The sequence below is a fragment of the Wolbachia endosymbiont (group A) of Rhinocyllus conicus genome (assembly GCF_947250775.1).
Taxonomy (GTDB): domain Bacteria; phylum Pseudomonadota; class Alphaproteobacteria; order Rickettsiales; family Anaplasmataceae; genus Wolbachia.
Window position 1 is genome coordinate 1,441,785 of record NZ_OX366349.1, and the last position, 115,343, is coordinate 1,557,127.

The 115,343-nt window shown below is 35.4% G+C and carries 109 protein-coding genes, 1 tRNA gene, 11 pseudogenes and 1 riboswitch (2 of these 122 cut by a window edge); of the genes and pseudogenes, 62 read left to right on the top strand and 59 right to left on the bottom strand.

Going from position 1 to position 115,343, the window contains the following annotated elements; translation table 11 throughout:
* Nucleotides 1–619, top strand: partial view of a group II intron maturase-specific domain-containing protein gene (locus OOK92_RS07135; protein WP_264735523.1) — the 3' portion only. Its footprint begins 359 nt before the window's first position; the window shows 619 of its 978 coding nt (coding positions 360–978); its start codon lies off the left edge, out of view; its stop codon occupies nucleotides 617–619.
* 95 nt (nucleotides 620–714) lie between these two features.
* A pseudogene (locus OOK92_RS07140) lies at nucleotides 715–1,056 on the top strand (Rpn family recombination-promoting nuclease/putative transposase); the annotation flags it as partial.
* On the opposite strand, the gene OOK92_RS07145 reads toward OOK92_RS07140, so the two are convergent.
* The 4 genes from OOK92_RS07145 to OOK92_RS07160 form a co-directional block, all read right to left on the bottom strand.
* Nucleotides 1,049–1,444 carry a cytochrome c-type biogenesis protein CcmH gene (locus tag OOK92_RS07145; RefSeq protein WP_264735675.1) on the bottom strand — a complete coding sequence of 132 codons (396 nt, stop codon included), beginning with the start codon at nucleotides 1,442–1,444 and terminating at the stop codon, nucleotides 1,049–1,051. The pseudogene OOK92_RS07140 and the gene OOK92_RS07145 overlap by 8 nt on opposite strands.
* Nucleotides 1,428–2,468 (bottom strand): hypothetical protein, encoded by a 1,041-nt coding sequence (locus OOK92_RS07150; protein WP_264735676.1) that lies wholly within the window; start codon nucleotides 2,466–2,468, stop codon nucleotides 1,428–1,430. Before OOK92_RS07150 ends, OOK92_RS07145 begins: the two co-directional genes overlap by 17 nt.
* Before the next feature lie 2 nt (nucleotides 2,469–2,470).
* Nucleotides 2,471–2,830 (bottom strand): ferredoxin family 2Fe-2S iron-sulfur cluster binding protein, encoded by a 360-nt coding sequence (locus OOK92_RS07155; protein ID WP_064125547.1) that lies wholly within the window; start codon nucleotides 2,828–2,830, stop codon nucleotides 2,471–2,473.
* Between the two features lie 94 nt (nucleotides 2,831–2,924).
* The gene (locus tag OOK92_RS07160; RefSeq protein WP_264731526.1) at nucleotides 2,925–3,056 is read right to left on the bottom strand and encodes a hypothetical protein; all 132 of its coding nucleotides are present in this window, start codon (nucleotides 3,054–3,056) and stop codon (nucleotides 2,925–2,927) included.
* Nucleotides 3,057–3,905: 849 nt separating this feature from the next.
* Here OOK92_RS07160 and murD point away from each other — a divergent pair.
* The 3 genes from murD (at nucleotide 3,906) to OOK92_RS07175 (ending at nucleotide 7,349) form a co-directional block, all read left to right on the top strand.
* Nucleotides 3,906–5,312 (top strand): UDP-N-acetylmuramoyl-L-alanine--D-glutamate ligase, encoded by a 1,407-nt coding sequence (murD, locus tag OOK92_RS07165; RefSeq protein ID WP_264735677.1) that lies wholly within the window; start codon nucleotides 3,906–3,908, stop codon nucleotides 5,310–5,312.
* Nucleotides 5,313–5,318: 6 nt separating this feature from the next.
* Nucleotides 5,319–5,918: a COQ9 family protein gene (locus tag OOK92_RS07170; protein WP_264329272.1), complete on the top strand. Its 600-nt coding sequence runs from the start codon at nucleotides 5,319–5,321 to the stop codon at nucleotides 5,916–5,918.
* Between the two features lie 90 nt (nucleotides 5,919–6,008).
* Nucleotides 6,009–7,349, top strand: coding sequence for a hypothetical protein (locus OOK92_RS07175; RefSeq protein ID WP_264735678.1), 1,341 nt, complete (start codon nucleotides 6,009–6,011; stop codon nucleotides 7,347–7,349).
* On the opposite strand, the gene rsmD is transcribed toward OOK92_RS07175, so the two are convergent.
* The 8 genes from rsmD to OOK92_RS07215 all read right to left on the bottom strand — a co-directional run bounded on the left by rsmD (nucleotide 7,346) and on the right by OOK92_RS07215 (nucleotide 22,765).
* Nucleotides 7,346–7,894: a 16S rRNA (guanine(966)-N(2))-methyltransferase RsmD gene (rsmD, locus tag OOK92_RS07180; protein ID WP_253309159.1), complete on the bottom strand. Its 549-nt coding sequence runs from the start codon at nucleotides 7,892–7,894 to the stop codon at nucleotides 7,346–7,348. The two genes, OOK92_RS07175 and rsmD, sit on opposite strands and share 4 nt — an antisense overlap.
* 119 nt (nucleotides 7,895–8,013) lie before the next feature.
* Complete coding sequence (locus OOK92_RS07185) at nucleotides 8,014–8,646, bottom strand: WD_0853 family protein (RefSeq protein WP_264735679.1); 633 nt, start codon at nucleotides 8,644–8,646, stop codon at nucleotides 8,014–8,016.
* Nucleotides 8,630–11,953 (bottom strand): TrbL/VirB6 family protein, encoded by a 3,324-nt coding sequence (locus OOK92_RS07190; RefSeq protein ID WP_264735680.1) that lies wholly within the window; start codon nucleotides 11,951–11,953, stop codon nucleotides 8,630–8,632. The genes OOK92_RS07185 and OOK92_RS07190 overlap by 17 nt, the downstream gene beginning before the upstream one ends.
* Before the next feature lie 90 nt (nucleotides 11,954–12,043).
* A complete protein-coding gene (locus OOK92_RS07195; RefSeq protein WP_264735681.1) occupies nucleotides 12,044–15,040 on the bottom strand; it encodes a TrbL/VirB6 family protein in 2,997 nt (998 codons plus the stop codon).
* Entirely contained in the window at nucleotides 15,037–17,463 is a 2,427-nt protein-coding gene (locus OOK92_RS07200; RefSeq protein WP_264735682.1) for a TrbL/VirB6 family protein, read from the bottom strand. Before OOK92_RS07200 ends, OOK92_RS07195 begins: the two co-directional genes overlap by 4 nt.
* Before the next feature lie 33 nt (nucleotides 17,464–17,496).
* Nucleotides 17,497–20,061 carry a TrbL/VirB6 family protein gene (locus tag OOK92_RS07205; protein WP_264735683.1) on the bottom strand — a complete coding sequence of 855 codons (2,565 nt, stop codon included), beginning with the start codon at nucleotides 20,059–20,061 and terminating at the stop codon, nucleotides 17,497–17,499.
* Complete coding sequence (locus OOK92_RS07210; protein WP_264736409.1) at nucleotides 20,054–22,459, bottom strand: VirB4 family type IV secretion/conjugal transfer ATPase; 2,406 nt, start codon at nucleotides 22,457–22,459, stop codon at nucleotides 20,054–20,056. The genes OOK92_RS07205 and OOK92_RS07210 overlap by 8 nt, the downstream gene beginning before the upstream one ends.
* 9 nt (nucleotides 22,460–22,468) lie before the next feature.
* Entirely contained in the window at nucleotides 22,469–22,765 is a 297-nt protein-coding gene (locus OOK92_RS07215; RefSeq protein ID WP_253307377.1) for a type IV secretion system protein VirB3, read from the bottom strand.
* Nucleotides 22,766–22,881: 116 nt separating this feature from the next.
* On the opposite strand from OOK92_RS07215, the gene OOK92_RS07220 reads away from it, so the two are divergent.
* Nucleotides 22,882–24,417, top strand: coding sequence for a lysine--tRNA ligase (locus tag OOK92_RS07220; protein ID WP_264735684.1), 1,536 nt, complete (start codon nucleotides 22,882–22,884; stop codon nucleotides 24,415–24,417).
* Between the two features lie 33 nt (nucleotides 24,418–24,450).
* Here OOK92_RS07220 and OOK92_RS07225 read toward each other — a convergent pair whose 3' ends face one another.
* Both OOK92_RS07225 and OOK92_RS07230 read right to left on the bottom strand, forming a co-directional pair.
* The gene (locus tag OOK92_RS07225) at nucleotides 24,451–25,047 is read right to left on the bottom strand and encodes an RDD family protein (protein WP_253309168.1); all 597 of its coding nucleotides are present in this window, start codon (nucleotides 25,045–25,047) and stop codon (nucleotides 24,451–24,453) included.
* A 24-nt stretch (nucleotides 25,048–25,071) separates the two neighbouring features.
* A tRNA-Leu gene (locus OOK92_RS07230) sits at nucleotides 25,072–25,154 on the bottom strand.
* A gap of 107 nt (nucleotides 25,155–25,261) precedes the next feature.
* On the opposite strand from OOK92_RS07230, the gene OOK92_RS07235 reads away from it, so the two are divergent.
* Nucleotides 25,262–26,713, top strand: a complete 1,452-nt coding sequence (locus OOK92_RS07235; protein WP_264735685.1) for a replicative DNA helicase — start codon at nucleotides 25,262–25,264, stop codon at nucleotides 26,711–26,713.
* 124 nt (nucleotides 26,714–26,837) lie between these two features.
* Nucleotides 26,838–28,064 (top strand): coiled-coil domain-containing protein, encoded by a 1,227-nt coding sequence (locus OOK92_RS07240; RefSeq protein WP_264735686.1) that lies wholly within the window; start codon nucleotides 26,838–26,840, stop codon nucleotides 28,062–28,064.
* A 30-nt stretch (nucleotides 28,065–28,094) separates the two neighbouring features.
* On the opposite strand, the gene metG is transcribed toward OOK92_RS07240, so the two are convergent.
* The gene (gene metG / locus OOK92_RS07245; RefSeq protein ID WP_264735687.1) at nucleotides 28,095–29,684 is read right to left on the bottom strand and encodes a methionine--tRNA ligase; all 1,590 of its coding nucleotides are present in this window, start codon (nucleotides 29,682–29,684) and stop codon (nucleotides 28,095–28,097) included.
* A gap of 139 nt (nucleotides 29,685–29,823) precedes the next feature.
* On the opposite strand from metG, the gene OOK92_RS08495 reads away from it, so the two are divergent.
* Nucleotides 29,824–30,303, top strand: coding sequence for a TrbC/VirB2 family protein (locus OOK92_RS08495; RefSeq protein WP_264735688.1), 480 nt, complete (start codon nucleotides 29,824–29,826; stop codon nucleotides 30,301–30,303).
* A 25-nt stretch (nucleotides 30,304–30,328) separates the two neighbouring features.
* On the opposite strand, the pseudogene ubiG reads toward OOK92_RS08495, so the two are convergent.
* Nucleotides 30,329–31,497: pseudogene (ubiG, locus tag OOK92_RS08425) on the bottom strand (bifunctional 2-polyprenyl-6-hydroxyphenol methylase/3-demethylubiquinol 3-O-methyltransferase UbiG).
* A gap of 175 nt (nucleotides 31,498–31,672) precedes the next feature.
* Here ubiG and dnaG point away from each other — a divergent pair.
* Nucleotides 31,673–33,421, top strand: a complete 1,749-nt coding sequence (dnaG, locus tag OOK92_RS07265; RefSeq protein WP_264735691.1) for a DNA primase — start codon at nucleotides 31,673–31,675, stop codon at nucleotides 33,419–33,421.
* A gap of 184 nt (nucleotides 33,422–33,605) precedes the next feature.
* Nucleotides 33,606–34,688 carry an efflux RND transporter periplasmic adaptor subunit gene (locus tag OOK92_RS07270; protein WP_264735692.1) on the top strand — a complete coding sequence of 361 codons (1,083 nt, stop codon included), beginning with the start codon at nucleotides 33,606–33,608 and terminating at the stop codon, nucleotides 34,686–34,688.
* Nucleotides 34,689–34,761: 73 nt separating this feature from the next.
* Here the strand turns inward: OOK92_RS07270 and grxD are convergent, their stop codons facing one another.
* From grxD to OOK92_RS07285, 3 genes are all read right to left on the bottom strand, one after another.
* Nucleotides 34,762–35,085: a Grx4 family monothiol glutaredoxin gene (gene grxD, locus OOK92_RS07275; RefSeq protein WP_164224629.1), complete on the bottom strand. Its 324-nt coding sequence runs from the start codon at nucleotides 35,083–35,085 to the stop codon at nucleotides 34,762–34,764.
* Between the two features lie 15 nt (nucleotides 35,086–35,100).
* Nucleotides 35,101–35,319, bottom strand: a complete 219-nt coding sequence (locus OOK92_RS07280; RefSeq protein WP_096641415.1) for a BolA/IbaG family iron-sulfur metabolism protein — start codon at nucleotides 35,317–35,319, stop codon at nucleotides 35,101–35,103.
* Nucleotides 35,320–35,397: 78 nt separating this feature from the next.
* Nucleotides 35,398–36,720, bottom strand: coding sequence for a malic enzyme-like NAD(P)-binding protein (locus OOK92_RS07285; protein WP_264735693.1), 1,323 nt, complete (start codon nucleotides 36,718–36,720; stop codon nucleotides 35,398–35,400).
* 126 nt (nucleotides 36,721–36,846) lie between these two features.
* On the opposite strand from OOK92_RS07285, the gene pgsA reads away from it, so the two are divergent.
* From pgsA to OOK92_RS07325, 8 genes are all read left to right on the top strand, one after another.
* Nucleotides 36,847–37,389 (top strand): CDP-diacylglycerol--glycerol-3-phosphate 3-phosphatidyltransferase, encoded by a 543-nt coding sequence (pgsA, locus tag OOK92_RS07290; RefSeq protein WP_253309177.1) that lies wholly within the window; start codon nucleotides 36,847–36,849, stop codon nucleotides 37,387–37,389.
* Between the two features lie 100 nt (nucleotides 37,390–37,489).
* Nucleotides 37,490–38,488 (top strand): hypothetical protein, encoded by a 999-nt coding sequence (locus tag OOK92_RS07295; protein ID WP_253309178.1) that lies wholly within the window; start codon nucleotides 37,490–37,492, stop codon nucleotides 38,486–38,488.
* Between the two features lie 60 nt (nucleotides 38,489–38,548).
* The gene (locus OOK92_RS07300) at nucleotides 38,549–39,256 is read left to right on the top strand and encodes an outer membrane protein assembly factor BamD (RefSeq protein WP_264735694.1); all 708 of its coding nucleotides are present in this window, start codon (nucleotides 38,549–38,551) and stop codon (nucleotides 39,254–39,256) included.
* A gap of 59 nt (nucleotides 39,257–39,315) precedes the next feature.
* Nucleotides 39,316–40,056 carry a YebC/PmpR family DNA-binding transcriptional regulator gene (locus OOK92_RS07305; RefSeq protein ID WP_253309949.1) on the top strand — a complete coding sequence of 247 codons (741 nt, stop codon included), beginning with the start codon at nucleotides 39,316–39,318 and terminating at the stop codon, nucleotides 40,054–40,056.
* Nucleotides 40,053–40,991, top strand: coding sequence for a M23 family metallopeptidase (locus OOK92_RS07310; RefSeq protein ID WP_264735695.1), 939 nt, complete (start codon nucleotides 40,053–40,055; stop codon nucleotides 40,989–40,991). Before OOK92_RS07305 ends, OOK92_RS07310 begins: the two co-directional genes overlap by 4 nt.
* Nucleotides 40,992–40,998: 7 nt before the next feature.
* Nucleotides 40,999–41,844: an SPFH domain-containing protein gene (locus tag OOK92_RS07315; protein ID WP_264736410.1), complete on the top strand. Its 846-nt coding sequence runs from the start codon at nucleotides 40,999–41,001 to the stop codon at nucleotides 41,842–41,844.
* 76 nt (nucleotides 41,845–41,920) lie between these two features.
* Nucleotides 41,921–42,023: riboswitch (TPP riboswitch) on the top strand.
* Complete coding sequence (locus OOK92_RS07320) at nucleotides 42,012–42,287, top strand: SemiSWEET family sugar transporter (protein WP_006280002.1); 276 nt, start codon at nucleotides 42,012–42,014, stop codon at nucleotides 42,285–42,287. Its footprint overlaps the riboswitch before it by 12 nt.
* A complete protein-coding gene (locus OOK92_RS07325; RefSeq protein WP_264735696.1) occupies nucleotides 42,268–42,957 on the top strand; it encodes a thiamine diphosphokinase in 690 nt (229 codons plus the stop codon). Before OOK92_RS07320 ends, OOK92_RS07325 begins: the two co-directional genes overlap by 20 nt.
* Nucleotides 42,958–43,168: 211 nt before the next feature.
* On the opposite strand, the gene OOK92_RS07330 is transcribed toward OOK92_RS07325, so the two are convergent.
* Nucleotides 43,169–43,321: a hypothetical protein gene (locus OOK92_RS07330; protein WP_264735697.1), complete on the bottom strand. Its 153-nt coding sequence runs from the start codon at nucleotides 43,319–43,321 to the stop codon at nucleotides 43,169–43,171.
* Nucleotides 43,322–44,101: 780 nt separating this feature from the next.
* On the opposite strand from OOK92_RS07330, the gene OOK92_RS07335 reads away from it, so the two are divergent.
* From OOK92_RS07335 to OOK92_RS07355, 5 genes are all read left to right on the top strand, one after another.
* Entirely contained in the window at nucleotides 44,102–45,505 is a 1,404-nt protein-coding gene (locus OOK92_RS07335) for a malonyl-CoA decarboxylase (protein WP_264735698.1), read from the top strand.
* Nucleotides 45,506–45,582: 77 nt separating this feature from the next.
* The gene (locus tag OOK92_RS07340; RefSeq protein ID WP_264735699.1) at nucleotides 45,583–46,422 is read left to right on the top strand and encodes a hypothetical protein; all 840 of its coding nucleotides are present in this window, start codon (nucleotides 45,583–45,585) and stop codon (nucleotides 46,420–46,422) included.
* Entirely contained in the window at nucleotides 46,406–46,669 is a 264-nt protein-coding gene (locus OOK92_RS07345; RefSeq protein ID WP_264735700.1) for a hypothetical protein, read from the top strand. Before OOK92_RS07340 ends, OOK92_RS07345 begins: the two co-directional genes overlap by 17 nt.
* 116 nt (nucleotides 46,670–46,785) lie before the next feature.
* On the top strand, nucleotides 46,786–48,582 hold the full coding sequence (gene lepA, locus OOK92_RS07350; protein WP_264735701.1) for a translation elongation factor 4: 1,797 nt from the start codon (nucleotides 46,786–46,788) through the stop codon (nucleotides 48,580–48,582).
* A gap of 382 nt (nucleotides 48,583–48,964) precedes the next feature.
* Nucleotides 48,965–49,967, top strand: a protein-coding gene (locus tag OOK92_RS07355; protein ID WP_264735405.1) for an IS630 family transposase whose coding sequence is annotated in 2 segments (ribosomal slippage) — nucleotides 48,965–49,474 and nucleotides 49,476–49,967 — 1,002 coding nt in all. Because the reading frame shifts where the segments join, the coding sequence is not laid out codon by codon here.
* 114 nt (nucleotides 49,968–50,081) lie between these two features.
* Here OOK92_RS07355 and OOK92_RS07360 read toward each other — a convergent pair.
* The 6 genes from OOK92_RS07360 to OOK92_RS07385 all read right to left on the bottom strand — a co-directional run bounded on the left by OOK92_RS07360 (nucleotide 50,082) and on the right by OOK92_RS07385 (nucleotide 55,025).
* Nucleotides 50,082–50,489, bottom strand: coding sequence for a hypothetical protein (locus tag OOK92_RS07360; protein WP_264735702.1), 408 nt, complete (start codon nucleotides 50,487–50,489; stop codon nucleotides 50,082–50,084).
* A 63-nt stretch (nucleotides 50,490–50,552) separates the two neighbouring features.
* The gene (locus OOK92_RS07365) at nucleotides 50,553–52,037 is read right to left on the bottom strand and encodes a recombinase family protein (RefSeq protein WP_264735703.1); all 1,485 of its coding nucleotides are present in this window, start codon (nucleotides 52,035–52,037) and stop codon (nucleotides 50,553–50,555) included.
* Nucleotides 52,030–52,467: a DUF2924 domain-containing protein gene (locus OOK92_RS07370; RefSeq protein ID WP_264735704.1), complete on the bottom strand. Its 438-nt coding sequence runs from the start codon at nucleotides 52,465–52,467 to the stop codon at nucleotides 52,030–52,032. The genes OOK92_RS07365 and OOK92_RS07370 overlap by 8 nt, the downstream gene beginning before the upstream one ends.
* A gap of 4 nt (nucleotides 52,468–52,471) precedes the next feature.
* On the bottom strand, nucleotides 52,472–52,924 hold the full coding sequence (locus OOK92_RS07375; RefSeq protein WP_264735705.1) for an ankyrin repeat domain-containing protein: 453 nt from the start codon (nucleotides 52,922–52,924) through the stop codon (nucleotides 52,472–52,474).
* A gap of 38 nt (nucleotides 52,925–52,962) precedes the next feature.
* On the bottom strand, nucleotides 52,963–53,691 hold the full coding sequence (locus tag OOK92_RS07380) for an ankyrin repeat domain-containing protein (RefSeq protein ID WP_264735706.1): 729 nt from the start codon (nucleotides 53,689–53,691) through the stop codon (nucleotides 52,963–52,965).
* A 167-nt stretch (nucleotides 53,692–53,858) separates the two neighbouring features.
* On the bottom strand, nucleotides 53,859–55,025 hold the full coding sequence (locus tag OOK92_RS07385; RefSeq protein ID WP_264735707.1) for a phage tail protein: 1,167 nt from the start codon (nucleotides 55,023–55,025) through the stop codon (nucleotides 53,859–53,861).
* A gap of 90 nt (nucleotides 55,026–55,115) precedes the next feature.
* Here OOK92_RS07385 and OOK92_RS08500 point away from each other — a divergent pair, with 90 nt between their 5' ends.
* On the top strand, nucleotides 55,116–55,331 hold the full coding sequence (locus OOK92_RS08500) for an HU family DNA-binding protein (protein ID WP_406722545.1): 216 nt from the start codon (nucleotides 55,116–55,118) through the stop codon (nucleotides 55,329–55,331).
* Here OOK92_RS08500 and OOK92_RS07390 read toward each other — a convergent pair.
* The 21 genes and pseudogenes from OOK92_RS07390 to OOK92_RS07490 form a co-directional block, all read right to left on the bottom strand.
* Nucleotides 55,312–56,112, bottom strand: coding sequence for a baseplate assembly protein (locus OOK92_RS07390; RefSeq protein ID WP_264735709.1), 801 nt, complete (start codon nucleotides 56,110–56,112; stop codon nucleotides 55,312–55,314). The two genes, OOK92_RS08500 and OOK92_RS07390, sit on opposite strands and share 20 nt — an antisense overlap.
* Before the next feature lie 2 nt (nucleotides 56,113–56,114).
* On the bottom strand, nucleotides 56,115–56,450 hold the full coding sequence (locus tag OOK92_RS07395) for a GPW/gp25 family protein (protein ID WP_264735710.1): 336 nt from the start codon (nucleotides 56,448–56,450) through the stop codon (nucleotides 56,115–56,117).
* A 2-nt stretch (nucleotides 56,451–56,452) separates the two neighbouring features.
* Entirely contained in the window at nucleotides 56,453–56,707 is a 255-nt protein-coding gene (locus tag OOK92_RS07400) for a PAAR domain-containing protein (RefSeq protein ID WP_264735711.1), read from the bottom strand.
* Entirely contained in the window at nucleotides 56,708–57,172 is a 465-nt protein-coding gene (locus OOK92_RS07405; RefSeq protein ID WP_264735712.1) for a phage baseplate assembly protein V, read from the bottom strand.
* Entirely contained in the window at nucleotides 57,159–57,641 is a 483-nt protein-coding gene (locus OOK92_RS07410; protein WP_264735713.1) for a hypothetical protein, read from the bottom strand. Before OOK92_RS07410 ends, OOK92_RS07405 begins: the two co-directional genes overlap by 14 nt.
* Nucleotides 57,638–57,964 (bottom strand): annotated as a pseudogene (locus tag OOK92_RS07415) (phage tail protein); the annotation flags it as partial. The gene OOK92_RS07410 and the pseudogene OOK92_RS07415, both read right to left, overlap by 4 nt.
* A gap of 202 nt (nucleotides 57,965–58,166) precedes the next feature.
* Nucleotides 58,167–59,114, bottom strand: a complete 948-nt coding sequence (locus OOK92_RS07420) for an IS110 family RNA-guided transposase (protein ID WP_264711509.1) — start codon at nucleotides 59,112–59,114, stop codon at nucleotides 58,167–58,169.
* 225 nt (nucleotides 59,115–59,339) lie between these two features.
* Nucleotides 59,340–59,519, bottom strand: a pseudogene (locus OOK92_RS07425) (phage tail protein); the annotation flags it as partial.
* Nucleotide 59,520: 1 nt separating this feature from the next.
* Nucleotides 59,521–59,826, bottom strand: coding sequence for a head-tail joining protein (locus OOK92_RS07430; protein ID WP_264735714.1), 306 nt, complete (start codon nucleotides 59,824–59,826; stop codon nucleotides 59,521–59,523).
* 81 nt (nucleotides 59,827–59,907) lie between these two features.
* Nucleotides 59,908–60,912, bottom strand: a complete 1,005-nt coding sequence (locus OOK92_RS07435; protein ID WP_264735715.1) for a major capsid protein — start codon at nucleotides 60,910–60,912, stop codon at nucleotides 59,908–59,910.
* A gap of 34 nt (nucleotides 60,913–60,946) precedes the next feature.
* Nucleotides 60,947–61,315, bottom strand: coding sequence for a head decoration protein (locus OOK92_RS07440; RefSeq protein WP_264735719.1), 369 nt, complete (start codon nucleotides 61,313–61,315; stop codon nucleotides 60,947–60,949).
* A gap of 63 nt (nucleotides 61,316–61,378) precedes the next feature.
* The gene (locus tag OOK92_RS07445; RefSeq protein ID WP_406722705.1) at nucleotides 61,379–62,398 is read right to left on the bottom strand and encodes a S49 family peptidase; all 1,020 of its coding nucleotides are present in this window, start codon (nucleotides 62,396–62,398) and stop codon (nucleotides 61,379–61,381) included.
* A 33-nt stretch (nucleotides 62,399–62,431) separates the two neighbouring features.
* Nucleotides 62,432–63,844 carry a phage portal protein gene (locus OOK92_RS07450; RefSeq protein ID WP_264735721.1) on the bottom strand — a complete coding sequence of 471 codons (1,413 nt, stop codon included), beginning with the start codon at nucleotides 63,842–63,844 and terminating at the stop codon, nucleotides 62,432–62,434.
* Nucleotides 63,841–64,545: a glycoside hydrolase family 25 protein gene (locus OOK92_RS07455; RefSeq protein ID WP_264735722.1), complete on the bottom strand. Its 705-nt coding sequence runs from the start codon at nucleotides 64,543–64,545 to the stop codon at nucleotides 63,841–63,843. Before OOK92_RS07455 ends, OOK92_RS07450 begins: the two co-directional genes overlap by 4 nt.
* Nucleotides 64,542–64,766 carry a gpW family head-tail joining protein gene (locus tag OOK92_RS07460; protein WP_114517459.1) on the bottom strand — a complete coding sequence of 75 codons (225 nt, stop codon included), beginning with the start codon at nucleotides 64,764–64,766 and terminating at the stop codon, nucleotides 64,542–64,544. Before OOK92_RS07460 ends, OOK92_RS07455 begins: the two co-directional genes overlap by 4 nt.
* A complete protein-coding gene (locus OOK92_RS07465) occupies nucleotides 64,767–66,599 on the bottom strand; it encodes a phage terminase large subunit family protein (RefSeq protein WP_264735723.1) in 1,833 nt (610 codons plus the stop codon).
* Nucleotides 66,596–67,852, bottom strand: a complete 1,257-nt coding sequence (locus OOK92_RS07470) for an ankyrin repeat domain-containing protein (protein ID WP_264735724.1) — start codon at nucleotides 67,850–67,852, stop codon at nucleotides 66,596–66,598. Before OOK92_RS07470 ends, OOK92_RS07465 begins: the two co-directional genes overlap by 4 nt.
* Before the next feature lie 314 nt (nucleotides 67,853–68,166).
* Nucleotides 68,167–68,406: pseudogene (locus OOK92_RS07475) on the bottom strand (ankyrin repeat domain-containing protein); the annotation flags it as partial.
* Nucleotides 68,406–68,888, bottom strand: a complete 483-nt coding sequence (locus tag OOK92_RS07480; protein WP_264735725.1) for a hypothetical protein — start codon at nucleotides 68,886–68,888, stop codon at nucleotides 68,406–68,408. The pseudogene OOK92_RS07475 and the gene OOK92_RS07480, both read right to left, overlap by 1 nt.
* Nucleotides 68,889–68,904: 16 nt before the next feature.
* Nucleotides 68,905–70,110: a DNA modification methylase gene (locus OOK92_RS07485; protein ID WP_264735726.1), complete on the bottom strand. Its 1,206-nt coding sequence runs from the start codon at nucleotides 70,108–70,110 to the stop codon at nucleotides 68,905–68,907.
* 120 nt (nucleotides 70,111–70,230) lie between these two features.
* Entirely contained in the window at nucleotides 70,231–70,686 is a 456-nt protein-coding gene (locus tag OOK92_RS07490; RefSeq protein ID WP_264735727.1) for a crossover junction endodeoxyribonuclease RuvC, read from the bottom strand.
* A gap of 317 nt (nucleotides 70,687–71,003) precedes the next feature.
* Here OOK92_RS07490 and OOK92_RS07495 point away from each other — a divergent pair, with 317 nt between their 5' ends.
* From OOK92_RS07495 to OOK92_RS07520, 6 genes are all read left to right on the top strand, one after another.
* Complete coding sequence (locus tag OOK92_RS07495) at nucleotides 71,004–73,064, top strand: AAA family ATPase (RefSeq protein ID WP_264735728.1); 2,061 nt, start codon at nucleotides 71,004–71,006, stop codon at nucleotides 73,062–73,064.
* Nucleotides 73,065–74,090: 1,026 nt separating this feature from the next.
* Nucleotides 74,091–74,612: an RNA polymerase sigma factor gene (locus tag OOK92_RS07500; RefSeq protein ID WP_179947489.1), complete on the top strand. Its 522-nt coding sequence runs from the start codon at nucleotides 74,091–74,093 to the stop codon at nucleotides 74,610–74,612.
* A 58-nt stretch (nucleotides 74,613–74,670) separates the two neighbouring features.
* Nucleotides 74,671–75,486 (top strand): ATP-binding protein, encoded by an 816-nt coding sequence (locus OOK92_RS07505; RefSeq protein WP_264735730.1) that lies wholly within the window; start codon nucleotides 74,671–74,673, stop codon nucleotides 75,484–75,486.
* A 21-nt stretch (nucleotides 75,487–75,507) separates the two neighbouring features.
* Nucleotides 75,508–76,314 (top strand): helicase RepA family protein, encoded by an 807-nt coding sequence (locus tag OOK92_RS07510; RefSeq protein WP_264735731.1) that lies wholly within the window; start codon nucleotides 75,508–75,510, stop codon nucleotides 76,312–76,314.
* A gap of 32 nt (nucleotides 76,315–76,346) precedes the next feature.
* Entirely contained in the window at nucleotides 76,347–76,838 is a 492-nt protein-coding gene (locus OOK92_RS07515) for a hypothetical protein (protein ID WP_264735733.1), read from the top strand.
* A gap of 27 nt (nucleotides 76,839–76,865) precedes the next feature.
* On the top strand, nucleotides 76,866–78,344 hold the full coding sequence (locus tag OOK92_RS07520; RefSeq protein ID WP_264735734.1) for an AAA family ATPase: 1,479 nt from the start codon (nucleotides 76,866–76,868) through the stop codon (nucleotides 78,342–78,344).
* Here the strand turns inward: OOK92_RS07520 and OOK92_RS07525 are convergent.
* Both OOK92_RS07525 and OOK92_RS07530 read right to left on the bottom strand, forming a co-directional pair.
* Nucleotides 78,334–79,473 carry a hypothetical protein gene (locus OOK92_RS07525; RefSeq protein WP_264735735.1) on the bottom strand — a complete coding sequence of 380 codons (1,140 nt, stop codon included), beginning with the start codon at nucleotides 79,471–79,473 and terminating at the stop codon, nucleotides 78,334–78,336. The two genes, OOK92_RS07520 and OOK92_RS07525, sit on opposite strands and share 11 nt — an antisense overlap.
* Complete coding sequence (locus OOK92_RS07530) at nucleotides 79,415–80,665, bottom strand: hypothetical protein (RefSeq protein WP_264735736.1); 1,251 nt, start codon at nucleotides 80,663–80,665, stop codon at nucleotides 79,415–79,417. The genes OOK92_RS07525 and OOK92_RS07530 overlap by 59 nt, the downstream gene beginning before the upstream one ends.
* Before the next feature lie 187 nt (nucleotides 80,666–80,852).
* On the opposite strand from OOK92_RS07530, the gene OOK92_RS07535 reads away from it, so the two are divergent.
* The 17 genes and pseudogenes from OOK92_RS07535 to OOK92_RS07615 all read left to right on the top strand — a co-directional run bounded on the left by OOK92_RS07535 (nucleotide 80,853) and on the right by OOK92_RS07615 (nucleotide 94,712).
* On the top strand, nucleotides 80,853–81,539 hold the full coding sequence (locus OOK92_RS07535) for a hypothetical protein (RefSeq protein ID WP_264735737.1): 687 nt from the start codon (nucleotides 80,853–80,855) through the stop codon (nucleotides 81,537–81,539).
* A gap of 6 nt (nucleotides 81,540–81,545) precedes the next feature.
* Nucleotides 81,546–83,483, top strand: coding sequence for a DUF4815 domain-containing protein (locus tag OOK92_RS07540; RefSeq protein ID WP_264735738.1), 1,938 nt, complete (start codon nucleotides 81,546–81,548; stop codon nucleotides 83,481–83,483).
* Between the two features lie 11 nt (nucleotides 83,484–83,494).
* The gene (locus tag OOK92_RS07545; protein WP_264735739.1) at nucleotides 83,495–84,685 is read left to right on the top strand and encodes a hypothetical protein; all 1,191 of its coding nucleotides are present in this window, start codon (nucleotides 83,495–83,497) and stop codon (nucleotides 84,683–84,685) included.
* A 4-nt stretch (nucleotides 84,686–84,689) separates the two neighbouring features.
* Nucleotides 84,690–84,884: a hypothetical protein gene (locus OOK92_RS07550; RefSeq protein ID WP_264735741.1), complete on the top strand. Its 195-nt coding sequence runs from the start codon at nucleotides 84,690–84,692 to the stop codon at nucleotides 84,882–84,884.
* A gap of 82 nt (nucleotides 84,885–84,966) precedes the next feature.
* On the top strand, nucleotides 84,967–86,433 hold the full coding sequence (locus OOK92_RS07555) for a hypothetical protein (protein ID WP_264735742.1): 1,467 nt from the start codon (nucleotides 84,967–84,969) through the stop codon (nucleotides 86,431–86,433).
* A 22-nt stretch (nucleotides 86,434–86,455) separates the two neighbouring features.
* Nucleotides 86,456–87,022, top strand: a complete 567-nt coding sequence (locus OOK92_RS07560; RefSeq protein WP_264735743.1) for a hypothetical protein — start codon at nucleotides 86,456–86,458, stop codon at nucleotides 87,020–87,022.
* Nucleotides 87,023–87,076: 54 nt separating this feature from the next.
* Nucleotides 87,077–88,230, top strand: a pseudogene (locus tag OOK92_RS07565) (phage tail sheath subtilisin-like domain-containing protein).
* A gap of 24 nt (nucleotides 88,231–88,254) precedes the next feature.
* On the top strand, nucleotides 88,255–88,761 hold the full coding sequence (locus tag OOK92_RS07570) for a phage major tail tube protein (RefSeq protein WP_264735744.1): 507 nt from the start codon (nucleotides 88,255–88,257) through the stop codon (nucleotides 88,759–88,761).
* A gap of 76 nt (nucleotides 88,762–88,837) precedes the next feature.
* Entirely contained in the window at nucleotides 88,838–89,059 is a 222-nt protein-coding gene (locus OOK92_RS07575) for a hypothetical protein (protein ID WP_236514454.1), read from the top strand.
* A 72-nt stretch (nucleotides 89,060–89,131) separates the two neighbouring features.
* Nucleotides 89,132–89,356 (top strand): type II toxin-antitoxin system RelE family toxin, encoded by a 225-nt coding sequence (locus OOK92_RS07580; RefSeq protein WP_264735745.1) that lies wholly within the window; start codon nucleotides 89,132–89,134, stop codon nucleotides 89,354–89,356.
* Between the two features lie 132 nt (nucleotides 89,357–89,488).
* Nucleotides 89,489–89,746 (top strand): phage tail assembly protein, encoded by a 258-nt coding sequence (locus OOK92_RS07585; RefSeq protein WP_264735747.1) that lies wholly within the window; start codon nucleotides 89,489–89,491, stop codon nucleotides 89,744–89,746.
* Nucleotides 89,747–89,855: 109 nt separating this feature from the next.
* Nucleotides 89,856–92,246, top strand: a complete 2,391-nt coding sequence (locus tag OOK92_RS07590; RefSeq protein ID WP_264735749.1) for a phage tail tape measure protein — start codon at nucleotides 89,856–89,858, stop codon at nucleotides 92,244–92,246.
* Complete coding sequence (locus OOK92_RS07595; protein WP_264735750.1) at nucleotides 92,247–92,591, top strand: phage tail protein; 345 nt, start codon at nucleotides 92,247–92,249, stop codon at nucleotides 92,589–92,591. It begins immediately after the preceding gene.
* A 26-nt stretch (nucleotides 92,592–92,617) separates the two neighbouring features.
* Complete coding sequence (locus OOK92_RS07600; RefSeq protein WP_264735751.1) at nucleotides 92,618–92,794, top strand: tail protein X; 177 nt, start codon at nucleotides 92,618–92,620, stop codon at nucleotides 92,792–92,794.
* A complete protein-coding gene (locus tag OOK92_RS07605) occupies nucleotides 92,794–93,753 on the top strand; it encodes a phage late control D family protein (protein ID WP_264688179.1) in 960 nt (319 codons plus the stop codon). The genes OOK92_RS07600 and OOK92_RS07605 overlap by 1 nt, the downstream gene beginning before the upstream one ends.
* Nucleotides 93,754–93,806: 53 nt before the next feature.
* Nucleotides 93,807–94,430, top strand: a complete 624-nt coding sequence (locus OOK92_RS07610) for an ankyrin repeat domain-containing protein (RefSeq protein ID WP_264688178.1) — start codon at nucleotides 93,807–93,809, stop codon at nucleotides 94,428–94,430.
* A gap of 60 nt (nucleotides 94,431–94,490) precedes the next feature.
* The gene (locus OOK92_RS07615) at nucleotides 94,491–94,712 is read left to right on the top strand and encodes a hypothetical protein (protein ID WP_264688177.1); all 222 of its coding nucleotides are present in this window, start codon (nucleotides 94,491–94,493) and stop codon (nucleotides 94,710–94,712) included.
* On the opposite strand, the gene OOK92_RS07620 is transcribed toward OOK92_RS07615, so the two are convergent.
* A complete protein-coding gene (locus OOK92_RS07620) occupies nucleotides 94,713–95,234 on the bottom strand; it encodes a phospholipase D family nuclease (RefSeq protein WP_264735752.1) in 522 nt (173 codons plus the stop codon).
* Between OOK92_RS07620 and OOK92_RS07625 the strand changes: the two are divergent.
* A pseudogene (locus OOK92_RS07625) lies at nucleotides 95,233–95,403 on the top strand (patatin-like phospholipase family protein); the annotation flags it as partial. The gene OOK92_RS07620 and the pseudogene OOK92_RS07625 overlap by 2 nt on opposite strands.
* A 39-nt stretch (nucleotides 95,404–95,442) precedes the next feature.
* Here the strand turns inward: OOK92_RS07625 and OOK92_RS07630 are convergent.
* A protein-coding gene (locus tag OOK92_RS07630) for an IS630 family transposase (RefSeq protein ID WP_264735405.1) occupies nucleotides 95,443–96,445 on the bottom strand; the annotation gives its coding sequence in 2 pieces (ribosomal slippage) (nucleotides 95,443–95,934 and nucleotides 95,936–96,445; 1,002 coding nt in all).
* Nucleotides 96,446–96,521: 76 nt separating this feature from the next.
* Between OOK92_RS07630 and OOK92_RS07635 the strand changes: the two genes are divergently transcribed.
* The 6 genes from OOK92_RS07635 to OOK92_RS07660 all read left to right on the top strand — a co-directional run bounded on the left by OOK92_RS07635 (nucleotide 96,522) and on the right by OOK92_RS07660 (nucleotide 100,436).
* A complete protein-coding gene (locus tag OOK92_RS07635; protein WP_264735754.1) occupies nucleotides 96,522–97,256 on the top strand; it encodes a patatin-like phospholipase family protein in 735 nt (244 codons plus the stop codon).
* An 11-nt stretch (nucleotides 97,257–97,267) separates the two neighbouring features.
* Complete coding sequence (locus tag OOK92_RS07640) at nucleotides 97,268–97,912, top strand: hypothetical protein (RefSeq protein ID WP_253308913.1); 645 nt, start codon at nucleotides 97,268–97,270, stop codon at nucleotides 97,910–97,912.
* A gap of 173 nt (nucleotides 97,913–98,085) precedes the next feature.
* Nucleotides 98,086–98,415 carry a hypothetical protein gene (locus tag OOK92_RS07645; RefSeq protein ID WP_253308912.1) on the top strand — a complete coding sequence of 110 codons (330 nt, stop codon included), beginning with the start codon at nucleotides 98,086–98,088 and terminating at the stop codon, nucleotides 98,413–98,415.
* Nucleotides 98,416–98,932: 517 nt separating this feature from the next.
* Nucleotides 98,933–99,313 carry an ankyrin repeat domain-containing protein gene (locus OOK92_RS07650; RefSeq protein ID WP_264735755.1) on the top strand — a complete coding sequence of 127 codons (381 nt, stop codon included), beginning with the start codon at nucleotides 98,933–98,935 and terminating at the stop codon, nucleotides 99,311–99,313.
* Between the two features lie 317 nt (nucleotides 99,314–99,630).
* Entirely contained in the window at nucleotides 99,631–100,077 is a 447-nt protein-coding gene (locus OOK92_RS07655) for an ankyrin repeat domain-containing protein (protein ID WP_264735756.1), read from the top strand.
* A 5-nt stretch (nucleotides 100,078–100,082) separates the two neighbouring features.
* Nucleotides 100,083–100,436: a hypothetical protein gene (locus OOK92_RS07660; protein WP_264736412.1), complete on the top strand. Its 354-nt coding sequence runs from the start codon at nucleotides 100,083–100,085 to the stop codon at nucleotides 100,434–100,436.
* A 41-nt stretch (nucleotides 100,437–100,477) separates the two neighbouring features.
* Here OOK92_RS07660 and OOK92_RS07665 read toward each other — a convergent pair whose 3' ends face one another.
* Complete coding sequence (locus OOK92_RS07665) at nucleotides 100,478–101,239, bottom strand: helix-turn-helix transcriptional regulator (protein ID WP_253308909.1); 762 nt, start codon at nucleotides 101,237–101,239, stop codon at nucleotides 100,478–100,480.
* Nucleotides 101,240–101,478: 239 nt separating this feature from the next.
* Here OOK92_RS07665 and ligA point away from each other — a divergent pair, with 239 nt between their 5' ends.
* Nucleotides 101,479–103,386 (top strand): NAD-dependent DNA ligase LigA, encoded by a 1,908-nt coding sequence (ligA, locus tag OOK92_RS07670; protein ID WP_264735757.1) that lies wholly within the window; start codon nucleotides 101,479–101,481, stop codon nucleotides 103,384–103,386.
* Nucleotides 103,387–103,596: 210 nt separating this feature from the next.
* Here the strand turns inward: ligA and wmk (OOK92_RS07675) are convergent, their stop codons facing one another.
* A complete protein-coding gene (wmk, locus tag OOK92_RS07675; RefSeq protein WP_264735758.1) occupies nucleotides 103,597–104,550 on the bottom strand; it encodes a WO male-killing family protein Wmk in 954 nt (317 codons plus the stop codon).
* A gap of 386 nt (nucleotides 104,551–104,936) precedes the next feature.
* Between wmk (OOK92_RS07675) and OOK92_RS08430 the strand changes: the two are divergent.
* From OOK92_RS08430 to OOK92_RS07705, 6 genes and pseudogenes are all read left to right on the top strand, one after another.
* Nucleotides 104,937–105,182: pseudogene (locus OOK92_RS08430) on the top strand (PD-(D/E)XK nuclease family transposase); the annotation flags it as partial.
* Between the two features lie 633 nt (nucleotides 105,183–105,815).
* Nucleotides 105,816–106,556 (top strand): reverse transcriptase N-terminal domain-containing protein, encoded by a 741-nt coding sequence (locus OOK92_RS07685; RefSeq protein ID WP_264735505.1) that lies wholly within the window; start codon nucleotides 105,816–105,818, stop codon nucleotides 106,554–106,556.
* 262 nt (nucleotides 106,557–106,818) lie between these two features.
* Nucleotides 106,819–108,528, top strand: a complete 1,710-nt coding sequence (locus OOK92_RS07690) for a recombinase family protein (RefSeq protein ID WP_264735761.1) — start codon at nucleotides 106,819–106,821, stop codon at nucleotides 108,526–108,528.
* 23 nt (nucleotides 108,529–108,551) lie between these two features.
* Nucleotides 108,552–108,644, top strand: a pseudogene (locus OOK92_RS07695) (phage tail assembly protein); the annotation flags it as partial.
* Between the two features lie 221 nt (nucleotides 108,645–108,865).
* Nucleotides 108,866–109,888, top strand: coding sequence for an IS110 family RNA-guided transposase (locus OOK92_RS07700; RefSeq protein WP_264735356.1), 1,023 nt, complete (start codon nucleotides 108,866–108,868; stop codon nucleotides 109,886–109,888).
* 72 nt (nucleotides 109,889–109,960) lie between these two features.
* Complete coding sequence (locus OOK92_RS07705; protein WP_264735355.1) at nucleotides 109,961–110,218, top strand: phage tail assembly protein; 258 nt, start codon at nucleotides 109,961–109,963, stop codon at nucleotides 110,216–110,218.
* Between the two features lie 301 nt (nucleotides 110,219–110,519).
* Here the strand turns inward: OOK92_RS07705 and OOK92_RS07710 are convergent, their stop codons facing one another.
* From OOK92_RS07710 to mutL, 6 genes and pseudogenes are all read right to left on the bottom strand, one after another.
* On the bottom strand, nucleotides 110,520–110,732 hold the full coding sequence (locus OOK92_RS07710; RefSeq protein ID WP_264735762.1) for a helix-turn-helix domain-containing protein: 213 nt from the start codon (nucleotides 110,730–110,732) through the stop codon (nucleotides 110,520–110,522).
* Between the two features lie 25 nt (nucleotides 110,733–110,757).
* Nucleotides 110,758–111,666: a WO male-killing family protein Wmk gene (gene wmk / locus OOK92_RS07715; protein WP_264735763.1), complete on the bottom strand. Its 909-nt coding sequence runs from the start codon at nucleotides 111,664–111,666 to the stop codon at nucleotides 110,758–110,760.
* Between the two features lie 67 nt (nucleotides 111,667–111,733).
* The gene (locus OOK92_RS07720; RefSeq protein ID WP_264735764.1) at nucleotides 111,734–112,903 is read right to left on the bottom strand and encodes a hypothetical protein; all 1,170 of its coding nucleotides are present in this window, start codon (nucleotides 112,901–112,903) and stop codon (nucleotides 111,734–111,736) included.
* A 107-nt stretch (nucleotides 112,904–113,010) separates the two neighbouring features.
* On the bottom strand, nucleotides 113,011–113,667 hold the full coding sequence (locus tag OOK92_RS07725) for a JAB domain-containing protein (protein ID WP_264735765.1): 657 nt from the start codon (nucleotides 113,665–113,667) through the stop codon (nucleotides 113,011–113,013).
* A 170-nt stretch (nucleotides 113,668–113,837) separates the two neighbouring features.
* Nucleotides 113,838–114,744: pseudogene (wmk, locus tag OOK92_RS07730) on the bottom strand (WO male-killing family protein Wmk).
* 68 nt (nucleotides 114,745–114,812) lie between these two features.
* Nucleotides 114,813–115,343, bottom strand: a pseudogene (mutL, locus tag OOK92_RS07735) (DNA mismatch repair endonuclease MutL); it runs 1,315 nt beyond the window's last position.

Sequence of the window (115,343 nt, forward strand, 5' to 3'; positions counted from 1 at the left end):
GTTATTAATCAAACCAAGTCGTAATTCTATAAAACAGCATACACTAGCTATTAAACATAAACTCAGAGAAATGCGTGGAGCACCACAAGAACGGGTGATAAAGGATCTCAATCCAATAAACAGAGGATGGAGTCAATATTACTCCTCGGTAGTTTCATGTAAAATCTTTAGCTCATTGGATAATATTATGCATAGAAAACTCTGGAAGTGGGCAGTTTTTAGGCACCCAAACAAAGGGAGATGCTGGATAAAAAGAAAGTACTTTAAGAAGTATAATAACGAAAACTGGCGCTTTATGACAAGTAACAAGGTACGTCTTACTATACACAGCGATCATGTTATTAAACGACATATCAAAGTGCAAAAAACCAGATCCCCATATGATGGTGATTGGGTATATTGGGGTAAACGTCTGAGAAAAATACCAGATAAGCCACTAGGAGTAATAAAATTATTGAGGTTGCAACAAAGTAAATGCGATAATTGTAGACTATGGTTTAAAAGTGATGATACAATAGAAATACATCACAAAGACCGGAATAGACGAAACAATATGATCACAAACTTATCTTTGTTACATGGACATTGTCACGATGAATTACACAGGAGGTGTGCATGAAAAGCACCAAATTAGAGAGAAGCCGTATGAGGCGCAAAGTCTCACGTACGGTTTTGCAGTCGAGTGAGGAAGGGCGACCTTCTTCACTTAGACAACAATACGCAGAAGAAACAACAGAAGAGGACTTAAAAGAGATAGCAGAAAAAGCGCCAATAATAAAGCTAGCATATGATGAATTAGACAAGTTTCGTTGGAACGAAAAAGATTTAGTAGCTTACGAAGAAAGAATAATGGATCTACGGAAAGAAGAAGCCATTCTTGAATACAGACTTGATCTTGCTGAAGAGAAAGGTATACAAAAAGGTATAGAGAAAGGAAAAATTGAAGTCGCAAAAGCAATGCTGGCTAATAATGTTGATGTCAACACTATTGTCAAGTGTACTGGCCTTTCTATTAGTGAGATTGAAGAATTAAGTGTGAACGGTTACATTACATAAAAGGTTTAAATATACTGGACATACTGATATACTTTCGTATTAAAAAACACCCAATAAGCAGAGTTGTGAGTGGAATAAACCACAAAATGTAAGTGCTAGGTGGGGTAGTTATAATTGAATTGCCGTAAGAATTTTTTAACTCTGAGATTATCTCTTCATCTGTGTATCCATCATTGATTTTTTTACGAATTGCTTCTCGCATATCATACGCAATCTGAGATCCAGATTCAGACAATGATTCGCCAGAACATATTGGACACCTTATTATTTCAAATAAACTGGTTGCTCGTTTTTCCATGCTTTTATCTCTGAGTTTATTATCCAGAGTAAAAGCGTTTACGCCTGAGTGAAATATCAATATGAAAAGTAAACTAACTACTGCTCTCATCCTTGGTTAATTGGGTTATTTTACTGAGTTGGTTCATAAAATCAGTGGTGGATAACTTTCCAATAAAGCTTGACCCTACATCATCATCGTACTTTATTGAAAATTGAACGCTGTCATCAGTTGTTTTTTCTGATAAGGAAGACATTAATTTTTCAAACGCATCTGAAGTTTTTGAGTCACCAATCATAAACGAGATTAATTCTTTATAATTTGATATAGCCACGTTGATTTTGTCTTTAAATGAAGACGTAACCAAATTATAATTTTGCATTCCACCATCTGCAGCAAGAGAAAAATTATTACTTTGAATTAAAAATTTCTCTATGTTGAAATTAACTCTGGAAGCTGAGATGTGGTTTACAAATTCGTAATCAAATTTAGTGTCGATACTAAGGTAACTTTCAGGACTTGCAGTATTTTTATACCGATAAGTATAAAAATCAAATCCTAGTTTAGTATTTCCACTTGGTTCTTTATCGAGGTGAAATTGAATGTAATTGCTTTTATCATTCACTTCAGTTATAACACTTTGCTGATTTTCTGAAACATCACATTTTAATCCATAATCTGCGTAACGAAGTGTATCTATATAGTCTATCACGGTACTATTTCTGTTGAATCGCAATGAAGATGGTAAATCATTTAGTCTAACAACAAAGTGGCTGCTATCGTTTGTGTGGCATTTTATATTCTTTTTCTCATCACCATGAACAACAATGTTGACTTCATTGCTTGGTATGTAGATATATACTGATTTATCAAACAATCTATTTTTTATCAATAAAGCATCAGATGAGATGGTTAATTGCTTATTGGAAAATTTTGGGTTTGTCACACGGAAAATTAGGTTAGAAGGAAGTCCACTGAAATCATGTGAAATATCAAACTTTTCGTCGTTAATGTATAGTATTGCTTCAGCTAAAAGATTTTTTACCTTACATGCAGAAAAATACCAAAAACCACTATACGCTACAGGAATAAACAAAAGTAAAGAGATGATAATATAGATAAAAATCTTACGCATAGCTAATTATTCCCCTGTTTATCCAATGATATATTTCTTGTACCCCTTGGTATGGTTACACACAAACCGTCGATATCTTTTGTGATTTTTATTTGGCACCCAAGTCTTGATGTCTCTGTTAAGCCGAAGGCTAGATCTAACATATCGTTTTCCTCATCAGATATGGGATTATGCGTTTCTACAGCATCATAAAATTCTGGATCAACAATCACGTGGCATGTAGAACAAGCAAGAGAGCCTTCACATGCACCTTCAAGCAGATCTGGATCACTTCTGTGGGCTAAATTAAGCAGAGTTTCTCCCTCTGCAGCTTCATAGCTTTTCTTACTCCCATCAGGTAAAACAAAAGTAACAGATGGCATATTATTCCTATTAAAATCCTTACTAATTTCTCTGTATTCTACAGGTAATAACTAATATTTGCAAACTCTTTGCAATTCCAGTGCCTATTTTTTGTCATCCAAGTACCCCTTTCTTGTCATTCAAGTAGCTGACTACTTGGATCCAGATTGGATACTGAGTTGGTGAGTATAAAAGTATAGCTTCTACGTCATACCGCCACGAACCGTCATACCGTGATTTATTCACGGTATCTCATCCGCTAACACGCAGCAGGATGACGAGGTTATCGTCATGCCGCCGCGAACCGTCATACCGCCGCAGACCGTCATACCGCCGCGGTATCTCTAGATCCCGCTAACAAGTAGCGGGATGACGAATTACTTAACCGTCATACCGTGATTTATTCACGGTATCTCACATAGATCCCGCTAACAAGCAGCGGGATGACGAGGTTATCGTCATGTCACCACGAACCGTCATACCGCCGCAGAACGTCATACCGCCGCGGTATCTCTAGATCCCGCTAACAAGCAGCGGGATGACGATTTATCAGCAATCTACGTCATACCGCGATTCATTCGCGGTATCTCATCAGCTAACAAGCAGCGGGATGACGAGCTTATCGTCATGCCACCGCGAACCGTCATACCGCGATTCATTCGCGGTATCTCCAGATCCCGCTAACACGTAGCGGGATGACGGTTGTCGTTTAGCTATAAATATTTAAGAAATTTACCAAACGAAAAAAAGGCAAAAGAAGCCCCGAGTAGCGAGTTTTGACTCTATATTACTGTAAGTGGCGCTATAATAATGTGCTGACGCTTAGTTTAAGCGCGATTTGGCTGAATGTAGAAAAAATTTAAAAGACATGCAGCCGCTATAATTTTATGTAATCCGCCAATAAATACCTGAGTTTTTTACTGAATTTTGTTGTTGAGCCCGCGCGGATCAAAAACAAGTTTTGAGTCATAAATACCCTTAATACTACAATAAGGGGGCTGGCGGAGTTTGTCAAGTAGGTTTTTTCGTTTCTACTGAATGACAGTTGTGACCTATGCAAGAAGTCTGTTGTAGTTTGTACGATATCTTTATAAAATGGTTCGCATAAGTTATCTAGCAGTGCAACTAAACAAATACAAAAATCAAAACGTCGCGGTTTTTGGTCTTGGTAAAACTGGTTTATCCGCCATTAACGCTCTGATAAAGAGTGGTGCAAGAATATATGCATGGGATGATCATGAAGAGCAAATAGCAAATGCAAAAATGATGTATAAAAAATGTAATTTTATTCATCCCAAGGAATACAATTGGCATGAGATCAGTGCATTGGTTTTAAGCCCTGGAGTGCCAACAGAGCCACATTGGATAGTAAAACTTGCAAGGAGATTTGATTGCAAAATAAAATCAGACATTGAGCTATTTCTTGAAGCTAAAACTACGAACCAGAAGGTAATAGGCATCACAGGAACAAATGGTAAATCAACCACTACATCACTAATAGGGCACATATTAAAATCTGCAGGGAAAAAAGTAGCTATTGGTGGAAATTTAGGCGTTCCTGTTTTGGATCTAGAAAGAGATGCAGAAATTTATGTAATTGAATTTTCCTCTTTTCAATTGGAGTTGATGAATGAAATTAACGTGGACATTTCAGCACTGCTCAATATTACACCAGATCACATAGATAGGCATGGAAGTATGGAGAACTACATAGCAACTAAATTAAAACTGATAAACGGTAGTGAGGTTGCCGTAATAGGATGTGACAATGAGATTACTGCTGACATATTCAACAAATTCACTGGAAACAAAATTCCAATCTCAGCTTCGATGTCATCCTCTTTGTCATTCCAGCCACTTCTTTTGTCATCCCAGTGCTTGGCTACTCGGATCCAGAAGATCTCGTTAAAACTAGAGAATCATAGCTTATCAGTAAGCGACGTGAAAATAAACCTAATATCCAATGCAGAAAACATAGCAGCCGCATATGCCGTATGTAAGCTACTTGGAGTAGATAGCAACACTATTATCAATGGAATCAAGTCCTTTTCAGGACTGAGGCATAGGAATGAACTGCTTGGCAAAATAAGAAATGTGTTTTTCGTGAACGATAGCAAAGCAACTAATGCAAAGTCGAGCGAAAAGGCGATCTTATCTTATGAAAACATAAATTGGATCGTTGGTGGAAGAAGCAAAAAAGGTGGAATAGAATCATTAAGCAAGCATTTCACGAGGATTAGAAAAGCTTTTCTTATTGGGGAATCAACCGAAGCCTTTGCAAACACTATGGAGAATAAAGTAGATTATGTTAGATGTTGCAATCTAGAAGATGCATTCAGATTGGCTTTTGAAGAGGCCTTAAATAGCGCAGAAGAAGTAACTATATTACTTTCTCCCACGTGTGCTTCTTTTGATCAATGGAAAAATTTCGAGGAACGTGGTGAAGCATTTTGTAGAATGTTTGAAAATCTCAGGTACAATCACACATGCTGTTTAGTATAATGTTGCGTGGAACAAGATGAAATAAAGTTAATAATAGATAAGCTAATTAGGGTTATTCCATTTGAAGGGATAAGCGATGAAACCCTATTAAAAATTTGCACAGACCTTAATCTAGCTAATAGCTTTTGCAAATTTCAGAATGGAATATATAGCGCTTTGGAGCACATAGCAGAGGACTTAAATAGCTCAATGGAAGCTGAACTAAGAAATTCCAATTTAGAAGATATGAAAGTGCGAGAGCGGGTAAAGTTAGCTATTCAAATACGCCTTTCAAACTACGCTAAGCTACCGAATTATAGAGAACTTTTAAAAAATGTTTTATCATTCTCCGTATCACCAAAAAATACATATTTTTCTAGTAAACTTTTATACAGAACTATTAGCGCGATTTGGTATGGCATTCATGACCAATCAACAGATTTTAACTACTATACAAAAAGAGCAATATTAGCTGGAGTGTACTTAAGTACGATACTTTTTTTTATCAATGATTATTCAGAAGATTTTGCGGATACTTTATCGTTTCTTGATAACCGTATCAACAATGTCATGACATTTCAAAAATTCAAAACTCGCTTAAAAGGAATCATAGGAAATTTCTTATAAGCTTTTCATCATACTGGTTATTCATATTTATATTCTCTTGTTTTTTTTTGATCTTTATGTTAAAATAACTAAATATTCATTAACGATAAAATGAAAGTTATTTATCATACCAATGGTAATATCAAGCCAGAAGAAAATACGAAACATATAATAAACTTTTTTGGAGTACTTGGGTGTATTAAGGTTAATACTCGTAGTAAAAATCCACCTAAGGAGCAAGAAAGTAAGTTAGTTAAGCATTATTTTGACTATCCTTATTTTTCTAGAATTGTTAATCCAGAATTCTTTAAAAAAGAATTGAATGATGAAGAAAGAAAATTCAATAGGAGAATAGTATCACTATGGTTATGTTCTGCTATATTTTCTACTGCTTCTATTGTATCGTTATACTTGGCATACCAGAATCAAAAATCAAAAAAGGTACTTACAGGGTTAGCTTTTGCATCAGTAGTGCTATCAATTTTGGCTACCATATGTTTTATCGTATTTTGCCTATGGATGCTTTTTGACTTTGTTAAGGAAAGGTTCGTTGTACATAGAATCAAAAGCTTTTTGGAAAATGAAGTCAGCCCTGAGTGGGTAAAGCGTTACAAAAAAGAACTTGTAGGTGACGATAAGGAAGTGGATGCAGAAGCTCACGATCAAGAGTTAGGAGAAAATAAAGATATAGAAGATATTGTGGAGTTCCTCTTGGAAAGAAAGAAAATTGTAGCGCTATATGAATTTCTAACAAACGGTGAAAAGTTAGTTCAAGCTGGAATGGCAATGGTAAACATGTTACTTGTAAAAGGTGTGCATCCAAACGATATAATTTTGGATACTAACTCTCTTGGAGGAGGAATTGCAGCAGAAGTTTTAAAAAGGTTTGAAAAGCAAGGGATTTATTTAACGCTAATTCATAGTAATTCTTATAGCTCGCTTAAGGATGCAACTAATAACTTTCCTCATGGGGTAGGGAGTTTTTTCATGAGACGGCTTCCTGCAAAATTCTTGAATTTTTGGTTTAGTCGTTGCGGATTGGAATTTAATTCACGAGAGATTATAGAGAATACAAAATGTCCTGTATTGATTGTCGGTAGGAAAGGCGATACTGTGATTCCACAGGAAATACAACTTGTTGGTAAACTGAGTGATCAATCAACTGAAGAAAGGTTAAGAAGAAATAGAGTGCTTGAACATGATCCAGAAAGAGCTTGTGAGAATAAAAATATTCACATCGATCATGAAGAACATTTGGTATGGAAAGATGGCGAAAAATATGAAAGTTATATTAAAATAAAAAGTGATTTTATTGAGTTGGCGGATAATTATCTGGTAAGTAATAACTTTAATGGAGGTTATAAGCCTGAAGAATACAAAAAAAGCCATTTCTCAGGAAACTTGACGGAAATAGAACTGAAACCCATCAATGAAGAGTATATGCAAGTTTAAGTTAATAGAGAAAGAAAAATTATTCTTGCTATACCGTAGGTACGTTCCAAGATTATACTGAAGTTTTTATTGCACTCAAAACCTTCGTTTTTCCTAATCTCTAGAATTATCAATGCATCATCACTTAACCAGCCTGAGTGAGCTAGTCCATTCAACGTTGATTCAACTAGATTGCTATTGTAAGGTGGGTCTATAAAAACTACATCGCACTTTGAAATAGGTTGTGGCAATTTGTTAGCACTGCAACAAATTAGCGTGACATTGTTCGTAATTCCAAAATCTTCTGCTGTTTTTTTAGGCAGTTGCAAATTGTAATAATCTGAATCCACCATGAATGCATGTTTAGCGCCGCGAGAAAGTGCTTCAAATGAAAAAGAGCCACTTCCGCAGAATAAATCAAGTACATTCAAGTTATAAATAGGTTTTCTTGAGGAAAGTATACTAAATATTGCTTCTCGGACAACACTCATAGTTGGCCGTGCAGCTAAATGCTTACCTGTAGTTATTTTTCTTCCGCGATATTTGCCTGCAATGATGCGTAGCATACTAAATAAGCTCCAAAATAACTAATTATTTATACTATATGATTAATGTCAATATGGCTTTAGCAGTTTAATAGAGAGAAGCTATCGAGTCGCTTGTAAGAAAGACACAAACACAAAACTCATCCGTTATTTTTTTCTGATTTGCCTACTGCATTAATTGCTTGACCAATCTCATCTTGTAAACCACCATAATCATTTCTTTCATCATGATTTATCCCTTCAATTCTGCTTTCTAACTCCAGCTTAATTATAGTATTAATTTTATCTATGTTATCGAGAAAGCTTTTACATTCTTCATCACTATACTCTTCGCCAGATGCTTTTTTTTCAACAAATAGGTTTTTAAATCCTACTAAATCGGAATTCTGATCGGTATTCAGTACAACATTTCTCTCTACGAAGCTAAGATCTGATAGTAATAAACTAACCTCTAATAGATCTTCACTTTTAATGTTTGCAAGATTATCAAGATTGTCTAAAATATTAAACACCTTAAGCCTTTCTTGTGCAATCTCTTTGTCTTCCTTATCAAATTCAGACAATAAACTATGATTATCTACAAATTTCTCACTCAAAGCTTTATTTAATTTAGTGAGGTCGATATTGTTGTCTAGTGTGTTGTCTAATAGTAGATCTACTCTTGCCCTACGCGCATTTAAAATGTCATCGTAGTCATTTAACTTTATATTACCATCACCGTCTTGCTGCAGACCATAATAATTTAATCCTTTAAAGTTATGATTCTTCGTCATTATCACCCCTGTTATCAGCCCTTTCATTATTCTCACGTTCTGTATCTTCTCCAAAAAGTAATGAGGTGTCGTAATTTTCGCCTTCTTGATCTCTTTCTTTTTTTCTTCTAGCTCTTTCAGCACGTTTTTCTATAGCTTCCGGAGTATTAGTGTATTTTTCTGTGCCTAACTCTCGTGCTAATTCATTTGATTGATCAGACTTATTTTCCTTTAGTGGTTGATCAAGCTTGTCTTTTTCTGGTTCTCTCTTACGTCCGATAGTGTAATCATGAAGTTTTTCTAAGAAATCTCGCCTATGCGATTTTGCTCTACAGAGCAGATTACCTTGGTAACCATCTTTTTCTCCTGTACGGTGGCTAACTCCTATAGAATCAAGGCCATGCTCCCAAGTAAACTTCATAGCATCTTCTATTGTATAGCCCAAATGTGACCCTACATATCCTTTATAATAATCTAAATATTTACCAATCCTTCTATGTGTAATATCTTCTTTATCAACTCCAAATGCCCTGTAAATTTTTTCCTCAAGCTTATCAATGTCATTTTCAGGCGATGTCACAAATTTTGTTGCTTCAATAGTAGCATTTACAAGTTTACGTGGCGCATCAATAGCATGTTTCAGTACACCTCCAACTCTTGGTATCCTACCCAGTAGATTAGCTGTACCTCCGGCTAATCTGTCTGGTAAATGAGTAGCCCAACTGCCTAAAGACTCTAGTTTTCCACCAGCAAAATCTTGCCACTTCTGCTTTAATCCTTCTGCTACACCAGCTAAAGGTGACGCATGATACATGCTAGATATGCTGTAAACGCTGTATCCACCACCGGCAATACTTGAGCCCATTTGTTGCACAAACTCACGTAAGGAGAACATTAAGAATGAGAGCAAGAATAATACAAAGATTTCCCCCGCATTGATTAAATAGCCCCTCTGTATGTCTTGCACCCTTTGGTAATCGCTATTATTTTGATAATCTTTATTTAAGTCAGAGAAATTTTCCAATTTACAGCTTTTATCACTTTTAATCACCTTTTCCACCAAAGACTTTATCTCTCTTTTAAGATCTGGTCTTATGGTACCTTTTCTGTAGTCATCCACTATTTTCCTATAATTTTTACATTTTTCTTCATCTTGCTGAGGTTGACAGTAAAGCTCTGTTATTTTACTATTCATACCACCTATCTTTTTGTCTATATTGTTGATCAGTAATATAATGTTAGCCCTCTCTGATGCATGAGATAAACTATTTGTTAAGCGTACTAGATCTTTTTCACTACAGCCATTACTAACTACCATATCACTTTCTGCAATATAGTGGTCTGCTGGATTCCTTTTAGTACCAGGAATTGGATTAAAGAAAGGATAATCTATATAACGAAAACCTTTTTCAATGTAATCCGGTGGAAGCGGGATATACCCAGCGCCGCCAGTAAATTTTATTGTACCACCTTCTCTGCTTATCTTTTCTATACCTTCTATGTTCTTATCTACGTTCAGCGGAGAAGCTTCTCCAAGAGTGTAAGGTACGAAAATTTGCCCTGGGGTCCAACCAAAGTACTGCTTATCAACGATACAAAAACCGCCAAACACCCATTTTGGAGCACATAACCTTACCTCAAACCATTTATTGTAGCATACAGTAAAACCTAACTGCCTATAAAAGGTATTCATTATAATGGAAGCCAGTAATGACAAGAGAGCAAATATCATAATCGACTGTAAACAAAAGCTGATGCAGAATTTTATCCAACCTTCAAACAGACTTTTCAGCGGTGAAAATAAAATAGAGATCAGGAACAATGGCATGATAGCTATAAGAAAAGCTATACCCATAAAACCAGAGAGAAATATTATGTAAGCATATAAGCACAGCAAGAAATATAAAACTATCCCTATGAAAATTGCTGGTATCATAAGTAAGCTTGCCCACATTTGGTAATGTAAAAACGCTGCAAACTTTTTCCAAACAGAATAAGCAAAAAACTTATTGAACATGTCCTCCATGAAGCTAAACAACTTAGCTTCATCTCCTTGAGCAATACTTCCGGTGTTCATGTTGGGAGCAAAATTAGTAATTATACTTATCAGTTGTTCAAGACCTTTAACGAATAGAACGAGAAAATGATCATAGAAAAATCTAAAACTTCCAGGAGATATAAGCACTATTACTAGAGTGATTTTCATCATTCTGATGAGCATATCATGCTTAGTTTCTCGTATCATGCCAAAAAGATAAAGAAGCGATGAAATCATTACAAATAGAACAAGCAAGGAAAGAACAAAATTGTGAAAACTTGAACCTTTTTTAACTATATTCTCAAACATAGTTTGCGCAGCCGCACACTCACTACCTTTACAATCTTTATTAGGTGAGATCAATAAAGTGTCTTTTAGATAATGATAAACTTCATTGAAAAATCCAAAGGTACCTGGTTTTTGTACTCCACCCAAAAACTCAAAAGAGTAGCCACCTACATTATCTAAGTAATATCTATCTAATATTTTTACATATATTTTCCATCCCTTTTCTAACTTCAACTCATTACAATTTCTGTCCTTTAATGTAGTGCTATCTCTGTCTAAAGTAAAAAGTCCATTGGCGCCCTCTGCTGTGGAGTTATAACCTAGATGTACAGTAGGATATTGAGGATCGCGCATTAACTTTAGATTTTCGTTAGGATCATCTTTCCCCGTTTGAAACAAAAGATAAGCACCATGACCATTGGTAAACCAACATGGAGCACCACGTGATACTGTATTTGCGCTATCATCTTCATTAATGCACTTGCACTTTACAGTGCAACTTGCATCAGGCTTACTTGAAAATTTTTGTATGCTAGGTTTATAATCATTACAAACTAAGTGAAAGTCAGGTAGACTATTATCACCTGACTTGCCTTCAAATTTAGTTGCATATTTTAACTGCTCCAAGCCTTGTAAGGTATAACTGCCTTTTTTAGATTCCTTCTTGTTATTATTACTCCAAGATGTCCATGCACCATTAACTCGCACTATTAAGCTATCTCCATTGGTTTCTAATCCAGTATCTTTCCACTTCACCACTTGGTTATGGTGGAAACCATAATTAATTTCTCCAGTTTCAGGATCAATAACTTCTCCATCTTCTGGAATAAACGCATCGTGATCGTTTGTAAAATGAGCGCTTACTGCAATAGGTTCAGGACCAAAATAATCGGCAGATATGCACCTTGGGAAAGGCATATCGTTCTTACTACAACCTGTGATCAGCACATAAGCTGCAAGAAGTAATACCCTAAACCAACATTTGCCTAAGCGTGATTGCATATCTAAACTTTTTCCAAATATAGAAATAAATTTCTAAAACTTTACTTAAAATATCTTTTTAATTAGTTACTCCATAACATCATTCATATCTTACTTCTCTCCATTTCCTTCCTTGTTTTTAGCTTTATCACTAGGATCACTTCTTATTGTTTCATCAGGATTTTTTTGCTGACCTGATTGTTTTGGTGCTTCAGGTTTAGAGCTCCCCCTCTCCTTTTTATCAGGACCTTCTTGCTTACCTGATTGTTCTGGTATTTCAGATTTAGGGCTCATGGAATTATCCTTCACGTCAACTTCCGTCCGATCTTTACCCACTTGTTGCCTAATGTTCTGTATCATACCTTGGGTGTTATTATCAAGGCCAACAGTTGACAGTATAGCTTGTGATGCGCTTGTGGCAACTTGACGAACACTGCCAGCAACTCCCCAACCAGAGCTGAATAGTGCTTGTGCCATAGTTTCTGATATAGTAACAAAAGCTTCCATTGCATTAGCAATAATTAAGTACATAAATGCTTGGATCAGATCTATGGGCAACGCTGCAAAGTGCCCACCAGCCCTTTCTCCGGTACTGAGTGCAACATCAACATTAGTGCCAGGACTGTATCCAAGAGGCAGTATTGATTTCATCAAGCACAGATCATACGATAAGAAATTTACGCTAATTAAACATTGATAGCATGCAGAAAAATTTGTGAGATTGTATAGAACTGAATACATCAACTGATTTAAAAGAGATAAAGATGAAAATAAAATAACTGGTTGTACTGCAACGTGAGCCAGCGTTTTTATCCAGTTATCAAACAAGGGTTTAGTCTGTTGAAATAAAATAAACACGATAAACAAAGGTGTTAATGACAGTAAAAACGCTACTAGAACAGTAGATATTACATATTTAAACGTAGCGCTAATAATGCATTTTAAAAACGCAAAAGTAGCGTAGAGTATTGCCAAAAATGCAATAAAGCCAAAAGGACCAGAGAGCATCAACGATAAAAACTTTAACCAAGTTTCTGCTGTGAATAATACTCCTGCTGTTAAGTCTAAGAATGCAAATTTCTCCTCCCCTTCCCCTATATAGCCAGAAAAACTATCAACTAAATAAGTGCTACCATCTATAAAAAGTCTGGATAAAGTTGTACCAAAAAGTTCCCAGCTTCTATCGCTAAAGGCAAAAGCTATAAATGCTATCTTGAACATTCTTACAATGAAATCAAATTTACTTAGCTGTATTGTTCCAAGCATATAGCCAACGACAGTAAATATAACGTATAGAGTAAGCAAAGCTCTTACTCCTTGAAGAAGACCTCTTGCATATCCTTTGTATGAATCTTTAACGCTGTCACCAATTACTTCTTTTTTCATAAAACCAAATATCTTGTTTATATTTGATGAAATAAAATCATTAATTTTTCTTTTGACAAATAAAGTTACTGTGTACTTATTATTTTCGTAATATTTGCCATTTTTGTCCGTAATGTCATCTTTCTCTACGTTGCTTACATCAATACCAAAATATATCTTCTTAGATTCTTCATTCTGAAAGTGTTCTCCGCTTATTACATCTAATATGGTGTACTCATCTTTTCCGTCCACTCTTTCTCTTACCACTTTGAAATCATTAGTTCCTACACCATGCAAATCTTTAGGTGGGTTATCACCCAAATACACATACAGTTTTTCGCCATTAATATATTCACATGATCTAGTCACTTTAACATGGTACCCACCCCTATTAGCTCCATAATTACCATAATCTGCAATGGCAAGCATCACACTGCTACCAGGTGTTACACTTCCTATTGGATAGTCATGATTTAATTTCAGAGAAAAATCCTTAAAATTATCACTAATTTGCGAACACACATTATCCTTTCTTGCACCTACTTCATTATCTGGAAGACATTGCATACCTTTAGCAGTACCTTGATTATCAAGATCACCAATTTTTGCAACAAGAGCCTCAGCCCAGGAAATATCTTCTTCAGTGTTTGATGTCAAATTAATGTTAATCTGCTTTGGATCCTCTTTGTTTTCTTTAATCTTCTTAAGCTTGTCTTCAACCTCTCTAAGGTGAGAATACATATCACATTTGCCGTTTTCATTATCATATTTTTTGTATCTTATAGAAGAGACACAGTTTTGTTCTCCTGCTTGACCTGAACCATAGTTCCATATACCCTTCTCAGTATAGCATATATTTTGATGGTAACAGTTGAGCTCATAGGAGGAGTACTTTTTTCTCTCATCAAGACTACAGTCTTTTCCATCACATAACTCATTCAATCCTATTTTAGCGCGGCGTAAATAGAGCAGTGAACCATATACCCATGGTTCGTTGTCTTCAATATAACCTTTATTAAAATGTACCTTATTATCATATGGGGTATACCCATTGCCAACTAGCACTTTGCTTTCCTTTGCTTTTGTTTTATCAAGAGGTAAAAATTGTATTTTATTTTTTGTACCATCTTTACCATCACAAAAAAACTCTCCCCCCTGATGTACTTCACTCACTGTAGCTTTCTTATATACAGTTTCCTTACGGTCATTTTCTACAGCTTTATAACAATTATCATCAAAATTGATGCCTTTCCCTTCTGGATTGTCATAATCAATTGTTATTTTTCTGGGAACTAAGCTAAAGCTTAACCTGTCACCAGGACTTACTTTTATTCCAGTGTCTACATAACGTCTATTGCTGCCAAATTCTTTACCGCCGCACAATTCGTTTTCATTTACGCCATAATTATTAGGCACATCGTTAATATTTGCAGCTTTACTATAATTTGGTTCTGAGCCATCAGCACAAAAGCTAGCTGGCACAAGTACTTTCCTTGGATTTTTGTCTTCTTTAAAAGGGCAAAAATTTACTGATCCATCGAGGGTGAATTTGATTTCCTCACCCTTGCTAATTATCTGACCAGAATCAACCCAATGAATTTTAACTCCTTCATCTGCTTTATGAACTGGAACATCCACATTAACGCTGGTGTTTCTGCTCTGCAACCCAGGCTCAACACACTCCATAGTACAACCAGTGATTGCAAGACACAGTATCAATAATAGTGATCTTTTACTTATCATTGCTGTCTTCCTGGTTGTGGTATCTGAGGCGTTGACCTTTGAGTCCCTTGTGGTATTTGAGGTCTTGACGCACCTGACTGTTGAAAAGTACCTCCTCCTCTTCTTTGAACGCTTTGTTCATCTAACCCTACTGTTCCCATTAAGCTTTGTTGATATTCTTTTCCAGGTTCGTTTTGCACATAAGCACCAAACAACGAGTCAGATATTGCCGAAGAAGCTTTAACTAAAGCTTTCATAGCGTGTCCCAAAATAACAAAAGCCATCATAGCGGTAATATTAGGTGTATATTTGGAAGCATAACCATAGAAGATACAAGGGTTAAAAATCTTTAGGTTAATACTAAGTATACACGTAGAGCAGACTTCAAAATCAAATACTGAATATATGATATAATCCATAACCTGACTTATCAGTGATATAAAAATTAAAAGCACTACTGGATGAATCGCAAATCTTGCTAAATTTTTAACCCAGTTGTGAAACATCTGCCTAGTATACGCAAATAAAAGACAAATAATAAAAATAGGTGCTAAAGAAAGCAATAACGCAACTATTGCTATAGATGTAATAAAAGAAAATAAGGCATTAAAAATAGATAAGCTCACTGTGATTAAACCCCAAATCACCAAGCAAAAAGATACAATGCCCAAAGGGCCAGAAAATATAAGAGATACTATTAACAATACTGAATGCGATGACAGAAATCTATTTAACGGCAAATCAAGAAACTCAAAAACATTTGAAGTAGTGCCTCTGAAATTTGCTATTTCTATTAACTGTTTTGGGGTGTTAATAAAAATAGAAAATGCATTGTTATAAAAAAAATTCCAACTGTTGTCCTGCAGCAGCTGGGTAATAACTCCTATCTTTACGCATATAATTAGAAACTCATATATAGAAATATGAGTTAATCCAAAAAAGTAGTAAAGGGTATATAAGATTATGTATAATACTAACAGCGATATTATCGTAGATCTAATGATGTTTGTTTTGCTTGATTTTAGAAAACTTTCGTAAAGATGCTTTACAGGACTAGTATCAGAGTGAATCGCGTTGGAGTCTTTATAGCTGGAACCAAAAAATGCAGTTTTTACTTTTTCGTCAAAAAAATTATAGATTGCACTAAAAGTTCTTGTAGGTGGCTCTTTAGTTGTTAGGTTAATGCTAAACTGACCTTCATTTTTGTAATCGCAGCCATGGTCTCTTATTCCGTAATATATGGTGCCTGTTTTGTCTTTTAACTTTTCTTTTAAGCCTTCCATGTACTCAGTATCATGAACTTGGCTAATATCCACAGATATATCTCCCTGAGTTTCGTCAGGCTCACGTTCAGGAAGTTTGTCAGAGACGCTTATATATAAGCTATTCTCCAGACTATGGTTTTTTGTTACCCTAACGTTGTAACCGCCCTTGCCACCACCATCACCTAACGCAAAAATCAACTCTGAGCCTATTGCATGGTTTTTACTTATCTGATGGTCACAACTAGTACATATACCACCATCTTGCGCATTTTTAAACTTTACACCATCCATATAAACACTTAAGTGTTGAACATCAGTTTCTATTTCTGCATTCTTTAAAATGTCACTAATAGCCTCACCAACAGATTCTTTACTAACAGACTTTAAAGCACTTTTAATGGATTTACCCAGATTGCTTTTTGTAGCATTCTGTGCAAGACTAGGCAAACAAAGCTTTTCTCCACGATTATCAAGAAAGCATGCATATTTACAGGTTAGGTCTAAGATATATGTATCTATCTTGCTTGCTTGATTACTTGAAAGCGAGCTGCAGTCTATATCTTTTCCTTGTTGTTTTATAGAATTGACAATATCTTCGATCTCCTTTCTTCTTTTATCTTGATCTGATCTTGAAAAATCTGGACTCTGATATTCTTTTCCATTTTGATGCAGCCAGTATTCATTGCTTCGTATGTACTTATTAGGACATATTCCATCCTGACATCCTTCTTGATTTAAAACATGTGCAAAATGTTCCGTTTCTTGCTCGCTACACTTTTCATCGATTTTCACATACCTGATTTTTGTCTCACTCTCTTTATCTTTACACACTTTACTTCCAATAACACTAAAGCTTATCGTATCGTCTTTTTTAAGTGCAAATGGTAATGTAACGTCATTTCTCCCAGGCCTAATTGCAAAATCTGCATACTGCTTAGGACAAAAATTAACCTTACTAGGCACTATATTAATCTCTGTTACGCTTCTTATCCCATCTGAGATGTAAACACCAGAATCAACCCACTTCTGCTCTGTTGACACTATATCTAGTTTTTCACGCAAACCTGATAAATTTTCTGGCTTAATACAGTGATCCTCCCCGCATCCAGACAATAAAAAAAGTACCACAAAACTTATGCATAGCTTACCCAAGTTTTGGTTACTTAAACGTTTAAGCATCTGTTACTTACCTTAACTAGCATCACCGCCACCTTAGTTAATCTTTTCGCTGGAACCTTTACCACTATCTCCACCTCCTCCACCAGCACCACCTCTTGCCTTCTTGACAGCCGCAGCAGCAGCTTGACCAACACCTCCAGCAGCGGCTTTGGCAGCAGATAAAGCTTTGCCCACCATTTGTCCAGGTGTACTACCAGAACCGAGTAATGCTCTATGGTTACCAGCAAGTTCAGCAGCCATGTTAGGAAGAATGTTTAAAAAGTGGTAAAAGAGGAATAACACTAGACACAACTTTAATAACTCTCCGATGAGAGAGCTGCCAAACTCCATGTATGTAAAGTAGAATAGACCAAGTATGTTGCTCTTTTTAAAGCTATAATTTTGCATCATACATGCAAGAGTAGTTTCATTTTTATCACATTCACCATCCTTCAATTTGAACCACTGTTTTTTCTTACTATCTGAGGTTTCTGCTTGTTTCTTTTCATATGACTTGTCCGGTTGTTCATTTTTATATGACTCGTCCAGTTCAAAATTTAAATTTTTAAAATAGATTTTATCACATGCTATGAACATAAAGGACAAAAACGCAAAAAGGATAACCGGGTATAAGCTATAGGTAATCAACTCTTTCACCCAGCCGTCAAAATATCCTTTGGTGTGTTGGAATAAAACCATAGGAATAAACAAAGGTGATAGAATAACAATTACACTTAAAGCAACTAGAGATAAAATAAATACATAGCACAGCCACAAAATAACCATCATCATCAGAACGGCCATAAATATACAGACAAGAGCTACTAAAATTTGTCCACCAGCGAAAATAATACCAATCACCGAACCTGCAACTAACAAGACAGGAGCAGCACCAAGCAAGACTGCTAACGTTGCAACACCTCCAGTACCAATTTTGCCACCGATTCCATCTAAAGGTGCTCCTAAATAAAATAAAATTCTGCAATCAAGCCTATCCCAAGGTGCAAGGTAGCTATAATTTCCTGTACTATATTTATAATCATTAGCTTCATAATTACATATTCCTTTACTTTCAGATGAAGCTTTCAATACCATTTCTGACAAACCATTTGAGAGACGAGTTAATTCTCCATAATAATGAGACATGGTACTGCCTGTTGTGAAGTAAATCACTAAAGCGAATTTAATAATCAACATGTACATTTCTTGTGGGCTGCGAACTCCACCAGACATAGCTTTTATAGAGAACAGTATTAAAGCTAAAACCAAAACAGCAGTTACAGTGTTTTTCAACCTCTTTTGTGCTACAGATAAGAAACTGCCCTTGTTATGTCCATCTTTATCTTTAAGTGGGCTGCCACTTGAATCAATACCTGCAACTAAATTATCTAACGATTCCTTAATGCATTGCACTATCATAGAAGTGATGGGAATAGGAGCTAATGATTTACTTCCTGCCTGATTATAGCAAGCTTTAGAGACATACGAGCTAAAACAGCCAGCATTATCATAACCTACAAAAATTTTCCCCCCTTGTCCGTTGAGTCCTTTTTCTTTAGATCTGATAATAGTTTTATAGTCATCATTATTACCAATAGAAACTTTTTCCTCTCCTGTACCATCTTTATTTTTGAATGTCATCATAGATTTTTCACACATAGGAGCAAGTGGGTCAGGTGGCAATTCCGTGCACCCCATATCAACCCCTTGCGGCCAAGGAGTCATTTCGATACCAAGCATGCTCACACTTCCCAGCTCCACACACAACCTGCCCATTTTTCTTACTGCTTTAAATGTTGACCCATGTATGGTTTCGCTTTGCCCAGCTTTAAGAACTTTACATTTCAGCTCACCATCGACCGTCGGGGACCATGACCCATCTACATATCCAGTATCTTTTTCCCTTACATCAAAGTCTATGTATCCAGGTTTTTCTCTGGAATCAAAGTCTTTCTTGTTAAAAAGATTACCAAAAGTTAAAGGATTTCGATGACATATTTCTATATATTCACTGTATTGCACACCGTTTTTTGGCCAGTAATAACTTTCTGTACTCTCCTGAACGTTAGAATTTAAGGCTTCTTTTTCTGCTCTTTTCCCGTCATAGTCTTTTTTGTTCACGTCTTCCCGAGCTTTATCTTGCAAACAAGAAAAATATTCATCTTCTGTTTGGTAATTTTTATTGGTGCAGCCACTATAACCTGTGTCTTCTTTAAAATTTTTGTATTTTCCATCATGACCACGTGCAACTGGGTGTTTAACAAAACTATGTTCACAAACAACAAGCCCCCCTATTGCTTTCCAGACTCCAACAATTGCAGCTATCATTCCAACAATAACAAGAGCGGTAAACAAACCAGCAGAAGAGACGATTAAGACGATGCCAGTAAATATTGCGCCAACAGCAATCGCTATTCCAGCAAGTGCTGCAGCTGTTTTAAACGCCCCACAATCAGGATTAGAGGCACGACTGAAGCTGCCAGTGGAATTAAATCTGCTAACAAATTCTGTCTTGTCAGTACCACTTACTCCATCTGCAAGCACTGGATATGAGAGTAAAAAGTCTATATTTAGTAAAAATATCGCAATTAATAGCAATGACAGCTTAGTCTTAAACATTTTTTACCTTCTGATAAAATATAGGCAACCATACTTTTGGGTTGTCCCCAACTTCATTTAATATATCGTGTAACAATAGAACACTTTCTGCACGTCCGGATAATACGTTGATTATATCATCTAAGTCTTTTAAGTCTATTCTAGCTACCACAGCATTAACTCCTTGTTTCACCAAAAAGAATCTAGTACTCGGATCTGTGTGCTTAATTAATATATATTCACGTTCAGTTAACATAAAAACATCCCGATAGACACTAGTAGCTTTCAGATTTGGTAAAAAAATCTGTGTCGCTGTTTGTTGTACAAGCGTATCGCTAATAGCACTTTTACTTGCATCCTCAACACTCTGAGTAGCAAAAATCACAAAAGCATTTAGTTTTCTCAGTACCTTCAACCAGTCTTTTATCTTGGGTGCAAAAACTGGATTATCTATTAATGCCCATGCCTCATCAAGAACGATAATAGATGGAGTGCCATCAAGAGATATACTAATCCTATGAAATAAATAAATCAATACTGGTCCAAGGGCAACAGGATCTTTGAGCAAGCTAGCCATCTCAAAACCAAATACTCTTGCTCGTGAAAAATCTAGCAAATCTTCTTTATTGTCAAATATTGCAGCATGAGAACCATTATCATGCCACATAGATATTGCCCCAGCTAGAGTATCAGGACCTGCAAGTCCTAAAAACGGTACAAGGTTTCTCAAGAACCTGTCTTCTTTTCTTAATTTAAAATTTCCTTCAATTGCATCATTAATTCGTGCAATATCTTCTGAAGTAAATTTATCATTATATACCGAAATTAAAGACTTTATCCACTCCATTAAAAATGTTCTATTATCAGAGGTGTCATCAAGTTGCAAAGGATTAAAATTTGTTTTAGTTCTTGGTTCTATTACAGTATAGATACCACCAAGTGCTCTTAAGAAAATCTCTGCACCGCGATCTTTGTCAAAAAAGAATATCCTTGGAGAAAATTTTATCGCTTGAGCACATAAGAAATTCATTAAAACAGTTTTACCAGCACCAGTTGGGCCAATTATCATAGTGTGTCCAACATCCCTTATATGAAAGTTGAAAAAAAATGGAGTACCAGATGTCGTGTCGAAAACTGTAACGGCATCTCCCCAGTGGTTATTGAATTTATTACCAGTAGGATAATTATGTTGAGATGCAAATCCAGCCAAATTAAGACTACTTATTGTAGCTTTTCTCACTATATAATCGAAATTACCAGGAATTTGCGCCCAAAATGCTGGTTCAAGGTTAACTCTCTCACGGACAGGGTAAACACCGCAATTAGAAAGCTCTGATTCTACCAACGACAGAGCGTTATCCAATGATTTAGGACTTTTTTCTATACATAAAATAGTCAGGTGATGTTGACCAAATGCAATCTTACCACTCATTGCGTCATCAAGCGCTTGAGAAATTTCTGCTATTTGAGAAATAGCTTTATCTGCAGACTGTATCATTCGATTTTGCTGTATCTGCATTTTTCCAATCGCCATTTGCCTGTTTATAAATTGAAAAGATTGCGTAATTATAAACTCGTAAGGAAGTTGTAAAAACGAATCAAGCATTCCTGCAGAAGTATGATTTCCATATTCTTTGATACTAACCACTCCAGCATATTTACTCTCATTATGAGTCACAACCTGTATCATCTTACGGCCAAAGAATAACCTATGTACTGGTAAGTATCTTGATATTTCAGTTCTTAGCGGAAAAAGCGTATTTGTAACGAAGCCACAATTTACGATTCTAGATAGAAACTCCATTATTTCGCAGAACAAACCATCTGGAGTTTCTTTTACTCCAAGAATTTTAGGCGAATAATTTCTAAGGCTTGTCACTACACGATTTGTCGTTTCCTCTAAATCTTCATACGTGGCACGCATATCACTTTCCCAAGCATGTTTTGAAGCTACATGTCCGAATTTTTTTAGTAGATATGACAAAAATTCTACTCCTTTTGTGTCTGCTCTACGGATAATCGTAATGTATAGGTCATTAATAAATGATTGCCTTGTTGCGTGTTTTTCTCTCCATTTTAGATTTACGTGATTAGCGAAAAAATTCGGCAAACCTTGACTTGCAAATTCATCAGAAAAAATATTTTTTTTACGTCTGATAGTATGAAAATACAAACTAAATGCCGGAGATGAAATGCTTCTGAGCATCTGATTCCTGATATTATTTTGTATTACTAAATCCTCGTCATCGGCGGTTTCAAATGCAAAGCCACTTAATTTTATAACCTTAACCAACCAATTTTCTTTTGTCATCAAGGTTGTGCTATTCCAATAGCAAGAATAAGGAATAAATTCAGCAGCGTGAACTTCCCTGCTCAGAGTAGATTTACTCTTTGATTGAATAGCCCTAAACCTCAGCATCACACAACATTAAGCAATATCATAAGAATTGGCTCCATGATAAAAACGATTTAAACATTTCGAGCACTTTCCTAATTTTACCATAAATAATTCAATAAACAAAGGTTCTTTTGCAGAAGCTATATAGCCAAGTCCATGTATACCTGGTAACATTAAGAGAATCACTCTCAAATCATTTGAATTAATGAAAATTAGCAGGCAAATCAGGACGTTTAATATTGCAAACATATAACTCACACCAAAGAGCATTGCAGGTCTTGTAAGACCTTTAAATAATTGATCTGTTTGTATACTACCTGTGGACATATCTTTAACCTTCTAATAATAGCTCTAACACTAATACTATATCATTATATTAAAAATCCATTGAAACTAGTAGCACTTTAAGTTAAGATACATTGATTAATAATTTAACCCAGATAATGACAAGTTGGCCATTTCAAGAAGCAGAAAAAATATTGCAAGAGTTTCCTAATAAAAAAGAAATAATATTTGAAACTGGTTATGGACCCTCTGGTTTACCCCACATAGGAACCTTTGGAGAGGTTTTCCGCACTACAGTTGTTGTAAATGCATTAAAAAAAATAGCTCCTGGTATAAAAACCAAAATCATTGCAGTTTCAGATGATATGGATGGTTTGCGAAAAATACCAGATAATGTGCCAAATCAAGAGATGCTAAGGGAGCACTTAAATAAACCATTGACTATGATACCCGATCCATTTGGCACTCATGAGAGTTATGGTCATCACATGAATTCGTTGTTGTGTAAATTTCTTGATTTGTTTGAATTTGAATACGAATTTAGGAGTGCAACAGAGTGTTATAAATCTGGCGTTTACGATGAAAAACTTTTACTCCTGCTGAAAAATTATGATAAAGTGATGGACGTAATGCTTCCATCATTTCGGGAAGAAAGGCAGCAGACTTACAGTCCATTCTTGCCGATATGCCCAAAGACTTCCCAAGTTTTACAAGTTCCAGTAATTGAAACAAATACAGATAAAGGAACAATCACGTATGAAGACCCAAACGGGGAAAAAATAGAAGTTCCAGTGACAAAAGGAAAATGTAAACTGCAATGGAAACCTGATTGGGGAATGAGGTGGGCCGCATTTGGAGTAAATTATGAAGCTCACGGAAAAGATTTAACTCCATCTGCTGTGCTTTCAAGTCAAATATGTGAAATACTTGGAGAAAAGCCACCACTTCTGTTTTGCTACGAGCTTTTCCTTGATAAAGAAGGAAAGAAAATATCAAAATCAAGAGGAAATGGCATTTCGATTGAAGAGTGGCTAACTTACGCACCAACAGAGAGTTTAGCATTGTACATTTTTCAGAGCCCTAAAAAAGCTAAACGTTTATATTTTGATGTGATACCAAAATCAACCGATGAGTATCTAGAGTTTGTAAGGTGCTATAATGAGAGTAAAGAAAAAGATATAAATAATCCTGCATGGCATATTCATCAAGGTGAAGTTCCCAGTATAGAAACTTCAGGTATAAATTTTACGCTACTTTTAAACCTAGCGGCGGCTTGTAACGCTGAAAACAAAGAGATTCTCTGGGGTTTTATATCCACTTATGCACCAAGCGTCACACCAGAAAATAATAAAATGCTTGATAGACTTTCAGACTTTGCAGTAAAGTATTACCACGATTTTATCAAACCAACAAAATCATATAAAACTCCAAATGCAAAAGAGAAAGAAGCGTTACTAGATTTGAAGGACACTTTACATTCTCTATCTACAACTGTTACTGCTGAAGAAATTCAATCTCAGGTATTTTCTATTGGAAAAAAATATGATTATACCAACTTACGTGACTGGTTTCAGCTATTATATGAAACGTTACTTGGCCAAAAAACCGGTCCAAGAATGGGATCTTTCATAAAGCTTTATGGAATAGATAATACGATTTCTCTCATAGAAAGCGCTACTAAATGTATACTTTAGGGTTTACCTTCTTTCATTTGAGCTCTTTAGTTTTTAGTTCTGCCTTCTAAGGCTTTTACTCGTGACAACCACTGTGCCTGCGATCTTGTCGTGCCAAGTTTGACAGCGTTTGTTGAAATTTGACCATAAAAAGCCCAAGAATAATGGTGCAGCTGACAATATAAAGGAAAAAAATCTCTTTGTTGCTTGTCTTAGGGTCATCTTTTCGAAAGTTTGTGCATCCACAACTCTAAGCCCAAGTAATAGTTTTCCAGGTGTAGCAGCAAACCTTACCCACATATATGTTACATAGCAAAAGAGCATAATGCATTGGACTATTTGATTTAGGATTTGTAATTTTATAAGTCTACTCTGCGTTGTCTTTTCTTCTGCAGACAGTGGCGCTTGCATTTGGTATTTTGCAGCAATTTGACTTAATATTTTGCTATCCTCTGAGTTCATAAAGAGCTTATTTAAGGCTTGGCTGCAAAACTGCAAGAACAAAACGATAATAATCAAATCAAGCAATACTGATATATAGCGCCTAAGTCCTGTTACATAACATATCCCATTTTCATCTTTCTTTACCTTTTGAATAACATTTATAGAAGAAAAAATAGAAAATAAACGATTAAAAAATTTATGTAACATATATATACTTTCCAATATTTAACGTGCCCCTGGCCGGACTTGAACCAGCATGCTTTTGCAAGCAACAGATTTTGAGTCTGCCGTGTCTACCATTCCACCACAGGGGCATTAAGTTTTAATGCTATAGGCAACACGGAATTAGTCAAATTTTATATGTCTTTCAAATGAGGACTAAATATTCTACAATAATCAACAGTTACTCTCAAAACTTAAAATGAATGAATTAGCTAGTCTCCTCAGTTCAAGAAGTGTAGATAAGGAAATATGTAAATTACCGCATAATTTAGAAGCTGAACAGATGCTTATTGGTGCAATGATTCGTGATAATAGAATCTGTGATGCAGTTGAAGACACAATCACAGCAGAAAATTTCTATGATCCATTACATCAAAGTATTTTTACGCAAATATCCAAAACCAGGAAACACGGTATAGTTGCCAATGAACTAAGCCTCAAAATGTTTTTTGAGAACGACCAAGCGTTTACCGAGTGTGGTGGGGTAGAGTACTTAGCAAAGCTTGCAGCAAAGGCAAGTATTGCACTTGATATCTATAGTTTGACTAGAATAATCCGTGATACTTACTTAAGGAGATGTTTAATTAAGCTCGGGCAAGAAATAGTTGGTGATAGCTACAACTACGATATTGAAAATCCTGCACAGGCGCAAATTGAACAAGCAATGACAAAATTGTTCAACTTAGCAGTAAAAAAACAAGGTGAGAAAACATATATAAAACTTGCAAGTTCAATTAAAGACGTAGTTGAGAAGATCAGCACACTGAAAAATAATCCAGAAGCGCTGGGCGTTACAACCGGACTTCAAGATCTAAATCAGCTTCTTGGTGGCCTACAAAAATCTGATTTATTAATTTTAGCTGCAAGGCCTTCTATGGGTAAGACAGCACTGGCGCTAAACATCGCACTTAATGCTTGTAAGATGTTGCAAAAAAGAGCAGATAAACAACACTATGTAGCGTTTTTCTCACTTGAAATGTCAGCAGAACAATTAACCGCAAGGCTGATCACTATAGATTCAGGGATTAGTTATTATAAGGCATTAACCGGGAGAATTAGTGATTTTGAATTGCATGAATTTATCAATGCTAGTACAGAATTATCTGAACTGCCTTTCATCATAGATGACACCCCTGCGCTATCAATTAGTGCCCTTCGCACCAGAATACGCTTGCTGTATCAATTATATAATGTAGAAGTGGTATTCATTGATTATTTGCAGCTAATCAGAGGAACAACAAAAAGAAGTAATGAAAATAGAGTACAAGAAATCTCGGAAGTGACGCAGGGTTTGAAAGCAATTGCAAAAGAGCTGAATATTCCCGTTGTTGCACTATCTCAGCTCTCTCGTTCTGTTGAGCAGAGAGACGACAAAAAACCACAACTTTCTGATTTGCGTGATTCAGGAAGCATAGAGCAGGATGCAGATATAGTGATGTTCCTCTATAGAGAGGAATATTATGAATTGAGAAAGCAACCAAGTGAAGGAAGCAATAAACATCGAGAGTGGCAAGAAAAAATGGAAAAAATTAGAAATATTGCAGAGCTTGTTATTGCAAAGCAGAGAAATGGGCCAATTGGCAGTGTGAAGCTATATTTTGACTCTAACAGAGGTTCGTTTAAAGATTACACAGAGAGGCATAGTTTGTAGCTTGGCAGCAATCTTCTTGTTCCCAAGTTCATCAATTGTTTTTTTATGTAAAAAGTTAGCTTGATAACTTCCTTTAAATCCTTTTATATGGTATTATATTTTACAATACGTGAGGAATAATCATATGAGTAAAAACAATTTACCCTATTATATAGCTGGAACTCTGGCTGCTTTAACTTTATTAGCATCTGGAGTGTTTGCTGCAGCTCCTTATATTGGTTTCTTAGCTCCTGTTGCAGCATTAAGTGTTGGCCTGCCATTTATTATTGGTTGTGCTGTATTTTCTGCTGTAGCTATGGCACTTTCGTATAAAGCAATTAGTAAGAATAAAACTATTTCTGAGAAAGATGTTCAACTGGCTGAGAAAGTAGAAGAAATATCTAAAAAAGATGCTCAACTAGCTAAAGAAGAAGATAAAGTACAGGCTCAAAAGCAAACAATTTCTGAGTTAGAAGCTAAGATACAAGCTCAAGAGCAAACAATTTCTGGGCAAAATGACCAACTGACTAAAAAAGAAGCGGAAGTAAAAGCTAAAGAGGAGGAAGATTCTAAGCAAAAAATTGAAATTAATAAAAAAAATGAGGAGATTAATAATCAAAAAAAAGAAATAGAAGAACTTAAACACAAGAAAACTTTTGTTCCGCAAGCAATGAAGAATATCAAAGAAGCATCTCAAGAAGTATTTGCATATGTAGAAGAAGCCTACAGTAGTGGGCGCGTTCATAGTACTATTAAGCAGCGCCGTAGTGATGTTGCGAATGACTTAAAAAATGTCGTAGGTAGTGCGAAAAATGCTTATGGCACATCAGTTGAGTATGTAAAAGGGAAATTTAATAGTGCTGGAAATAAATTAAAAAATGTTTATGGTACATCAGTTGAGTATACAAAAGGAGCACTTAACAGCGTTGGAAGCAGCTTGTACAGTGTACTTTATGGTACTAAGGTTTCTAGTCCGGAAGAGCAGTTTAAGCGTGAAGATGGATCTAAACCTAGTATGCAAGAACTAACTCGTTTGGATTACTTAGATCTTGCAACTTCTAAGAATTTGAATCATTTAAATGTTGATATTTCTAGCCTAAAAAGTAAGTCGGTTGAGAACTGTAACGCAAAATCTGGTGATGAAAAAGATACTAAGATTTCTAGCCCAGAAAATCAGCCAACTAAAGAAGAAAATGGTCAAAGTTGGGTTGCGTGGGGTAAGGCTAAGGTAGCTGGAATAGGAGTATGTGGTTGTGTTGCTTTATATTATGCTGCACCGTATATTTCTACAATGCTTGAAGGAGTTTCAGTATCATCTGTAGGCAGTGAGACGGGTTATACCAACGATACGTACTATCCTTACCAGATGTAATCTCATTCAGGAGAAATAGTTTTTAAAAAACTATTTCTCCTCTTTAGCATCAACCCTCAAAAAAACCGGCGTAGGTTTAGGTAGTGTAATGCCTGAACTTACGCATGCGTTGCACAGAGATTTTAAATCACGTTGCTCTTTTGGAATTTGCAATTGATTAAGTATCATTTCCGCTGATTTGGGAACGATTGGCTGCAATAAAATGCCAATTATCCTGATATATTCCAGTAGTTTGTAGATTACTAAGTTCATACGCACTCTATCGGTTTTGCTTAATATCCAGGGTGCACTTTTGTCTATATAAGCATTGGCTTCAGAAGAGATGTTGATAATTAGAAGTATAATCTGGTTAAACTCATACTTTGATAAATGGTCCATCACTTGACCTAGTATAGCTTTGCAATTGGGCAAGCTCTCATTATCTTTGAATAAATTTTGATCAACTGTTGGAACAACTCCAGAGCATTGTTTGTGTAAAAATGAGATCGTTCTTTGTACTAAATTGCCTATATTGTTTGCAAGTTCTGAGTTTATGCGGCTGATCATGTTTTTCTTACTAAAGTTGCCATCCTGGCCAAAACTTGCTTCTCGAAGGAGAAAATAGCGTAGTTGGTCAACACCAAACTCTTGAGCGAGGCCAATTGGATCTATGACATTACCAAGAGACTTGGATATTTTTTCTCCTTCGTTTAGCCACCAACCATGAACTGCAATTTGTTTTGGCAGTGGCAAATCTGCTGCAAGGAGAATCGCTGGCCAATACACAGCATGAAAGCGCAATATGTCTTTGCCGATTACATGAACGTTGAAAGAGTTGTCAGCTAGGTTTGCAGTGCTTGACACTGGAATCTGTATTTCTGGTTCTGCCCAAAACTTCTTATATTCTTCACCTTCAGTACTAGGGAAACCTATTGATGTAAGATAATTGGTTAATGCATCTATCCAGACATAGATTACGTGTTTGTCATTACCTGGTACTTTTATTCCCCAGTTAAAACTAGTGCGAGAGATTGAGAGGTCAATGAACCCTGATCTTACAAACGATACCACTTCATTTTTTCTGCTCTCAGGAAAGATAAAATTTGGCTGATTTTCATATAGTTCTAGTAATTTATCCTGCCAATTCGACAAACGAAAAAAGTAGCTCTCTTCTTTTACCCATTCAACCTCAGCACCTGTTGGTGCTTTGCCATCTATCAGCTCTGATTCCTGATAAAATGCTTCATCACGAACTGAATACCAACCCGAATAGGAATCCAAATATATTTGTCCTCTCTCTTCAAGCCTATTCCATAAAGCTACCACTGCTTTTTCATGACGTTCCTCCGTAGTGCGAATAAAATCGTCATACTCAAAATTCATGAACTTAGCTAATTCTTTAAATGAAACACTCACTTCGTCTGTAAATTCTTTTGGCTGCATTTCCTTTGCTTTAGCTGCTTTTTCTATTTTTTGTCCATGTTCATCTGTACCGGTGGTAAATTTGACATTTTTCCCAGCTAGTTTCATGAACCTTGCCACCACGTCACACAAGAGAGAAGTGTATGCATGACCGATATGCGGCTTATCGTTTACGTAATATATTGGCGTGGTGATGTAAAAACTCTCAAATCGATCCATGGTTTAGCATTTTGATAAAAATCAACTGAGTTAATTATAGTATTAAAAAGGCAGTAATAAATAAATATTGATTGGGTTAAGCATAATTTTTGAGAAAAGCTATTTACTGAAATTTTATTAAAATAAGAAACAATCAGGTATGATTATTGAAAGAACAATGGGAAATTTTCTTGTAATTCTATTTGTAGTTTTAATTTTCTCCTATGCATTTGATGCACACGCTGATGGAGCAACAGATGTAATGTGTAATGTAATAGGTTACGTTCATGGAATAGGTGGACCAATGATTACAGTAGTAGTAATTGGTACAAGCTTGCTTGCAATATTTGGAAGAATGCCTTGGCCTTCACTTTTCTCACTTGGTATGTTTGTTGCTGTGTTTTTTGGTGCACCTAAAATTGCAACAGCGATAACAGAAAAAAACGTTTGTAATTTTCTTGAAGATCAAATGCCGGTTCGTTGTCCTTATAAAGGTCAAACGTTGGTTCAAGGAAAGTGTGTTGCTGCTCCTGGATATGAACGTGTAGGTACAAGTTATTCTTGTCGTCGCGGTTGGGCGCTAACTAATAAAGGCTACTGTATAAAAGCTGGCCAAGATCCTTCAAAGTATTGGAAGTGAAAATGGTGCTTTTATAGAGTTAAATCTAACCACTCATCAAACCACAAAGTATATAATTAATATCCACACCTTTAGTTAAATTCCACTCACGCTTTATTACGTTGTACTCCATGCCAGCCATGTTTTGCAGCGTTACATTATTTTCTCTTAAGTGATTTGCAATTTCTGACGGCTTGAGAAATTTATTCCAATTATGCGTACCCTTAGGCAGCCAATTTAATATGTACTCTGCGCCGACTATTGCAAGACAGAAGGATTTGATAGTTCTATTTATTGTGGATATAAAGATTAGCCCTTCTGGTTTCAGCAATTCTATTGCTCTTCTCATAAAGAATTCTAAATTATCTACATGCTCGACTACTTCCATCAGCAGAACCACGTCGTACTTCTTGTCATTGCTTAGCTCTTCAATGCTGGTGTGCATATATTCTACATTAAGCCCTACTTTTTTCGCATGTGACTGTGCCACTTTGATGTTTTCTTCACATACATCTATTCCCACAACATTAATGCCAACGCGTGCCATTGATTCTGATAAAATGCCACCACCGCATCCAACATCAAGCAATGATAATTCTTTTAAATCGCATTTTTTTAACTCTTTTATTTTCTCAATAATGTAAGATACTCTAATAGGATTCATCATGTGCAATGGCTTAAATTTACCATTCTCATCCCACCATTCACCTGCCATTTTAGCGAATTTTGATATTTCATCTTCGTTATAAGTTTTTGTTTTTTTTTCTTAGAGGTTATATTGCTGAGTTTATCAAGGCGTTTTTTATGTCTGCTTTCTTTTGAAAATTCTGTTTCGAGGAATTGTTTGACTATGTCTTTTGCTAATCCACTCGCAGTAAATCCTGCACCAAGACACAGTACATTTGCGTTGCCATGCTCGCGAGCTAATTTTGCGATCTCAACACTATTGCATAAAGCAGCGTAGATTCCTTCAAAACGATTTGCCACAGTACTCATGCCCAAACCTGTACCACAAATTAATATCCCATAATTTGCTTTTTTGCTTGTTATATCTTCTACAACTTTAACAGCATAGTCTGGGTAATCTACACACTTTTGCTTAGCAGTGCAGCCTTGATCTACCGCTGTGTAACCCAGGGTTTCCAGGTAGGATTTTATTTCTGATTTTAATTCATAACCAGCATGATCTGAGGCAATTGATATTATATCTGACATATAAAAAGTTGATCTTGCATAACTTAAGGATATTTATATGGGTAATTTATTTTGATCTTTCTGTCAAGCCGTTTTAATACTCCTGATCTTTCGGGAGTCCTAAAGCTTGAAATAAATTTCGAGTCAGATGTGTATAAATTCTATATAATTTTTATCCTACTACTAATTCAATAAGATGGATCACATAGATATTATAAAATCAAAATTATTATTATCTGACATAGTAGGTAAAAAAGTCAGGCTAATAAAAAGAGGAGATAGTTTTGTTGGGCTCTGTCCATTTCATAACGAAAAAACCCCATCTTTTTCGGTGAGCAATACTAAGGGGTTATATTACTGTTTTGGTTGTTCAGCTAGTGGTGATGCATTTGAATTTATTTCACAAACTGAAGGATTAAGCTTTAAAGAAGCATTGGAAAGATTAGCATCGGTTACAGGTGTTGAACTGCCCAAAAGTCTTAGTATTACAAAAGGGGACAATAAACTATTTTTAGCGCTTGATTTAGCTGCAAATTGGTTTGCACAAAAAAATCAGGGCATTGTAGATTATTTAAAGCAGCGCAAGATTTTACCTGAAATCATAGATAAATTTAAGATAGGTTATGCACCAAGCTCTGGTTTGAAAGAGTATTTAAACTCTTCAGGTATTGAAGACAAAATTTTAATTGATATTGGATTAGTAAACAAAAATTTTCATGATTATTTTTATGACCGGCTGATATTTCCTATATACAACATTGCAGGAAGAGTTATTGGTTTTGGCGGACGTGCGCTGAGTTCTGAGCAACAGCCAAAATATTTAAATAGCCCAGAGAGTCAGCTCTTCAAGAAGAGGGAGAATTTATACGGATTAAACTTTGCTTTAAGCGAAATACGTAAAAAACAGCACATATTTGTTGTTGAAGGATATATGGACACTATAGCGCTACATCAAGCGGGAATTAGTAATGCAGTTGCTCCACTTGGTACCGCAATTTCTGCAGAACAGATAAAAAACCTGTGGAGATTTGCTAAAGAAATCTCCATCTGTATGGATGGCGATAATGCCGGATATCGTGCTGCTACACGAGTTGCGGAACTTGCTCTGCCAATATTAGAGCCTGGATACACGTTAAAGTTTGTGACTTTGCCGAGTAATAAAGATCCATACGATATATGTAACGAACTGGCATACAAGAAAGAAGACGTGTTGACTGCTCTTGACCATTCAACAAAACTGCATTCTGAATATTTATGGCGTCACATAATCGATAGCAACTTTCAAAATTATGAAAAACTTGCTCCGGAAAAATATTCAATTCTTGAGCACAAGTTCATGGAATATGTAAATACTATTAGCAACAGCAGTATTAGAAGGTATTATAGAGATTATTTTTACAATAAGGCTAGTGAACTAAGAAGTAGCTTCAAAAAACAGATTTTTAATAGTAAAACTAGAGCAACAAAAGGTGAGTATCTTCATAACAAATCTCCAGAGCTAATTGAGGCAGAGCAAAATCAGGCCATAATTTTGCGTATAGCCGTAGAATTTCCTGAAATCTTGAACCGTCCTATATTTTTTGAGCAATTTTCTCATTTTGAATTTACTAATGAGATGAAAAGATTACAACAGCGTGTAATTGATGTAATAAGTAACAAAAGCAAACTTGGTAAAGAGGCTTTGTTACAAGAATTGAAACAGTTTGACGTTATAAAGTATGTATTTGAAAAAACTAGTGTACTAAATAGCCAACTGAACGAGAGAAAATCTGCAGAAATTGTGTGGAATAATATAGTGTTACTAAAAGAATTAAATGCGTTACGAAAAGAAAGAACCGAAGCGAGGCTAAGCGGTAATCTTGACTTAGAGGAAAGGTTGATAGAACAAATAGAGCAAATAGAAAGTAATATACAAGAAATGCAAATGGAGTTTATTGAAAAGTAGGCTGCTACAGTTAATTATTTTTAGGTTGTTTGTCATTCTGCTGCTTTTTAACGGAATTTATACTGCCTCTTAGCAATAAAAAACTTACTTATTGTAGGAAAATCTTGTGTTTGTTCTCATATAAAACTATTTATGGAGTGACAATGGTGCATGCATTATACTTACATTTTTGATTCGAAAATTTATGCAGTTGTTTCTAACAAAATTAGTCAACAAATTCTATTGTTTAAAGATGAGAAATAAAGTAATCATCATTTCTAGTATTGCTTTTATTCTACTGTTTTTTATCAGCAGTGCATTTTTAAAAAAAGATCAGGCGGTTCATAGTGATAATGCAACTAGTAGCTTTTCAGTAAAAACTCAAGAATGTGCGCCGCAAAACCGCACTATATATTTAAATTTTTCTGGTACAGTAAATCCCTTACATAGAGCTAGCCTTGTCTCAAAAATAAGTGGTAAGATTATTGCTATTTATTTACCTGATGGTGAAAAGGTAAAAAGAGATGATGTAGTGTTAAAGATAGAAGATTATGACAGGATTGAGCAAGCTCAGAAAGCCAAAGCTTTATTAAAGCAGCGTGAAATTGAGTATGATTCCTCTCACAAACTGAATAAAACAGGCTATGGAGCACAAATACAAGTAGAAGCAGCTTTTACTGCGTTACAAAGTGCAAAAGCTGACCTAAAAAGGCTAGAATTGGATTTAGAAAATACTGCAGTCAAATCTCCTATAGATGGTTATATTGATAAAATCAATGCAAACGAAGGGGATTTTGTTAATGCTGGGCAAAAAATAGCTGACGTGGTTGATTTCGATCAAATTCTTGTGGTGTTATACGTTTCGGAAAATGAAGTAAATAAAATAGAGCTAGGCAGCACAGCTCAAATTAGTTTACTGGACGGAAAAGAATTGGCAGGTGAAGTAAGTTTTATTAGTAAAATTGCTGAGCCTAAAACTGGGTCTTATAGGGTAGAGGTAAAGGTAATTAATAATAAAATGATATCCTTGCAAGGACTGACTGCTAGTGTAAGCCTCCCTTCAGGTGAGAGATTTGCATATAAAATTCCTTCTTCAGCCTTGAACTTAAGTGACGATGGTGTTCTTGGAATAAAGATTATTGATGACAATAATTATGTAATATTTGTACCAATAGAAATTGTTGATCATGAGAGCGATGGGGTTTGGATAGTAGCAAATAACGAAGGTAAACCCATAAAGTTAATAGTATTGGGCCACCTATTTGTTAAGCCTGGTGATAAGGTTTAAGACATAAGATCCTTTTTCATAGCTTATACTACGTTATACCAATCCCAGCGTCTGGGCACTGGTTTCTTGGTACTTATTCCGCAATAATTTTTTTTTCCTTCAATAAATTTTGCAGTTCGCCTTTTTCGTACATCTCGCGAGTGATGTCGCAACCACCGATAAACTCTTCCTTTATATATAATTGTGGAATTGTTGGCCAATCAGAAAACTTTTTTATAGATTCACGTATTTCATCATTCTCCAACACGTTAATATACTTAAACTTCACGTTCAATTTTTTTAGGATTGACACGACGAGTCCAGAGAATCCGCATTGAGGAAAATCAGAAGTGCCTTTCATGTACAACACCACATCATTTTCCGCTATATCTTTTTTTATTTGTTCAAAACTGCTCATAAATTCACCTTATTTTTAAGTATTAGTTTCCAGTTGCAAGGCGTGTATAGACTGACCTTCCAGAGCTTTATATACCATTTTATGCTGTTCTATTTTTGTCTTTCCAAGAAAGCGCTTGGAGGTTATTTTTAAATGATAATGATCATCATCTCCAGCAAGGTCATGAACCTTTATATCAGCGTCGGGGAACGATTGTTTGATGATCCTTTCTAATTCGTGAATTGCAATAGTCATTGATTTGCTTTAAATTACAATACTTTCATTATAAATCTAAAACGACTGGGTGCAATTGAATTATTGATTATATGGTTACTAATATTGTGAAGACAGTAGATTCAGCGTGTTAAGTGTACTAGCAAGGCGAGATTTCAATTGATTTTCATATTTACTCCAATCTTGTATTGCCTTTCTTGCAACACCTGAATCAACTGCGGCTTTTGCAACAGCAGGAGATACTATAGAAATTAATCTTGGGTCAAATGGAGTAGGTATTATATATTCACGTCCATAGCTCATTTTACGACCGCCATAGGCTGCAGATATCTCGTCAGACACTGGCTCACGGGCAAGCTTTGCTATTGCATCTGCAGCTGCAATTTTCATCTCATCATTTATTGTTGTTGCATGTACATCAAGCGCTCCTCTGAATATATAAGGAAATCCCATTACGTTGTTGACTTGATTGTTGTAATCTGACCTGCCAGTTGCGATTATTGCATCTGGCCTCACAGATTTTGCAAACTCAGGCCTTACTTCTGGATCGGGGTTGGCGAGAGCGAAAATAATCGGGTCTTTGCCCATACTCTTTAACATCTCTTCATTTAACACATCTTTTGCAGATAATCCGATGAATACATCAGCGCCTTTTATTGTATCAAGTAGAGAACGTTCGGAAGTATCAATTGCATATTTTTCCTTCCACTCATTCATGTCCTCGTTTCTACCTTTGTATATTACTCCTTGCTTATCACACAGCACTATATTTTTAGCGCCCATGGACTTTAGTATTTCTAAACATGCAATACCGGCTGCTCCAGCACCATTCATAATGATCTTAACGTCCTCTAATTTCTTTCCGACAATATCAAGAGCATTTTCTATACCAGCTGCAACAACCACTGCAGTTCCATGCTGGTCATCATGGAACACTGGAATATCCATCAGTTCATTCAGACGTTTCTCTATTATAAAACAATCGGGAGATCTTATATCCTCTAAATTTATCCCCCCCCAACTTGGCCCAAGGTACCTTACTGCATTGATGAAATCTTCTATATTTTCTGTACCAACTTCTATATCAACTGCATCAATATCAGCAAAACGCTTAAATAAAACAGCTTTGCCTTCCATGACAGGTTTTGCAGCAAGAGGACCGATATTACCAAGCCCAAGCACTGCAGTGCCATTTGAAATGACAGCTACAAAATTGCTTTTTGCCGTATAATCATAAACAACCTCAGGATTTTTAGCTATTTCAAGGCACGGAGCTGCAACGCCAGGAGAATAAGCAAGTGACAAATCATACTGGGTAGATAAAGGTTTTGTTGGCATGATTGAAATTTTACCAGGGTTACCACCTCTACTGTGATACTTAAGTGCCTCTTGTTTTGTGGTATTATCTAAATCATCGTTCATTCTTATATTTTAAGCTTGTAATTTTTAAGTATATGGAGTTTTTATAAATGTTCAATTGTAAACTATTAGCTTGTGAACTCTGTTGTACTTCTGTATAAGTTTACCTATTACGTAAGATGATATTACATGCTTAAGAAAAACGTGCCTAATTTGCTTACAATTTCTCGTGCACTTGCAATACCAGCAATAATATTAAGTTTTTATATAGAAAATAAATATGCAGGCCTGATAACAATATCAATCTTTGTGTTTGCGTGCATTACGGATTTTTTTGATGGTTACTTGGCGCGTGCGTGGAAAGTCCAATCAAAGTTTGGCAAGCTATTTGATCCAATTGCTGATAAATTAATAGTGGTTTCAACGATAATTATGCTAGTTTATAAGCAGAAGATAAATGATTTTACAATAGTACCATCGATTATCATCATCTGTAGGGAAATATTAGTTTCGGGTTTACGGGAGTTCCTTATAGCTATAAATGTTAGTCTACCTGTAAGCAAAGCTGGCAAAATTAAAACATTTTTGCAGATGGTTGCTGTAGTAGCGCTAATAATGAACGATTACGACACAACTCAATATATAGGTGCAATTTGTTTATGGGTTGCAGCTATTATAACTATGTGGTCAGGCTATAATTATATCCTAGCCGGCATCAAACAGGTTGACTGAATTTCTTGAGAAACAGTTAATATACAAAAGTAGTTAATACTTTCATAATATTGACTGAATAGTTAAAATCCTGTATAATATATTAGTTAATAGGGTTTATATGACTGATAACTTTAAGACTACGTTTTCTCCTGAAGATTTTTTTGGGGATTTTTGGCTGACAGTTGATAAGGAAGTCAAAAAAGAAAGGTCAGAACAAGAGTCATTAACACTAAAAGAAGAAGCGGAAAAAAAGAAGAAACTCGAACAGGAGTTATTAATGCTAAAAGTAGGAGAAGCAGAAAAAAAGAAGAAGCTAGAACAAGAGCTATTAACACTAAAAAAAAGAGAGCTATATAGACAATGTGTATCATTGGTAACAATGGTTCCATTTGCATTATTTATGGCTATTGAACTGGAAAAAATATGTAGCGATCAGGTATTACTTGGCGTGATAAGTGGCGCGCTAAGCCACACTATATTACCTTCTATGGTCCTATCTCTTATTTGTACGCTATATTTAATTTACAATAATAGGAAAATAGCACAAAAAGAACGAGAGTTGGAGAATATTGAAAATGGAGAGGAAGTAAAGGAAAAAGAGCACAATATTTCTGATATAGGTCAGTGTTTGATCTATATTGAGGCTATAACAACTGCACTGATTATTGTAGGTATGATAATGGGTGAAACATCTTCACTTGAAGCAGCAGAGGATGCAATTTTATTTCTTGCCAATGCAATTGCTTTTCTTGTAACTCTTGTTTCTTATATTGATGAGCATGAAAAAAATAAGAAAAAGGAAACAGAAAAATCTAATCTTGATGAAAAATCTAGCAAGAAAACTAGCAATATGTCTGTAGCCGGATTGGCGCTTGCTGGTTCTTCTATATTTTTAATAAGAAGGATAATGTTAATGGCATTAGCATCGTCCTTAAATCCTGCTGTTGGGCCTACTTTAGGCTTGATAGGTATTGCACTTTTTATGGTTGTACAGATATTAACTACACATTCCTACAGCAAAACGCTGAAAGATCCAAAAGTGGAAGGACAAGGTAAATCGAGGAATGCAGGTAGTTCTGACCGTAGTTATAAAGAGGAAGGGCCGGCTATTGCCTAAGAAATTTATTTATTTAAGTAATATTTAGATCTATACTTTATTTTGATCGAAAAAAATCTTATGTATAAGACTTTAATCACGTGCTTTATTTTCCTAATTTGCTCCTTTACACAATCGTATGCGGATGATCTTGAAAAAACTGAAGCTGAACTATATGAGGAAGCAGTTGAACTTTTTGACCAGAAAAAATATAAACAAGCTATTAGGGCATTTCAAAAGATAGAAGATTTGTACCCTTTCTCTTATTGGGCAAGGAAAGCAAAATTATTATCTGGTGTGTCTCATTATAACATGGGTAACTATAGCAGTGCTGCAAGTGATATGGATGATTATATATATGTTTATTCAAATGGTGAAGATTTACCATATGTATACTACTTAAGAGTATTATCTTGTTACATGCAAATTAATAAAGTGCAACTTGGACAGCAAACTGCATATAAAACTTTAGAGCTGGCTACAGAGTACATTAACCTTTTCCCAGACAGCGAATATATAGATGAAATCAAGGAAAAAGCAAAATTAATCACAGAACATATATCAATAAAAGAGTATTCTATCGGTAAATTTTACCTGAGGCGTGGTGAATATTTAGCAGCAATTAAGCGTTTCCAGAATATAGCAAGCTATAAGGATTCTAAATATTTTTCTAAGTCTATTAACTATTTAATAGCAGCCCATTCAGCTCTTGGCCTTGACTTAGAAGCTGAGCAGTATGAAAGTATGTTATTAGCAGAAAACCTGCAAGATGCCAAGCCGGAGGCTTGAAAATTTGCTTTAGCTTTTTCTATGCTTTGATATATAATTAGGTTTTTAACTATTTGAATATGGCTGGTCATTCACAATTTTCAAATATAAAACATCGGAAAGGCACTCAGGATGCAAAGCGCTCTCAAAAATTTACGAAGCTGATTAGAGAAATAACAGTTGCTGCAAAGCAAGGGCTACCCGATCCCGAACTCAACCCGCGCCTTCGCTCTGCTATATTTGCTGCACGCAAGGAAAATCTACCAAAAGATAAAATAGAAACAGCAATAAAAAATGCAACTGGTAACGTTGCTGGAGAAAATTATGAGGAAATCCAATATGAAGGTCATGGCCCTTCTGGCACTGCACTCATTGTCCATGCCTTGACTAATAACCGCAACCGTACTGCTTCTGAGGTACGTTATATATTTTCTCGCAAGGGTGGAAACTTGGGAGAAACAGGAAGTGTTAGTTACCTTTTCGATCATGTAGGCTTAATCGTCTATAAAGCAGAGGGTGTGAATTTTGATGATTTATTTAATTATGGGATCGAGTTAGAAGTATTGAATGTTGAGGAAAATGACAAAGAAGGATTACACGTTATAACTTGTGAAATAAAAGATTTTGGTAAAGTACGCGATGCCTTTTATGCAAAATTCGGAGAACCAGAACTTGCTCGTCTTTCGTGGCAACCAAAGGATCTAGTTGAAATTAGCGATAAAGAGTTGATCGATAAATTATCCACATTGGTTGAAGAATTAGAAGATAATGATGATGTACAGTATGTTGAAGGTAATTTTACTTTTGTTGATAAGCTATGAGGCTGGTAATATTTGTATTGCTTTGTATTTTACCAGCATATGCTACTGAAACATCAACAGATCTTGCACAGCCATTCCAGCATGGAATCAGAAAAAAAAAAGCTACTTTGACGACAGAAAGTGATGGAAAGTTGTTATTCATATCTAGTGACATAAAATCCTCTTTTTTTGACACGGAAGGGTTGGCGCCAAATACAGTGGTAAAATTGATCAACATATATAAAGATTTTGGTGTTGATTTTAAAAAAGACATTGTGCCGAAGAGTAAATTGGAGGTTCTTTTTGAGAGATCGCTCAGTAATCAGAAGACCGAAGAAAAGATTTTATATGCTTCACTGACAATAAACAAGAAAGCTATTAGTTTATATCATTATAAATCGCAAGACGGCAAAGAAAGGTATTTTAATAAAGAAGGAATAAGCTTAAAAAATGGCGAAATTTTTGCAAATCCTTTAAATGGAGATTATCGCATATCCTCAAAATTTGGCAATAGAAAGCATCCTGTTCGCGGTAAAATTGCTTTTCACAAAGGAGTGGATTATGCAGCTAAGCTTGGCACTCCCATATACGCTGCTGCAGAGGGTGTGGTAGAATATATAGGAAAGAATGGTGGCTATGGAAATTACATCAAAATAAAACACAAAAATGAATATTCAACCTGTTATGCGCATATAAGTAGATTTAGTGGCGATATAAAGTTAGGCTCTAAAGTAAAGCAGGGGCAGGTAATCGCCTATGTTGGTAGCACTGGTATTGCAACAGGACCCCATTTACATTACGAAGTTATATATAACGGCAAACACATCGATCCGCTTACGATAGCGCATAAAACTGAAGTAAAATTGCCTGATCATGAATTAAGAGAGTTTAAACTATTTGTAAATAAGATAAATAAAACGATCAACAGAGAGGGTTCAAGTGAAAAAGAAGTTTAAAGACAATATGGATAAGAATACGATAAACGATAGAAATTTAAGTCAACTCCGGTTTTTTCCTGTACTAATAGCGCTAGGATTAATTTTATCGCTGCTTTTTTTTGCATATGACAGCGCAATTGCGCTTGGAGTTGCTGCTGTTTCAATTTTGACTTTTCTTCAAGGATTTTTTATTAATGACCCTAATGAAGCAAGAGTGATAGAGTTTTTTGGTCATTATATTGGAACTTATTTTAAGTCTGGAATATGTGTAACGCTTCCCTTTTCAAGCAAATATATAGTTTCCCTAAAATTTCAAAATATCAACACAGAAAAAATAAAAGTGAATGATGCAAATGGAAGTCCAATAGAGATTTCTGCAGTAATTGTTTGGAGAGTAAACAGCCCTGCAAAGGCGTATTATAATGTTAACAACTATCACGAATTTGTTTTTGTACAAAGTGACTCAGTAATAAGAGAATTAGCAAGCAATTATCCGTATGATAGCGAAAGCGATGAGGAATCTTTACGTAAAAATTCTGATAAAATTTCAGATGAATTGCGGTCAATGTTACAACAAAGATTAGATATTGCAGGAATTGAGATTACAGAAGCAAGAATATCGCATTTGGCGTATTCGTCCGAGATTGCACAAGCAATGTTAAGGCGTCAACAAGCACATGCTATCACTTCGGCAAGAAGGCATATAGTGCAAAATGCAATAGGAATTGTCGAGGAAGTAATAGCTCATTTTGAAAAAAACAAAAGCTTACAATTAGATGGCAAGCAAAAGGTTCAATTGATAAATAATTTGTTGGTTGCCCTAATCTCTGAGCAAGATGCACAACCGACGATTAGTTTGGATAATAATTAGCATAGAAGCCGATTGGGTTTCATGAATGCAAGTCACTATTAATTTCTTGATTAATAGACTAAATGATGTTATAAATTACACGCATTAGGGGTGCTCTAGAAAAGCTGAGAGTACATAAAGTACAACCCTTTGAACCTGATATTGTTAAAGCAAGCGTAGGAAAATGTATGTATATAAATATTGAAGAATGCTTCGGCTTCATTGCGTTAATTGCATCTCTAATTGGATTATCACCTCAAGTATATAAAGCATATATCACTAAAGTTACTCGTGATGTATCGATGCTAATGTTAGTAAACTATCTTATTTGTTCATTGTCTTGGATTGGCTATGGTCTTTACCAGAGCTCAATTTTTGTGGTGCTTAGCAATATTGCTGGATTAGTGATTAGCATAATATCAATTATTCAAAAATGTTACTACGATGCAAAACCTGCACCATGATCATGTGCTGCACTGCAGTACACAACAACAATATCGTTCTATTGTAGTGCTAAATGGAGAAATACCGAGCTCATCGTTTTTTAAACGAGATATACCTATTATTGCTGTAGATGGAGGAGCAAACAAGCTTCTATCAATTGGCGTAAAACCTGATCTTGTAGTAGGAGATTTGGATAGCGTAAATCCGGATTTACGTGCTAATTTGAATACGATATATCTACCTGATCAAGATTATTGCGACTTTTCTAAAGCAATGGCTCACTTAAAAACAGTAAAGTTATTGCCATCAATAGTAACGGGTATTACTGGAGGAGCAATTGATCACATACTACAGAATATTAACATTTTTCTAAGTACGGGCAGTATCTTTTACACACCTTCACCTCCCATGGTAGGTTACATCCTACAAAAAAGTATTACCCATTTTTCTTTGCCGAAAGATACTAAAATATCTTTACTTGGTATACCGAGAGCTCAAATATCAACCAAAGGATTAAAATGGGAACTGCATCTTAGCAACCTTGCTTTTCCAGGAAAGAATTCTTGCTTTAATCGAAGTTTAGGCAATAAGTTATCTATAGAAGTACACAGTGGTATATGTTTGGCGATGGTTTATTTAGAAGCAGTAGATGATGCTGCAAGACATCATGTGTGTCAAGTTAAGAAGTAAATAGACTTCTTGCATAACCCAAACTAAGTAGAAAAAAGGTATCATCCAAGTAGCTGACACTGGTTCCTTTATGACGTGTCATTCCAGTGTCAGCTACTTGAATGACAGCAGTCCTACGTCATACCGCCGCGGTATCTCTAGATCCCGCTAACAAGCAGCGGGATGACGAATTGCTTAACCGTCATACCGCCACGAACCGTCATTCCGCGATTCATTCGCGGTATCTCTTAGCATAGATCCCGCTAACACGTAGCGGGATGACGAATTGCTTAACCGTCATACCGCCGCGAACCGTCATACCGCCACGAACCGTCATACCGCCGCGAACCGTCATTCCGCCGCAGACCGTCATACCGCGATTCATTCGCGGTATCTCATCCGCTAACACGTAGCGGGATACTTGACCTTTACAGGGATGACGGTTGTCGTTCAGCTACAAATATTAAGAAATTTACCAAATAAAAAAAAGGCAAAAGAAGCCCTAGTCATTGTCTATTTTCAGTATTGGCGTTTTTTAAGTCTTAAACACTGCAATTTAGCTGCTTTTAAATGCAACTAACCTTAGCTTTAATATTTAAGAAATTTACTAAGCAGAAAAAAAGGCAAAAGAAACCCCGTGTTAGCTAGTTGTCACTCTCTAATCCTGCAAATTGGCGTACTATACTGTCTTAAACGACTTATAAGCGCGTTTCAGCTTATATAGGTAAAAACCCAGAAATGTTGTGAAGACATAAGGTGCACATAGTGCAAAAAATTAAAAATAAGACGCCAACTACGTTGTTTTCTTGCTGTTTAATCTGCACAGATGAAGATAACTGAATACCTTCGGTACCATAATAAGGGGGCTGGCGGAGTTTGTCAAGTAAGTTTTTTGTTTCTACTGAATGACAGTTGTGGCTTGGGAGGTAGTGCAAGAAGTCTATTGTATTACTGAATTATTAATAATTCAGTAATAGTGCCTGCTATGTAGCTAAAATTTTCCTTTAACTTAAGCTATATGTAGCTAAAATAACTTGGGTTTACCGACGATTTGACAAACGACAAATTCGTCATCACGCTGCTTGTTAGCGGGATCTAGAGATACCGCGGCGGTATGACGTAGGGAAACCTGACTTGCATTAGCCATGTATAATAAAGGAAATCTATGACAAAAGAATCATTGGTAAAAACTGATATAGTGAAAGTTGAAGACAAAAAAGCGGTAAGAAGCTTTTTTAAAATACTAGGTGAAGTGGCAGATGCTGTAAGATCGTGGATTGGTAACATCGGTCCTGATTTAAGCAACAGTCGCGATATCGATAGTTTAGTCTTGAAGATGAACAAGTGCTTAAACCCAAAGGGAGGGGAAGTTTCAGCACGTAAAAACGCTGTATCTCTTGGTAATCTGTACTTGAGCTTATCAGAGAAAGGTAAAATAAAATTTCTACAAACCCTGGCAGAAAAATTTAATCCGAATAAAGCGGAAATAGATGAGAAAATTAAAGAGTATAAGAAAAACCAAGATCCCGAGTTAAACTATAAATTTGAACAGGATTTAATAAAAATTCTTGAATCACCGCGTTCTAAAATATTGAAGCAATTTATTTCTCTACCAGAAGGCCTCAAGTTTATTGTTGATATGCGTTCTGATGTGCTTAAGCTAAAGAACCAATATAGAAGCTTGAATCCACTAGAGAATGAATTAAAAAATATACTCTATACTTGGGTTGATGTTGATCTACTTGATCTTCGTCAAATCACCTGGGATTCACCTGCATCATTGCTAGAAAAACTTATAAAATATGAAGCTGTGCATAAAATTTCCTCTTGGGGCGACCTAAAAAACAGACTAGACTCTGATCGTCTCTGTTTTGCTTTTTTTCATTACAAGATACCAAACGAACCTCTAATTTTTGTAGAGGTTGCATTGGTGGATAAGATTGCAGATAGCATTCAACACCTTTTAGATGAGTCGGTACCTTCAAATGATCCGAGTAATGCGAGCACTGCTATATTCTATTCAATATCAAATACTCAAGCAGGGTTATCTGGAATCAGCCTTGGTAATTTTTTGATCAAAAGGGTTGTAGAAAAGCTATCGCAAGAGTTTAAAAGTATAAAAACATACGCAACTCTTTCTCCAATACCTGGCTTTACGAAATGGCTAAAAAACAATCTAAACCAAGATGTCACTTTATTGGGCAAACTAAATATAAAACAATCTAGTACAGAAATTTTAGAAAGTGCAGAGCAATTAAAAATTAACGTTGAATGTACAAATGAAACTAAACAATGCATGCTTAAACTATGTGCATATTATTTACTAAAAGTGAATAATAGTAATGGAAATGCTTATGACCCGGTGGCGCATTTTCATTTAAGCAATGGTGCATCGATAAAACAATTAAACTGGATGGCGGATACTTCTGAAAAGGGTATTAGTCAGTCGGCTGGAATGATGGTAAATTATCTGTATGAGTTGCCTAAAATAGATAACAATCATGAAAACTATATGGTTAATAAAGTGATTTCCTGCTCGAAAAAAGTGTCGTCTATGTTGAAGGAATAATAGGAAATGCATAAATATGTTGAAAATTTCCTAATGTTTATGTATATAATATTAGATAATTTTGTGAGGGAAAGTGTATGATTTTGAGAAAACTTCAAGGTATTGAGAAAGAAATAAATCAATCAATACAGAGCAGGTCGATAGTAAAATCTCCTCTGTATGGTAATCTAGTTGAAGATATTAAAGAAAGTCTGGAGCTAGTTGGAAAGGATCATAATCAAAAAGAAGAAATAATCAGAAAGCTTTGGAGTATCTATCAATCGCTTACAATAGAACATGCTATTATTGAAGAGGATTGTTGGGATAGCTTGAAACACTCTTTAGCTAACAATGAGCCTTTGAGTGACAAGTATAATATTGAAGTAGCTTATAAAAACTTAAACATAGTGGTAGAAGCTTTAAAGCTACTTGATAATGGTAACGATGGTAGAAGAGACAAACTTAATCAAGCTATGTCACTTCAGAAAAAAATGAAAGAAGCGCTAGAAAAAATGCAACAGCAGCAATTGCCACAAAGTGCAACGAATCAAGGTAATGATGTAAACGAACATCCTGACGATGCTAATGAAAACGAATACAGTAAATTAGAAGAAGAAGCTAAAACCAAATTTAGTAAGTGCATAGAAAACGGTACTATTGATGGAGTATCAATTGGAAGGTATGAGGATGGTGACCTGTGTGCAATAATTAAACTGCAAGATAATAATAATGAAAACGCGAGTATTAAAATAAGTGAGTTTTTAAATAGTAAATTCTGCACAGAAAACAACATTGCTGGTTTCTCAATATTAAATGGTAGTCAGAGAGAAGTTATAAAAGGCCACATAGATGATAAAAGAGTAAGGTACTATGATTTAGGTACCACAGCTCAATATGGAATAAAGTTTGATTGGTATGTAGGTGAAAAAAAAATGTAGCATTACATTAAGTGCTAATGGCGATGGCAGTATTAAAATAGTGGGTGATAGACCAGCTGATGGAGATTTGGAAAAAAATAAAGATGTAAAGATTAAAGTTGGTGATCGTTATCTAAGCCTTGCTGATGCAGTAAAAACATGCAAACAGAATAGCCAGCAAAGGAATGAAAATTTGAGTAAAGTGAGTAGCAAATTTGACCAATCATTAGTTAGTCAGGGTGCGGAACGCATCAATAGTCGTACGTAAAAAACCTAATGCGCTATTTTCTTATAGAAGAAAGAAGTTCCTATATACATAAATAATTGCCCTGATAACACTTAAAATGTAAAATAGTTTTACTAATTAAGTATAGTAGGCCATAAATGAACAACATAAGAAATTTTGCAATAATAGCGCATATAGACCACGGTAAGTCAACGCTTGCTGACCGTTTAATAGAGAAATGTAACGGCCTTGAGGCAAGAGAAATGATCAATCAAATACTCGATTCAATGGATATAGAGCGTGAACGTGGCATTACAATTAAAGCACAGACGGTAAAACTCAATTATACGGCAAATGACGGTAATCAATATTGCCTAAATCTCATGGACACCCCAGGTCACGTTGACTTTTCTTACGAGGTAAGTCGAAGCTTAGCTGCATGTGAAGGTTCACTTTTAGTAGTAGATAGTAGCCAGGGCGTTGAAGCACAAACCCTTGCAAATGTATATAAAGCTATTGACAACAACCATGAAATAATAGTTGTGCTCAATAAAGTTGATCTTCCTGCTGCAGATCCAGAAGGGGTAAAACTCCAGGTTGAGGAAATAATTGGTATTGACGCAAGTGAGTCAGTTTTAATATCGGCAAAAACTGGACTTGGGATAAAAGATGTACTGGAAGCAATAGTGGCAAAACTTCCAGCTCCTCAAGGTGATGTGAATGCTCCACTACAGGCAATTTTAGTTGATAGTTGGTATGACACTTATTTGGGAGTAGTAATTTTAGTACGAATTAAAAATGGAGTGCTAAAAAAGGGCATGAAGATTGTTATGATGTCTAATAACTCTACATACCAAGTGGACAATATCGGTATTTTTACTCCTAAAAAAGTAATGACAGGTGAACTCTCAGCAGGTGAAGTTGGTTTTATCACTGCTTCAATGAAGGAAGTTGCAGACTGTAGAGTGGGAGACACTATTACTGAAGAGAAAAGACCGTGCAGCAAGGCATTGCCTGGTTTTAAAGAAGTGCACCCTGTGGTATTTTGTAGTATTTTTCCTAATAAAACGGACGACTTTAAATATTTAAGAGAAGCACTGGAAAAATTACATTTGAATGATGCAAGTTTTACTTTTGAAGCAGAAACTTCAAATGCGCTAGGCTATGGATTTCGTTGTGGTTTTTTGGGAATGTTGCATCTTGAAGTTATTCAAGAAAGGCTCGAGAGAGAATTTGATTTAGATCTAACAGCAACTGCACCGAGTGTTATATATAAGGTTACAACGCAAGGTGGTGAAGTTCTGAGCATTCATAATCCTAGTGACATGCCAGATCCAACAAAGATTCAAATGGTAGAAGAGCCGTGGATTACTGCAACTATAATGGTCCCTGACCAATATTTAGGTGAGATTCTATCATTATGTGAAGAGAGGAGGGGAGAACAGGAAGATTTATCTTACATTGGTAACACAACAACAGCATTGTTAAGATATAAGTTACCACTGTCTGAAGTTGTTTTTGACTTTTATGATCGATTAAAATCAATTTCCAAGGGGTATGCAAGTTTGGATTGGGAAATTTCCAGCTATCTGGTAAGCCAAATAGATAAATTAAGCTTTTTAATTAATGGAGAGCCCGTAGATGCACTGGCTTGTATCGCTCACAAAAGCAGAGCAGAAAAAAGGGGGCGTGAAATATGCGCACGCTTGAAGGATCTAATACCACGTCAGCAATATAAAATCGCGATTCAAGCGGCAGTGGGCGGGAAAATTATTGCCAGAGAAACGATTAATCCATATAGAAAAGATGTAACAGCTAAACTCTATGGTGGAGATGTAACGCGAAGAATGAAACTGCTTGAAAAGCAAAAGAAGGGTAAAAAAAGGTTGCATTCTATAGGGAACGTAAATATTCCACAGAATGCTTTTATTCAAGCTTTAAAGATAAGTGATTGATCTTAAAAGACTTCTTGTATAGTTTTTGGCAACAACCGTTAGAAACGAAAAACTTACTTGACACCCTTCGCCAGCCCCCTTATCATGGTACTGAAGGTATTCAGTTATCTTCATCTGTGCAGATTAAACAGCAAGAAAACAACGTAGTTGGCGTCTTATTTTTAATTTTTTGCACTATGTGCACCTTATGTCTTCACAACATTTCTGGGTTTTTACCTATATAAGCTGAAACGCGCTTATAAGTCGTTTAAGACAGTATAGTACGCCAATTTGCAGGATTAGAGAGTGACAACTAGCTAATACCAATTCCCACTATACAAAGAACAGATAGAAGATAATGGAAAAAAAGCTATACTAAAGTAAGTGAAATAGCGAGGTTTAAATGGCATTAAGGTCAAAACTATTAGACGAAAAAGTTGTAAATTTGGCGAAAGAAATGTTAAAAAAGGTCAGAAATAATGCATATGTTTCAAAAAAGTTACAAGCGGTAATAGCAGGAAAAGAAAGTAGTATAAGCGCTGTAGCAAGAATATGTAAAATTTCAAGGACTGCTTTGACTGAATGGATAAAGCATCTAAAATTTGGTAGAGTAGAAAAACTATTTGCCCCGTCTCAGCGGCGAAGAAAAAGCAAATTAAACAAAAATCAACGTAAGCAAATTGAAATATGGGTAGAAAAAAATCCAAATATTACTATTAAGGAAGTGCGAATAAAAATCTCAGAGGAATTTGACCTAAACATCGGTAAATCAACAGTGCACCGTGAGATACAAAGGATGAAATTTTCTTACATAACACCAAGGCCAATGCACCATAAACAAGATAAAAACAAGCAAGAAGAGTTTAAAAAATACTTCAATAAAATAGTCAATTCCCACCCTGAAAAGGAGGTATTTTTTTGATGAATCACGATTTGGAACTCATTCAAAAATCGGACACGGATGGTTCAAAAAAGGGATCAGAACGCAGGTTAAAATAAAAATCGGTAGACAAAATTTCTATATCTACAGTGCGGTAAATCCAAGAAGTGGTAAGGAAATTAGCCTACTTGCTCCATATGTAAACACTGATTGTATGAATATATTTCTGGAGCAGATGTCGAAAGATTTAGGCACGAAAGAAGCCTTTCTTGTAATGGATTGTGCAAGTTGGCATAGATCAAAAAGTTTGAAATTTCAGGAAAACATTACCATTATATACTTGCCTCCTTATTCACCTGAACTGAATCCTGTTGAGAGGTTGTGGCAATATATCAAACACAATACTTTACGCAACAGAGTCTACGATACCATAGGCTTACTTGAAGATGTTGTGTGTAATTTTATTGTCAGTATTTCCAGCACTACTATTAAACGAGTTTGTAATGTTTCTTATTTGTTCGATTAGTAATGGAATTTGGTATAAGTTGTTCTACATCTTCAACTTTTTCGAGTTTGGTATTGGGCTTTATAAAGATTGTACAGCGCAAAACCTACATAAGCCAATCCCCGCCAATTACCGCTATAACGTGCATTTCCAGGATATAGCAACACTACTCACTAATAACGCTGTACCAACAAAACCAGTTAAGATTGTTTGTCTTTGCTGCGTTGTTTTTATTGATGGGTTGTCTTTTTTGTCTATTGCATCGCCATCAAAACACACAGCTAAAGAGGGGCTGTCAGTGGCATTTGGCGTTTCTATTGAGGAGTTTTGGGCTTTTTCGCTGGTTTCACATGTAGGTTGAAGTGTATTAAGATCATCACTATTTTCGTTGATATTTTCACACAATTGAGTGTCGATTTCTGTAGCTTTTTCAGCATTAGTTTGTTCTTTTACCTCAACATCTTTTGGTACATCAGAGGTCCTTGATTCCTCTGTATCAACTGCAGTAGCGGCAATTTGGCTACCTTTCTTATTTCTCAGCAATACCTTTCAATAGTTTTGGTGTTCATAGTTTCTCTCCTTTTGTTGTTTTTATAAATGGTGTAATTACGCCGCTAATCCATAAAATTTCTCTAGTTGCTCACTCCACAACACCGGTATTTCCCTCAAGTCAGCTAACTTCAAACCCCGTGGCTGCCTCCCATTTACTATGTCTTCTTTAATCTTCGGAGCTAAATAATTTAATCTCAAAATTTGCTGTATACGTCTTGTACCTATACTAATTTTGGCACTCAGTTCCTTCACACTTCTATATTTTCCCTCTTCAAGTTGCCGTTTCCATAGGTGGGCTCTCACCACTGCTTTCAGTAGTGCATTGTTTGTTTTTCCTTCTGGTTCTACTACTGTGCATTTGCTTACTTTCTTCTTTATTGGTATAAATTTTTCCTCTGACCCAGAATGCACCTCTATTCCATCCTCTCTCACCATTACTCTCTTTATTAACTTTTTCACTACTTCTTTTTGCTTTCCAAAACTTAAATTTTTCCACTCTTCCGCTTTTTCTCCCCATTTTTCATATAAATCTTCCGTTTTCTTCATCACTTCTTTTTCCACCTCTCCTGCTACTATTGTTCGATTTACTGATTCACAATTCTTTCCCCTTAAGTGATTGTTGCATACATAATATCGATATCTCTTATTCTCTTTTTTTGCATATGTCAGTGTCATATTTACACCACAGCTCTTGCACTTAATTATTCCCCTAAGCAGCGCTTCCTCATATTTTGCTTTTCTATATGGCTGATTCCTTATTAATTCTTGTGCTTTTTGCCATTTTTCTTCCTCTATTATTGCTTCATGCTTTCCTTCATACTCTTTCTCATAATGTCTTATCTTTCCCATATATATTGGATTTGTTATTATTCTCCTTACCGTCGCTTTTTTAAAGATATCTGATTTTGTTCGGTATCCTTCTCTGTTTAACTCTCTTGCCAACTCTGCCATTGACTTCAGCTCCAAATATCTTTCAAATATATGCTTTACTGTTTTTGCTTCTTTCTCATTTATTATTAATTCTTTATCTTTTACATCATACCCAAGTGGTAAAGTTCCACCCATCCATAAACCTTGTTCTTTTGATGTTGCTATTTTGTTTTTTACTCTCTCTACTATCATTTCTCTTTCTAGTTGTGCTGCTCCTGATAACACTGTTTGTACGAACTTTCCCATTGGCGTATTATTATCAAATATCTGCGTTACTGCTACAAAATTTACTCGGTGCCTTCTAAAAAATGATGTTACTTCGATGCTGTCTTTTGTTTCCCTTGATAGTCTGTCTAATGTATATACTACTACACAATCTACTTCTCCTGTTTTTACATCTTCAAACAATTCCTTTATCGCTGGTCTTTCTAAATTTTTCCCTGAATATCCTCCATCATCGTACCTTTTTGCCAATATCACCCAGCCTTCTCTGCTCTTTATGTACTTTTCACATGCTACTCGCTGGGCATCAAGACTGTTAAACTTTTTTTCTAGCCCATCCTCATTTGATTTTCTCGTATATATCGCACATCTTATTTCTTCACACACTTTTTCTCTCCTTTTCACGCATCCCAAACAAGAGCGGTCCATTGTAGCTCATTCCCATTATTTTTCCTGCTACTGCTGACAATGATGTATAAAACTCTTCTTTGTAGATCAAACCCTTATCTGTTACCATCACTGCATGCGTTTCTTCCCCTCTCTCTAATATTAGCTCTGTTCCTGCTGCTGGTAGTTTGTCACTACTTATTCTTTTTCCTTTCTCTAGCCGATCTGCCAGATATTCTAGTCTTTTTGTCCCCTTTCTTGACATTTCTCCATACGCTTTTTCCTGCATTCTATAAGCTAATCTTGGTATCAGGTATTTCTTTGAGTATCTAGGCGCTTCTTTTCCATATACCTTCTTCCATATTCTCCTTAGCTCTTCTAACGTTTTTTTCTCCAAATTCATCACTTTCTTTTCTATTTCTTTCTCCATATTTTTAGCCCTTCATAAATAGCTTTTCAATTCTGTCTGTTTCTTTCTTTAATACCTCGGTTACTTCTTTACTATAATCCATTGCTGTCATTCCAAATTTATCTGCTTGCTCTATTTCAGCCCCTGCTTTTACTAGCTCTTTTACTATTTCTTTTTCTCCTACCATACATGCAAGGTGCAGAGGTGTGCATTTACTGCCATACTCTTCAGCATTAATATTCCCTCCTGATCTTATTAACTCTTTTACATTTTCTAGATTCTTCTCCGTTACCGCTAGGTGCAGTGCTGTATATCCTCTTGCATCTGCTGCATTCACATTCACTCCTTTTTCGATTAATAACCTCACTGTTTTTGCGTCTACTGCATAATGTAGAACTGTTCTTCCATTCTCATCTCTTTCATAAATATTTTTACATGAGTTCTCTAATAGTGACTCCTCTTTTTCTTTTTTACTCATAATCTACCTCACCTTTTCTTTAAATTTAAGCCCCTCTTTTAAGCCTTCTTTCTCACCACCTCATCTATCATTTCGTTCACTTGGCTCATTATCTTGCTTGCTAAATTTTCACATTCTTCCTTTATTAGTGATTTGTCTCTCTTCCTTATTTCTCCTATCTCTATTATTTTTAGCTCCGGCATATAGCTCCCATTCAACATGTCTGCTATTTCTCCCACTAGCCTCTCTATTCCATAGCACGTCAATTCTCTACTTTTTGTTACTCCTCCTTTTTCTCTCAGAAATTTACTTGCCTTTTCACTTTCTTTGCTATCACATAGACGATACTTTTCACTTTCCCAGATGTAATACATTGGTGTTGCACCGTACTTATTCAGTTGATTAACTTCAGCTCCGGCCTTTACTAGCTCTTTTATTATTTCAACTCCTGCTCCTCCTATTTTGCATGCAGAGTGCAGTGGCGTACATCCAGTGACATATTGAGTGGCATTTACTTCCGCTCCCGACCTTATCAGCACCTTTACATTTTCTAAGCTTTTCGCAAATACTGCACAGTGCAGTGGTGTATAACCCTTCTTATCTCTTGCATTTACCTCTGCTCCTTTTTTTATTAATAACCTCACTGTTTTGTAATCAGAGATTTCTACTGCTTGATGCAATATCGTCTCTCCTTCTTCATTTCTTTTATTAATGTTTTTAAACCCGTTACTTGATACTTCTTTAAAAAACTTACTAAAAGATTCTCTCTTTTCTTTGCTAAACTTCATACTTACCTCACAAAATTAGCTTTTCTAGCGCCAGACAAATTTCTTATATTTACCTGCCGCTATTCAAGTCATGTCCTTTTTAGCATGAGAAAGCAAGTCTTTTTCTTTTTATTTCATACATTTTAACCTATTATTAATATAATATATGAGGATATAAATATAAGTACTTAACTTATTATAGATATTACTTGGCTATTTTTCCAACTTCTGTTCAAATGACGATGTTCGTGCCACGTTAGTACACCTGGGTAAAACACTAAAATGTAATTTTCTAACTCGTGTATTGCGTCCTTTTGCTTTAAATCTAAATTGTTTTCAAAATGAACATAGTGTTCTGCCACACCAAATCTTATAACTTTTTGGTTGGTAAAATCTTCTACCTTGTAATGGTGAGTAACGCTAAACCTTTCTAAAATTGGCTTGTACTTTAAGTTCCACAGTTCTTCAGACAGTTTACTACTTCCTAGTAAAAATTTACTTCCTTTTTCTTCCACACTACCAACTGGAAAACATGCGTTTATTTCCCCCAAGTTCCAACTGTCCGATAATATAACTTGCGCTTTTGCAAACTTAATCTCAGGTAATAAGCTCTGTGGTAAAGGGTATAGCGTTTTTAAATTATTCCACTGATGACTTCTTTCATAAATACCGTTATAATTCTTTGTGTGAGGCTCGGTTTCTCCAAGTATTGCTACATCTAGCCGGTATATATCATTGCTTAAAGCTCGTTCATGATGATCGCGTAGATAACTCTCTATAACCTCAATTAATGGACCACTAGACCTGAAAAAATTTACTCTCCCAAATGATAACACCGGTCCATCTTCTTCTATTTTTACACCTGAGTAATCCGATAACAAATTTCCAAAAAAACTTTCATCTAAAATGAACCTACCAATGTTGTAGTGATCGTTAAAAATTCTCATTAGTCTCGATCTTGCAGGTAATGATAGTTTTGCAAGCTCTACTACTGCATCAACAAAGAAATCATTTGGTACGTCTCTTATCCCTACCTGCAACTCAAAAAAGTGTTTACCGGGTGGCTCTTCAATAATTGTAATATCTTCTATATTTGCCCACTTTAGTGCTATTTTAAGTGATGCTGGAGTTCCTCTCAGTCTTTGAAATTTTACTCCTTCTACTACTGCTTTTCTTCTATCTTTTACCCAGCGTAGTATTTCTTCTAAGCCATATTCTTCTATTATCCACGGCAATGTTTCTTCTTCCAATCTAAATTTAAATCCTCTAATACAGCTTGGATCAACCTTATAATCTATTGCATCAACCAGTGCTTGCTCTTGCTTTGTTGCGTTTGGCGGTAATAAACTTTTCATTTGTCTTTTCTTTCAAGTTGCTTTAATTTCCTTTATTTAGGTAGCTTATGAGTAAGCAAGAGATCATTGCAGAACTGATCAAAAATAAAGATGTTCTTAATATCGAAAACACTTTCCATAATATTTAACCATATTATCCATACTTTAAAAAACAAATTACAACTTCTGGAAGAAAATCAATACTTTCGTCTCCCTAACATTGGTCATTTTTATCCAGTAAACCTTAAACCACTTATTGCACGCAATCCCCTCACTGGTACGATTCCACAAAACAAAAAAATACGTTTTAAATCCTATCTAACTTGACGTGGCCAAGCACTGCACACTCATTCCCCAATACTACAACATCCTCTTTTGGCTCGATTAATTCTACGTTTTCTACACCCTCTACAAATAGGTTTGCTATTATCCAAGATCTTGTAACATTCCATCCCAGCCTTCTACTTGCTTCAAACTTCTTGATGAACTGCTCCTTAATTTCCTCCTTTGATATTAAAGGACTTATGATCATTCTGCTGTGAATATCTATTTCCGTAATATTGCAACCTATCACTTTTACTGTATCGGTTAAAACCCTCATATCATTTCTAGTAACCTGCTTTTTTACAACTTCAAGTAGCTCTTCTAACGCTATGCCAGTTGTGGATAATTCTGTTGATAAGATTGAAATTTGTACTTTCCCTGGTATAGGTGATTCTACTAATGCATCTTTTACTCTACTATCTGCTGACAGTGCATGATAACGATAATACTCTTTACTTCCTCCTGTACTCCAGCCTTTTATTTTTGCTTTTACCCTCTTTCTAAATCGTTCGTCCTCTTCTTCTTTTTCTCTCTCTACTCCATAAAATTCAGCCAAATTATCAAGATCTTCTCCCATTGCAAATTTAAGTAAATTACCCTTTACAGCTTCGTTTATCCTTTGTCTTAGCAAAAGTTCTCTCCATGCTGCTACTTCTAATACCTTCATCGCTGGGTCACTTTCTACTAATGCTGTAAAACTTGCATCACACTTCACTAACTCTTCCTTCATCCGAGAAAAAATCTCTTCAAAGTTCAGTGGTTCGATAATATTTGGCTGCTGCATTTCTAAACAACTATTCCGCTAATATCTATGAATTTGCCTTCTGAAAGATAAATACCTTCTAGTACAAGAGTCATTTTTCCTTCTTTAACTTCAGCAATCTTTACTTTTTCTAACTTAAATCTCCTCTCAAATTTCCCCAGTGCTTCTGCTGTTGCTGAATAGATTTCCAAAGTTAAATCTCTACTGATTGGTTTATCCACTAATTCAAATAGCCTAGACCCATAATTCCTCATCATAACTCGCGATCCTATCGGTGTAGTCAGTATATCAATTATCGATTGCTTTAAGTGCTCTATTCCTTCTAACGCTTTTCCTGTTTTAGCATCCATTCCTTTCATTTTTAGCCTGCAAACACGTTTTTACTGCCTTTTATTACTTTAAACCCACATGAAACTATATCTCCTACTCTTCCTACACCATAGCCATTTGCAAATACTGTTTTTGATCCTTGAATCATTACTTTTCCTTCACTAAAACTGTTTCCTTGTCTGCACGTTGGCTTACCATTTACAAAAACATTGTTACTCCCACTAATGCAAAAATGCGGTGTTGCTTCTCCACAATAATCCCCTAATCGCACAACCGATTTATTCATTTAATTAAGGTTTATTCTATCTGCTTTCAGTTTTATTTCGCTCTTCGTCATCTCTATGCTCGATCCCCCAGCTTTCAATGTTATTTTGTCTACTACTTTAATCTCTAAATGATGATTCTCTTTATCATATAACAATCTTGTTCCATCTTGAAACTTCACACTATTTATTTCTTTTTTATTCTCTGGGGCAGCATACTTCTGTTGATATATTCCAGCCAGCACTGCCCCTAATGATAATTCCCCAAATGGCGACAATACTATCACCTGCTCATCAATATTAGGTGGAAGCCAACTTCTATCTTCTCCAGCTTTCATCGTTATCCACGGTAAATAATCTGTTAAAAATTCTCCTATTTTCACTCTTACTTTTGCTTTTTCATAATCTACTTCTTTTACAACTCCTATACGAACAATGTTGGCCATTTTCCTCTGTAACTCCGAAATTGCAAAATTATTTTCTAACATTTATTTCACCTATTTCTATTTTGTGTGGCCTAAATTTTCCTTCTTCCCAAATAGATCGACCTACGTGTATTGTATGCACCCACTCAATCAACCACACTAAATACGCATCTAACTCTGGCCTAAAATCATCTCCTCCTCCTGATATAAATTCTCCTGGCGAAACATTCTTCACGTTCCAAGTATTTTTATTTACTACTCTCGCAACCTCAGCAGCTAGTGTTCTGACAATAATAGCTGCATTTTCTATTGTGCTATCAATCACAATTCGTGCTTCAAATCTTGCTTTCAACGCTAATTCTTCTGTTCCTGGATCATGTCCTTTTTCAAGACTGCTAAGTTCCACAAAAACCGCTGGTGCTAACAATTCTTTTCTTATCGTCGGGTATACTTCGCATGTTTGTATATTTAGGATTTCTTCCTTCAGTCTAGTACAAATTGCTTGATGTAAATCTGTCCAGAACTTTGTCATATCTTTAAAATATAGTTTAGCTCATGCTTAAAGTATTTCTCAAACTCTCTCTCACTCTCATAATTAACAAGGTCTTTTATTATTCTTGAGCCTTCTGGTTCCACTGGTAGCTTTACTTCTTGTATTGGTAATGCTGTTCTTCCTTCACGCTTAAAAATACCGCTATTTCCTTTTGGCATAACTGCTGCAAATCCTCCTATAAACTCATGCTTTCCTACTTTCGATCCTCTTCTTGTTTTTTGTATTTTGCCAATTGTCGATGCTCTAATGTCATAGAGATTTGCTCTAATTAACACTTCTAATCTGCTAGTTTTCGCCTTAAATCAACTATGTTTTTTTTTAATTTTTCATTTGTATAATTTTGCAACTTTACCCAACCATATAGATAATAAAAACCCGTTTGTCATAGGAACAGAATTCTATATCAAACAGCTACTGCAACAATTTCCGTTTAAGCTATGTGAACAAGCACTTTAAGTTTGTGTGGACGCACAATATTCATTTCAATTACTGCTATGTAAATTTTTAAACATTCAAATTAATTGCCTCTTTAAGCCTTGCATTAGCAATTACTATAATTTTACGCATTAGAGCTGTTATAGCTACCATCTTCTTCTTACCACTTTCAACAAGCTTGGAATAAAAGGTGCCAAGTGCAGATTTGGACCTTGCAGCAGACATGGCAGATGTAAAGAGCTTTGAACGAACATTACTTCTACCTCCTATAATCCTTCGGTAACCAACAGTTTTACCACTTTCCCTAGGATGAGGTGCAACTCCGGCAAGACTTGCTACTTCTTTTCTACTTAAGTAACCAAGCTCTGGCATTAAACACAGAAAATCTTGTGATAACTTTTTACCTATTCCAGAAACTGTTTTAAGGATTTTTTGACGTTGTTGTAGTTCATGGCTTCCATCAATAATTTTTTGTATAGTATCATTGAGTTCGTTTATTTGACTATCGAAAAATTCAATGGTCTTCTGACAACTTTTCTTTATATGATCATTTTCAGGAGCTTCCAGTCTACACTTTTCCTGAGCTCTCATTTGCGTAATGTCATCACGACGTTGACAAAGTGCAACCAGGGTTGATTGTTCTTTTGATGTAGGTACAAATAGAGAGAGAGTTCTATGGCGTTCAAATCCATATTGAGCAAGAGCCCTCGCATCTGATTTATCAGACTTTGCTACAGTTCCGTGAGACAAGATAAAGCTTTTTACTTTACGAGTATTAGCTCGATGTACTGCAATATTCTTGTCAATAAGAAAATGTGACAAACCAAGCTCATATTTTCCTGTGTTTTCCAAAGTTACTAAAGAATTAGGTAGAATATCTGAAAACTTTTGAAATAATTGTTGCCAACCATCAGAATCATTGTCAAATTTGACAGCGTTCTTCTGTTTGTGAATTGCAACGACATTTTTAAATTTTCCGATGTCAATGCCAATAAAATTTTGATAAGATGTAACCATAATAAACCTCGATAGTTTTAGTTAATTTAAGATTGTAAACGGGTGCATATATATGTCCCAAGCAACTATTCAAACGTATCGAGAGATGGGCTAGTGTACCTTGATTTAAACGGTTGTAGTACCAATATTCTTCCGGTCGCACACGCCCATGATAGTCCTATTCCTATAGTGAGTAGGGCTATCTTTCCCTCTTATCCTCTTTTATATCACATTTTCAACTTACAAAATTCTTAATCTCTTTCTTATCAAACTTAATTTTATCTTCTTTTCCTCACTGATTTCCTTAGCTGCTTGCGCTTTTAACCATAGTGCCGTTCTGTTTAATGCTCTCACTATTGCTAATTCTATTTTTTTTCTTTCAGCGTTTACACTTTCTATACTATTAACTTCTATATGAATAGACATTTTACACTCCAGATGCTCTGATTTTCCACGTTATTCCAGACTTGTCTCTAAGTGGCGGTGAGTGTACTTTATATCTTCGATCACCTATAACAAAAACATCTCCTACTATTGGCTTTAACACATCAAACGCACTTACTTCCAACACTAAAGTTTCTCCTACAAATTGTCCTTCACCAATCTCGTATAATTTATCTGGCTGTTGCTTTAATACTTGTACCATGTACGCCTTATTTTTCGACTCATACAAAGCTACTTCTCCTAAATGGGCAAAACAATCTTTTAATAATCTCTTAATATTCTCTTGCATTCTTTCATAAGTATGCTAATAAGATATATACTAGTAGAGTTCTCTTGTGTCTCACCAACTTGTGGTTACTCTACCAGTATGTTATGCTATAGTGACTTTTACTAATGTTCCTGGTCTGTGGCACATTGGCAATGGATTTGACTGCGTATGTAAATCTGTTCCTCTATCAAATCTTCTTGGCTCTTGTTTTGCATAGAGTGGCTGTCCTAGTGTATTTACCGTCTCATTAAAATCTGCTGGTGCAAAATATGTTGTAAATGTGCTTGCTGTTCCTAGTGGAAAACAGTGCCCTGTATCTTTCTCAATAAATCTTCTCACCGTTCCTTCAGGGTCAGTTGCTTGCCCTCTATATTCCTCAAATGTGATTCCGCAGAACGTAAATCCTGACCTCATATCGTTCCTTAGCGCTGCTCCTTCTTGCCATCTTTCATATGCTTCTTTTACTTTTGCATGTGAAGTGAGTGCATCAAAAAATTCAGAGCTTACCAGTGCATGAATTCCGGTCATATATTCACCACTTAGATTATCTTCTATGTGTCTCAATACTTCCAGACACTTACGTTTTACATCAGTTGTTGCTGTTCCAAGGGCAAAATTTACTACCTTTGGTGTTATTTCAAATTCGTTGTACAGATTTAATAATTCTGACCCATCAGCATCTAAAATTATTCCTTTGAGCGCTCCCATCCGAAAATGTTCTAATGTTATCGCATGTTTGTTTCTCATTAGCTGCAAATGATCAGTTATTACATCTGCCAGCGCTTTAAGTTCACTTTCTGATCCAAATGCCCTTATTCCCTGTACTTCTTCTGGTAACACTACATCATCATGAGGAATATGTGGAATCGTAAATGTTCTTACTTTTCTTTTTCCTCTTTTTCCTACTGTTGCTGGTGCTCCTGGAACTTGCGTTGGTAGTAAACTTAATACTCCGTTTTGCTCTTCTATGGTAATATGTCTAAATCTTACTGACCTACTTGGAAACAAATTTAAATTTTCAACACGTCCATAATTTATCGGCAATATATTCATCGCATTTGTTAGTGCCGTCATGCTAAATGCTGTATTTGTAAATGGATTTTGCATCTTTCCCCCTTTAATGCTGTTTTTAAATAGCTAGTTAAACTCCCTTGCGGATGATGATCCCTCGTGCTTCAAGTTGCTTTATTGCTTCAGCTTTCTGTTCTTCAGTGATATTTGCTGGCCACACCACTGCATGATCTGCTAGTATTGCACCACGAGTAATAATTACTGCTTTGGCATTTTCCTTTGCGTTTACATCGCTTATTATCACACCTATCGCTGTTTGTGTACCATCTGTGGCAGTTGGATTTATTATCTTAATCATGTTATCTTTATCGAGAGCCACTACTGTACCAAGTTTAAGATTTTGTCCCTTTGCTACCGTTATTTGGTCTCTTGAATATAGACTTGATGTCTCATACTTTAATAGGTCACCCAGATTATTTTGTTCGGTTATACAACTCATAAAATTTTCTCCTTAATTGCTTACCGCCGCTTTTGTCAATGCTATATACGGCGGTTATAAAATTTAAATACACCGACTTTTCGCTACTTGCATCATCAAATCTTCCGGCGAATTCTGTGATATTGCACTCAGTATCTCTGTCTTCTTCGTTCGCTCTGCTAGCAGTTCCATTAAAACTTCCCTTGCTTGCTCAACACTTACGCCCTGCTCAATAAATTCTCCTATCTTTTCTGGCATTCGTGATAAGTTACATAAACGTATTAATTCAAGAACTTCAGTACGATACTTAGTTAAATTGTCAGTTTCTAGGTCATTTGTAGTTTTTTCATTCATAGTAATATCCCCTTTTTTATTAATAGATTTAAACTCAGAAAGAATTGTCATTCCATCTGCAAGACCTATTTCTATTGCTTTCTCGCCAAAATATAGCCCTGCCTCTGTTGATTTAATCTTTTCAATTGAAAGACCTCTGTTTCTTGCTATTAGCTGCACAAACATTTCATATAGTCGGTCTACTTCTTTTTGTAAGCTTTCCAGACTTTCAGACGTCATTGGCTCATGTGGGTTTAAATCATTCTTTCGACTACCAGCAAAGATTGTAGTGTACTTAATACCTTGCTTTTCATCAAACCTACTTTGATCTATATGACTTGCTATTACTCCTATACTCCCAACTCCTGAAGTGCGGGTGAGAAAAATCTTTTCAGCGCTAGAAGCTATGGCATATGCAGCAGAATATGCATCATCATTGGCCATTGCAATAATCCTCTTTTTTCCTCTTGCACTATAGATAAAATCAGCTAAGTCAAATACTCCATTTACTTCTCCTCCTGGACTGTCTATGTCAAGTAGAATCGTCTCTATGCTTTTATCTTCTAAAGCACTCTCTATCTCTTCATGAATATTTTCATACGAAGTCATGTCTAAAATATGATCAAAAACTTCTGTTTTTTTAGTCAAAACTCCATAAATACGTATTATTGCTATTCCTTTTGGGTTTATATGAAAATGCTTTAAGTTCTTAAAGATAGGTTGTTTGCTGTTATATAATGATAGTAGTTCAAAGCTTCTTCTCTCTACCATTACTGGTTTATTTATCCACACCACTTCCTCCCCTTATTCTACTTTATGATTAACATCAGAATCGAAACAAAGTCCAAAAGAATTAGCTCGCTTTTGATCTTCTGCTATTTCTTGGTCAATTTCTTCTACATCGTAACCCATTTCTGATACTACTTCTGCTCGACTTTTGAAGCCATTTCTTACTGCCATCTGCTGTGCTTGCTGGTCTTTCAGTGGATCTACCCAATCAAATCCCTGTGGTATCCATTTTACTTCTTCTTTCGCTGCTTTTGCCACTTTTTCATCTATATTCAGTTCTCCACAAAGTACTGCTAATTCTAGCCATCTATTCCATACTGGTCTGCAAAACTGGAACACTATAACGTTATGCTGTAACATTGCGCACCTTCTGCGAAACTCTATTAATCCAGCTCTGATTGATGAATAATTAACACCGGTTAAATCTCCTGTTAGTTGCTCATATGTTATCCCTGTACCAATCGCTATTGCCCTGAGTTGCTGTCTTATAAACGCTTCATAACTTCCTCCAACATCTGACGGTTCTGAAAATTTTATATCTTCTCCTGGGTCTAAAAGCTGCATTGTTCCTGGCTCTAAACCTGATAGTGCTACTCCTTGCTCATTACTTTCACCTTCTCCTAAAATATTTGCCTCAGGATCAAGTCTCGTAATAAACCCTGCAAACATCGCTGCTGTCTTTTTTCTCACTAATTCTGCATCATCATATTGATCAAGTTCATAAAGCTTTAGCAGTATATTAGAAAGCCATGGCTCTCCTCTAATTTGCCCAGGTCTTAGTGGTCTATAGATATGTAAAACATCGTTTGCTGGTACTCTCACTGACTCTCCAAACGTACTTTCACCAGGGTGTTCTTTAAATAGGTAGTATGCTTCTCTTTTCCCAAGCCTGTTAAACTCAATCCCGTTTCTTATTACATTACCATTTCCTAAAGTTTGATTTGTTTTATTATCTAAATGTTCAGACTCAAGTACTTGCAGTTGTAATGGTACAGAAAATCTATCTTCCAGCTTTCTCGTTCTTAAACGTACAAAACATTCTCCTCCCTCTATCATACTTCTGCATACTAGAGCTTGTAATCCATAAAAATCACTTACTCCGTTACTGTCTGCTTCATCTGTCCATCTTAGCCATAATTCTTGCACCTTCTTTCGAAATTCTCCATCTCTTGCTTTTGATTGCGGTTTTATTCCTGTTCCAATAGAGTTACTCACTATGGTATCAATGATATTTGCTGCATATGGATTTTTTCTCACCATATCACGTGATCTACTACGTAAAGTTTCAAGGCTTTGAGACAGCAAATTGTTTATACTTCCTAACTCTGGTTGAAAGTGAAAAAATCTTCTTCCTGAGCCTGACGCATCCCAAGCAGAACTTTTGATTTTTGGCTTACTAAATAGTTGTTTGAAATTTTTCAGCATCATACTAACCAAAATTCTCTTAATTCTTTCAAAGTTCCGTTAAATTTATTTCTGTCACATTTTCCGATTCCTTCTACTTCATGTGGCTCTGGACTTGTTTTACCGTCAGTATATTGCCATAAAATCCAATCATTCCAGCCTTTTGGTAATGTGAGCTCTTTTCTCCAGCTTGCTATCCATAATGGACATTTTGTCAAAGTTGGCGTGGCAAAATCCTTAAGAAAATAGCTACTGCCATAAATTAGGGGTAATCTTCCTGTTACTTCTTCAACTCTCTTTACAAATTCCTCAGCTTGCTTAACTGTAATATTTTTGCCACTTTTGTTTTCTTCAATATCCAGCGCAAGTATGGTATTTTTGCTTTCGCCTACCGTTTTTAGAAAATGATCAGCTTGATTCTTGCCGTTTCCTTCTGTGCCAAAATGATATGCTCCCCAGAGTAATCCTTCTTCTTCAGCTTTCTTTCTTCTCTTCGCATACTTTGAATCCACATATTTTAGCCCTTGTGTTGCCTTGTGAATTACTCCAACTATACCATTCTCTTTAGCTAACTCAAAATCCACATTTTCTTGCCAATGTGACAAATCTATTATTCCATTTACTGGACTCTCTCTATTCTCCCATAGTTTTATAAAAGTTTTTAATTGCTCTAAAAATTCAGAATATTCCTCTTTTACAACTTTTCTCAGAAAATTTTCCCTCATATAACTCCTTTATTTGTTGCAAAAATAATCTTTCGTTTAGGCTTCATTCCAGCAATCTTTAGTTCACCTTTGATGCGTTGTCTGAGGCTGAGCAAATCATTTATCTGAACTTCAGCATATCTCACAACATGGTCACCATATGCAATTGATACCACTCTTTCGCCACTCTGAAGCTTCTTTATTGCTTGTTCAACTTGAATTAAATAATCTTCGTTATACATTTATTGCTTGCTGATCCATTTGCTTTTGACTATTTTCTTTGATTTTTTACTTTCTGGTTTTTCACTTAAACTATTCCATTTACTCTCTGGCCATCTGTCTATTCCCAGTGCTATCGATGCAGCTCTTGCATAAATTCGGCAATCTAGTACTTCATTTCTTTCTCTTACCTTTTGCCACTCTTGTTTAGTGTATCCTTTTACTACTTTGCTGACTAATTGCTCTGCCGTTAGTTGCTTAAAATATTCAGGTGCATACTCAGGAAAATGACAATATCCTGCTGGCACTTTTTCTTTTTCCCCGTTTTTTAAAACATTAAGTAGCTGAAAAAGCTCTGACTTTAATATCGATACTCCTACTGGCCAGAGCTTTATTCCTCTCTTTAGCTTTTGACCACCAACTGTTATATCAACTCTACTTGGGCTACTCAGCGGCACTAGTGCTTTATTTACACCTTTCACTGCCATTACTCTTCCAGACCCTTGATGACTTCTCACCCAGTTGTAAACTTCCTGCGTTGCATACCCTGCATCAACTGCCATCATGCTTATCATATATTCAAGATCATTTTCACCGATAAAATGATGATTGAGTAACTCTGAAAGCTTTCCCCATACTTCTCCTCCTCCAGTATCACCTTCAAATACTCGGTAGTCTATTGACCAACTTTCGCGGCTTTTTCCCCATGCTACAACTTCTACTTCTAAACGATCTTTTTGGACATCAACACCTGCTGTGAGAACTACTTCGCCTTTTGGTACTGTGCCAATCTGAAAAAATTCTCTCCTGTTAAATAATTGCTTCCAGTCTGGTACTTCTCCTTTATCTACCCAAGTTTCTCCTAAAGTGGTATTTATCCAAACTTTCAGTGATTGTTCGCTTTCCTTTGCATGAAGAAAATCTTCTACTGCTTGTTGCCAACTATACCAGCCAACTGGACTATAAAGACTGGAAAGATGAAATCCTTTTTTCTCACCTTTTACTCTATTAGTAGGCCTCCATTCTCCACGCTCAAGCATCTCTGTCTTTTGATGATTTTCTATTTTGCCGCTACATTCAGTGCAGACATAATGTGCTGTTCTTGAGTCGTTGTTTTCCCATTTAATTTGTGACCATTTCAGAACTTGATAGTAATTACAATATGGACATGGTACAAAAAAATATCTCTTATCTGTTGCTTCAAATTCTTTCTCAATTCTGCTTATTCCATGAATCGTTGGTGTCGATACTAAAAAAATCTTTCGCCGTGCAAATGTATTAGTACGGGCTATGCTGAGTAAAACTGGATCTCCTTCACCTCCCGAATCTCCTGGATAGGCATCTATCTCATCAAGAAAGAGGTATTTTACTGGCATAGATCGGAGGCCTACACTGCTGTTTGCTCCAGTTATTACTACTATTCCACCTGGAAATTCCTTACTTTGCACAGTATTGCCCGAATCTCTTGACCTTGGGTCTTTTACTTTACTTTTTAAACATGGTGTACTCTCTATTAACGGCGCAAATCTTCCTTTTGACCAGCGTTTTCCCATTTCAACTGTTGGCTGTACTACTAGCATTGGACCTGGTGTTTGATCGATGATATAGCCAATCCAATTGTTACCAGCTTCTGTTCCTCCAATCTGCGCTCCTTTCATGAATACTACTTTTTCTGCTGGTGAGGACGGAGATAGTGAATCCATGATTTCTTTTAAATAAGGAGTTCTCTCTGTTCTCCATTTACCTGGCTCTGATGCTGCAGTTGCTGCTAAAACTCGATACTCATTCGCCCACTCTGATACTTTAAGTTGCGGGTCTGGTCTTAAACCTTCAGAAAATGATGTGGCGTATATCATATCACTAGCTCTTCACCATCATTAGATGATATTTCCACATCACTTAAATTAGGACTTATGCTCTCACTTGTTTTCTCACTTTCAAGTTCAGTAAACATTTTCTTTTCAAGTGCTTCTTCTATATACTTCTGAATTAAATTACTCATTATTATTGCAGCTATGAGCGCAACTATTCCTACCATTACCGCAGCTATAATGTTAGGGTAAATTCCCACTATCGCTATTGCACATACTGTTATAGAGACACAGACGATATTGATGTATTTCTTTATTTTTTTGTCTGCTATTTTCCTTTCTTCAAAATATTTATTGCTCAATAAATGAAATGTCGGAAAGTTGTCATTTTTTCCAAATAAAACTATATCTTTTTCTTTGCTTAATAACTTTATCAGTTTTATGTTATTTGTTGTTATTGCGTACTCAAAAACATCTGTAGCATCTGCTCTTTTCTTTAGCAGTAATTTTACTATATTAAAATGCCTATTTATTGCCGCAAGATATATAGCTGATTCTCCTTTATTGTTTAAAATATCTACTTCAACTCCCTCTTCCAAAATCGCTTCTAGGAACTCCTCGTATCCTTTTTTTGCAGCTAAATGAAGTAAACTGTTTTTATCTTCTCCATATTTATTACTCACTAAAACTTCCACTATATCTTGTTTATTCCCTTCTCTTGCATAACAAAATGGTGTTTTGCCATTATCATCTCTAATCAAAGGATCTATGTCTTTTCTTGTTAATAAGATTTCTATGGTTTTGAACTTATCTGCATAATGTAGTGGCGTTTTATTTTCATAATCTTGTAAATTGACCTTGGAGTTCGACGCATTTATTAAACACCTTACAATATCTAAACATAAATCCCGTTCATCATAGTTGCTAATGCTTACAGCATTGTGAAGAGGTGATAACTTTGTTGAATTTCCTCCACTGCCAGTCCTATTCACATTTGCATCAAGGTCTACTAGTTTTTTTACTACTCCTATTCTCTTGTTGTTTACTGCATAATGAATTGCTGCATGATTTCTCACGTCAAGAACATCTTTGTCCGCATTTCCTTCTCTAATTAAAATTTCTACTATTTCTTCATGTCCAGCTCCTGCTGCTAAGTGTAATGGGGTATGTAGTAGAGCATTCTGTTCATTAACATTAACCCCTTTGTCGAGTAAAAACCTTACAGCATTTGCTTCATTCAACATCGCAGCTAAATGAAGTAAGCTATCTTTCTCTGATCCGTATTGGCTTTGTTGCATCGCTAGCTATGATGGATTAAAGATAAAAAAGATGGAGAATATCAGTAGCTTATTATTCTGGTATTTATAACAAGAACGGTCAGTGAATACCTAAATTTGAGTAAAAGAAATTTCACTACCACTCACTAATCCGGCTAAAATTCAAGAATTTCAATGCTTTAGCTATTTTCAATAGAATTAAGTTTATTAATATAAATAATAAATTACTATTCTTAAATTTGATCAGATTGATTGCAAAAAAACAAGATTTTCAATAGGTTGCTTATAATCCTAGCTATAGTTAGCCTTTCATAAGTAGCGATGCAACAAAGCCATCCGTATTTGTGATTGATTAGTGCTTGTAATATTTCTTCTCTTGCACAAGAGAGCGCACTTTTACCATCATCATCAGTAATTAGTGGATTAATATTTTTCCTGTTCAGTAAGAGCGCAACCATGCTAAGCTCGTTAATTTCTACTGCATAATGTAATGGTGTTTTTCCGTTTAACCCTCTGACATTAACATCCACTCCAGGTTGATTAATGAGACACTTTATTAATTCTAAAACAGACATTATAAAAATTTAGCGTTAGATAATTCTTGGAGTGAGTTTGTAATCTCTTCAGTTAGCGTCTTATGAATCTTTTCAGTCTCACTCAGTGATGCAAGTAGTGCTGAAACTCTATTTGGAATATTAAGCAAATTATTACGGACAACTCTTGCTACATTAAATGCTTCGTTTTTCACTTCCTCTACTGCTACAAGTTCTCCTATCTCAGCCCTAGCTTTTGCCTCAAGAAGTTTACCTCGTTCCATTTCATTTTTTATTCGAGTTTTTAGCAACATCGTGGAAAGGTTACTTGTATTTTCGTTTTCTGGATTTTTTCTCCTCAGTGGCTGACTTGGATCTCTTATTGCTGCTACCGCTTCATTTGCTTGCTCTCGGTCGATCAAACCATCCTCCAACTCAACTATTCCTTTTTTTACTAAATAACAGACATATTGCTTTGATACTCCTATCTCTCTTGCCCATTCTGTTTGTGTGATCTTTTCCACTTTTTTTGCTTCTTTTTTACAAATTTTCTTCTTGAATCTCTGAAAAAGTTTTACCAGTACCGGCTAAAATGGCATCTCTTCCCGTGTATACTTGCCAACGTTTTATGGTTACATCTACAAATTTTGAATCTAGCTCTATTGTCCTACAAATTCTTCCTGTTCTCTCACATGCAATCAGTGTGCTGCCAGAACCGCTAAATGGATCAAGTACTATGTCTCCTGGTCTACTGCTATTAACTATTGCTCTCTCCATTAGCTCTACTGGCTTCATTGTTGGGTGCAGTGAGTTATGTATTGGCTTATCATAAAACCATAGATCACTTTGATTTCTACCTCCATGCCACTCACGTTTATTGCCACTTTTCCATCCATAGAGCATTGCTTCATATTGTCTCTGATAATCAGATCTTCCTAGCGTAAAGTGATTCTTTGCCCAAATGATAAATGTCGACCATTTTCCTCCTGCCTCCTCAAATACTTTTTGCAACGTTGAAAACTCTGATGATGATATGCAGATGTAAATTGCACCTTTCGTATATGCTAAAATATGGGAACAGATGTCATAGAGAAAAAGTTCGTACTTTTCACCTTGATTATCATTTAATATCTTTTTATCTTGACTATTACCATAATCAACGTTATATGGAGGATCACAAACAGTAATGTCTGCCATTTTATCATCTAACAGCGCTTTATATGATTCAACTACAGAGCTATCACCACAATAGATTCGATGATCACCTAAAATCCAAAGATCACCTGATTTTGTTACTTTTTTGTCATCAACAACTAAGTCAGAAAGATCTTCTTTTTCACTATCTAAATCATCAAGGAAATGTTGAACTTTTTCTAATTCAAATCCTGTCATTTTAAGATCAAACTGTAAATCTTCTAATTCTTGAATTTCCACCTTCAAAAGATCATCATCCCACTTTGCCCAATTAGCTGATTGATTTGCCAGTAATCGAAAAGCTTTGGTTTGTGGTTCATTTAGATTATCACTTAAGACTACGGGAATACTCTCCATACCAAGTTTTCTTGCTGCTTTAAGTCTTAAATGACCATCAACCACAGTTCCATCGCTTTTTACAACTATTGGTATACGAAAGCCAAATTCCCTGATTGAAGCACACATTCTGTTTACTACGTCATCATTTTTACGTGGATTACGCTCATATTCGACTAGATTTTCAACAGGATAGTAGTGGATTGCTAAATTCATATAATTACTGTACTAATTAAAAAGTTAATATTCAAAATATCTCTGACGCTAAAGAAGGCCTGGGGTTGAACCCACCAAACCCGCCAGTATGGCCGAAAGGACCCACTTTTACGGTATTTTTTATGTGTTAAAATCTTTACCAAGATTCATAGCGTAAAACATTAATGCCAAAGCATCCCCCTCATTATCATCTCTAGGTGAAAAACTTTTTTCACGTATCGCTTCAATAACTTCACTCTTACTTGCATTGCCTTTGCCTGTTATAAAGCGTTTTATAGTTTTAACATTAACACCTTTGTACGGCACATGATGTTCTTCACACCAAGCAGAGAGAACAGCCAAAAACCCACCGTAGCAATGAGCTGCATCAGTTCCTAGATGTCTTCTCACTTCTTCAAAATACACTGCAGTGAACTCATGTTTCAAAGAATTAAGCCAATTACGAAAATTCAAGAAGCACATGCCACCTCCGCTAAAACGGCTACCATGAAAACTTTTGCTTCCACTTTCAATTACTCCATTGGTTAGAATTGCCCAGCCTGTCTGTTTACCGAGGTCCAGTGTTAGGATTGACATTATTTAAAACACTGATTCCAAAATATCGTCTGGTTCCTACAACGTACTATCAAAAAGCGGTTTATAGTTTTTTTGTTGGCCAACAACGGAAATCCAAGAATCTTATGCTACTTAACTAGAGAGAGGTTGCATTTCATTCTCCCCTTAATAATATAAGTTCAACTTTTTTCGAAAAAGTGTTCAGTTTTTTTGTTCTCTTGTTTCATCAATAAACTCACCAGAAAATTTTATAAACCATTGCAATAGTTGCAACTGCTGTACGTGTACACTTCTTCAAAAAACATTGAACTATATTAATTAAGGCAACTGGAGAGTTTATGTATTCACAGGATCATTTTTCAACAAAAGGGACAGCAGACCTAAAAACACAGCTTTTACAAAATATCAGATCTTGTCTTTCGTACTTATTACCTTACGGAACTTTTCACAAAAATGAGTTTCAAGTAGGTGATATCTGGGGTAATAAAGGAAAAAGTTTAAGAGTAGAACTGAGTGGCAGTAGAGCCGGTCTATGGAATGATTTTGCAACTGGAGAAGGTGGTGATATTATCGACCTTTGGGCAGCTGTGCATAGAAAGAATGCAAGGACAGAGTTTTCTGAGGTAATAGTTTCAATAAGCGAATGGCTTGGCAAACAACACACTAGAGAAAAAAAGAGTATCAAAGATCTAGAACAGTACATGACTTACAGCTGGAATTATTACGATGAAGACAACCAGATTATAGTTATAGTTTACCGTTATGACCCTCCTGAAGGAAAGAAAGAATATCGTCCATTTGATGTTAAAACGTTTAATTATGCTTCACCAGAAATAAGGCCTCTATATAATATACCAGGCATTTTAAAATCTGATAAAGTTGTTCTAGTTGAAGGAGAAAAATGTGCTGAAGCGCTGATAGAACAAGGAATTACTGCAACAACAGCGATGTCTGGAGCAAATGCACCTATTGAGAAAACAGATTGGACTCCACTTAAAGGTAAACACATTATTATATGGCCAGACAATGATGAAGCAGGTAATAAATACGCAAAAAATGCTGAAAAAAAGCTTTTAGAGATCGGAGTTGCATCACTTGTTGTTCTTAAGATTCCACAAGGTAAACCGAAAGGGTGGGATGCTGCAGATGGTGTACAAGAAGGTATAAATATTTCGGAATTCATCGAAAAAAAATCTACAAAAAAGCCACTTAACATTTTAGATTGGAGTGTGAGTCGTTATTTAGGTCCAGTACCAATACAAAGGTTTCTTGTTGAAGGTTTATTCCCTTTAGGTGTTACCTCAATAGTAGCTGCTATGGGAGATACAGGTAAAGGTATGCTTCTTCTTGATCTAGCACTTAAAGTTGCAAGTAACGCAGATCAAACATGCGGTTTTGGTCCACTTGTGACAGAACATGGATCAGTGGTAATTTTTTCAGCAGAAGATGATGCAGATGAAATACATCGTCGTCTCGATCGCCTTGATCCTGAAGGTAAAAGGGCAGAATATCAAGATAGGTTGTTTATTGTACCTATACCAAATACAGGAGAACCTTTTTCTGTAGTAAAAACTAATATGCGTGGCAAATGTCCTGAAATTTCAGAAAAGTTTGCAGATATCAGAGCACAATTAAGCTCGATTAACAATTTAAAACTTATTGTTTTTGATCCATTAACATCATTTGTCCATGCAGATATAAATGCGGATCCAGAGATGGGATGGTACACAATGGGGTTACTTGCTAGTTTGGCAAGTGAAACAGGAGCAACTACAATTGTAGCACATCACATGAGAAAACCTAAATGTGGAGGACCAATCACAACTGTAGAGCAAGCAAGAGAGGCAATAAGAGGAACTACTGCACTTGTTGATGGAGTTAGGTGTTCTTTTGCATTATGGCCTGCTTCTGCAGACAATCAAAACATTGTATTTGAGACATTCAAGATGAATAAAGTTAATAATGCAGTATATCAAGGAGCTATAGTTAAATCTAATGGGTCAACAGATAGGAGTATAAGAACTTACTTGCGTTCTTCAACTGGCTTGCTTGAGGATATATCTGAAGAATTTAAGCTCAAAAAAATATCTGATGAATACTTAAAAAAGATACTTGTGCAAGCTATAGCAGTTTCAGCAGAAGAAGGGCACCCATTTACGCATACAGGTGGACCAGGGGTGTTTAAACAGCGGCATAGATTACCAGCTGCATTTCATGATATTAGTAGGCATAAACTTGAATACCTAGCACAAAGCTTATTAAACGAGCGTAAGATAATTAAAGGCATGGCTACACACTCAAAAGAAGATAAGTGGCTTGATATACCAACAGGACCATTTGCTAAGGGTAAAGGTGATTTTAATGTAGGTGCAGGAAAGTTTGAAGTAGTTAACTTTTGAAAATTGTGAGCTTTTTTGTCTCTAGAAAGTACAGCAAAAATGATTTCCGGACTTACCCAATTTCCAACGTTTCCGGAGAATTTACCAAGTTTTGGAAATGAGATTGTATTGCAGCTAACTTATTGAAATTCGCCAACTTTCAGCTACTAAACATAAATAATGTTACGTTTCCATTTTTAAAAAATTTAGTCAATTTGGTAACACTCAAACCCGCTAGAATAGCTGCTTTCCAATTTCCGAAAACCTATATATTATATAATATATGTAAATAATACATACGTAGATATATAAAGTAATATAAATAAATATTAGAATAGAAACACATACTACTAGTGTCATGAAAACTAACAAGAAAAAATGCCAGTAATTATTTTTAAAACGATTCTTGACTTACTGAAACTTCAAACCTCATAAAAAGGCATTACTTTTACCAAAATTTTTATTTATTACCTGTGATTATGTTTTTTTTGTTGATTGCAGAGAAAATTTTTCAAGCCTAAAGAACAAATGGTTAGAGATTTTTTGAAAGGTCATTTCTGCAATAGCCAATTCTTGTTACCTCTACCATAAGGACGGTGACAAAATTTCCTTACCCTTTAAAACTCTTTAAGAGGTCCTTATAAACACTATTTGTAATTCAGATAAAGAAGTCATCTTTTTTTTAATTAATGCTTGTAAATCTCTTAAAAGCTCAAATAGAAGGCATTCTAAACAATTCTATTGTTACAAAATAAACTTACAAGTAAGTTTACCGTTATTTTTATTCACTGTAAAGAAAAAAAATTTATATGAATGCCTTATTGAGAAAACTTAAAACGGAAATAACTCAAAGAAGAACTAGTCTCCAATATAAAAACATCTATAAGTATGTCTGAACAAATTTTGCAGATGGGGGATGCTTTAACAAAAAACACCTGAATATCAATAAGTTAATTTTTCTACATAGGGGACTGAGTTTCTTCCATGCCCTGCAAGATTGAGTCAATAGACTTCATTCTTAAGCCATATAACTGTTTATGGAGCTTTATGAAGTCTAAAAATAAATACTCTAAGATTAATTATATATTAGTTAAAAAGGTAAGAGATTATGCTAAATACATGAAGTCTTTCAGATGTTTTGCTCATGACACTCTTGAAGATATAGAACAAGAACTTTTTTGTGAGATCTGGCCTTGCCTCGAGCAACATGAGAAAAGCAAAAGCAGTTTTTCCTACTTTGCAGACAAAGTGATCAAAAATCGTGTTGTTAACCTTATAAACAAAAAACAACGTATGAAATATGGTGGAGATATTACCTTTCTTGACAATGAAATCTTGGATAGTTTAGTTGATAAAAATTGTGATTTTGAAAGCAAAGTTGCAGCATGTTCAGATGTTGAAGATCTTATTAAACAGTTACCACCACGTTGGCAAGATCTTTGTGAAAAACTCAAAGTTTATAATGTAGCTGAAGTTTCTGAAATTACTGGTTTATCGAGAACAACCATCTACAAGATTCTTAAACGAATAGGTGAAAAATTTCCACATCTAAAAACTTATATCTCGTAAAAAATAGTGAACACATATGCGCTAAATGTTGAACTTATATATATAGGGGGTAAAAACTATGACTCTAAAAATAATAAATAACGAAGAAAGAATAAAAACAGTCACAGGTGTGAAAATGGTAATCTTTGGACCTTATGGAATCGGTAAAACTAGCCTGCTTAAAACTCTTGTTGAATCGACAACGCTTTGCCTTGATTTTGAAGCAGGACTTCTTGCTGTTCAGGATTGGAAAGGAGATTCAATCAATATTCGCACTTGGAATGAAGCTAGAGACATTGCTTGTCTTATTGGTGGGCCTAATCCTGCGCTGAGGTCTGATCAAGCATACAGCCAAAGACACCATGAACATGTATCTGGTAAGTATAAAAATCTTCTTTCTGAAGTTTCTAAATACCGATGCATCTTTGTGGACAGTATAACCGTTGCTTCACGTTTATGTCTATTATGGGCAAAAATGCAACCTGAAGCTTTTTCTGAGAGATCGGGAAAACAGGATATGAGAGCTGCCCATGGATTACTTGCTCAAGAGATGATGGCTTGGCTCAATCAATTTCAACATATCAGAGACAAAGACACTATCATAGTTGGAACATTAGGTCAATATCTCGATGACTGCAATCGTCCAATTTGGCTACCTCAATGTGAAGGAGCTAAAACCGCTAGTGAGATTCCAGGCATTGTTGATGAGGTGATCAGCATGGTTGGAATTAAGAAAGATAATGGCACAGAAGTACGTTCATTTGTCTGTCATAACATTAATTCTTGGGGATACCCAGCTAAAGATCGAAGTGGTTGCCTTAATATGGTTGAAGAGCCGCATCTGGGTAAATTACTTGCGAAAATTAAAGCCAAAACTTTGGCTCCTATTGTTTAATTAAAAATTGGAGAAATTATTATGGAACAAAGCTTTTTCAATATCGGTCAAAAAATTCCCTTTTTCAGTGTGAAAGAATACTTGAATGATCAATCGCCAATACCAGAAGATATAATTTCACCAAGGATTTTAACAAAAAGAGGTCTATTGGTGCTGGGTGGCCCACCTAAAATCGGCAAAAGTGACTTTTTGATCTCTTGGCTTGTTTACATGGCTGCTGGTAGATCATTTCTCGGTATGACACCAAGTAGACCTTTGAAAATCTTCTACATGCAAACTGAAATTGAGTATGAATATATGAAAGAACGGTTGCAACAACTTCAACTGGATAACGAACTTTTGAATGTAGCTGCCAATAACTTAATTATCACGCCAAGAGTGCAATTATCATTTAGTAGTGAAGAAATAGATGAAATTAAAAATGTTGTTAAAGAGCGTTTCAAACCTGATATTATTGCGATTGATCCTCTTCGTAACATTTTTAACTCAAGTGAATATGGTAATGAAAATGACAACAGCGCTATGCTATTCTTTTTGCAAAAAACGCTTGAAAGACTGAGGAACATTATTAATCCAGATGCAGGTATAATCCTCACCCACCACACAAAAAAACTGTCCAAAAAGATGCTGGAAGAAGATCCATTTCAAGGCCTAAGCGGTGCTGGATCTTTACGTGGATTTTATAGCACTGGCATGGTGATGTTTGCTCATGATGAAGAAAGCACTACCCGTCAAATAGTGTTTGAGCTGCGAAATGGTGAACGTGTGGCAAGCAAGCTTGTCGATAAGATAAATGGTCGTTGGAAACTTGTAGACCAATGGAGTTGATTCTTTTTTTTACTTAATTTATAGGGAACAATATGCTAACAGATTTTTTAACTGATTTTAATAACGCGAAACTGCAGAGCAGTCTAATACCGAGAGGTACAACAGTCAAGGTAAAAATGGCAATAAAGCCTGGAGGTTATGAAAATTGGTTCACGAAAAGCTACACTACTGGCAGCATCTATTTAAACGCTGAATTTACTGTCACTGAAGGTCTATATGCAAAACGTAAGATTTTTCAAGTAATTGGCATTAAAAGTGGCAAAGCAAGCGTTGAAGAAGAAGATGTTTGGGCAGAATCTGGTCGTTCTATGCTTAGAAGTATTTTAGAGTCAGCACGGAACATTCATTCAAATGACACTTCAGAAAAAGCAGTTATTGCTAGAAAAGTCAACTCTATAGCTGATTTTAACGGGTTAGAGTTTACTGCAAAAGTTGGTATTGAAGCTGATCGATATGGAGAAAAAAACAAGATTGCTACGGTTATTATCCCAGAGCAACCTGAAGTTGATTGGGTGCCATTTTAAATTGTGTCTTTTAGAATTGGAGGACTTATGGAATTTTGTATTACTGGAGAAATGGAATTTTTACTACTGCATAACATCAAAGCATGTTTATTTTATTTACTGCCTGGCGGTAAATTTTTCAAGAAGAAATTCTATATTGGAAATATCAGTGGAGATCAAATTATAGTTGAAGTTGCAGGCGGTAAGATAGGAAGCTGGTATGGCCTAAATAGTGGAAACAATGGTAATATTGTCACACTTTGGAGTTTAGTTGCTGATAAAGCTGGACTTTCTGGAGTTATAAACAAATGGCTCAATAAACATATAACTGCAAGATATAGTTATCTTGACGAGAATAACAAAGTGATAGCATATGCATATCTCTACAGAAACAATTACAGACATGTTTGGTATCCGAAAACTTCTGGCAAGGGCTTAAAACCACTATATAACATACCTGGTATTATTAGGTCCAATGAGCTAGTAATAGTAAAAGGAGAGAAAAGAGCTGAAGCCTTAATAGAGCACGGAATTATGGCAACAACTGTGATGCTTGGTGTATATGGATCTATCAGTGAAACTGATTGGTCTGTATTAACTGGTAAACAAGTAATAATTTTGCCGGATAAGGATGAAAAATATGCTGAAAAGATTGCTGCTGAACTAGCTAATTTAGGAATATTGCACAGTATACCTGAGGGGTATGAAGAAGGGATAGATGTGAAACAACTATTTGCATCAAACCAAATGAATATACAAGCATTTCCAGCTAGACAATATTTAAAAGATAAATCCCCATTACCAAAAGACATAATTTCACCAAGGATTTTAACGCCTGGAGGAATGCTATTACTAGGAGGAGCACCAAAAGTAGGAAAAACCGACCTCTTACTCTCTTGGTTAGCATATATGTCCGCAGGATTACCATTTTTAGGCATGATTCCATCTAAACCATTGAAAATATTCTATCTTCAAACTGATATTGAGTATCACTACATTAAGGAGCGGCTGCAACAACTGGAATTTGATGAAAAATCTTTAGAATTAGTATCAGAAAATTTAATTATTACTCCAAAGACAAAGCTACTTTTAGATTCTGAAGGAGTAGAAAAAATCGGTAATATTATGGCAAAAACATTAAATGTAAAAGAAGTAGATATTATTGCTATAGATACGCTACGCAGTATTTTTGATTTTAATAAATACAAAGAAGAGAATAGCAATAGCTCCGTGTTCTGTTTTTTTAAAGATAGAGTTGAAAAGTTACGAGCGATGACAAACCCTAGATGTGGTATTATCTTAACGCACAATACCAAAAAAGTATCAAAGAGATCATTGTCAGAAGAGCCATTTCAAAGTTTCAGCGGTGCTTCTGCCTTAAGGAGTTTATATACTTCAGGCGTGATGATGATGAAAGATAATGAACAACACAAATTGATATTTGAACTGAGAAATGGTGAATCTATTCCAGCTATGCAGATTAGCAAAGTAAATAGCCAGTGGTGCAGCACTTGTGCTACTTCTTAAGGCTGAGAGTGGAAGGATTAAGTCTATAGCCATATTCCTTGATACCTATTCCAGACCATGGTAGAGTTTGAATAATATCATCTCTTTTTACATTCATGCCTAAGGTTATAGCTAACTTATCTACCATGGTTCTTTGCATTCTATTTATCGGTTTACGAATTTGTTGTTCAGCATCGGAAATATTTCCCAGGTAATCTGCAATTTGTTCAATAGTTAATGCTTTATGTTGCCCTGAAGAAATGCCTTCTTTAAAATCGCACCAGAATTGTTCAAGAAGAACAAAAAAGATATTCATTCCTAACTTAGATTGCTTATTGACAACCTCTATGTCATTGATATAAATGCCACCGTTTTTGATTCGTAATTGCAGAATCTTTTCTTGAGTTGCTAGTTTGGTTTGTTGTAGTGGAATATAAGGATAGCAATTTAGCGCCTGAAAAGAAACGTTAGGTAATAACTTTGGTACTCCTTTTTCAACTGTTTCATTTAATATTTCATTTAAAGTTCGATATCCACAAATTAAATCAGCCATGGGAATAATGTACAGGTTTAACAATGGTTTAAGGTTTTTTTCATTGAAACTGATCAAAACAGTAGGATTAGTTTTGAGCTTATCTAAAGTTAGATATGATTTATCAGAACAACAATCCGGAATAATTAAGCTGACAAGGCTTGTGCCAACAATAACATAATAAACCCCTGTTGCTACTTTATTCGAAGTGATGTTCAAATTTGCCAATTGTTCTTCAAACCATTCAATAACTTTCAAATGATTAACATTTATCTCTAGAGAATGGTAACGTTGCTTCTCATAGGTATCAGGCAGGATATCACGATTACATAGGTCACACATTATTGGGTCATCATATTCCTCATCGTAGTCACTTGCGATTTCTAGTCTATTGTTACAGAAAGAATCTATTACACGAAAATCAGAATCATCTGTATCATTAGCACAGACTATAAAATAATATTCTCTTAAACTTAAAAACCCAAGGCTTGATAAGTATTGTGCAACTTCTAAAAAATCCTGACTAGGTGAATCATGAGAAGTATTCCACTCAAGCAGGTTAGTAATTATTTGCCGATAGACAGTAGTATTGTGCTTTTGACAAGATGGTAAGTCCATACGTATTCCTAAACAACAACTTAAAATCTTCACGTTCTTTTTTATCAAGTACGTGCTCTGAGTAGTTAATTGCTATATAGCTTGAGTCCTGTACTCGAAAGGATAAAGTAACCTTTTTGTTTTTAAATATCACCTTCACATATTGAATAAGGGAGACCTCATGTAACACACTACCAACTGAAGGTTCTAATATGTTCAACCACTTTTCAACTTCATTTGTATTTAATGTAATAAAGGTCTGTGGTTTAGCTAAAGTAAGTTTAAGTTCACATATGCTAATATCATTAAGTCCTGATTTTGGTATACATGAACATAGGAAGGTACGTACTTGTGCCACTGTGTTTTGGCTATGTAAACTGACAAAAGAGCATTCAAGAGCAAAATAAAGGCTGACAATACTATTTGCTATTTTTAAACCGTGTTTAATATTTTTAGTGGATAAATGTACTTGATTAGCATTAGAAGAAAAATCAAAAATGATCCAATCAGGCTTATAACCATGTATTACTTTATTTAAACTTATCACAAAATCTTTATCTTTACTAGCACGTCGTATAAATAAGTAAATACTATTTTGGTAGTAAAAGAGTTCTTGAAACTGACTTTCAAAACTATCATTTTCTGAGAGATCATGCTGTTTTAATATTTCCTGTATTGTACTTTCTGATAAAAAATTCTTAAATGAAGTGGACTTTTGTCTTGGAGGATTTTTTAATACGAAAGGTAAAAACCCTTTTTTCTGTACTTGATTAAAGCAGAAAATTTGTTTTAGTAAGTTACGATTAGTTATAAAGAGAGTGAACAACAAGGACTTTTTGTCGTATTTGTTATTTTGTAGCAGAAATGACTTCAGAAGATCTTGGCCTAATACAGACTGTGCTACTTCAGCTATAGTTGTTTCTGATTTTGTACGACTAAAACGATTGACTAAATAATAATCAAACAGAGATTCAGAAATTTTAATAAGCATCTTGCGTTTTTGCTGAGTTGAAATATCATCGCATTTTTCGTAGTCTTTAAATAATTGCCTGTTTTGTTTATTCTGAAAGTAATGGTTAAAGATCACACTTAATTGTCTACCAGAAAGAGAATCAAGCCAACTTTCACGTAAACTTGGATTTTGAAAGTCCTTAAGCAAAAAGGATACTGGCATTTCTAAACTACTTTCCCAAAATTCTCTATTAGTTATCATATATCTAAAAGTAAGTATATTATGTCTAAAGTAGATTAAAGATTAGTCAATAAAAACTTATTATGAAAAAAGGAATTGCAAAAAAAGTGAACACATTTCTGAAAAAAGTTGAACTTATATATATAAGGGGGCTTGAGTTAACAATTGGTATTTGAAGCAATTGCTTTGCTATGAAATAAGGTAATTAATGTCAATACTCACACAATCAGGTCGAGCAGCAATAGCCGCAAGTATTAAAGAACAAGCCATACATCTTGCCTGGGGCAGTGGTGATGCAAATTGGGAAAGTAGCCATAAAGTAGAAAAAACTTTTGCAGCTGATAACGAAATCAAGCTTGATCACCATCCCATTAAAGACGTAAAAGTTTTTATCGGACAAACAACTTATCAGCCAAGTATAGATTATATAGTTGATAGCAGTACTGGTGTTATTCAGCGTACAGAAAACAGCTCTATTGTAAATAATAGTACAGTTACTATAGAGTACGTTCAAAGCACACCACCGGAGCCTATTACTTCTCAAAAACTACTCAATGAACTTGGCAGACGTACTGCGGATGAAGTGCTTTTCTGCACAGGTGATGAAAACGGTGAACTTATAACTCCATCTGGAAGGTTTAGGCCCTCAAATGTACCAACTAATAATCTCTATCTCAAATTTACTTTCGATTTCACAAACGCAGCAAATCAAGTTATACGGGAATTAGGGGTTATGGTTGGTACTAAAGTAAAAGAAGAATTACCTATAGGACAGAGGTATTTTGAACCACAAGATATAGAAGACCCAGGGATCTTATTAGTTTTAGAACACACTGTACCACTTATCAGAACATCTGCAACTCGGGAAACTTTTTCATTTGTTGTAACTTTTTGAAACAAAATGACCTTAAATAGTTATTATAACCGCTTTAATCCTGACAAAGAATATGAGAAAAGCTTATTTCTTGCTGGAAGAGGTCTACAGTCTGCAGAATTAAATGAGACTCAGGAGTATGCTCTTTCTAAGCTTAAAGGCATAGGTGATGCAATATTTCGTGATGGTGATGTTATAACAGGAAGCAATTGTATTATAGATAGAGAAACTGGTAAAGTTACACTTGAGTCAGGAAAAATCTATCTTCGTGGAGCGGTGAGAAAAGTAGAGGCAAAAGAGTTTGTTATTCCACTGAGTACCACAGTTCGTATAGGTATTTATTACCTAGAATCTACCATTACAGAACTTGAGGACGAAAATCTTCGTGATCCTGCTGTTGGTACAAGAAACTATCAGGAAGTAGGAGCTGCAAGGCTTAAAGTTTCCACCATTTGGGGATACCAAGTAGAAAGTGTTACTGTTAACTCTACAAATGGCGAATTTTACCCAATTTACAATATTGAAAATGGAGTATTGATAGAACATTCACCGCCACCACAAGCAAATATAGTAACTACTGCGCTTGCTCGTTATGACAAAGAGGCAAATGGTTCCTACGTTGTAAATGGTCTAGAAGTAATGTGTTTGCAGAGAGAAGAGGGAGACGAAAAGGGAAAAAAAATATTTGTGATTAATGAGGGCAAAGCTCATGTTGATGGTTATGAAATTGAGTTACCTCATAGTATTCGTGTTTCTTTTGATCAAGATCCGAATATAAAATCAGTTGAATCAGAACCACATACTTTTCAGCCAAATAGCCAAAGAGTAATGGAACTTAAAGTTAATGATTTTCCAATAAGTGAAATTAAAAAAGTAGATATAACTGTTCAGAAAACCACTACTGTTACTCATGGTTCATACTCAGGAGCTGTTGATCCGATACCTGATTCTGCAGTACTTGAGATTATTCAAGTTAAACAAGGCAATGTTATTTATGAAAATAGTACAGACTATAAGTTAAATGCAGGAAACGTTGATTGGTCATTACCAGGTAAAGAACCAGCTCCTGGAAGTAGTTATCAAATAACTTACCGCTGCCGCACTCATGTAATTCCTGAAGATATAAGTGAAGAGGGGTGTAAAGTAAAAGGAGCAGTTGATAACAGCTTGGTTCTGATTGATTACACCTGGAAAATGCCCCGCTTTGATTTAATTACTATAGATGCAAAAGGCACAATAAGAAGGATAAAAGGAATTTCCCATTCTTGGAGACCATCAATGCCTAAAGCGCCTAGCGGACAACTTTTGCTCTGCTACATTCACCAAACATGGAAAAACGGAGAAAAAGAAGGGGTAAAAATAGTGAATAATGCTATTCATGCTGTACCGATGAATGAGCTTGAAGCAATGAAAAAAGGAATAAATGATCTTTATGCTCTAGTTGCAGAGGAACGTTTACGCAGTGATGCAAATTCAAGAGAACCTACCACCAAAAAAGGAGTATTTGTTGATTCGTTCTTCGATGATGATATGCGTGATCAAGGAATTTCGCAGTCTGCAGCAATAGTAAATAGAGAGCTAGTTCTGCCAATAGATGTAGAAGTTGCAGATATTGAAAAAGGTGGGGAAAGATATCTTTTGCCGTATGAACTTGAGCCGGTACTAGAACAGCTCTTACAGACTAAAGGAGAAAGAATTAATCCGTATCAAGCTTTTGATCCAGTACCAGCACAAATTACTTTAAATAAAAATATTGATCACTGGACGGAGGTAAAAACAAATTGGAAAAGTCCAGTAACCAGAGTGTTTAATGTTAAAGAAACAACAGAGCTGCTGTCAAGTACCTCATACGAAACTGAATTTATGCGAGAAGCAACTCAAAATTTTGAGATTGAAGGTTTTGAGCCAGATGAAAAGCTTAAGGAAATAAAATTTGATGGCATTTCTATTATACCTATGGCATAGAGGAAAAAAAAGTGGAAAAAAGAGCTAACAACCAGGGAAAATTAAAGGGAAAGGTGAAAGTACCAGCAAATATTCCAGCAGGTACTAAATTAGTACAGTTTTATGGGGATAAAGGAAGTTATGGAGAAACAACGTATACTGGTAAAAAAACTATTACTATAGAAGAGAGAAGAAGAGTTATTGCAGCAAGAAGAATTGATCCTTTAGCGCAAACATTTACTTTAAATGAGAGTAGGCACATAGGAGGTGTAGAGCTATGGTTCATAAATAAAGGCAAAAAACGTGTTGTTGTGCAGATTACAGAAACAGCAGTGGGAGTACCCTCACAAACTGTCATTGCTGAAAGCTATATTGAGCCAAAAGATATAAAGATAGATGGCACAGCAACACGTATAACTTGGTCACCAGTGTTTTGCCATGCAGAACAAGAGTATGCGATAGTACTGCTTACTGATGATGCAGATACTACAGTAAAAATAGCAGAACTTGGCAAATATGATGCAGTAAATAGCCGCTGGGTAACGAGTCAACCATATCAAGTAGGAGTATTACTGTCATCTAGCAATGCAAGCACCTGGACTCCACATCAAAATTTAGATTTAACGTTTCGACTACTAGCTGCAAAATTTAGTGAAGTTTCTCATGTTGTTGATCTTGGCAAAGTTACTGTAAATAATGTATCAGATTTAATTGTTTTGACGAACGTCGAAAAAGTAGCATTTGATACCAATGTAGAATTTATTCTGACAGATGAAGGGGGAAGAGAAAACTTTTTGTCTGATAATTTGCCGCTCGCACTGCGTGAAAGATTATCTGGAGAGCTAACGGTAAAAGCAAGCCTAAAAGGAGGGCGAGAAAAAAGTCCAGTTCTTTATCCTGGGTTACAGTTAGTTATGGGTAATCTTTCAGAGTCTGGAGATTATGTTACAAGAAGTATTACAGCAGGAGCTAACACTAAGATAACAATTACCTATGATGCGCTGATACCTGGCACTGCAGACATTAAAACTTATGTAGAGAAAAACGTGGGAGAATGGCAATTAGTAAATTTAACATCAGGAAAACCAATTGGAGAAAATTGGGTAGAGAGAACTCATGTGCTGACAAACTTTAATGGCAATGAGACAAGGATAAAATTAGTTTTAAGTGGAACAGTTATCTATCGTCCTAAAGTAAAAAATTTGCGAGTGATTATTACTTGAATCAATGCCAAATGACCAAAGCAAACGAGGATATACACTACCACATCCAGAAAACATTGCAGTGGAAGATGTAGTACGTATTCGAAGAGCTATAGAAAAAATAGATGAAGATATTACTGAAAGAGAAGATGAGCATAATCAACTTAAGAGTAATTTTGAGCGGTTTAACTTTGAAACTTTTTTAAATTTTTGGGAATGAAAGAAGCAATATACCAAAGGATAAAGGATTTAGCAGCAAACAGCAACCTGATCAACTGGCATATCTTGCAAAATCACTGGAATTGATAGCAGATAAAAAAGCTATTGCTGACATTGTGCAGATGACTGAGGTAAAAGAGATAATTGATGCACTACAAAAGAGGCTTAAGGATTTAGCAGCAAACAGTACACCAGATCAATTAGCATATCTTGCTAAAGCATTGGAATCAATAGTCGACAAAAGTGCAGTTTCTGAAATTGTACAGATGACTGATGAAAAGTTGAAAGAACTTCTAAACGCTGCAAGATCGCACTTGAATGATATAAATACTAACAAGGAAAATTCAATATCAGCGATAACTGGAGCAAAGACAGAGTCTGTAAATGAGATCAATACGCTAAAAACTAACACCTTGGATACTTTAAAAGCGTCATCAGATTCATATGTATCGCTACTTGACACGAGAAAGGATGCGAATATTGCGGCAATAAACAGTATTAGCAACAATCATAAAGATGGTCTTAAAGGTTTAGTAGAAGATTTTCGTGGTGTAAATGATGTGCCAGATGGTTCATCGATCATGAAGGAAATAAAAACCAGGGAAAATCAGCTAAAAACACTGACAACCAAATTTAACTCCATCAATGATTTGCCAAGCGGTTCATCAATTATGAAGGAGGTAAAAACCAGGGAAGACCAGCTAAAAACACTGACAACAAAATTTAACTCCATCAATGATGTACCAAGTGGGTCGTCAATCATGAAAGAAGTAAAAAATCGAAATATGGTTGAACCAGGGTCATTACCTTTCTTGTTTGGAGTACTAAGTAGAGGAAATAATTACTATGGTCACGGAATTTTCACAACTGAGTTAGGTGGATGGAGCGGTGATATAACAAAAACCGATTACATGTTGCAATTACTTGCGGGTAGCCATACATACGATACAAGTTACGTTAGTTTTTATCGGCCAAGACAATTGAGTTTTATAGAGGGAAGTAAAGGTACATTTATTTACGGAGAGTTGTATACAAACAGTTTTTCGAGTAGTCATAATCAGATATATTACTACCCGTGTGCTGCACTTGGAGTAATGTTTGTAAAAAACACCACAAGTAGGGATATAACAAGAACATTAAACTTTGTTGGTACATCTTATTGGAGTTCAGGATATGAAGGAGCAGGAGCATTTGTGGGAACCCCTGATAATACCAATGCTAGTAAATCAAGAATTTCAAAAATAATGTGGAAAAATGTTTACAAATATGCGAGTTCTAATAGCAAATTTGCCGCATCTGGCAATGTAGAAATTCCAGCAGGAAAAACGGTTGCAGTGTTACTTTATACATCATCTTATCTACATTCCAGAACAAAAGTTAGTGAAGGTGCGTTTTCAGGTGATGTATATACCTATGGTCAATTTATCCAGTGGGGAATTTATAACATACGTAACAACTTTTTAACTGCAGGGCTTAAAATCGATGTAGAAAGAACGCTACGAGCTTGGCAATGTCCAGGATTAGATGCCACCCACAAAATCTGGAATTGATACCAGAAAACGGAGAAAACCAATGCCAATTTATATTCATTTTGAAAACAACAAGCAAATTGAAACAACAACGCTTGAAAGCAAGCCAACTGGGAATGATTGGTACGAAGCGCCAAAGAATTTCGACTGGCAAAAGAGTTATCGGTTAACAGAAGGAGGGAAAATTGTTGAAAGGAGTCAAGAAGATATTGAGCTGGAATTATTGGAAACTGCGAAACTTTCTGCATTTTCTAGTCTTCGTGCTTATTATAATAACTATACTCACCAATATGCAGGATATTCTCATCAGAAGCTTAAGTCGTACGAAATACAAGCAAAAGCCGCAGAGAACATTTTAACATCACCAGAATCTATAGACGAAAAAGATGTAGAAATCATAGAACCTTTAGCAAAAGTCCGTGATATTACGGTTATTGAAATGGCAAGAATAATTCAGGAAAAAGCAAAAAAAGCAGTAAAAGCAATAATCAAATGCGAAGAGCTTGAAGACTTAGCTAAGAAGAAAATTAAGGAAGTCAGGAATAAAGAAGAGCTGCAGAGTTTACTCAACGATTTTAAGCAAAAAATGCAAAAGGTTTTAGAGAGCTAAAAAAGAAACCTTTTCTCTATCCACTTTCCGAAATTCAACATTACAAGGAGAAAAATGACAGAACAGTTTTTACATGGGGTAAATGTTATTGAGATTACCTCTGGAGCAAGGACAGTACGCACAGCTAAATCATCGGTAATTGGCGTAATTGGTACTGCTCCGGAAGCTGACGAGCAAAAGTTTCCACTGAATAAACCAGTATTAATAGCGGGAAGTTTAAAGGAAGCAGCAAAACTTGGAAAGAGAGGAACTCTGCCTTCTGCAGTGAATGGAATATTTTCCCAGGTTGGTGCAACAGTAGTAGTTATTCGAGTTAAAGATGCTGATCAAGAAGAAGAAACGTTAAAAAACATCATTGGAGGAGTTGATGAAGAAACCGGGGAATATCAAGGGATTCAAGCATTCCTCAGCAGTGAAAGTATAGTCCATGTTGCCCCAAGAATACTAATTGCCCCTCAGTTTACTCATCAATTGCCCGAAGGGTCTGTGAATCCAGTGGTTAGCGCTTTAATACCGATAGCAGAAAAGCTAAGAGCAATAATAGTAGCAGATGGGCCAAATACCAATGATGAAGAAGCAATAAAGTGGAGAAAAAGTGTAGGCAGTAGCAGAGTTTACGTAGTTGATCCATGGGTAAAGGTGTTTGAAGGGGAGGAAAAACCGCCAAGTCCATTTGTTGCTGGTTTAATAGCAAAAATAGATAGTGAACAAGGATTTTGGCATTCGCCTTCAAATAAAGAGATAAATGGTATTGTTGGAACAAGCAGAGCTATTGATTTTACGCTCGGTGATACAAGTTGTAGAGCAAATTACTTAAATGAAAATGAAGTCACGACAATCATTCATCAAAATGGCTACAGACTATGGGGAAATAGAACATGTTCAAACGATGAAAGGTGGGCTTTTCTGCCTGTTAGGCGTACTGCAGATTTAATCAATGATAGTCTACTGCGAGCTCATCTATGGGCAGCTGATCGCAATATTACCAAACTTATATAGATGAAGTGATAGAGAGTGTTAATTCCTACCTAGCAAGTTTAAAAGCACAAGGAGCGATTATCAGTGGAAGGTGTTATGCCAATCCAGAGCTTAATACCCAAGCAAATATTGCAAGTGGTAAAGTGTATTTTGATTTTGAGTTTACACCACCATATCCAGCAGAACAGATCACTTTCAGGTCACACCTTGTGAGTGGCGCAATATCGTAAAAAGGGGAGAAAAGGGGGAGAAGAATGTTACCGAAGATTTTAAAGAATTTTAACGTATTCGTAGATGGTAAAGGCTATGCAGGAAAAATAGATGAAGTAACCTTGCCAAAACTTACCATAAAAACAGAAGAATATAGAGCTGGTGGTATGGATATTCCAATAAATATTGATATGGGCATGGAAAAGCTCGAAGCTGATTTTACTTTTGCCGAATATGATTCAGAGCTTTTTAGGCTGTTTGGTTTAATAGATGGAAATTCGGTTTCTTTGACGCTAAGGGGTGGTCTTCAAGGCAGTGGAAGTAATGATATTGAAGGAGTAATTATCAACCTTAGGGGAATATTCAGAGAATTTGATTTTGGCAGTTGGAAACCGGCTGAAAAAGCAACGCTGAAGTGTACCGTAGCTGCGCATTATTACAAACTTACTATCGGTGCTAGAGAACTTATCGAAATCGATGCTGAGAATATGATTCGCAAGATTAATGGTGTTGATCAAATGGCTTTGTTACAGACAGTTTTAGGAATTTGATGTAGTTTACATATTTTTTTATTGAAAAATTCAGAGAAATGTTGTATAATTATTGTGGTATATTTTGGTAAAACATATGGCAGACTTAGGAATTAACATAGCACTTGACCCAAAAACTTCACATCACCTTACTAGATTAGCTGAAGTTACCAAGGAGCCTATTCAAGAATTAGCAAAAAGGCTAATCATAGAAGGAATTGAATGTGAGATAGAGGAGATTGCGTTATCTGATACTGTCAAGGAGAGTGATGTTCCAGGCGCAGAAACAATTAAGTATGAAGACTTCAAGAGGGGATAAAGTATTTACGAAATTGAACTCTTAAAGAGGTATGCTAAAAAGGATTTTCCAGCTTTACCAGAAGAAATAAGATTGGGTATTGAAGAAGCTATAGAAAAGGAACTCAAAGTTAACCCAAATAAAGCTGGTAAACCATTACGTGGCAAGTTACGAGGATATAGAAGACTGAGATTTGATAACTATCGCCTTATCTATCGTGTGAATATTCCAAAACGCAAAGTATTTCTCGTTACAGCAGGACATAGAGATAACATTTATAAACGGGCAGGATTGTTAGACTTACTACCAAAACTTTAAATATATTTTTTGTTGAAAAAGTTTAGAAAAGGTGTGGTCACTTCAATAAAACACAACTTCTGCAATTCAAGTAAAAAATTAGTTATGTAAAAGCCACGAAGACTTTTATTTAATTAACTTTTAGGGGGAAACATGACAACAGTAAAACTTGATAACCCAATAACAGTAGATGGAACTCCGGTTTCGGAATTAACTTTTAGACCAGTCAAAGTAAGAGACTGCCTAGCAATGGAACGTGCCGGTAGTAGTGATTTTGAAAAAGAAGTTGTATTAATAGCAAACCTTGCATCTGTAACAAAAGAAACAATTTGGGAGTTATATTTTGCAGACTACATGAAAATACAGGAAGCGTTGAAAGATTTTTTTCCATCGGTTACACAAAGAACTTAAGATTAAATGTACTAATGCTCTGTTCTGTTGTAGGTGGCGGAATTGAGCAGGTACTTGAGATGGAAATAAACGAATTTATTTTATGGGCCAAAGCTGCGGGAGAGTTTAAATGTCAACATTATCAGTAAAAATAGGTGCAATACTAGATGTTAGCTTTAATAGCGCAATGGCAGGAAGTAGTGCTCAACTTTCCCGTCTTGGGGGTACAATAAGGCAACTTGATGCATCGATGAAATCGGTATCAAAATTTAAGGAGTTAAGTCGTAACACATTAGTTGCCAAGAGATCCTGGAAAGGCTTAGAAGTGCAAGTAACGTCCTTGGCTAAGCAAATGAAAACAACAGCAAAGCCAAGTAAAGATTTAAAGGCTCAGTTTGATAAGGCTAAGGAATCGGCAATAAAGGCCAAAACAGCGTACTTACAGAAGAGAGACACTTTACATGCGCTCAGTGAAGAATTTAAGAAAAGTGGAAAGAATATACAGTCTTTGATAAGAGATCAAGATAAACTAGGTGCTTCTGTAGGTAGGCTGAGAAGTCAATATAGTAAGTTAAACTTTGCTACCAAAGCATACCAGAGATTTTCAGCACAAAGGACACACTTTAAATCACAATTACTAGAAACAGGGGCACTTGCATTAACATTTGGAACTCCATTTAAAGCTGCAATTGATTTTGAAAGTGTTATGGCTGATATCAGGGCAGTGAAAAAATTTTCTAAAGAGAAGGAAGCCAATGATAGAGGATTTATGGAACTTGGCCAGGGAATAAAGGAGTTATCCCGTACAATACCACTATCTGCTGCAGAGTTAGCACAAATAACTACAAGTGGTGCTCGACTTGGTATTGAAGAAAAAAAAGATCTTCTAGAATTTACAGAAACAGTATCGAAAATGGCAGTAAATTTTGGTATGACCGCAGAAGAAGTAGGAAGTGCTGCTAGCAAGCTCTATAAAATTTTTGGAACAAAAATAGAAGATCTAAAAGAGTGGGGAGATACGATAAATCATCTATCAAGTAATACTACTGTTGAGGCAAAAGATCTGATGGCAGCAATGACGATAGCTGGCGGGGCAGCAAAACAGTTTGGTTTGAATGTTGATCAGATAGCTGGTTTATTAAACGCCTTCATTAGTTTAGGAAAACAACCCAAAAAAGCAGCAGAAATGATAAGTGGTATGCTGGTTAAACTTCAAACGGCAGGGAAGCAAGAAGATGAATTTAGAGAAACACTAGAAGAAATCGGGATAGATATAGAAGAGCTTGAAGAGAGTATCAAGGAAAACCCTCACAAAGCACTACTAGATTTTTTTGAAATTTTAAAAAAAATAGATAAACATGATCGGGCTGGCATTCTGCTAAAGCTCTTCCAACAGGGAGCAGAAGATGATATAGCGCTACTACTTGAAAACTCAAAAGTATATGAAAAGGTGCTGGATTTATTAGCTGATGAAGGGGAACGTGCAAATTCATTGCAGGAAGAATTTAATGACCGTGTGAGTACTACAGCCAACCAATTGCGATTGCTAAAAAATTCAATAGCAGAAGTAGGAATGAATCTGGGTTCAGTGATGTTACCTATTTTAAAACCTATAGCTGAAAGGTTAAAATGGGTAAGTGAACATATAGCCTCATTTGCAGAAAAATATCCCACTGTAACTACAGCAATCATGGGTACCATAGCAGCACTAATAAGTCTTAAAGTTCTATTAGTAGGTGGTGGTTACATACTTAGTTTATTTATGGGAACAGCTTGGAGTTTAGCAGCAAAAGCAATAGCAGCATTTTCTGTTCTATCGACATACGCTATTCCAGCAGTAATTACTGGACTGAGTGTTTTAAAAGCTACGACTCTGAGCCTAGCAACATCAGCTATTCCAGCAGTCACAGCAGGAGTGAGATTTTTGACGGCGGCAATAGTGAGTAACCCTATAGGAGCTATTATTGCTTTACTTATATCTGGTGCAATACTTGTGATTAGTAACTGGGGAAAAGTAAAGAGCTTCTTTGCTAGTTTTTGGGAATATATAAAATCGATAATAAAGCCCATCGGAGAAATGTTTTCATGGATGGGAAATACTGTTGGTAGCATATTTGGAAAGGTTGCCGAAAATAGTCCACTGAAAGAATTTGAAAAAAGAAAAAGTATTGTTGCTGAAATACATACTCCCCTTAAGAGCAGCATTTCTAGTAATTTGTCAAATAATAGTGCGATTAAAGAAATGTCTGAGAGGAGCAAGAATAATGTAAAAATCAAAAGTGTTATCGAGGAGAAAAAATCCATAGAAGATAATCAAAACAAAATTGATAAAGCATTTGAGAAAAGTAGATTTGAGAAAAAAGAATTAAAAACATACAACCAAACCTTTCATCAAACGTTTAACATAAATGTGAAAGCAGAGCCTAACCAAGGCGCCCGTAGCATTGCTGATGCAGTAATAGAAAGATTTAGAGAACAAGCAAGAGGGGCTCTTTTTGATGTTGTGGAGGAAATAAATTAAGTGTTACTTGGGCAATTTAAATTTGATCCAGTGAGCCTCAGGCGTAGTAAAGAGCATAGGTGGCATACAATTGAATGTATCGAGAAGACATCACTGCAGAATATCGGCTCAGGAATTGAGAATATTGATTTAACAGGAGTGATTTATCCACATCGTCAAAATAGTAGTTTAGAACAACTAAGAAATATGCGTGACATCAAAGAACCAAATGTTTTAGTTTATGGTTCAGAGGTACTAGGAAACTTTGTGATTACTCATATAGAAGAAAGACAGAGATCATATCTTCCTTGTGGACTACCAAGAAAGATCGAGTTTCAATTGAAGTTAAAAAGCTACAACAAGTGATTTACTATTTTACCAAGGATAAAGAAATGCTGGATTATATTTGTTGGAGGCATTATGGTTACAGTAGTGGAGCAGTGGAAGTGGTCTTGGAAAAAAATCCTGGACTTGCAGAGTATGGAAGCTTTTTGCCTGCAGGGTTGAAAATTAAGTTGCCTAAGATTCAAAAGATATCACAGAAGTCTGTTGTAAAAATTTTAGATTAATGAAGCCAGATTTTAACATAATAGCAGAAAATAACTCTATTACAGAGGCCTTAAGGAGTAGCTTAATATCTCTGCATATTACTGATGAATCAGGGACAACGAGTGATGAAGCTGAAATATGTCTTGAATATGGAAGTAATGAACTCAAGGGTGAGTTGAAAGTTTTTCTGGGGTATAAAGAGACCGGGCTATTGTCTATGGGGGTTTATACAGCAAGTGAGATCACTATACAAAGTCCACCACAGATTTTAAGGGTCAAATGCCAAGCAGCAAACTTAAGAGGATCGCTGAAAGAAAAAACATCAAAAGAATGGAAAGAAATTACTTTAGGTGATTTAGTAAGAGAGATAACAAAAAAGCACGGATATGAAGCTAAAATTGCGCAAAAATTTGAAGATATATTTATATCACACATCACTCAAACAGATGAAAGTGATATGAATTTTTTGAAAAGGATAGGAGATGAACATGAAGCAACGGTAAAACCTATAGGAGGACACATAATTTTTATTCCCAAAGGAGGAGGAAAATCAGCAACAGAGAAGGTTTTAGGTACAACAGTACTTACACCTAAAGATGTAATAAATTGGAAAGTAAATTTTAATGTACGTAGTAAATATGGATCAGTTATAGCAAAATGGTACAGCTATGAAAGAGGAGAAACCATAGAAGAAAAAGTAGGCAATGAAGAACCAAGTTATCCGATATATAAGCTTTATCCTACTGCAGAATCAGCGATCAATGCAGCAAGCGCTAAGCTCAGACGATTAAAGCAAAATGAAGCAAAATTAAACGTGACAATACCTGGCAATCCAGAGTTATTTGCAGAAGCTAAAATTAACTTATCAGGGTTTTGCCAAGAAATAGATGGCGAATGGGTAATAGAAAGGGCGGAGCATATTTTAGATAATAGGGGATACCAAACTACAATAGAAGCAGCGATAAGCAGAATTAATTAAGAAAAATTCAACAAACAATTGCTATACGCAAGGCAGAGTATTGCAACAAAAGTATGCCAAGAAGAAATCGCCGTTATTATCAAGAGCACTGTCATCATCAAGATTGCTATTATCACCAAAATTGGATGTATTGGATAGAAATTATACCTGGGTTGATAGCATTTGGTGCTGTTGTTGCAGTTATTATAAGTTTCTTTGTCTTTGATACTAACAGAAAGGCTGAATTAGCAAATGCAGAAGCAACCAAGAACTATAAAAAGATAACATCGATTGCTGTTAGAAATTGTGATTTAGAGGTTGTGAAATTTTTGACAGAGAGGAACTTAGTAGATATCCATAATACCCTAGTCTTTGAAGAAAGGTTGTTAGGATATGCTGCAGAAAAAGAGTGCCTAGAAGGTATTCAGTTTTTGATAGAAGAGAAAGTTGATATCAATTCTACGAGCGGTGATTCAAGTCACAGAACAGCCTTACACTACGCTGCAGAGCATGGTAACTTAGAAATTGTCAGATTCCTGTTACAAAATAGTGCAAATCCAAATGCCAAAGAATTTAGGGGAAAAAAGCCAAGGGATTTAGCTGTTATAATGTTACGGCACAATAAAAATAATAAGCCCTACAGAGAAATTATAGATCTATTGTATAACGCAGAAAAGCAGTACAAGCCAGAGCAATAAACTGTACATACAACACACAGTAGAAATTTTCAACAATTATCTACAATAAATTATTACATTATGCAAAATCAAAAAATACCATTAGCAGTAATTGTAACGATGTTAATACAGACGGTAGCGGCGATATGGTGGCTTGCCAAGCTAGATTTACGGGTACACATGCATGATAAATTTATAGAGCAGAACAACGGATTGACTGTTACGGTATATCGCCTGGAAGAACGGGTAAAAAATCTTTCTGAGGAATTGGATGAATTCAAAGCTAACTCGAAGTACAAGTAATTATTTTTCTGCTAATGGTATATAAACCTCAGATTGAGATTGACGATCTTTCCAATTTTCAACGTATTGTTCAACTAATGAAGGGCTTCCTGTTATAACCAGTAGATTCTCAGCATTTTTTTTCTGTGCAGCATCGGAAAAATTAAAAGATCCAGTTATGATTTTTTGATTATCAATGATCATAATTTTGCTGTGTGAAATTGCAGGTTTATAGTCTATGTATATCAGTATTTTTTGCCCAAATAATTCATTGATGACACTGTATTTTGATCTGACCTGTGATTCATCTAGGATAACCTTAATATCAACACCACGTTTTTTTGCTCTAATTAAAGATTGTGCAATTGGCTTTGAAGTAAACCTGTATGCCTGAACTAATATGGATTTTTGAGCTTGATCTATAGCATTGGTTATTTGATTAGTACAATTTTCTCTAGGTGTAAAACAAACTGTAGCTTTTGGACAAGGAACACATCCTGATAAAAGTGAGCAAGTCAACAGAACTAATAAATATCTAAACATGACAAAATATATACTTTCAGTAGATGGCGGAGGCATAAGAGGAATAATACCAGCGATAATACTAGCAGAAATAGAAAAAAGATCAAGAAAAAAGGTAGCAGAAATCTTTGATCTGGTGGCTGGTACATCAACAGGCGGTATTGTTGTTGCTGGGTTATGCAAGAAAGATAACCAAGGAAATCCTCAATATTCATACCAAATTCCATTACTAATCGAACAAATAAGAAACATTACAAACTCGTTTAATAGTAGTGCTGGAAATACTGACAATAAAATTACACACAACATCTTCAAGTAAGCCTATGGTATCGTAGACTCTGTTGCGTAAAGTATTGTGTTTGATATATTGCCACAACCTCTCAACAGGATTCAGTTCAGGTGAATAAGGAGGCAAGTATATAATGGTAATGTTTTCCTGAAATTTCAAACTTTTTGATCTATGCCAACTTGCACAATCCATTACAAGAAAGGCTTCTTTCGTGCCTAAATCTTTCGACATCTGCTCCAGAAATATATTCATACAATCAGTGTTTACATATGGAGCAAGTAGGCTAATTTCCTTACCACTTCTTGGATTTACCGCACTGTAGATATAGAAATTTTGTCTACCGATTTTTATTTTAACCTGCGTTCTGATCCCTTTTTTGAACCATCCGTGTCCGATTTTTGAATGAGTTCCAAATCGTGATTCATCAAAAAAATACCTCCTTTTCAGGGTGGGAATTGACTATTTTATTGAAGTATTTTTTAAACTCTTCTTGCTTGTTTTTATCTTGTTTATGGTGCATTGGCCTTGGTGTTATGTAAGAAAATTTCATCCTTTGTATCTCACGGTGCACTGTTGATTTACCGATGTTTAGGTCAAATTCCTCTGAGATTTTTATTCGCACTTCCTTAATAGTAATATTTGGATTTTTTTCTACCCATATTTCAATTTGCTTACGTTGATTTTTGTTTAATTTGCTTTTTCTTCGCCGCTGAGACGGGGCAAATAGTTTTTCTACTCTACCAAATTTTAGATGCTTTATCCATTCAGTCAAAGCAGTCCTTGAAATTTTACATATTCTTGCTACAGCGCTTATACTACTTTCTTTTCCTGCTATTACCGCTTGTAACTTTTTTGAAACATATGCATTATTTCTGACCTTTTTTAACATTTCTTTCGCCAAATTTACAACTTTTTCGTCTAATAGTTTTGACCTTAATGCCATTTAAACCTCGCTATTTCACTTACTTTAGTATAGCTTTTTTTCCATTATCTTCTATCTGTTCTTTGTATAGTGGGAATTGGTATCAGCTAATGATTTAGTTGAGCTTTACCAGGAGTATGGAGCATATATTTTCAAGTCTTCATTTTTTAGACAATCAATACTGTCTTGGTTTAACTGCGCACAATACCCATACGAAAACATCGAATCAGTACTGGATAAGTATTTTGGTGAGGATATTCTAAAAAATACTTTAAGCAAGGTACTGATAACAAGTTATGATATTCACAATAACTGTCCATTTTTCTTCAAAAGCTGGAGAGAAGACAGAAATTTTATCAAGTTGAAAGATGCACTCAGAGCCACAACAGCAGCACCAACATACTTTGCACCTAAGTATTTAGAAGTGAACAAAGATACAAGAGTACTAGTGGATGGCGGTGTTTTTGCCAATAACCCAGCGGCTTGTGCATATGCAAATAGCAAAAAACTTTTCCCTAATGAAGAAATAGTGCTGGTATCAATTGGCACAGGTCGGCTATCTAATCGAATAAAGTATAGGAAATTAGGAAAGATAGCCTGGATAAAGCCGCTGTTAAATGTGATGTTTGCATCAAGCCTTGATGTAGTAAATTACCAGCTAGGTAACGTAATGGACGACAGATACGTAAGAATACAATCACAACTGACAATAGCGTCGGCTGAGATGGATAATGTAACACCTAAAAATATTAAATGTCTGCAGCAGGAGGCAAATGCAATGATAGAAGGTAATCAAAAAGTAATCGATAAATTTTGCGATATCGTATCTTAATTTACATAAAAATGCCAAGCAGACTAAAGAAATTATACCACAAAGCAAAGAAAGGTTTAAAAAACATAGTTTCGCCCAAAAAGCATAAAACTGTGACTAAGGGGCAAGAAGCTAAAATTTCAAACGATAAGCCAAAACCGCTACATGAGCAACCTCTAAAGTTGATGGAGAAGACCTCTAAAGTAAAAAAAGATAAAAAAGGAATAAAAGAGAAAATAAAAAGCTTAAAAACAAAGAAAGCAAAACCCGTAGAAAAAGAGCTGAAAAAGGGCAACGTGTTCAAAAAAGGCTTCAAAAAGCTAAAAGGGAAAATAAAAAAATTAAACCCCATAAAGGTTAAGAAAAACAAGATAATCGGGAGCAAGAAGTTAGCATTTTTACTGACATCTGGCACGATTGTGGCAATTTTGCCGATGTTCAATTTAGCTCCTCTTCCAGCATTAGCAATAACTTCTGCATGTGTTTTCAGTATAAACTTTATCGCAGTCAAAACATTGAAGAAATTTATCAAACAACGCAAATTAGCAGCAGAATCTAAAGAGGCAGTATCTAAAGAAGAGTCAACTCTAGCTGAACCAAACAAGCCGGAAGAAGAAATTCAAGATGTGTCAATTGAACCAGTAAAAGAAAATTCTAAGCAAATTTCCAGAGAATAGATTGGCAACTTCTAATGCAGACATATTTTCAGTGTAGCAAATAAAGAAAAGGAAACAAATTTTGCTTGTAAAGTCTCCTCTTCGTTATCCTGGTGGCAAGAGTCGTGCCGTTTCTCAAATTATTAATAAATATATTCCAAAAGGGTTACCTACGCTTTGTGCTCCTTTTGTAGGTGGAGGAGTTAGCATTAGCCAGCAGAGGAACAAAAGTTTATGGCTATGACGCCTTTGAACCATTAGTAAAATTTTGGCAGGTGCTTTTAGAAGATGCTTCTTGTCTTGCAGAGGTAGTGCGGAAATACCAAAATATGACATCTTCCATGTTTTATAGCCTACAAAAAACATTTTTCACCTTGAAAGATAGAGTTGAAATTGCTGCAGCATTTTTTGCATTAAATCGCTCATCTTTCAGCGGTACAACATTGTCGGGCGCCAGGACACCCACGTTTTACACTAAGTTCAATAGAAAGATTGCTCAATTAAAAATCTTACTGTGGATTTAGCTGACTTTAAAAAAAGTATTCCTAAACATGTAAATATATTGTGATCCTCCTTATTTAATTGATCAAAAACTATACGGAAGAAGAGGTAGAGATTTTGACCATGAAGAAACTTTTGTCGACTCGTGATGTTATCGTATAATGATTGTGAGGAAATACGGGATATGTATACAGAATACCACATCATTGAACCCAAATGGAGTTATGGAATGGGCAACTGAAAAAAATCGAATGAGGTTTTAATCTTGAGTAAAGACTATAGCAAGTTTCAGTATCGCGGTCAAAAAAACCAGTAAGTAAAGAAAATTCAGAGCAAATTTCTAAGGAATAGATTTCTATATTCATATATTACCTTAAATACTTTTCTATTTCTATTTAAATATTATCTATTGAATATAAAAGTAGTAGTAAAGCGAGAATTACGTTTGTAAAATGCATGCAAGACGTACGCAACGGTTAATAATTTCAAAACATTTATCGCTGCATACTCTAATACAAACACATTTTTTGTGGGGTTGCTATGACAGTAGAAAAGATTTTAGATGAAGCATCAAAGAAAATCTATAAGTTTAGAAATCCTAGCCTCTTTTCTTTATTAGTTAGTGCAGTCTTCAAATGGATCATAAATAGTAGATTGGGTGTTCGTTTTTTACATTTTGCTGCAGAAAAGAACTTTTATAATATCATTCGATTCCTTGTCAAACATGGTGCTAACGTTGATGCTGCAGATAGAGAAGGCAATACAATACTACACATTGCTTCCATACTTGAGTTTATAGAAATAGTACGAATTGTTGTAGTAAGGACTAAAAATATTAATGTCCATAACATTTATGGTGATACTCCTTTACATTATTCAATAAAGTATGGCTTTGTTGCATCGCTACTTATGAAAGGCTAACTATAGCTAGGATTATAAGCAACCTATTGAAAATCTTGTTTTTTTGCAATCAATCTGATCAAATTTAAGAATAGTAATTTATTATTTATATTAATAAACTTAATTCTATTGAAAATAGCTAAAGCATTGAAATTCTTGAATTTTAGCCGGATTAGTGAGTGGTAGTGAAATTTCTTTTACTCAAATTTAGGTATTCACTGACCGTTCTTGTTATAAATACCAGAATAATAAGCTACTGATATTCTCCATCTTTTTTATCTTTAATCCATCATAGCTAGCGATGCAACAAAGCCATAAAGTATAAGCATTTGGAAGTTATGCAGAAGTTGTTGCAATGTGGTGGGGATATTGATTGCCTAAATCGTTTAGGTAAATCTCCCCTTCATTTGGCTGTACAATATGCTGATGGAGTAATGTTGGGGTTGCTGATAAAAGGGGGAGCTTTTCTCGAAGCTAAAAATATAGAAGGAAGTACTCCTCTTCTCCTTGCAGTTTCATTGAATAAAAAAGATCATGTGGAGCTTTTATTGCAAAATAGAGCAGATGTTAACGCAATCGGAAGAGATGGTTGTACTCCGCTACATCTTGCTGTTATGAATGGCAATAAAGAAATTGTGGAATTATTGCTAGAGAAAAAGGCAAACGTTCATCTGAAATGTTCTTATAACTCTGAAGAAGGTTACACAGCGCTAGAAAACGCTGAAGCGAATAAAAACGAAGAAATTATAGAATTATTTATGCTTCATGGAATCATTTTAGAGTAGTGGAGATGTCTTACGAGCAGATCGTTATATACGGTACAATATTAATTATTGCTATTAAAATATTTCTTTTTTTTAGGGGAATATACAAAAACCTCGTCAGAACATTTCATTTGGGAGAGAGTGAAAAGAAAACAGATCAAGTTGAGAATCATGACATCCAGGTCTATAAAGAAAATCTAAAAGTAGTCGATATTGTAAAGCCAGTGGGTAAGTGGACAAAAATGGTTATACTGAATGATGGGTTGATGCAGCGTTTGGTTCAATTGATAGCAGAAGAAGGCGATGAGAAGGGATATTGGGAGCTATTTGTAAAAGCTCAAGCTTCAACCCAGGGTAAGTATAAGGGAAGGAGAAGATAGCTCCATTTGACGCATATGTTAGCGCTGCTATCTGTAGTCTCTCAAAGTGTCTGTTCTTCTTCACAAATTTTTGCAATCTCAGATAAAAACGAACAAATGGTATTCTGTAGTCTTTCGTTCCTTATATTTTGATACCCTCTCATAAAACTTAATACTTTTTTTTCTCCTTCAGTATCTTCATCTTCATAATAAATTTCGTCTTTTGATCTTGGCAGTAGTGCTCCATTACTCAATGATAATGCTTTTTCCATTTCAGATATCCTGTTAAATGATATGTCATTTACTCCTTGCTCATATCTGTGTATTTGCTGAGGTGATAACCCTGCTTTGTCTCCTAAATCCGTTTGAGTACACACTTGTACAAACCTCCAATCTTTTAACTTTTGTCTTATTTTGTTGCTCAAAGGCTTTGTACCAGTTATACTCTTGTTTATTTGAGTACCTTCTGATAAAATCTTGACTAGTACACATAATGCATTGCGAAGTTCTTGGTCCTTAAATTTTTTAAAATTTTGCACTACACTTAATGCTTTCTCATCTTTGCTGTTAATACAATTTTCTTTTATTAATTTAGAAAATGTAGCTTCAACATCAATTGATAATACTTTTAAGATATCCTCAAATTTTTTAGGCGAAAGGCTATCTCTCCCTTCTTCATATCTTCCCATCTGTCTCTTTGAGACACCGATTTCTTTTGCTACATACGCTTGAGAGTATCCTTTTAATAACCTCAAATTTTTTATCTCTTGAATTATTTGGTCACTTAGAGAGCCAGCAGCAACTTTCTTTTCGGTAGTGGTCATTTTTTGCACAATTGCAGAACAAATATAATACAGTATTATTGAGTTTTATTAAAGTTTTACTACTTCATAATGTACGTAATTAAATACTTTCCTATTTCTATTTAAATATTATATATTGAATATAAAAGTAGAAGCAAAGCGAGAATCTTGTTTATAAAATACATGCAAAACGTACGTAATGGTTAATAATTAATTTACAACTGACGCTGTATACTGAAACAGTGGTTGAGGTAAAAATTATGACTGAAAATACATTAAAACTACAAGAAGAAATAAAACGCCACAACGAGTTGTACTATCGGGAAAATAGGCAAGAAATAACCGATGCAGAGTACGATGAACTGGTAAAAAAGGTAGATATTCAAACCGTTGGTACTGCGCCTGACGATAGGTTTTCCAAGGTACAGCATATTGTGCCTATGCTCTCGTTAAACAAAGTTTACAGCCAAGAAGACATTGAAGAATTTATTGCTAAGTCCAGAGAACTCCTAAATACAGATGAGCTGAAGATAATGTGCGAGCTGAAAATTGATGGCTTAAGTTTCACTGCAATTTATGAGGATGGTATGTTCATTAAAGGTTTAACTCGAGGTGATGGCCATTACGGTGAAGATGTAACAAAAAATGTTGCAACTATAGAAGGATTGCCTAAAGTTTTACCTGATGTAAAGGGTAGATTAGAGGTGAGAGGGGAAGCATACATAAGTAATGACGACTTTTTAAAATTAAATAAGAATTTCTCAAATCCACGCAACACAGCGTCAGGCTCACTAAGACACCTAAATCCAGAGGTCACCGCTAGTAGGCCACTGAAGTATTTTGCCTATTCTTTAATTGGTGGAACAGAAAATACCCAGTCTGAAGTATTAAATACGCTGAAAAAGCTTGGATTCTGTGTAAATGAACATCAATGCTTAGCAAAAAATGTGGACGAAATGCTGGGGTTCTATAACAAAATCTACGATAATCGCCATGAATTAGGTTATGATATTGATGGCATAGTATATAAAATCAACAACTTAGAGTTGCAAGATCATCTAGGTAATACCAGTAAAGCACCAAGAGGAGCTATAGCACACAAGTTTCCAGCAGCTCAAGGAAAAACTAAGATAGTTGAAATATTAATACAAGTAGGCAAAACGGGCAAATTGAATCCTGTTGCTAAATTAGCTCCGATAAATGTAGGTGGGGTGATCATTACTAGAGCAAATCTGTATAATAAAGATGAAATCAAGCGTAAGGACATAAGGGAAGGTGACATTGTAGTAGTGAAACGAGCGGGTGACACAATTCCTCAGATAGTCGAAGTGGACAAAAAGTTTCGTCCTCGTAATACACCAAAGTTTGTTTTTCCTGATATTTGCCCGGAATGTGGCAGTAGAGTTGATGACTGGGGAACTATAGCTATATGTTCTGGAGGAAATGATTGCCCAGCACAGCGAATAGGAAAGTTAAAACATTTTGTGGAAGTTCTTGACATTAAAGGTTTTGGCGATAAGCAAATAGAGTTCTTTTATGACCTTGGTTTGATAAGGAAAATATCTGATATTTTTGCTCTCGAAGAAAAACTCAAAAATTTCAACTTAAGTGAGCTAAATGGATGGGCTGAGAAATCCGTATCTAATCTATTGAATTCTATCAATAGCAGAAAAACCATAACTCTTGAAAAATTTATATCTTCTTTGGGAATTAGATTCGTAGGACCACACGTAGCAAAATTACTAGCAAAACATTATGGCTCATATGAAAATTGGTATTCTGCTGATGAAGAAGAATTAATGAGCATAATAGGCGTAGGCGAAGAGACCATAACTTCCTTGGAGGAATTTTTCTCTGATGAGGATAATATTGAAATGGTAAGTGATCTTACTAATCAATTAACTATTCTGTCTGTAAGTGCTAATGTTAGTAATTCCCCGCTCAGCGGTAAAATAGTGGTTTTTACTGGCAAGCTGTCAAGGGAGAGAAAGGAAGCGCAAGCAAAAGCCGAATCTTTAGGTGTAAAAGTTAGCTCTAGTGTGTCCAAAAATACGGATTTTGTGGTTGTAGGTAAAGATCCAGGGTCAAAGTATCACAAAGCTTTAGAACTAGGTGTTAAAATTTTAACTGAGGAAAAATTTAATAAATTAATCTTGGGAGAAGAATAAACCCTTCTCGATCAATTCTTGTATCTACTGCGTCATTTCCTCGGCACAAATAATAGTCCGATTTTATTTGCTAGGTCCTTTTGGGTATATCCTCGCTTTAACCTACAGCTTCTTACTTTTTGTGCTATTTCATACCTTGTAGCACACTTTGTGTTATTGTTAGCTTTTTTTGAAACCATAAGCTCTATATGAAATTCTTGCTATGGATGCCTATTTGGTTTCAAGTTCCTCTACAGTTAAGCCAGTTATCTCGGGGATAATATCGATGGGAATGCCCAATATAAGCAGATTATTTGCAACTTTGATCCCCTCTGCTTTGTCGATCTTTTCTTTGTAAATTTGCCTTCTTTGGGATAAAAATTCTATTAGTATGTTCAGTTCATCTCTTGATTCCTGATTATCAATTCTTTTGAATTCTCTCGTCGAACTTAATAGCTCATTTTCTACTTCCTCGTCTTCACTTTCATAGTAATCTTCTTCCGTTATTAGATCTTCAGCATCTACTGATAATATTTCTGCTGCTTTACATGCCACCTCGCTCAAAAAGGTACTCTTCCCTTGTTCATAGTTATGTATTTGTGAACTTGCTACACCTAGCTCTTTTGCCAATTCCTCTTGAGTATATTCCCTTATTATCCTCCATTTCTTCATCTCTTGTCCTTCCTTGTAACGCTTACAGACAACTAGCTCTTTGTTATCATATTCATCTATTGATAAGCCTGTTGCTTGGTAGATAATATCAGCATCAAATTCTAACTCGAGCATATTTTTTGCCATTCTTATTCTTGCTGCTTTTACATCACTTTCCTCTTGAGCTCGAATAAATTTGGTTAATGCATTAATTGCCTTGCGCGGTCCTCTCCCCTTTGTTTTCATGTATTTTCCCATGAAATCGTACGTCTCTTGCGCCTTATCTTTATCAAAACAACTGTCTTCTCTTGGTGGAGGAAGTAGATTACTAATAGGAACTGACAATGCCTTTGCTATACGTTTTAACTTTTCAGTTGGAATGCCACATTTTCCTTTTACATACCTTAGCAGCGTATAGTATTCTATACCTGTTTTATTTGCTAAATCTTTTTGGGTATATTTTCGCTTTAATATCCAGCTTCTTACATTCTGCGCTATTTCGTATCTTATGGAGATAGTAGTACGTTTTGCCATGCCGCTAACAGAAATAAACTACACATTATTACACAGGTGAGCATAAATTTACCATGAAAATGTTGACTTCAAGCTCTTTATTATGAAAGGTGTGAGAGCTAATGGTAGGCTTACGCTCGCACTTTTGTTAGGCCCTTGCACCAAAAATAAGTGTTTTTAAAGCTCTTTATAGCTCATGAATTCATTTGCCGGGGTTTTTAGGCGCTTTATGAGTGGGTTATAAAAAGATCTACCCCCAAAAACCTCTAAGGTGCGTAGTAGCATTCTAAAGCCATCTATGGGAGACATTTTTTTTCATCAACGCATTCAAAACTTAAAAAAATAAAAAACTTGAACATTTCTTCAGAATTGTGTATAATTATTAATGCTTTTTAGGTTAATGTCTCATGGCTTTTTCTAAGTTTCTTGATCCCAAAAATGATGTATCGTTTAAGCGTATCTTCGGTACTGAAAAAAATAAAGATATCCTTATTCACTTCCTCAATGATATTCTTGGCTTTACTGGTAAAAATGAAATAAATGATATAGAGTTTTTAAGTACTATTCAAGACCCTGATATCGCCGCTAAAAAGCAAAGTATTGTTGATGTTCTCTGTAGAGATTCTACAGGTGCTCAATACATTTGCGAGATGGTGCGACCTGAAAGTCTTCGGTCATATTGTTTAAAGGGAGAGGAATTCCTTCAGAAAGAAACTGAAAGAGTTCTAAAACTTATTAAACCAGATGTTTTGCCATCTGAGTCTACGCATCAGTGCGAATCGGGTAACCGGTTGGTGCCGAGCGATGCGGACAATGAACCTCCTCTTGAAAAAGAAGATGCGTAATCGTAAGAGGAGCATAAACTACAAGCATCATGTGGTTGGAGGGCTAGGCTAGTGGTATGGTGAACGTAAGTGAAGCTTCGTAAGTATCGTAAAAATTGAAGAGCTAAAGATGCTGATAAGCTCTGACCAAAAGGTAATGTGGATAAGTTACATTTTTCATCTCTAGATGTACGCAAATAATAACTCCACCGGTATAGAGAAGTCACCTAACCCACTGTTGTATGACAGAAGGAACAGGGTAAGCCTGTATTTCCGCCTATATGGCAAGCAAACCGCAAGGAACGCTGATGAAAATGCAGGTAAAGGAAAATGGAGAAAGCGAATGCCATTTTGTAACGAAATGGATAGAATTTGTAACATTAATTCGCGTGAAAACGAGCAGACTTCCATTTGGTCCCTCGTGACAAGAAACTTTGTCAACCACTTAAGGTAGGAAAGCAGATGATTACAAGTAAAACTGTAAGTGCACCTACCAACAGCTCCGAAGCATGGAACCAGTTGCCATGGAAGAAATGCCAAAAGGTTGTTATGAGGCTACAAAGGCGTATTGTTAAGGCTGTTCAAGAAGGAAGATGGAGTAAGGTAAAATCTTTACAACATCTCTTAACACGCTCTTTTAGTGGAAAAGCTTTAGCCATTAAAAGAGTAACTGAAAACCAAGGAAAAAACACAGCAGGTGTAGATCGTCAACTATGGTCAACTTACAATGCTAAATTTCAAGGAATAAAGCAGTTAAAACAAAGAGGGTATAAACCTTCTCCGCTAAAACGAATTTATATCAGTAAATCTAATGGCAAAAGAAGACCTCTTGGAATACCCACGATAAAAGATAGAGCCATGCAAGCATTATATTTGTTTGCTCTGGAACCGATAGCTGAAACAATCAGTGATCGTCACTCTTATGGCTTTAGATCTAAAAGATCCTGCGCGGATGCTATTGTTGCTTGTCACTTATTACTGGCAAGGCGCAATCGACCACAATGGATACTAGAAGGTGATATCAAAGGGTGCTTTGACAACATTAACCATGAATGGCTTATGAAGCACATTCCTATGGAGAGAAAAATTCTCCATAGTTGGTTAAAGGCTGGTTTCCTAGAATCAAAAACCTTGTACCCCACAACTGCTGGTACCCCGCAAGGAGGTATAATTACCCCGCCAACAATGTTGCAAAAAACGTAAAATTAGAGAAAAGCATTTCTCGAAAACTTCTATGTCCAAAAACAAGAGTGCCATTTATTTATAGTGCCAACAATCAATTAACCATCAGTTTCAATGAATGATATGAACATATTATTTCAAGGAAAGTTCATGGGAAATAAGAGATTAGCTATACGGATTAGCTGTAGCTATGAAACTAACCGGTTGGCAGAAAAGTATTTGTTAGATGCTTATGAAAAAGCCGTGTCAAAGCAAGTAAGCCAAAAAAATTTAAAACATAAAAATGGGATTCAAGGAGGATCAAATGGTAACAGTGAGTTTATATGCAAGAGTTTCTTCGGGGAAACAAGCACAAGAAAATACAATAGCAAGTCAAGTTGCAGCTTTAGAGAAGCAAATTAGTACGGATGGATACAAATTATTAAGTGAGTATAAATTTATTGATAATGGCTACAGTGGATCTAATCTAGTCCGTCCTGATCTAGAAAAGTTACGTGATAAAGTAACAGAAGGTAAAATTGATAGAATTTACATTCATTCACCTGATCGCTTATCTAGAAAATATGCATATCAAATGGTATTACTTGAAGAATTTGAGAAAGCAGGAGCAGAAACGGTTTTCTTAAATTATGAGATTAACGATAATCCAGAATCTCAATTGCTGTTACAAATGCAAGGTATGATAGCAGAATATGAACGAGCGAAAATTATGGAACGAAGTCGTCGCGGAAAGATTTATGCAGCTAATAAAGGTTGTGTAAGCGTAATGGGAGGAGCTCCTTATGGTTATCGTTATATAGATAAATATATGGGAGGAGGACAAGCTTTATTTGAAATAAACGAAGAAGAAGCTAATGTTGTTAGGAAAGTATTTTTGTGGATAGGAAGAGAAAGGACAAGTATTGGGGAAGTGTGTCGTCGGCTAAACACTATGTCTATTATAACACGAACAGGAAAAAAGTACTGGGATAGAAGTGTGATTTGGGGTATGTTAAAAAATCCTGCTTACAAAGGACAAGCGGCTTTTGGTAAAACAAAAGTAGGTATAAAGTTACAACATATCAGACCACAGAAACATTCTTGTGAACAACCGAAAGATAATTACTCTACCTATTCTGTTGAAAAAGCAAATTGGATTTATGTTAAAGTGCCAAATATAGTGGACGAAGATGTATTTGATATAGTTCAAGAACAATTAGCTGAGAATAGAAAAATAGCAAGGACAAGAGAAAGAGGAGCAAAATATTTACTACAAGGTTTAATCGTATGTAAGCGTTGTCGTTATGCATATTACGGAAGTCCTGTAAGAAATAAGCGAGGAGAAAAAATTGATCATTATGCTTATTATCGTTGTATTGGTAGAGATTCTTACCGTTTTGGTGGTAATAAAATTTGTGATAATAAACACATTCGTACAGATGCATTAGAAACAGCCGTTTGGGAAGAGGTTAAGCATTTATTGAAAAATCCAAATAGGGTTTTAGAAGAATACAGGCGTAGACTTTCAGAGCTTAAAAAATCATCATGGGATCAAAAAAGCGATTTACTAGAGAAACAAGAAAATAAATTAAAACGTGGTATTGCTAGACTTATTGATAGTTATGCTCAAGAATATATTAATCAAGAAGAATTTGAACCACGAATTAAAGCAATGAAACAAAGTTTAAAAACAATTGAAGAGGAGAAGAAAAGGATATTCGATCAAAAGAAATTAAAACAGGAATTAACTTTGGTTGTAACCAATTTAGAAGACTTTTCTTCCAATATTACATCAAACCTTGATAACGCAGACTGGCTAACTAAACGTGATATTATTAGAACGTTAGTCAAGAGAATTGAAATTAACCTTGAGGACGTAAATGTGGTATTTCGTGTAAAAGAGCTACCAAACTCTCCTGGAAATAATCGAGAAGAAAAGAAAAATTTGCAACATTATTGGCGGGGTAATACAAGCGGTCTTAGGTATTTAGGTTTAGTTTTAAAAAGATTTTAGAATTTTATTTTTTAGGAGAAAGTATGACAACAGTAAAACTTGATAATCCAATAACAGTTGATGGTATTTCTATCTCAGAGCTTACCATTAGACGTCCAAAAGTTAGAGATTATCTTGTATCTTGAAAAAAGCATCTGGTGTTTTAAGCTTAAGCATTAGGTGGAGAAGGGAATAACTTTGAAGATTATCTTAGATATAAAATCTGTTAGCAAGACAAGAGTTCCCTTCTCAAAAGTACAGGCTGGACGGTATCATAGAAAGACCTAAATGGTTCTAATTCTGTATTCACAAGGTAAGCCTTACTTTTCATTTTTAATAGTAGTATATGGAGTTACATATGATCAACAACTTTTTAGGTATAGATGTTTCAAAAGAACACTTTGATGTTTCTCTCTCATTTATAAGTAAAAAAGGAAAACGTGAAACTAGAAAACGGAAGTTTAAAAACGATGATACAGGGTTTCAAGGTTTGCTGAACTTTCTACAAAAACATAATGTAGAAGAAGTAAAAGCTTGCATGGAATTCACGGGTTGTTATAGCGAGGCTTTAGCTGAATTTCTATACAATGCTGGACATTTTGTTAGTGTTGTAAACCCAGCTTGCATAAGATTTTATGCAAAAAGTAAGCTTACACGACAAAAAAATGATCAGATTGATGCAGAGATTATTGCAGATTATTGTCAAAAACAGGAACCTTCCCGTTGGATGCCACCATCTCCTAAAAAGAAAAAATTAAAACATCTTTATCGTTGCTCAGATGCGTTAAAAAATGAGTTAACATTAGTAAATAATCATTTAGAAAAAAAAGAGAGACTATCTGAAGAAGTTGTAAATGCTTGGGAAAGCCTTGCAATGCACATAGAACAATCAATAGAAACAATAAAAAACTCCATACGTGAACTATTAAAACAACACAAAGATTTGTTGGAGGACTTTCAACTCCTATTAACTATTCCAGGAATAGGAGAAGAATCAGCAATAGCTATTTTAGCTGAAATTCCTGATATAAAAGCCTTTATAAATGCCAGGCAATTGGCAGCATACGCTGGAACTATACCACGAAATATAACATCAGGCTCATCTGTACATGCCAAGCCCAGATTAAGTAAAACCGGTTTACAAACATTACGTAAGGCAATGTATTTTCCTGCTATAGTAGCTAAGAATCACAATCCTATTGTTATGACTTTTTGCGAAAAATTAAAAGAAAAAGGCAAGCATGCTATGTCTATAGTTGGTGCTGCAATGCGTAAGTTACTTCATATAGTCTTTGGTGTTTTAAGTTCAAGAAAGGCTTTTGACCCAGATCATATCAAGAACTACAGAGCTAGAAGGTTGAATAAAGGTTTAGTACTTTAAAATTAAAAAATGCTTCCAATCTATATTAATTACAAAAGACTTTAGAATTTTATTTTTTAGGAGTGTAAACTTATGCAAACAATAATACTCAATAATCCAATAACAGTTGATGGGGTTTCTGTTGCAGAGCTAACTATTAGGCGTCCAAAAGTTAGGGATTATTTGGCAATTGAACGCTTAAATGGTAGTGACTTGAGTAAGGAAATCACCCTAACTGCAAATTTAACATCGGTTACGAAGGAAACTGTAGAAGAGTTGGATATTGCAGACTATGCTAAAGTACAAGAAGTGCTAAAGGATTTTTTTTCACCGATTATACAAAAAACTTGAGATCGAAAGTACTTGCACTCAGCTCTGTCACGGGTGGTGGAATTGAGCAAATACTCAATATGGAGATGGATGAGTTTATTCTATGGTGTAAAGCAACAAAGGAAGTTAAATGTTAATCTTGAATTTTCTTGCTGATTAACAAAATGGTATCTGAAGTTTAAAATCAAAAAATGCTCTTATCGCATCTTATGTGGAATAGTACCTTACACAAATTTATTAAATGTTGTTGGTTAGTGTATAACGCTATACAGGATGTGGGTTGGAAGTATTTTTTGATTACGGTACAGTTTGAATAATTTTTTTATTGACTCACAAGACGGTATCTTGCTATTACATATAGTACTTCAATCGTAATAGGAATATACCCATTTTCATAATTGGTTACTTCTTTATATGCTAATCCGATTTTACTTGCTAACTCTGCTTGAGTACACCTTTGCATTAATCTACAATCTTCTATTTTTTGCCCTATTTTATAACTTATAGAACTAATATCTCTTACAGAAACAAACATATATACCTTACTTAGAAATAAATTTTCATGCAATTTGATCAGCGGATAAACCAACTATTTGCAAAATAATATCAATAGAAATTCCCCCTTTTACTAAATCCTTTGCAACTTTGATCCTTTCCGCTTTTCTCACTTTTTCTTCACAAATCCTTATACCTTCAAACAGAGACTCTCTTAATGCTTTACGTAGTTCTTGGCTCTCAATTTCTTTGTATTCTTTTATCAAATCCTGTAGCTCATTTTCTACTTTACTACCTTCATCTATTAGTAGATCTGTAATATTAATCGATAACGCTTCTGCCATTTCATATAATTTATCAAGTGGAACAGCAGTCCTTCCTTGTTCATAGTTGCTTATTTCGTGACGTGTTGTATTCATTTTCTCTGCTAAATCTTTTTGAGTATACTCCCTCACTATCCTCCATTCTTTTATCTTTTTCCCTATTTGGTAGTAGATAGAACCAACCTTTTCTTCAACACATTCATCAGCAGAGAGGCCAATTGCCTGTGAAACAATATCAACAGAAACTCCTGCTTTCACCAAACCCTTTGCAATTTTTATTTTTTCCGATTTTCTACTACTTTTCTCACTAACTTGGACAAATTTGGTTAGTAAACAAAACATTCTACGCAACTCTTGATCATTAATTGTTTTATATTTTCTTACTAAATTTAATATTTCTTCTCCCTTATCTTCAAGACAGCTTTTTGATACAGGAATAAGATCCGTAATACTGATTGATAGTGCCTCAGCTATAGCATATAACCTTTCAATTGTAACTCTACGGTTCCCTTTTTCATATTGCAGTATTACCCAATACTTTACACCAATTTTCTCAGCTAAATCTTTCTGAGTATACCCCCTCTCTAACCTCCAACTTTTCACTTTTTCCCCTACTTCATAGTCTAGAATTTTTTCCACGCAAAGAACCATACATATAATATTTTCTATTATAGCTCAAAGGCTCCAGATATAATAGCCAGACTCTGGAACCTTTAAATTAAAGTGCCCTACAAGTTTCTTTACTATTTTCACGTACTTTGTCTGCCCATGAAAACAATTTTTCACTTACTTCCTTCTGCTTTTCACTCCATATGCCACATCTAGTGAAACTACCTCTTTCTACCGCTTCTTTAAGTTTCACTCCTCCAAAGAGACAGTTTTTTCCTATTTCTTCGCCTCTTTTTTGTAACTCAGCCCACATTTCCTTATTTTCTACTCTCACTTGCACCTGATCTGCCTCTTGGTACAATATAATATTTAGCTTACCAATGCTCGTAGGAAATTCTAACATGACAGAGCTGCCATCTGAAATATCGGTATAGTTTCTTATACCTCCCTTCTCACTTTTAACCTCAACTGCATCATTGCCAATTTTTAAAATATTACTTCCTAACTCTCTGTTTGCTTTCAGTACTTTGGCAACTTCTACCTTGCTGTCCTCAGAGAATTCCACAAAAAACGTCCTATTATCTATTTCTAGATCTATTAAAGCTCCTTCCTGAACAGCACTTTCACCAGCTTTTCCTAGTTCTTCTAGTTGCTTATCTATCTGTGGCTGAATTTCTGGTTGTAGCTCATTATAGATTTCACCTATCAGTTTATTCTGTAGTAGAGTATCATGAAACTCTGCACCGCTTAACATTAATTTACGTATTACCTTTTTACGATCAACCTTATCAAATTTATGAAAATGTGTACCTAATACTACATACTCTGCGAAACTCCATTCCCCATCATTACATGCATTTAGCCTTGCTCCATCATCTATTACTTCATCTATAACTTTATTCATCTCTTTTAAACTTTTTGCTCTTACCACAGCACTTTTAAACCAGCTCAATTTTTCGCTTTCGCTTATACTTGGCTTTATTTTTTGCAAGGCAGAGGTAAATGGATTTTTATCTTCTTGATCACTTATAGGTTTTGTGCCATATATGTAATCAAGTCCCTTTCCGTAGTTGATTTGAACGTCTCTATTAGGGAAGGGCACTTCTCCAGGTTTTTTAGCCTTATTAATTTTGCTTACAAAAGTAGACTGCTGGTTAACACGACCAATTCCTATAATAGCATTTAACATCTCACCTTCTGATAATTTATCAAGATCAACGTTTAATTCATAAGTACCTCCTTCCTTATCACCAAAAGGTACGATTATTTTATTACCCATATTACCTCCACTATTAAAAATACTTTTTAAGCGTACAATAAACTTTATTATTATACATTATATTACTCATTATAAATTATAGTGAGTAGATTTGCAAATACTTTCTGCTATAACAATCCGTTTTCTCGAAAGCTAAAATAGCCTGCACTTGTGATAATAATGTGATCAAACAATCTAACGCTTACAGTACTACACGCTGCTGCCAAGCTCTTTGTTACTGCTTGATCTTCTTCTGAAGGTTCTAAGCTTCCTCCAGGATGGTTATGTGACATTATTACTAATGTTGCATTTTTTATTAATGCCTTTCTTGTAATTTCCTTTATGTATACTGGCGCTTTTTCCATTTCACCAATATAGGATTCTTCTCCGATTAATTGGCGCCTTTTATTCAAATACAATATTTTTACACATTCCCTCTCTGAGTGTCCTATACTTACGTTTAAGTATTCTACTAGCCCTTGTAAATCCATTATTGGCTCACTCTTGAGCTTTTCTCTGAGCACCCTTTCTAGTGTTTCCTTAACGCACATAATCATTGCTACTGCAGAATCAGTTACTCCTTCTATAACTTTCAGGTCATCCATTTCTCTACCTAAAATCCTTCCTACTCCTGCATAAGTATTCACCAGATTTTTAGCAATTTCTTGAGCTTGTGGCCTTTCATGCACTGCACTTAGAAACGTTTCTATTATTTCACGATCAAGTAGTGCTTTGCCTTTACTTTCTAATATTCTGAATTCGATTTCTTCTTTACTTTTATTCATATAATTTACCCTTCACTAACAACAAACTTTTTTTAAATATTTACTGCTGTTTTTTATCAGCATTGGCATAAGGCCATAGCTTTTGAGTGAAGTCAAATCAATTTCTCAATCTTTTTTACTTATTTTTTCATCAAAAAGTGAAAATATTAATATATAATGATTTTTTTATTTTAAGCTTGTTGAATTTCGCTTAAAGAGAGGCCTGTTGTTTGCAAAATAATATCGGTAGAAATTCCTTTTTTAAATAAATTCTTTGCAATTTTGGTTCTTTCTGCTTCTCTAATTTTCTCCTCACAAATCCGTATGCCTTCAAACAAAGATCTTATTAGTGCATGACGTAGTTCTTGACTTTCAATCTTTTTGTATTCTTCAATTAAATTCGGTACCACTTTATCATCTGTATCCTCTGTTAATTCAAGTAGGTCCATGATATTAATCGATAACGCTTCTGCCATTTCATATATAAGTGGAACAGCAGTCCTTCCTTGCTCATAGTTGCTTATTTCGTCACGCGTTGTATCTATCTTCTGTGCTAAATCCTTTTGAGTGTACTCTCTTCCATTCTTTTATCCTTTTCCCTATTTTGTAGTAGATAGAACCCGTTTTTTCTTCAATACATTCATCAGCAGAGAGACCAATTATTTTTGCAACAATATCAACAGAAACTCCTGCTTTAACCAGACCCTTTGCAATTTTTATTTTCTCTGCTTTTTTACTACTTTTCTCACTAATTTGAACAAACTTGGTTAGTAAACAAAATATCTTACGTAACCCTTGATCATTAATCTTTTTATATTCTCTTATTAGATTTAGTTCTTCATTTTTAAAGCAGGCTTTCTCATTTGATACAGGAATTAGGTCTATAATATCAACCGATAACACTTTTGCTATAGCATATAACTTTTCAATCGAAATTTTACGTATTCCTTTTTCATATTGTAGTACTACTTGATACGTTACACTGACTTTCTCCGCTAAATCTTTTTGAGTATATCCCTTTGCTAATCTACGATTTCTTACTTCCTGTCCTATTACTTTGTAATCTAAAAAATTAGAGCATTTATTCTCTTTTTTCAAATTTTATACTCCATAACCAGAAGAGCTGTTATGTATACTTAATTGGGAGCCTCTTTGATAAACTGAACTCATCTCCTTTCAAACAATTTTTCTATATCACTTAGTTTCATTTCTATATACGTTGGTCTTCCGTGATCAGAACATGAAGTTTTCTCAATTTGTCTTAGTATCTCATTCATCTCTTCCAATTTCATTTTTCTTCCTGCTCCATGGCAAGCGATTGTGGCTGATATTTTATTCACCTTATCCTCTATTGGCAACGTATCTTCCATTTCCGTTAACTTGTCTACTATATCAACTAGCATCTCTTTTATATCTATTGTTCCCAAGATTGAAGGTATTTCTTTCACCATTATTTTATCTTCTGATTCTATTTCAATACAAAAACCCATTTCAAAAAGCTTATCTTTATACATTTCAACCATCTCCATTCCTGCTTGGTTTTTAATCTCAACTGTTTCAGGAAGAAGAAGTTTTTGTCTTTTTATGCCTGATTTTTGCTTTAAGCTCTCGTATATCAATCTCTCATGGGCTGCGTGCTGGTCTACTATAATTAATTTGCCTTTAGCCTCAGCAATAATGTAAGTATTGTAGACCTG

Bases quoted from the DNA above. Each gene is read 5' to 3' on its own strand.
- OOK92_RS07210 (WP_264736409.1), bottom strand. From the start codon at position 22,459: ATGCTGAGGTTTAGGGCTATTCAATCAAAGAGTAAATCTACTCTGAGC.
- OOK92_RS07600 (WP_264735751.1), top strand. From the start codon at position 92,618: ATGCTGGATTATATTTGTTGGAGGCATTATGGTTACAGTAGTGGAGCA.
- OOK92_RS07320 (WP_006280002.1), top strand. From the start codon at position 42,012: ATGTATATAAATATTGAAGAATGCTTCGGCTTCATTGCGTTAATTGCA.
- OOK92_RS07185 (WP_264735679.1), bottom strand. From the start codon at position 8,646: ATGACGAAGAATCATAACTTTAAAGGATTAAATTATTATGGTCTGCAG.
- OOK92_RS07330 (WP_264735697.1), bottom strand. From the start codon at position 43,321: ATGAATCGCGGTATGACGGTCTGCGGCGGAATGACGGTTCGCGGCGGT.
- OOK92_RS07455 (WP_264735722.1), bottom strand. From the start codon at position 64,545: ATGAGGGAAAATTTTCTGAGAAAAGTTGTAAAAGAGGAATATTCTGAA.
- OOK92_RS07615 (WP_264688177.1), top strand. From the start codon at position 94,491: ATGCAAAATCAAAAAATACCATTAGCAGTAATTGTAACGATGTTAATA.
- OOK92_RS07370 (WP_264735704.1), bottom strand. From the start codon at position 52,467: ATGGAGAAAGAAATAGAAAAGAAAGTGATGAATTTGGAGAAAAAAACG.
- OOK92_RS07640 (WP_253308913.1), top strand. From the start codon at position 97,268: ATGCCAAGCAGACTAAAGAAATTATACCACAAAGCAAAGAAAGGTTTA.
- OOK92_RS07605 (WP_264688179.1), top strand. From the start codon at position 92,794: ATGAAGCCAGATTTTAACATAATAGCAGAAAATAACTCTATTACAGAG.
- OOK92_RS07340 (WP_264735699.1), top strand. From the start codon at position 45,583: ATGATTTTGAGAAAACTTCAAGGTATTGAGAAAGAAATAAATCAATCA.
- OOK92_RS07190 (WP_264735680.1), bottom strand. From the start codon at position 11,953: ATGCAATCACGCTTAGGCAAATGTTGGTTTAGGGTATTACTTCTTGCA.
- murD (WP_264735677.1), top strand. From the start codon at position 3,906: ATGGTTCGCATAAGTTATCTAGCAGTGCAACTAAACAAATACAAAAAT.
- pgsA (WP_253309177.1), top strand. From the start codon at position 36,847: ATGCTTAAGAAAAACGTGCCTAATTTGCTTACAATTTCTCGTGCACTT.
- OOK92_RS07700 (WP_264735356.1), top strand. From the start codon at position 108,866: ATGATCAACAACTTTTTAGGTATAGATGTTTCAAAAGAACACTTTGAT.
- lepA (WP_264735701.1), top strand. From the start codon at position 46,786: ATGAACAACATAAGAAATTTTGCAATAATAGCGCATATAGACCACGGT.
- OOK92_RS07420 (WP_264711509.1), bottom strand. From the start codon at position 59,114: ATGGTTACATCTTATCAAAATTTTATTGGCATTGACATCGGAAAATTT.
- OOK92_RS07225 (WP_253309168.1), bottom strand. From the start codon at position 25,047: ATGTTACATAAATTTTTTAATCGTTTATTTTCTATTTTTTCTTCTATA.
- OOK92_RS07660 (WP_264736412.1), top strand. From the start codon at position 100,083: ATGTCTTACGAGCAGATCGTTATATACGGTACAATATTAATTATTGCT.
- OOK92_RS07205 (WP_264735683.1), bottom strand. From the start codon at position 20,061: ATGTTTAAGACTAAGCTGTCATTGCTATTAATTGCGATATTTTTACTA.
- OOK92_RS07525 (WP_264735735.1), bottom strand. From the start codon at position 79,473: ATGGACTTACCATCTTGTCAAAAGCACAATACTACTGTCTATCGGCAA.
- OOK92_RS07150 (WP_264735676.1), bottom strand. From the start codon at position 2,468: ATGCGTAAGATTTTTATCTATATTATCATCTCTTTACTTTTGTTTATT.
- grxD (WP_164224629.1), bottom strand. From the start codon at position 35,085: ATGAGCAGTTTTGAACAAATAAAAAAAGATATAGCGGAAAATGATGTG.
- OOK92_RS07570 (WP_264735744.1), top strand. From the start codon at position 88,255: ATGTTACCGAAGATTTTAAAGAATTTTAACGTATTCGTAGATGGTAAA.
- ligA (WP_264735757.1), top strand. From the start codon at position 101,479: ATGACTGAAAATACATTAAAACTACAAGAAGAAATAAAACGCCACAAC.
- OOK92_RS07450 (WP_264735721.1), bottom strand. From the start codon at position 63,844: ATGATGCTGAAAAATTTCAAACAACTATTTAGTAAGCCAAAAATCAAA.
- OOK92_RS07405 (WP_264735712.1), bottom strand. From the start codon at position 57,172: ATGTTAGAAAATAATTTTGCAATTTCGGAGTTACAGAGGAAAATGGCC.
- wmk (WP_264735763.1), bottom strand. From the start codon at position 111,666: ATGGTTCTTTGCGTGGAAAAAATTCTAGACTATGAAGTAGGGGAAAAA.
- OOK92_RS07235 (WP_264735685.1), top strand. From the start codon at position 25,262: ATGAATGAATTAGCTAGTCTCCTCAGTTCAAGAAGTGTAGATAAGGAA.
- OOK92_RS07395 (WP_264735710.1), bottom strand. From the start codon at position 56,450: ATGAAAGGAATGGATGCTAAAACAGGAAAAGCGTTAGAAGGAATAGAG.
- OOK92_RS07410 (WP_264735713.1), bottom strand. From the start codon at position 57,641: ATGACAAAGTTCTGGACAGATTTACATCAAGCAATTTGTACTAGACTG.
- OOK92_RS07270 (WP_264735692.1), top strand. From the start codon at position 33,606: ATGCAGTTGTTTCTAACAAAATTAGTCAACAAATTCTATTGTTTAAAG.
- OOK92_RS07195 (WP_264735681.1), bottom strand. From the start codon at position 15,040: ATGATAAGTAAAAGATCACTATTATTGATACTGTGTCTTGCAATCACT.
- OOK92_RS07710 (WP_264735762.1), bottom strand. From the start codon at position 110,732: ATGTTTGTTTCTGTAAGAGATATTAGTTCTATAAGTTATAAAATAGGG.
- OOK92_RS07375 (WP_264735705.1), bottom strand. From the start codon at position 52,924: ATGAGTAAAAAAGAAAAAGAGGAGTCACTATTAGAGAACTCATGTAAA.
- OOK92_RS07465 (WP_264735723.1), bottom strand. From the start codon at position 66,599: ATGATATACGCCACATCATTTTCTGAAGGTTTAAGACCAGACCCGCAA.
- OOK92_RS07295 (WP_253309178.1), top strand. From the start codon at position 37,490: ATGACTGATAACTTTAAGACTACGTTTTCTCCTGAAGATTTTTTTGGG.
- OOK92_RS07470 (WP_264735724.1), bottom strand. From the start codon at position 67,852: ATGCAACAAAGCCAATACGGATCAGAGAAAGATAGCTTACTTCATTTA.
- OOK92_RS07505 (WP_264735730.1), top strand. From the start codon at position 74,671: ATGACTCTAAAAATAATAAATAACGAAGAAAGAATAAAAACAGTCACA.
- OOK92_RS07490 (WP_264735727.1), bottom strand. From the start codon at position 70,686: ATGTCAATCCTAACACTGGACCTCGGTAAACAGACAGGCTGGGCAATT.
- OOK92_RS07430 (WP_264735714.1), bottom strand. From the start codon at position 59,826: ATGCAAGAGAATATTAAGAGATTATTAAAAGATTGTTTTGCCCATTTA.
- OOK92_RS07325 (WP_264735696.1), top strand. From the start codon at position 42,268: ATGCAAAACCTGCACCATGATCATGTGCTGCACTGCAGTACACAACAA.
- metG (WP_264735687.1), bottom strand. From the start codon at position 29,684: ATGGATCGATTTGAGAGTTTTTACATCACCACGCCAATATATTACGTA.
- OOK92_RS07510 (WP_264735731.1), top strand. From the start codon at position 75,508: ATGGAACAAAGCTTTTTCAATATCGGTCAAAAAATTCCCTTTTTCAGT.
- OOK92_RS07315 (WP_264736410.1), top strand. From the start codon at position 40,999: ATGGATAAGAATACGATAAACGATAGAAATTTAAGTCAACTCCGGTTT.
- OOK92_RS07575 (WP_236514454.1), top strand. From the start codon at position 88,838: ATGGCAGACTTAGGAATTAACATAGCACTTGACCCAAAAACTTCACAT.
- OOK92_RS07725 (WP_264735765.1), bottom strand. From the start codon at position 113,667: ATGAATAAAAGTAAAGAAGAAATCGAATTCAGAATATTAGAAAGTAAA.
- OOK92_RS07440 (WP_264735719.1), bottom strand. From the start codon at position 61,315: ATGAGTTGTATAACCGAACAAAATAATCTGGGTGACCTATTAAAGTAT.
- OOK92_RS07705 (WP_264735355.1), top strand. From the start codon at position 109,961: ATGCAAACAATAATACTCAATAATCCAATAACAGTTGATGGGGTTTCT.
- OOK92_RS07215 (WP_253307377.1), bottom strand. From the start codon at position 22,765: ATGTCCACAGGTAGTATACAAACAGATCAATTATTTAAAGGTCTTACA.
- OOK92_RS07445 (WP_406722705.1), bottom strand. From the start codon at position 62,398: ATGGTAGAGAGAAGAAGCTTTGAACTACTATCATTATATAACAGCAAA.
- OOK92_RS07540 (WP_264735738.1), top strand. From the start codon at position 81,546: ATGACCTTAAATAGTTATTATAACCGCTTTAATCCTGACAAAGAATAT.
- OOK92_RS07500 (WP_179947489.1), top strand. From the start codon at position 74,091: ATGAAGTCTAAAAATAAATACTCTAAGATTAATTATATATTAGTTAAA.
- OOK92_RS08500 (WP_406722545.1), top strand. From the start codon at position 55,116: ATGTTCTTAATATCGAAAACACTTTCCATAATATTTAACCATATTATC.
- OOK92_RS07200 (WP_264735682.1), bottom strand. From the start codon at position 17,463: ATGCTTAAACGTTTAAGTAACCAAAACTTGGGTAAGCTATGCATAAGT.
- OOK92_RS07390 (WP_264735709.1), bottom strand. From the start codon at position 56,112: ATGCAGCAGCCAAATATTATCGAACCACTGAACTTTGAAGAGATTTTT.
- OOK92_RS07145 (WP_264735675.1), bottom strand. From the start codon at position 1,444: ATGAGAGCAGTAGTTAGTTTACTTTTCATATTGATATTTCACTCAGGC.
- OOK92_RS07335 (WP_264735698.1), top strand. From the start codon at position 44,102: ATGACAAAAGAATCATTGGTAAAAACTGATATAGTGAAAGTTGAAGAC.
- OOK92_RS07520 (WP_264735734.1), top strand. From the start codon at position 76,866: ATGGAATTTTGTATTACTGGAGAAATGGAATTTTTACTACTGCATAAC.
- OOK92_RS07155 (WP_064125547.1), bottom strand. From the start codon at position 2,830: ATGCCATCTGTTACTTTTGTTTTACCTGATGGGAGTAAGAAAAGCTAT.
- OOK92_RS07535 (WP_264735737.1), top strand. From the start codon at position 80,853: ATGTCAATACTCACACAATCAGGTCGAGCAGCAATAGCCGCAAGTATT.
- OOK92_RS07460 (WP_114517459.1), bottom strand. From the start codon at position 64,766: ATGTATAACGAAGATTATTTAATTCAAGTTGAACAAGCAATAAAGAAG.
- OOK92_RS07610 (WP_264688178.1), top strand. From the start codon at position 93,807: ATGCCAAGAAGAAATCGCCGTTATTATCAAGAGCACTGTCATCATCAA.
- OOK92_RS07240 (WP_264735686.1), top strand. From the start codon at position 26,838: ATGAGTAAAAACAATTTACCCTATTATATAGCTGGAACTCTGGCTGCT.
- OOK92_RS07175 (WP_264735678.1), top strand. From the start codon at position 6,009: ATGAAAGTTATTTATCATACCAATGGTAATATCAAGCCAGAAGAAAAT.
- rsmD (WP_253309159.1), bottom strand. From the start codon at position 7,894: ATGCTACGCATCATTGCAGGCAAATATCGCGGAAGAAAAATAACTACA.
- OOK92_RS07400 (WP_264735711.1), bottom strand. From the start codon at position 56,707: ATGAATAAATCGGTTGTGCGATTAGGGGATTATTGTGGAGAAGCAACA.
- OOK92_RS07550 (WP_264735741.1), top strand. From the start codon at position 84,690: ATGCCAAATGACCAAAGCAAACGAGGATATACACTACCACATCCAGAA.
- OOK92_RS07620 (WP_264735752.1), bottom strand. From the start codon at position 95,234: ATGTTTAGATATTTATTAGTTCTGTTGACTTGCTCACTTTTATCAGGA.
- OOK92_RS07285 (WP_264735693.1), bottom strand. From the start codon at position 36,720: ATGAACGATGATTTAGATAATACCACAAAACAAGAGGCACTTAAGTAT.
- OOK92_RS07720 (WP_264735764.1), bottom strand. From the start codon at position 112,903: ATGGGTAATAAAATAATCGTACCTTTTGGTGATAAGGAAGGAGGTACT.
- OOK92_RS07495 (WP_264735728.1), top strand. From the start codon at position 71,004: ATGTATTCACAGGATCATTTTTCAACAAAAGGGACAGCAGACCTAAAA.
- OOK92_RS07515 (WP_264735733.1), top strand. From the start codon at position 76,347: ATGCTAACAGATTTTTTAACTGATTTTAATAACGCGAAACTGCAGAGC.
- OOK92_RS07665 (WP_253308909.1), bottom strand. From the start codon at position 101,239: ATGACCACTACCGAAAAGAAAGTTGCTGCTGGCTCTCTAAGTGACCAA.
- OOK92_RS07485 (WP_264735726.1), bottom strand. From the start codon at position 70,110: ATGAATTTAGCAATCCACTACTATCCTGTTGAAAATCTAGTCGAATAT.
- OOK92_RS07590 (WP_264735749.1), top strand. From the start codon at position 89,856: ATGTCAACATTATCAGTAAAAATAGGTGCAATACTAGATGTTAGCTTT.
- OOK92_RS07650 (WP_264735755.1), top strand. From the start codon at position 98,933: ATGACAGTAGAAAAGATTTTAGATGAAGCATCAAAGAAAATCTATAAG.
- OOK92_RS07305 (WP_253309949.1), top strand. From the start codon at position 39,316: ATGGCTGGTCATTCACAATTTTCAAATATAAAACATCGGAAAGGCACT.
- OOK92_RS07300 (WP_264735694.1), top strand. From the start codon at position 38,549: ATGTATAAGACTTTAATCACGTGCTTTATTTTCCTAATTTGCTCCTTT.
- OOK92_RS07530 (WP_264735736.1), bottom strand. From the start codon at position 80,665: ATGATAACTAATAGAGAATTTTGGGAAAGTAGTTTAGAAATGCCAGTA.
- OOK92_RS07310 (WP_264735695.1), top strand. From the start codon at position 40,053: ATGAGGCTGGTAATATTTGTATTGCTTTGTATTTTACCAGCATATGCT.
- wmk (WP_264735758.1), bottom strand. From the start codon at position 104,550: ATGGCAAAACGTACTACTATCTCCATAAGATACGAAATAGCGCAGAAT.
- OOK92_RS07685 (WP_264735505.1), top strand. From the start codon at position 105,816: ATGATTACAAGTAAAACTGTAAGTGCACCTACCAACAGCTCCGAAGCA.
- OOK92_RS07585 (WP_264735747.1), top strand. From the start codon at position 89,489: ATGACAACAGTAAAACTTGATAACCCAATAACAGTAGATGGAACTCCG.
- OOK92_RS07280 (WP_096641415.1), bottom strand. From the start codon at position 35,319: ATGACTATTGCAATTCACGAATTAGAAAGGATCATCAAACAATCGTTC.
- OOK92_RS07690 (WP_264735761.1), top strand. From the start codon at position 106,819: ATGGGATTCAAGGAGGATCAAATGGTAACAGTGAGTTTATATGCAAGA.
- OOK92_RS07385 (WP_264735707.1), bottom strand. From the start codon at position 55,025: ATGAAAAGTTTATTACCGCCAAACGCAACAAAGCAAGAGCAAGCACTG.
- OOK92_RS08495 (WP_264735688.1), top strand. From the start codon at position 29,824: ATGATTATTGAAAGAACAATGGGAAATTTTCTTGTAATTCTATTTGTA.
- OOK92_RS07560 (WP_264735743.1), top strand. From the start codon at position 86,456: ATGCCAATTTATATTCATTTTGAAAACAACAAGCAAATTGAAACAACA.
- OOK92_RS07435 (WP_264735715.1), bottom strand. From the start codon at position 60,912: ATGCAAAATCCATTTACAAATACAGCATTTAGCATGACGGCACTAACA.
- OOK92_RS07655 (WP_264735756.1), top strand. From the start codon at position 99,631: ATGCAGAAGTTGTTGCAATGTGGTGGGGATATTGATTGCCTAAATCGT.
- dnaG (WP_264735691.1), top strand. From the start codon at position 31,673: ATGGATCACATAGATATTATAAAATCAAAATTATTATTATCTGACATA.
- OOK92_RS07380 (WP_264735706.1), bottom strand. From the start codon at position 53,691: ATGAAGTTTAGCAAAGAAAAGAGAGAATCTTTTAGTAAGTTTTTTAAA.
- OOK92_RS07220 (WP_264735684.1), top strand. From the start codon at position 22,882: ATGACAAGTTGGCCATTTCAAGAAGCAGAAAAAATATTGCAAGAGTTT.